We start from the raw sequence: 115,343 nt of genomic DNA on the forward strand, positions 1-115,343 counted from the left end.
CAAATGATTGGGATAAATCCTTTTGAAGGGTTATGGGGAACTTTCGATGACCCGAGCGAAGATTTTCAAAAGATGAAAGCGATCATCCCTGAATATCAAAAACAAGCATGGACAAGAGGGTTAAAAAAATTAGGCATTGAAGACGAAGCATTTGGAATGGAGCTCGCTGCACATTTTCCTAACATGCGTAAAGAAAGTCCATTTATATATGAAGAAACCTTTGAAGTGCTCGACCAATTAAAAGACAAATACACACTTCTTTTAATGACAAACGGATCGCCTAGCCTACAAAATACGAAGTTAGAAATCTCACCAGAAATTGTTCCTTACTTCGACCATATTCTTATTTCCGGAGCATTCGGAAGAGGAAAACCAGACCCATCGATATTTGAACATGCGCTAGATTTAGTCGGAATTACAGCGGATGAAGCACTGATGGTTGGGGATAATTTGATGACGGATATACTCGGCTCTTCCAAAGTCGGTATGCGATCAGTTTGGATTAATCGGGAAAACAAACCTGCAAACGAAGAAATTAAGCCTACTTATACTATTGAAAACTTACGAGAGCTATTTGAAATTCTTGAATAGGGTCAAAATAAAGAGCTTGTCTCATAGTCGCTAAATTGACTTGGGAGACAAGCTCTTTCTATTCATTTAATGATTTTCCAACTAAAAGCAGATTTTTCTAACTAAATTTAATTATTCCAACTAAATTAAATTACAAATCAATCGGTGTCGCATCATAAATATCTGCTAAGCCCTTCAGCTGCTCGACGCCTGTCTCTTCTACGTGCTTATCAATGGAAAGCATCATAATTGCATCCCCACCAACTTCAGAACGTCCAACTTGCATCCCTGCAATATTAATACCTTCCGCAGCAAGTAACGTCCCTACACGTCCGATAGCACCTGGTTGGTCTTTATGGCGAATGAATAATAAATAACCTTCTGGCACAACGTCTACAACAAAATCATCCACACGTACAATTCGAGCTCCCAGGCCGTTTAAAAGAGTACCAGATACTTTACGAGTTTCCTTGTCAGTTTTTACTTCTACTGTGATTAAGCTCATAAAACCTTTAGACTTTGTTGTTTTATGTTCGTTCACAACAATTCCAATCCGATCAGCAAGGAATTTAGCATTTACATCATTGACTGATTCGCCTAGCTTACTTTTCAGTAATCCTTTCACTGCATTTCTAGTCAGTGGACCTACCGTCATATTAGCTAGCTCACCAGAGTAGTAAATATTTAATTCTTCCGCCACGCCGTCTGCTAAGTCACTTAAAAATGAACCAAGTTTTTCAACTAGATTAAAGTATGGTTCAATTTTGGCCATAATATCTTTTGGTACAGATGGAAGGTTTACTGGATTTTTCACTACTCCACCTTGTAAAAAGCTCACAACATCGTAAGAAACATCTACTGCAACGATTTCTTGTGCTTCGACTGTACTTGCACCTAAGTGTGGTGTTGCAATTACCTGTGGAAGTGTCAGTAACTTGTGATCTAAAAACGGCTCTTCTTCAAATACATCTAATGCTGCTCCAGCCACTTTTCCTTCTACAATTGCATTGTACAACGCATCTTCGTCGATAATGCCCCCACGTGCACAGTTAATGATTTGTACGCCGTCTTTCATTTTTTCAAATGCTTCTTTATTTATTAAATGACGTGTTTCCTTCAGAAGTGGTGTATGCACTGTGATAAAATCAGCAGCTCTGATTACTTCATCGATTGTTCCAAATTGAACGCCCAGTTTTTCAGCTTTTTCAGGTGTTAAAAATGGATCATAGGCTATCACATTCATTCGTTGGCCTTTTGCACGTGTTGCAACTTCTGCTCCAATTCTTCCTAGTCCTACTACACCTAAGGTTTTGTTTTTAAGCTCTACACCGATAAATGCTTTGCGATCCCATTTTTGGTTTTTCAATGCATGAAAGGCTTGTGGAATATTGCGAGCCAGTGACATAAGCATAGCTACTGTATGCTCAGCAGCCGAATTCGTATTACCATCTGGTGCATTTACAACGATAATTCCACGTTCTGTCGCTGCAGGTAAATCAATATTATCTACCCCAACCCCAGCACGACCAATAATTTTTAGTCTCGTACCTTTTTCAATAATTTCACGGGTAACTTGGGTCTGGCTACGAACGAGTAATGCATCAAACTCTCCGATTCGTTCTCCAAGTTCCTCTGGTGATAAATTCGTTTCTATTACTATATTAAAACCTTCTGCTTGTCTTAAAGGATAAATCCCATCTTCGCTTAGTGGATCACTAATTAAAATATTAAATGCCATTATTTATTCTCCCCTTCATTTAAATAGACTAGTTGTGCTGCAGCTGTCGCTTTTCCAAGTTCGATATCTTTTCCGATTTTCTTTAAAGCTACTTCCACTGCACTAATAATTTGAAGTACATCTGCTGGAGAGCAATAGCCCATATGACCGATTCGGAAAATCTTGCCGGTTAAGTGCTGTTGACCACCTGCAATAGAAATCGCAAATTCCTGCTTTAATATTTTTCGGAATTCCTCTGCATCAAAATCCTCGGGTTGCACAGCAGTTACTGTTGGTGAAGCATCCTCATCTGTTGTTAATAAAGGAATATCAATTGCTTTAAATGCAGCTCGAGTCATTTTCTTCAACAACTCATGTCTTGCATATACCTTTTCTAATCCTTCTGCTTCTATTAAGTTCAATACTTGCTCTAAACCAAATAATAGTGAAAGTGCAGGTGTGAAAGGTGTTGTATCTTTTAATAAATTGTCTCTATATTTTTTTAGATTTAAATAAAAACGTGGTTGCTCATTTTCTTCAATGATTGTCCAAGCTCGTTCACTTGCAGCTACAAACGTCAACCCTGCCGGTAACATAAATGCCTTTTGAGAACCAGTTACCATCACGTCGATTCCCCACTCATCCATTCTTGTTTCTACTCCACCTACACAAGAAACACCATCTACAACTATTAGAGCTTCTGATACTTCACGAACTGTTTTAGCTAGAAGGTCAATAGGGTTTAATACTCCGGTAGAAGTTTCACAATATGTAGAAAACACAACTTTCACTTCCGGATGTTCGACTAAAAATGCTTTCACTTCTTCTGGGTTCAATGCTTTGCCCCATTCAACATCTAATACATGTGTTTTTATATTGTAAGCTTGGCAAATTTTTGTAAAGCGATCGCCGAATGCACCAGTCACCACAACAAGTACTTCCTCACCTGGCTTAACTACATTGACTACTGCAGTTTCTAGTCCAGCTGTCCCACTTCCTGCAATGATAGCAACTTCTTGTTCAGTCCCAAAAACACGTTTTAATCCCGGAGCGATATTTTTCAACATTTGAGATGTTTCTTTGCCTCTATGACCAATCATCGTTTGGTTCATCGCTCGTTGTACACTCGGTGGAATTGGACTCGGCCCTGGAATTCGTAAAATGGTTTGATCTTGTAACATATTCATTCTCCTCCTTATTTTGAAAAACAAAAAAGCCCTTCGCTCCCTACACATATACATGTAAGGGGCGAAGAGCTTGTAAAAACTCACGCGGTACCACCCAAATTTACTGCAGAAAACCTGCAGCCTCAAAAGAAATATGCTTAACGCGCTATTAGACGGATGAACCTACTGAATCGTTCAGCTCACCAATTCAAGAGTGGAACTCTATAAACGAAATCACTGATTCGCACCACCCATCAGCTCTCTTTAGACTTCAAATTATAAAACTTGTCTCTATCCAAATTGTTAACGTGTTATTGAATTTAAATCCATATTATCAGAGTAATTTTTATTGTCAATATAGTAAAAATTTTTGAAAGCGTTACCATTTTAAAATCTTTTAAAAAAACGTTGATTTAACGCCTTTTTTATAAATGAAAAATATTTTTCAAATTTTTATAATTCGTATTTAAGTGTTGCATATACTAACATATCAACCGATAATATTGAATAACTATCAATATACGAACTTAAAATATAAAATATAATAATTCGTTCGTATTGAGAGGAAACAACAAGCAATAATTTCAACAAATATATTGACTGAAATCATTATAATTTGTACACTGTATAAAATCATTTGTTTTTTCTAGAAATACATTCATATATTAAAAAGTAAGGATTTGATAAAATGAAAGTGAGTAAGTTTGGTGGAACATCTGTTGCAAATGCAGAACAGATAAAAAAAGTAGCCGCAATCGTGAAAGCAGATCCATCTCGGAAATTCGTAGTCGTGTCAGCACCCGGAAAACGATTTGACGCCGACAAAAAAGTAACGGATTTATTGATTGAGTTAGCAAATGCAGCAATACATAATGAAAACGTTGAGGAAAAACTGCAAAATGTAGTTAATCGTTATAGAGAAATTGCAGAAGGACTTGGATTAGAACAAATAATTTGCGATGTAATTGAAAAGGACTTACGCACTCGTATCCTTGAAAGCAAATCAAATGTCGAGCTATTTGTAGATAATATAAAAGCAAGCGGAGAAGATAATAACGCAAAACTTATTTCTTCATACTTTACAAGCGTTGGTATGCCAGCACAATACGTTAATCCGAAAACAGCAGGATTAGTCGTGAACGATTTACCAGAACGTGCACAGGCTTTACCTGAAGCATACGACAACATAAGTACACTACGAAACAGTTCGGAAATCATTGTTTTCCCTGGATTTTTTGGTTACACAAAAGAGGGAATTCTTCGCACATTTGAACGTGGAGGTTCTGATATAACTGGATCTATCGTAGCGGCTGCAATTCAAGCGGAATTATACGAAAACTTTACGGACGTCGACTCTGTTTTTTGCGCAAATCCAAGAGTTGTTAATAGCCCTGCAGAAATCGAAGAAATAACATACCGCGAAATGCGAGAGCTTTCTTATGCAGGTTTCTCCGTTTTTCATGATGAAGCATTAATGCCTGTTTACAAAACTGGTATTCCCGTTTGTATCAAAAATACAAATAACCCTTCTGCTCCAGGTACAAAAATTGTAGCTGAGCGAAAAGCTAACCGTCGTCCTGTAACTGGAATCAGTGCAGATAATGGGTTTTCTATTTTATATGTAAGCAAATATTTGATGAATCGAGAAATCGGTTTCGGTCGTAAACTACTTCAAATTTTAGAAGAAGAGAATATTTCCTATGAGCATACGCCATCAGGATTAGATGATATCTCCGTTATTATGCGAAGTCATCAACTGACACCCGAAAAAGAAGTGCGTATCATTGATCGAGTTATAAACGAGCTACACGCAGAAGACGTACATTTCCGTCATGATTTTTCAATGATTGTAGTTGTTGGAGAAGGTATGAACAACAGCACAGGGCTTGCAGCACGTGCGGCAACAGCAATTTCTAGAACCGGTGCCAATATCGAAATGATTAACCAAGGATCGTCCGAAGTCAGCCTTGCATTCGGTGTCCATAGAAGTAATGAAGATAAAATATTACGTGAGCTGTATAGCGAATTCTTTGCACCTGTAACAGTTGGATAACTAAAAACCTCCAAGAAGATTGATTCTTCTTGGAGGTTTTTGGGTTGGGTTATGTTAATAATTAAATACTTTAGAGACCTTTAATATCTTTAATTAAGCAAAAAAATTAAGTGGTTAATCCGTCTTTTGTGCAACAAGCATATATAGAGATTCAGCCGGGAAAAACTTCTCCGTTATCTGGAATCCTGCTTCTTGCATTTCCCGCTCCATTTTTTCCAAGGTAATTCTCGGAGCTTTCTCGGATTTTCCTTTTGGTCCAAGTTCGAGACAGATTAGATAACCTTCTTTTTTCAGTACATTTTTCATTTGCTGTAGCAGCGGTGCAAGTGGCTGAATTTCATGCAGTACCAGAGAAGCAATGATTACATCGATAGAGCCATCAGGTAAAGGCAGTGCCTCCATACTTCCCTCCACCGGGACAATATTCGTAAGCTGTTCTTCCAAGGCTTTCTCTTTTATTATTTCCAACATCGCAGCGTCGATATCCAGAGCGTATACGTTCCCTTTAATCTTTTTCGCCGCAGGGATGGAAAAATAACCGGTTCCAGCACCAAAATCTAATATACTGTCCGTTTCTTTTAAAGGAATTCTGTTCAACAACTGTTCCGGAGAAAATTCTTTCCTTCGTTCGGGACTTTCTAAGTACGATACTTTTCCTTTATTGTGCTTGCTATGCATGTGATGCATATAAATCCTCCTTTTTTAAGCAGCTGTTTATGCATGCTGTTACACCTGGTTAAATTTTTCCTCTATTAGAGCTGCGTTCACAGCCATTGCAGCCATACTACCTTCCCCCGCTGCAATAATTAATTGAGAAGGACCGGCAATTCTAGTATCTCCGCAAGCAAACACCCCTTCTGTCTTCGTGCGTTGCCAGCTGTCCGTTTCAATGCCGCCATGCTCATTTAATGCATATTCCAGTGAAGATTCAAAAGAAGCGGCTTGTTTCCATTCTGCAGCGATAAACCCTCCTTCACAAAGCACTACCGTATCATCTACAAACTGGATTTTTTCCAGCATCCCATCTGCGCCGATGAAAGCGGCAATCTTCTTTTCATTAATACCGATACCTTTGCTTTTGAGCAATTCTTGTTCTTCTAGCGAAATGACTTTACTGCCGTTAGTAAAAACAATTAAATCGTTCGTCCAGTTGGACACTAATTTCGCCATATGGAACGCCTTTTGATCCTCTGCAATCACTGCCAGCGGTCGATCTTTTAATTCCCAGCCATCACAAAAAGGACAGCTGAACAGGCTCTTGCCATAGAACTCTCTCACCCCTGGGATATCCGGAAGGACTTCCTTAAAGCCGGTTGCGAGGATGATCTTTTTAGCGCTGTAAACTTCTCCATTTTCTGTCTCAACCTGAAACAAGTTGTTTTCTTTATTTATGCGATGCACTCGTTGGTTTTCAATCCTCACGTCCGGGTACTTGCTCAGTTCTTCCTGAGCGATCCTCTTGAATTCCTGCGGATGTATACCATCCCTTGTGACAAATCCGTGGGACTCAGAAGTCACTATATTTCTCGGTTTGTTGTCATCGAACAGGATTGTTTTACGTCTTGATCTTCCAAGTACTAGAGTAGCATTCAGTCCAGCCGGTCCTCCGCCAATTACAGCGCAATCTAATATCATCTTGTCCACTCCTTTAGATTTATCTCTTTTCTTCTTTCTATTTGGCTTGTGCCTCCTTAGCAATATCGATCAAAAGCTTTGATTCCAGTTCAGCTTTCATATTTTCCTCTGCCTGCCTCATAACGTTTTCAATCAAGCAGCCTTCATGATGAATAGAGCAGTCGAATAAGCTAGTATCTCCTTCAATCGCATTAATAACATCCAAAAAGGATATTTCCTGTTTTGTTCTGGAGATTTTATAACCTCCCTTTGCGCCTGGCGTCGACTCGATCAAACCAGCTTTCGCAAGTTTAGTTAATATCTTAGAAAGGTACGTCGGGGAAAGCTTCTGCATTTCGGCTAATTCCTTCACTCCCACCGGGCTACCCCCAGGCTGCAGCATCAAATGAATCATCGTATGCAGGGCGTAGTTTGTAGCGTTTGAATACCTCATACTTTACCTCCTTATTTTAATTCAGATATTAAAGACTCCTGATATCTGTAATTAGGATGAGTTTATCACTGGAAGTGAGGGAAGTCAACTTGTAGGTTCTTTAGTTCACGACCACATTCTAGCGTTTTCTAATGATGCTTTCTTATTATTGATTGACATTGTACTACAATTAAAAAAGAGACACCATAAATGATGACTCTTCTTGATTTTTTCAGAGAATAAAATTCAGTCCACTATTTGCGAAACGTTTCAAAGCGGTAACGCAACGTTTACTGGCTTTCTCGCAACATTTCTGACGGTTTGCACAATGTTCGGATGCGGTTGCGCAACATTCTCCCGAACAATAATTCTTTTGTTAACTAGTATCAACTTTTATTACTTAATCATTTGTTCATTGATTAGACGTTCTTTGTCGTCCAGATTAAATATGCCAGGATCCCAATTTGGAAGAACTCCATACCCCCCAATAACTTCTCCTTCAACTTCGAATACTACTGCTTTCAAACTTTTTCCTTCAGCATTTTCTTCTCTTAAATCATACGAATGGTGTGTAACTTCTTCTCCTAAATGCTCACTTAAAAATGTAATACCACTCGCTTCATAGTTACGAAGCATTTCATCAGGAATATTTAGTATATAAGTTTCCACTTCGAGTAAATTTTTAATTTCCCATCCCTTGTTTGACAAATATATTTCGTGTTGTTCATTAAGGTTTTCGTGACTGCAAGCTGAAACAAATAATATACCAATAAGTATTATTAGTATTCTCATTTTCATCTAATTTTATTAATTAGCTCTATATATTGTAAATCACCGTAACCTATGGTTGGGAAACGTTCAAATAATCGATTGATCATTTCTTTTGTCGATAGATCTTTATTTATATTAATATATTTTATCACTGCATTATCTTCGTTTAGCATATCTAAATATATGTTTATTGCTTGATACAAAACTGGCATGACTTCATGAGAGGCGTAAGTATGATTAACCAACACCTCTTTATACACTGAATGATAAGGACCTAATTTAAGTTCAGTTTGATTAACTTTAAATTCATCCTCTCTGAAACTATTTAGAAACACTTTCCCTTCATAACCTGACTGTTCAAGATAGGCAAGTATGGTTAATAGATTCATTTGACAAAACATATCTTCACCAAACCATAATACGATATATTTATACTCTTTATTAAAAAGATTGACTAAGGGAACGATAACCTTTTCCGTATATCCCTCTACAGGTTCATTATGACCTGCAGCTCGAATATGAATAAATTGTTGATCAAATATTTGGTCAGTAGTAGCATTCACACACATCGCTTCGTTAAACGGTGCATAATCAGATTCACCCATTAATCTGTTATTTTTAAATTCCTCATACATAACCTGACCATTTAAGATATGTAATACATTTTTGTCAAACAACTCACTTCTATCATAACGTAGCTTTTCCACCTCAAATTTTTTAGAAATACTCATTTTATTCCACTCCCCGTTTTTATTAATATTGAGTTTAACAACTGACTGAACTGGAAATTTGTTAACTTGATGTTCTTTAGGAGTGATGCCAAAAACATTTTTAAATGCCCTACTATACGCTTCATGTGAAGAATACCCATATTCAAAAGCAATATCGATAATTTTCTTATTGTTTTCCAAGTCTTCTGTAGATAAATACAATCTTCTAAGAAGAATATAGCGTCTAATACATATTCCTGTTACTTGATGAAATTTAAATGAACAATAATAGATAGAGTACCCCATATAATTTGAAAGTTCATCTAATGAAAACTTACTTTTTATATTTGCTTCAATCCAATCAATCATAAGCTGCATCTGTTCATTCATTGTCTCACCCCTTATATTTAATAATATGAGGAAGTCATTTATATTTCTTGATATTTCTTGTGTTTATTAAAGACATGGCATATGATTTAATCGCGTGGTTTTCACATAATGAACGAGTGTCATTTTATCATTTATTTTCCACTTCTCATCCGTTTGCACATAACCCATCTTTTCATACAAATAGCAATTTCTTTTTTCCTCTTGTATCGTATCCAATTCCCAACGATTCGCTTCTGGGTACAAGCTCTCAAGTCGCATCATCACTTGTTGTGCAATACCTTTCCCTTGAAATTCATCTAAAATATTGATCATATGAAATCGCATGACCCCTGGCGATTTTAGATAGACATGTACACTTCCGACAAGTGAATTTTTTAGCATTATTTTAAAGAAGTTCCCAGTTTTTAAACGCTCTTTAAACCGATCAAACGTCTGATTTACCGGAGTTGTTTCATGATCCTGATACTTTTCATATAGCGGTTCAAATACTTTTCTTTGTAATTCAAACAACACTTCCGCATCCTTTGCAGTTGCTTTTCTTAATGAAATCTTGGATTGAATCATCGTAAATAAAGTATCCAGAATATGATAGGGAATAAATTCACCAGTTTGCACTAAGTCTTGAATTTCTTCCATGGTAGCCCACTTTGCATCTGCCACTTCTTCGTATTGAAGGCTTAAATCCTCGATATTTATGTCTTGGATCACAAGAAAATGATCATCAAATCCTCTTTCAAATTTAATCGTAAACAAAATCTCTGAAGTGGACATCTCTAGGTCGATTCCAAGCTCTTCCTTTACTTCACGGATTGCGGCCATTTCACTCGTTTCACCTGCAAGGGCTGATCCAGCGGCTGCGCAATCCCACATGTTAGCCCAACCTTTTTTCCACGGCTGTCGTTGCTGGATTAAAAACTGACCGCTCGCATTCATTATCCAAACATGAATGACTTGATGAAAATCCCCTTCTTGCATCTCATCTCCGCGAATATGGGTTTTCTTTGTTTTCTCCCGGTTTTCATTATAAATATCCCAAACTTCCATTTTCCCACCTACCCCTATATTGATTCGATCATTATATCATTTAAATCCTTTTTGTTTGACATCATAATTTATTTATGTGATAATGCGATATGTTGACATTTTTGGTACGACATAAATTTTAGAAATATGGCATTCTGCTTTATGTGTTTTTGATAATACTTATTCACACTGGCGCGACTATAGGGTCGCAAGGACGTAAAAGAAGGTAGGGTTTACGTTGCTTAGGTTAGAAAGCAACCAGTGGAACAATTTACCGCGGCATTGAAAGGGAACTCTTTCATGTAGATTATTCCCCGAACTTTTTCGGGATGAAATTTAAAATTCAAAAGTTATGTTATACCTATACAAAACCAAGGGGTACTCTTTTACTTAGAGTACCCCTTGTCCAATTTACAAAGCTATTTCTTTTCGTCTCTTGTCATATTCCTTGAACATCACCAAATAAATAAATCCACTACCTATCGCTAAAACTGCTAGAATAACAAATGTCCAAGTGAAGCCGATCCATGTTACAAGTGGAAACACCAATGGTGCAATTGTTCTTCCAATCGTATAACGCAAACTTGCAGCAGCAAAGTATTGTCCCCTCATATCCGCTGGTGCCAGCTTTGACACGAAGCTTTCTTGCAATCCAACCGTCGCTAGCTCCCCCAACGTAAATATCGCCATTGCTATTAAGAACACCCAAAAGTTTGCAGTCATCGGGAAAATGAGCATAGCAATCATATATAAGAATGACGAAAGAAAAAACACCCATTTCTCCGGATATTTAGTCATCCACCTTGATACAAAAACCGTTAGTAATACGACTAATAGCCCGTTTTCCGATAATAAAATACCGAAAGAGCCTTCACCAGTTACGGCCCATTCCCGACCAAAGAAGTTACCTAATACTTGTTTATCAATAACCTCTTTCATATAAACAGGTATCAGCAGGTCTAACTGCATAAACGTTTGCCCAAGTAAAATTCCGGCAATTACATAAAGGAGAAATACCCTATCCCGCACAATTAATCCATATGCCTTCACTTGATCGACCACTACTTGCATCCAACCATTTCCGCCCCTAGCAACTAGCTGTTTCTTCATCTCTTCTGGTAACGTTTCCTCGGTTAATAAACGAAGAGCCAAACCAACTAAACAGAATATAAGACCTGCCGTAAGCAGTAATGCAAAGCGGTATTGGAAGAATAATACTGCTCCTACAATTGGGCCAATTACAACGGAAATATTGATGGATGTATAAAATACTGAAAAAACAGTACTTCTATCACTCTCCGGTACAACATCCGCAACAATCGCCTGACTTGCGGGATGATAAAATGAACCAGCCACTCCAGCAATCGTGAATGCTACAAAGCTAAGCAATGGAGAATCTAACCACGGCGAGTTAGCGAACGCAAAAAGGATAAATGCCGCCCCCTCAACCGTAGCAGAGAAGAATAACATCGTTCTTCTACCAAAACGATCCGCACAGTAGCCCCCGATTAAATTCGCCGCAACCGAAAAGACTTGCGAGATTACAAGCAAAATTCCAGCCATACTAGTTCCGAATTCATCTGCAAAATAAATAGCAAGAAACGGAAACACCATCCAAAAACTTAAGTTACTAAAAAACTCGCCGAATAATCGGACTTTTAAAGGTCTATCCCAATCTCTTATTCTCATAACTTTTTTCCTCATATCTAATAGATTATACTATCCTATCATAATGTTTCGGTTTCCGAAACAGCAAAACAGTTTTTTACATATGTTTTACAAACAAAAACTCTCCTTAAACAATTTTCACCTTCAAGATAGATGACCTAATACTTTTGTATTGCGTAATATAGGGAAACCGCGCGGTAAGATACTAAGATGTCCGCCATGATTTTCACTCCAGGCGGACGCTTTCCGTGGGGCGAGCGGTGAGCCTCCTCCTCCGCTAACGCTACGTGCGGGGTCTCACCTGTCTCGCTAATCCCACAGGAGTCGTCGCCTTACACTCCAATCAATAGAACCTACTAATAATCACTATAAAGTAAGTCTTATTCCATTAATCTTAGGTTTTTCCTATAGAAAAACAATATAGTACTAGATTTAGTGCATCATTTCTTAGTAATGAGCAGACTCTACTGGATTGTAGCGAAAGGGTGGCGACTCCAGCCGAGGCTAATAGGATGTTGGTTTCAAAGGCGTTGCCACACGATGTGGCGTTCTTAGCCTTTGTTCCTCTGTCAGAGCAAAATGAACCATTCCAACGACGCCCTAAGCGGCGCGAATGGCTCATCGCTCACCNGCCAACAGGATGTTGGTTTCAAAGGCGTTGCCACACGATGTGGCGTTCTTAGCCTTTGTTCCTCTGTCAGAGCAAAATGAACCATTCCAACGACGCCCTAAGCGGCGCGAATGGCTCATCGCTCACCCGGCGGAAAGCGTCCACCCTGTAGCGGAAATCCAAGCGTCCACTTCATTCAACTCACTACCGCGCAGTTTCCCTATAATGCGCATTAAGGAGCTTCTAATTAGGCATTATATGCGTTATATTTCCTTAATAGAGATTAGTCTAATAATTTGCGGACTCTAAATTTAAATAGAAGCTTTTCCACTACATTCGTCGAGGAGTTTAACACTAGCAGTCTATAAAAAACGCGAAGGTGTAGAAACCTTCGCGCTGTAATGTTTATTATTTTTTAGAAGGAATCATGTTAAAGATAATATTAAGCACAATTGCCGTTATACTGCCAGCAACAATTCCGTTACTCGTTAAAATTTGAAAGTCATCAGGAAGCGAAATAAATAGGTCTGGAACTACTGTTACCCCAAGTCCCATACCGATGGAACAAGCGATAATCATCGAGTTGTCCCCTGATCCAGATACTACTTTGCTCAGCATTTTTACACCTTGTGCTACTACCATCCCGAACATCGCAATCATTGCGCCACCTAACACAGGGGTAGGAATAATTGTAGTAAGCGCAGCTATTTTAGGGATGAACCCTAGTGCTATTAACATACCGCCTGTTATATAAATAATATTTTTCGTTTTAACACCTGACATTTGCATCAAGCCAACGTTTTGCGAAAAAGTGGTATATGGGAATGAGTTGAAAATACCACCTAATAATACAGCAATCCCCTCAGCACGATATCCTTTTGTTAAATCTTTTTTATCTATTTTTTTCTCGAGAATATCACCAAGTGCAAAGTAAACCCCTGTTGACTCGACTAAAGACACCATTGCTACTAAAATCATCGTTAAAATTGGTGACCACTCAAAAGTTGGTGTACCAAAGTAGAATGGCTGAACCATATGAAAATAATGAGCTTCAACAACTGGTGTGAAATCAACTTTCCCCATAAACATCGCCGCAACTGTCCCAAGAATGATACCAAGTAAAATAGAAATTGCTCTAATGAAACCAGTTGAAAAACGATAAAGTAAGACGATGAAAAGTAATGTACCAAAGGCTAAAGAAATATTGGAAACCGATCCAAAATCACTAGCACCTTGGCCTCCACCCATATTATTAATCGCTACAGGAATAAGAGTAATCCCAATAATCGTTACAACCGAACCAGTTACTACCGGCGGGAAGAACATCACAAGATAACTAAAAACACCACTAACTGCAATAACAAATATACCTGATACAATAATTGCCCCGTAAATAGCGGAAACACCATATTCTCCGCCAATTGCAATCATCGGACCTACTGCTGTAAATGTACAACCTAATACAACAGGTAGACCAATACCAAAAAAACGATTGCTCATCACTTGTAATATCGTTGCAACACCGCACATTAAAATATCAATTGCAACTAAATATGTTAACTGCTCCGAATTAAGTCCAATTGCACCACCTACAATAAGGGGAACGAGTACTGCCCCCGCATACATTGCAAGAACATGCTGCAAACCAAGTGCAGTGTTTCTTAACGCATTGTTCATACAGTTGCAGTCTCCTCAAAGAAAGTGACTTGTCCGTTCTCTAGAGATTTAATATTGGCAAGAGACTCTACTCGAACTCCTTTTTCACGGATGAGGCTACCACCTGTTTGGAAACCTTTTTCGATAACTATGCCGACTCCCGCATTTTGAGCATTTGCCTGTTCTAAAATTTCCATTAGTCCTAGAGCGGCTTGTCCATTTGCAAGGAAATCGTCTATGATTAACACCACATCATCGCTATTGATAAAATCTTTTGATACGGAAATATCATTTGTTTCATTTTTCGTAAATGAATGTACTTTTGAAGTATATAAGTTTCCTGATAGAGTGAGAGATTTACGTTTACGAGCAAAAACTACTGGAACTCCTAATGTTAAACCTGCAAACATAGAAGGTGCGATACCCGATGATTCGATTGTTAAGATTTTTGTAATCCCCGCATCCTTAAAACGTGCAGCAAACTCTTCTCCAATCGCTTGCATTAGTACTGGATCAATTTGGTGATTTAAAAACGTATCTACTTTTAACACTTGTTCAGATAGCACTTTACCTTCTTGAACAATTTTTTCTTTTAATAATTTCATAAGTATTTAATCCCTTCTTTTTCATTTTTTTCAAACAAAAAAGCCCGATGATATTGCACCAATCCAGATTTGGAGTGGAACAATGTCATTCGAGCTTATAAATTCGAATTAAAATAAAAGAAATCATGACAGCTAAGTCATAAATTCGATTATTTCATTGCCACTCATAGTCAGCTTATTTACGGTAAGCCGGTAGAAACTTGCAGGCCATATCCCTGCGATTATACGAGTTATTACTATTTGAATATTTTTCATTATAGCACGACAATGATCTAATTCAATGAATATAAAATAAGTTCAATGATTCACAAAATTCAGTGGAAATTTAACAAATAGATTACAAAATCATTAAGAAGATGGAGGATACTTAACCCTATAATAGGTGCTATATTTTATTCTCTGCTTTTAATGATTTGAATGCATGTATGAAAGGTGTAGGATTATCTTGAATCTTATAAGAAAATACTCCTTGGTTTGTGTGTAGATAAAGAATACCTCCACCGAAAGAGAAAGATTTATGTGATACATCATGGACATGCCGAAGCTCAAAACGATGTCGGGCTGTGATGATACCTTCCATATTTAGCTGGAGTTCGTATTGAATTTCAATTTGTTGCATTTGATAGTAAAAATCTATTTTCCGTTCAATTTCAATATAAACAATTGAATACTCGCTCAAGCATACACCTCCCAACTTGTTACCTACATTTAATTTGGTGCGTACAAAGACAAATCTAGTACAGTTTTATGTCCTAACGCTAATCTGGCAAGCTCCGCGCCGACAAATGGTCCTGCAGTCAATCCAGAAGCACCTAATCCATTTGCGAAAAAGATGGAATCAAATCCAGGTACATTTCCTATTACCGGTAAAAACTCAGGTGTAAATGGTCTGAATCCTACTCTGACTTCCTCCATTTGAGCAGTTTCTAGTGTTTTGGCAATACTAGTAGCATTCTCTAATAATAGTCGTTTTCCTTCTTCTGTTACATGGTGATCAAATTCAGTAACCTCTTCATATGTAGAACCAGCTATTATTTTCCCCTCGTCAAATGCTAACAAATATTGATTTGTCGGTGGCAAGACGACCGGCCATTTCCCTGTACCTTTATCTTCTATATCAAGATGCATAATTTGTGCTTTTTGAAAGCTTACTTTCATATCTTTCCCTAATTTAGATGGAATCTCATTGCCCCAGGCTCCAGCAGTCAAGATAATCTTGTCCGCTATTAATTGCTTTCCATTTACGAACACAACACCATCTGAAAGCTGTGCATCTCCATTTATTATTTCCGCTCCTAGCTTTTTAGCTGCGCAAATCAAGGCATCTCGCATTGCCCGCCCATCCACTCTGGCAGCCCCTTCGACATATAAGGAAAAAAAGTCTTCCGAAATAAGTGGAAATAGGGATTTTGTCTCAGCTGGTGAAAGAATTTTCAATTCCCCAATTTCAGGTGCTTCTTGCCTCTTTTCTAGTGCTCGATCAAGCATCTTTTGCAACTTTTTCTCATCATTCTGTAAAGCAATTGCCCCTACTTGTTTATATCCAGTCGAGGTCTCCCCTAATTTCTCGAGTTCACTTACAAGCTGTTTATAATATTTAGCGCCATTTCGAACAAGCGCATACCATTTTTTATTTCTTCTTTGCGAAATCCAAGGGCAAATAATACCTGCAGCTGCCGCAGATGCTTGACCCGAATCCCGTCTATCAATTAGCGTAACTTTCACATCCTGTTTTGCCAAATGATACGCCGTGGAGGCTCCTAAAATCCCGCCCCCTATAATGATAAAAGAAGCCATTTGTTACTCCACTCCGCTTTCTAAAATAGAAAAAGTCATATTCTCACTATCGATTTCTGCCAAAGCACCATAAGGTAAGACAAATTTTGGCTCTGTATGACCAAAATTTATATTATAGAGAATCGGCAAATTCGTTAAATCCAATTCTTTCATTATTTTTAATATGGATTCTTTATACTCTTCATAGTACTTTTCTTTCAAAGGCTTTCCAAAAATAATACCTTTTGCTTTTTGTAAAATTCCTTGTGCACCATAGTTCCGTAGCCAATATTCGATATAAGTGGGTTCTGGCATCTCTTCGGATGTTTCAAAAAACAATATACTATCTTTCCAATAAGCGTCATTTGGCCAAAGAGCTGTCCCTTTCGCAAATTCTAACACTTCAATACATCCCCCGATTAATGTTCCTTGTACTACTCCTTTGCCTTGTAGTAATTCATAGCCACTGTTCGGATACATAGTTCGTTTTGTATTTTTATTTTCCACAATCCATTCTAAGCGATCACTCGTCCACTCAGCTGCTGGTTTAATTTCTCCAATTACTTCATTTGTAAATAATGTCTTTTTTAATGCCTCTACTGTGTATTCATGCATTTCTACATTTTCCGCGAAGTCCATTAAAATAGCTGGACCGTAAAAAGAGGAAATTCCTGCTTTGTGACAAAATAGATGTGTCACCGTAGTATCTGAATATCCAATGAATACTTTTGGATTTGAACGGATTATATCAAAATCAATATAGGGCAGTAAACGAATGCTCTCACTTCCGCCAATATTTGAAATAATCCCTTTTATCGTTGGATCTTTAAAAGCATTCATCAAGTCCTCTGCACGAGCCTTTGGATTATCATATAAATAATCAGCGCCCTTTAAACTGTTCGGCATCGAAACAACTTCTAGACCAAACACTTTTTCCAGACGTTCCACTCCTTGTTCATATCTCCATTTTAAATCAGGTTCTCCTGCTCCACCCCACGATAAACTAATCGTAGCAACTTTATCTCCCGGTTGAAGCATTTTTGGTTTTATCAGCATCATAAACAATTCCCATCCTTTCTCTCCCGGTTTTCCAGGCTGTAATTCTCCAAACAATTTTACGGTAAACAGCTTAGATATCCCTGATTAGTTAACAACCATCACCGATGGAAGTTTCATTTTATCTAATTATAGCGGAAACATTCCAATTATTATTGTCTAAACTTAAAGAATTTGGGTATAAGATAATTATATTAGCTTTGAATGGAAGTGAACGAGATGAAATGGCAAGGCAGAAAAGGAAGTTCTAATGTAGAAGATCGACGTGGAAAAGGCGGCGGAAAAGCAATCGCTGGTGTTGGTGGCGGTCTTGGACTCATTATTGTGCTTATCGTAACCTTGCTTGGTGGAAATCCAGAGGATTTAATGGGTAATTTAGGTGTTACCGATCAATCTAACTCTGCCCCTTATGTAGAAACAGCACAAGAAAAAGAACTGGCGGAATTTGTTTCTGTTGTACTCGCAGATACGGAAACGGTTTGGTCTGAGATATTCCAGGAAAACGGCTTACAATATACAGAACCAACTCTTGTTCTTTATACAGATAGTGTAAATTCAGCATGTGGTACTGCGGGTGCATCTGTTGGTCCCTTTTATTGTCCAGGAGATCAAAAATTATATATCGATTTGAGCTTTTATCAGGAATTACAGGATAAATTCCACGCACCAGGGGATTTTGCCATGGCTTATGTTATTGCACATGAAGTAGGTCACCATGTACAAACTTTGCTAGGAACTTCTGATCAAGTAATGCCACTTCGCCAAAAGTTAAGCGAAGAGGAATTCAATAAATACCTAGTCCGATTTGAACTTCAGGCAGACTATTACTCAGGTGTATGGGCAAAACATGCAGCTGGAATGGATTTGTTAGAAGAAGGAGATTTAGATGAAGCATTAACTGCAGCAAGCGCAGTCGGAGATGACACATTACAAAAACAAGCAATGGGATACGTCGTCCCAGAAAGTTTTACACATGGTACATCCGAACAACGTAAAGCCTGGTTTTACAAAGGCTATGAAAATGGAACGATACAGGGCGGAGATACCTTTAAAATTAAAACTCCTTAAAGCAGATCCCAAGTGGTCTGCTTTTTTCATTGACCCGAGCGAAAGAAACTGATTATAATGAAAATAAATTGTTCCTTTTAATGGAAAAGTGAGTGTGGAATATGAATATACCTTTTACAAAAATGCATGGCTGTGGAAATGATTATATATACATTAATTGCTTTGAACAGTATATCCAACATCCTGAGAAACTAAGTAAAATAATTTCTGATCGACATTTTGGTGTCGGGGGAGATGGTATTGTACTTATATGCCCTGTGGAAAATGCAGATGCGAAAATGCGAATGTTTAATATAGATGGCAGCGAAGGAAAAATGTGTGGTAATGCGATTCGATGCGTTGCTAAATATGTATATGATAATAATATTGCAAAGAAAGAAGTACTTAAAATTGATACACTTAGTGGAGTTAAAACGATTGAGCTAAAAGTAAAAGATGATCAAATGTATGAGGCGACTGTTGATATGGGTGGCGCTATTTTAAATCCCTCCTCTGTACCCGTATTGATCGAGGAAGAAGAAGCATTGATTGATTTTCCTATTGAAATAGATGGTGCTACTTATAATATTACGACCGTTTCTATGGGTAATCCCCATTGCGTTTTGTTCTATGATGATATAACCTCTATTAATCTACCCATAATAGGACCTAAATTTGAACATCATCCTCTATTTCCGGAAAGTGTGAATACGGAATTTATCCAAGTCGAAAATCGAACTACTATTCATATGCGCGTTTGGGAACGCGGAAGTGGAGAAACGCTTGCTTGTGGTACAGGTGCATGCGCGGCGGTTGTAGCTTCTGTTTTAAATGGGTATTGCGACAAAGATACAGATATTACAGTTAAGCTGTTAGGTGGAGAACTTGTGATTCGCTATACTGACAATAGCGTTTTTATGACAGGTCCTGCTAAAAAAGTCTTCGAGGGTATCTTTCAGTGGTAAATAAACTATTATTTAAATGCGTTTTGAAGCCCTTCAAATATCTATTTGAAGGGCTTTTATGCATAGTCAAATAAACTAGGACATACACTTGTTTAGTATTTTGAAATATTACCTCTCTACTTTGTAACCTTATTGGTAAATTGTCGTAATATTCCTGTAATACAATACTGCTAGTATATTGATTAGACTAAATAGTAAGGGGTAGAGTATTTGAGAAAAATTCTTGGGACACTCATCATCACATTAGCACTATTGGTTAGCGGAACAACAACTAGCATGGCCGCATCTTCCATGCACACTGTAAAAAAAGGTGAAACATTATATAAGATTGCGAAATCGTATAATGTATCCATCTCTAATTTAAAATCATGGAATAATTTAAAAACGGATACTATTAAACCGAATCAAAAATTAAAAATTACAAAACAAGCTTCCAAAACGAAAAACCCATCCCGTTCTAATTCAGAGGATAATGTAGTGAAAGAAATCGTTGTATCCGCAAGTGCCTTTACTGCGAGTTGCAATGGGTGTACCGGAATTACAAGTACAGGTATTAACTTGAAAAAGAATCCGGATATCAAAGTAATAGCGGTAGATCCGAAAGTTATTAAACTAGGGACAAAAGTCCATGTGGAAGGATACGGTTATGCTATCGCTGGTGATACGGGTGGAAATATTAAAGGGAATAAAATTGATGTGTTTTTCTCCTCTAAAAGTGATGCTTATAAATGGGGGCGCAAAAACGTAACCATAAAAATATTAGAATAGACTTCAAAATGACTCCAATGTTGGGGTCATTTTTTTATGGTTGCAGCTACCTTTTCAGTCCATTATGATTACAAAAAAGATTAATAAGGACGTGTATAAAGTGAGCAAAATAGTTAAAGAATTTCAACTACCGTATTATGCTGTTATTTTTTCTTCTCAAAGAACAGATGGTGATAAAGGCTATGCTAAAATGGCAGACAAAATGGTAGAATTGGCATCTCTACAAGAAGGATTTTTAGGTGTGGAATCTGCACGTGATAACGAGCTAGGGATAACCGTATCATACTGGAGCTCTTTAGAGTCAATTAAGAAATGGAAAAACCATTCCGCTCATCTAATTGCACAGGAAAAAGGAAAAAAGGTATGGTATCAAAGCTTCTCACTAAGGGTTTGTAAAGTAGAAAGAGACAACTTTTTTTGAAATGTAGTCTTTTTTATACAACAGAGCTCAATCGATGCGAAGTCCCTATCAGTCAAAGTATGACAGGGACTTCGCATTAATTTGCTTGCAACTTCTTCAGACGACTGTCCAACACAAAGTTACCGAATGGAATGAATGCGGAAATAATAGCACCAATGGTAAATCTAAATGGCCATCTTACAGCAAATTGAGCATATACAATCGCGATTAAATAAACTAGAAATATGTAACCATGTAGTGTTCCAAAAACGGTTACTGCCTTCGGAATATCGAACCAATATTTTAAAGGCATCGCAATGAACAACAGGATTACTAGAGAACTACCATCCAATAAGCCCATAAAACGGAACCGCCCTAATGCAGTTTTTAACATTATTTAAATCCAACTTTCTTTACCTATCTTCCAACATTATAGAATGAGAATTATGCTAAAGTCTATACAACTCAGATAGATACTAATTTTTTTATGCCAAATATTATCGCTTCATAGTAGGACTGTTCATGTAGCACAAAGTTATACTTTGTTACGGTCTTTCTAAATGAAACTCTTTCTCCTTTGTTATTTATTTCAAAGCCTTCTACCTGAATATCTTCTAGTTCCCCTAACCAAAGCTTTGAAAATTGCTCAAATTTTGCTCGAACAACTCCGGAAACTTCTTCTGCTTGAAGGGTAAAATCATCAAAACTTAAAGCAGCCTTATATACATAAACATTTGCTAGCTCTTGATCAATAAGTTCTACAGTCGTAACTGAATAATCTATTATTCCAAGTGGCGCTAATTCCTCAAAAGAAATGTCGATACCTAGTTCTTCTTTCACTTCTCTAACACCATCATACACTGTCTCTGAAGCTAATAAATGACCTGCTGCTGTAATGTCTAAGAGTCCAGGATAATCCTTTTTAGATTCACTTCGGATTTGCAAATAGATATAATCTATTTCCTCTTCCCTACTAATAAACCAACAATGAAACGTTTCATGCCAATGTCCTAGTCTATGCACTTCATGGCGTGGAGCTGTCCCTATAGCATTTCTATTAGTGTCAAATATTCTTAGCAATTCTTCTTCCATCTCTAATTCTTACCTCCTTTTATTACAAAGTTGTTATCGATCCCTGGCACCAAATTATGCTTTTATAAGATTTACAAAATCATTTAGTTTATCTAAAGAGATTAAATTGTGATTACATCTTTCACTGTCTTGGCAAATGTAATTGCCTCTCTTAATATAAGCATCTTGTGTAGTTCCTTTTACTGCAGAGGTGAACATCCCAATTTCCTCGGTGCGATTGCATAGTGCACAAATACCTTTTTTGCTGGAAAGTGTATAGTCTCCTATGATTCCAACAAGTTTACCGTGATGTTCTACAATGAGGAATTTTTTATTGGAGCCTTTATCCAACCATCCTAAATAAGAAATCTCTCGAAAGTCTATATTTTCTAATGAAGGAGTTTTCAGCTTTTTTACTTTTGGAAACAACTTTTTAATCATTTGCTCAGTCACTGCTTTAAAAGGGATCACGAAAGGTTTGATTTGTTCCAAAAATGCTTCGGCATCTGCTTTTTCTTTAATTTCTATTATCGGGTATAGCAATTGTTTTTGTTCTTCATTTAGATTTTCGAATAAATTGGATATTTTTTCGCTAGTAATGGATTTTAAGGCATTTAATACTCGCTGATCATTTACGGTAGAGTGAGCATTTATTAACGCTTGCCCTTGATTCTTTATGAAATTAAATTGATCGTTTCTTATGAAATGATCCATAATTATCTCTCCTCAACACATTTTTAACTAATGTTTTCTATTAGTTTATTGTAGCGGGAAGTTATCTTTTTAGAAATGGAAAAGATGATTAGGAATAGTTCTCTACATACAAAAAGCTGATAATCCTTATATGGACTCATCAGCTCAAAAAATTACTTCGTATAAATAATCTTTTTAATCGTTTCAATGGACAGAAAAAACTCTTCAGCTAATTGCTTCATTGAAATTCCTCTTTTATACGCTTGTTTAATCGAATAATTTCTATCATCGATTCTCTGTCTTTCTCCAGATAGCGTTCCCCACTTTTTGTAGTTTCTATCTGGTTTCGGAATATAAATAGCTTCCCCTTGTATATACTTCTGGATTTCCTTTATAAGATCTTCGGGTAAAACAGAAGTTGCTTTTACATATGTCATTTTGCTCGCTCCTTATCTTTCTAAAGTTAAAATAAGGTGCAAAGCCGACATTATGAAATGGCGATTGAAGGTCTTCCCACGCAAAGTATCGCCTTTCTATAAGTAGGCTTTGCATGAGACGTTGCACTATCTGGCAATCTATGATTATTTGCCACTAAACTCACCTCTCTCTATTCATAGTTTATAACAAGCATACATGGATTACCAAATACATATAGTTTTATAAAAGAGATTCTAAACTATATTAGGAGTGGTCCAATTCATGAGAAGATATTTAATAATATTCGTAGCTTTTATCATTTCAACTATTTTTAGCACAACCGTTGTAACAGCAGCCGAAGCAACTTTGACTCATCACGTAGCTTTCCAAGATCAATTGCTCGATTTTAGTGAGATTAAAGTGATCAATCAAGACACAAAAGTTCCGCTCGAAGAAATTGCAGCACATCTAGATATCCCTTTTGAAATAGAAAAAGGCATTACTTACATACGAAAAAACGGTATAGAAATTAGTTATAACGAAAAGTCTCAACTAACAGCGAAAGACAGAGTAGCACTCGAATGGTCCCCAATTGTTAAAGTCGATGGCAAACTTTTTATCAGTATGGAATATCTCGCAATTGAAATAGGATACAAAGTGAAAACCTTTGAGAAACAAAAAACACAACGTATATACAAAGAGGACTGGGCTCATATGTCGCATGCTAATTTTGAAATCTATTTAGACAAGCTTTTGAATAAAAAACAACCTTCTCCTGAAACACCAAAAGCAAATGTCTATTTAACATTTGACGACGGTCCGAACAAATTTACAACGATCAATAATTCCATCTTAAAAAAATATAATGCCAAAGCAACTTTCTTCTTTTTAGGCAAACATATGAAAAAGAATTCCTCCATTATTAATGCGGTAGTAAAAGATGGTCATTACATCGGAACCCATAGCATGACACATGACAAAAGCAAAGTGTATCTTTCTTCCAAAGCTTTTATAAATGAGATGATAGAAGGAACGAAACTCATCAAAAAAATGACTGGGAAGGATGCAAAACTCGTTCGCACCCCCTATGGAAGCAAACCACATATAACAACTGCTATGAAAGATGAGCTAGTCACAAACGGCTTTAAACTATGGGATTGGGACGTCGATTCAAATGACTGGAAATACACCGATAAAGAAGCCAACAAAATTATCCAAAACGTAAAAGTAGGAGTAGAAAAAGCCTACAAATCCGGAGATCGAGACATTATCATCCTTCTCCACGATCGTGGCCAAACAACAAAAGCACTACCCCAAATAATTGAATGGCTTCAAAAAGAAGGCTATACACTTAAAACATACGAACCAGACCATCATATCGTTCAAAACTTTCTAAGAGACACCACTCTTTAAGACAAAAACGCTAAGCGCCTGTCACATGCCCAATCAAGCTCATGGGTTCGATATAATAGAATAACGCACATAATAGGGAAACTGCGCGGTAGCGAGTTGAATGAAGTGTCCGCTGGGATTTTCGCTACAGGGTGGACGCTTTCCGCGGGGGGAGCGATAAGCCATCACCGACGCTACGCGTACGATGTGATGGCTTATCTGTCTCACTCATCCCGCTGGAGTCGCCGCCCTTCCGCTTCAATCCAATAAAGAAAGCTACTTCCTTCATGTCACTAGCTATAAGAGAAGTGTGAAATATTATGGAACAAGAGAAGATGTGATACCAATAATTAGTTGAAAAAGATGAACCGAGCTTTATCCTAATAAACGAGCTACTTATTTGGTGATAGCCTTTTCTAGTTTGGTTTAATTATTTGCAGTGGTAAACTTGATAAATTTATAACTTTGATACCTGCAGACACCAAATTAGCAACCCATCCATAATGATTGAAGCGGAAGGCGGCGACTCCTGCCGGAATAGCATGAGCTGAAAGCCCCGCAGGAGCTTTAGCGACGAGGAGATTGAAGCCATGCCGGCGGAAAGCGTCCGCCTGAAGCGAAAATCATAGTAAACTCCTAATAGGACACCTTACCTCACAGTTTCCCTATAATGTTACTCGAAAAAAATTATCCACATGCTAAGTCTTATATGGTTTCCTAACCAACAAAAATACAGTTATGTTACCTGGTATCCGTAACATAACTGTATCAATAAAAAGTTTACTTTTGTTGATTCTTCAGCTTTTCTAATAAACCACGTACTTTTTCTCTTTGTTTCTCTGTGTCCGCTACTAATCTTTCCACTTTATATGTGTCATTTTCGATAGAGATAAGGACAATATCCCCCTCCTTTACTTCTTCATCAAGTTCAGAAATAGGAATGTGCAATCTTTCTGTCTCATTTGGATATTTTAAAAATACTGCAAGCTCTCCTTCTACTCGATCAAGTGTGTATTTATTTGAGTTCACTCATCACTACCCCTTTCTCATTTAATAATTGCGCTTTATCTTCTTCGTTTCTCCACATTTGTCTATTCGTCCATTTCAGATGTATACCGTCTTCTTTCGCTTCTGGACCACTTGTTATATATAAAGTTTCACCCGCCTGAATAGATATATCCGGAAAGTTATATACTTGATTGCCCGCAACCGAAACCAACTGCCAACCTTCCATGTTCACTGCTACATTTCCTTGGTTTGTAATACCAACGATTTCCTCCCGAACATCTTTTTCTGATATGAAAAGCGGTGTTTCAGCTACAGTCTCCTTTTCAACAGGAAATGAATCCGCTGAAACAGAATATTCTCTTCCATCAGTTTTCACTACAATGTTTCCTAATTCTGCTGTGCTATAAATTTCTGCATTCGCTTTTTTCAATCTCGTCACGACGATAGGGGTAGGATGACCATACATATTATTTTCTCCATAGCTTAAAATTGCTACTTCCGGTTGGACCTCACGTATAAAAGCATCTGAGCTACTTGTATCCGAACCATGATGTCCCGCTTTTAATACAGTAGATTTCAAGTCATACTTTTTTATCATGCTTTTTTCCACAGCCGCATCAGCGTCACCAGTTAACAAGAATGACACGTCCTTATATTGCACCTTTAAAACTATTGAAGCTTCATTATTCTCGTTAGCATCCTCGCTCGTATGCAAGACAGTTATCTTTACATCTGAATCTAAAGGAATTGTATCACCTATACTTGGTACAACAAATGGGATATGCTTGTCCAAAATAAGCTGTAGCATCTGTTCATACGTGTCTGTACTATGCTCTTTTCCTGAATCTACAAAGTTTTTAATGGAAACAGAGTTTAATACGGAGAGCAGTCCACCAATATGGTCAGCATCTGGATGAGTTGCTACTACGTAATCTAACTTCTCCACTCCCTGTTGCCGTAAATAATTCACTACGTCCTTTCCTTTTTCTTTTTTTCCTCCGTCAATAAGCATATTCTTTCCTGCAGGCGATTGAATAAGTATAGAATCTCCTTGTCCAACATCTATAAAATGAACGCTCATTTCTTTTTCTGCATTTGTTTCTCCGTTTTTTTCTTGGCTTTCATCTTGCGTTTCCATCGTGCAGCCAAATGTTATGAAAATCAAAAAAGCACTTATGATTGATACTATATATTTCATTTTATACCTTCCTTTTTTTTAGCCTTACTATTTTATCATAGAGATATTCATTGTTGGAACTCGACTTAATGAGTTTTAAAAATTCCTTGACAATTGCCCTCTGCCTGTCATAGAATTATCAATTGTGATTATAAAATGTGGTTCGAGAACCTCCCACATAAAAAAACTAAGGAGAAATGAATAATGAAAACAAAAACACTAGCAATAAGTGGTATTATTGCGGCTTTGTATGTTGCTGTTTCGCTTCTAATTGCACCTTTTGCATTTGGTCCGTTACAGTTTCGTATTGCTGAAATGTTCAACCACCTAATTGTCTTTAATAAAAAATACTTTCTTGGAATAGTATTAGGTGTAATCGTAACGAATATGTTTTCCCCTATGGCTGCATATGATCTAACCTTTGGGGTAGCACATTCAGTCATTACGTTATCACTTACTATTTTTGCTTCAAAGTTTATTAATGGACATATGGCACGCATGATATTCAATACGTTAATCTTTACGTTCACAATGTTTATCATTGCTTTTGAGTTAAAACTTGCATTTGATCTACCATTTTTCTATACCTGGTTAACAGTTGCAGCAGGTGAATTCATTGTATTGGCAGTAGGTATTCCTGTTATAGCTGCCTTAAACAAACGATTAAACTTCAAATCATTGATTTAAATAATGTGCACCCGATTCTAACTGAACCGGGTGCTGTTTTTATTTTTGAATCAAACCTTTCTCCACTAAGAAATCATGCGCAACGTCTTCCGCTTTTTCTCCATCCATATCCACTTTTGCATTCATCTTTAACATATCCTCTTCAGAGATTTGCCCTGCTAATTCATTTAACACTTTTTCGAGATCCGGAAACTTCTCTAACGCGTCTAAACGAACAACAGGTGCAGCATCATACTTAGGGAAAAATCCTAAATCATCTTGTGTTGTCTGTAATTCAAAACGTTCAATGCGCCCATCTGTTGTAAATGCCGGAATCACATCGACTTCCCCATTTTTTACAGCCTCATACATAAGATTTGGATCGAGACTTTTCGTTTCCGTGAATGTGAAAGGATAAGAATTGATCAAATCATCAAAACCGTCACCTTGTCTTTCATAGAATGCATGAGGCGCTCCAAACACCATATCCCCAAATCTCGAAACTTCCACAAGATCCGAATAAGTCTTTGCGTCATAATCTTTGTCTTTTGCATAAGCTAAAGTATACGTATTTTCAAATCCTAGTGGGCTTAACCAAGTTGCTTGAAATTTTTCTTCATACCCTTTTTTTACTCGTTCCAACACACTTTCAGAGCTTTCTCCAACCTCCGATTCTTCTTTTAGAACGTCCTTTAAACCTGTACCTGTATATTCTACATATAAGTCTATATCGCCCTTCTCAAGAGCTGGTGTCATAATCGCCACTTCTCCAAGTCCTTCTTTATACTCTACTTGATAATCTGTATGCTCTTCAATATATTGACCTAAAATTTGTGGCAGTATATATTGTTCTGTCCATGGCTTTCCCCCAATAACTAGTGTTTCCTCTGCATTCGTACAGGCACCTAATAATAGAGTCGATGCAATCCCTATCGTAACGAACATTTTCTTCATACGTCATCATCTCCCAGTCTTTAATCCTTTTGGTGTCGCTTTTTTCTCAATCCATTTCAAAACAAGGTCAAACAAAATGGCTAATATTGCAACAGGTAAGGCCCCTGCTAAGACGAGCGCATTATTATATGATTGCAAACCTCTATAAATAACATCACCTAATCCACCTGCCCCAACAAAAGTCGCAAGTGTCGCAATACCCACCGTCAAAACGGTAGCTGTTCGAATACCTGCCATGATGAACGGCAAAGCTAACGGGAACTCAATCTGACGCAACAATTGACCTGTCGTCATTCCCATTCCACGACCTGCTTCAATAATAGAATCATCGATTGTTGTAATGCCTGTATATGTATTTCGTAAAATAGGTAAAAGTGCATAAATGATTAAAGCAATCAGTGCAGTCATCGTGCCTATTCCAATGAGGGGCACTAGAAAACCAAACAACGCCAGACTAGGAATGGTTTGAAAAACGGCTGTCACTCCTATAATCGGCTCCGCAAATTTTCGATACCTAGCTACGAAAATTCCTAGCGGTAATGCGATACCAATACCTATCGCTAAAGCAATAAAAGATAAATAAATATGTTGTAAAAATGCTTCTTGTATTAAATCAGATCTACTTAAAAAAGTGTCTAAAAAAGTTTGCATTTACGACACCTCTTCCTTGGTGAGCATTGCACGTAGAAGAGTGGATTGGTTCACAAAGCCTAATTCTTCAATTCCTTTTTTTACAAGTAAACTTTCGATTCCTTCGTTTTCTAATAAATTGATCGCTTCTTCTACTAATATATTTGCTTCTACCGTTAAATAGGAGGATTGTTCGCTTCGTTTAAATGAAGGGATTAAATCTTGTAGCTCACGCTTTCCAACTGATCTTTTTCGATTGATACGCTCAATACCTATGAAGTCTTGAACAAATTGATTGATGGGGCTTTCTATTAGTTCGGTAGGTGTACCTATTTGCTCGATTTGACCGTTTCTCATAATGACAATTGTATCTGCTATTTTTAATGCTTCATCCATGTCATGTGTAACAAATACGATTGTTTTCTTCAGTTTCTTCTGTATATTTTTCATTTCCATTTGTAATTGTTCGCGACTAATAGGATCTAATGCGCTAAACGGCTCATCCATCAAGACGATAGCAGGATTTCCAGCTAATGCTCTTACTACTCCTATTCGTTGCTGTTGTCCTCCACTCAGCTCTAGTGGATATTTAGATAAATATTCCTGCGGATCGAGGCCAACCATTTGCATTAATTCATAAACCCGTTCCGTTGTTTTTGCTTTTGTCCATCCTTTTAGATTTGGTACAAGCGATGCATTTCTTTCAATCGACATATGTGGAAACAAACCAATTCTTTGAATAACGTAGCCAATTGTTTTTCTAAGCTCCACTGCGTCCACTGAAGAAACGGCTTTACCATCTACATATACTTCTCCAGAGGTTGGAACTTCTAACCGATTAATCATTTTCATCAATGTGGTCTTTCCGCAACCACTTGGACCAATAAGGACCACTAACGATTCTGCGGGGATTGTTAGTGAGATATCCTTTAAAGCTTCTGTCCCATCCTTAAACACTTTCGTTACCTTGTCAAATTGGATCAACTAATCTTTCCCCCTTATTACACTATATTTAACTGTTATTATATATACCCTTAAAATGTCTGTTTGAAGCATAAAAAAAACCAGATTCTTAATGTTATAGAATCTGGTTTGGACCTTATTATTTCATCCCTGTTACTTCAGCTACAATTTCATAGGATCTTAAGCGAGCTTTATGGTCGTATATCGTTGAGTTAATAATTATTTCATCTGCTTCAGTTTCCTCTAAAAATGCTTGCAGCTTCTCTTTTACTTCCTCTGGATTCCCAATGATCGTCGATTTCAATTGATGAAGAATACTTTCTTTTTCGAGCGGATTCCAAATCCCCTCCATAGTTTCTACAGGCGGTTGTATTTGACTAGGCGTATTTCGAATAAGACTTAAAAACTGTTGTTGATGGGTTGTAGAAAGTATTTTTGCTTCTTCTGTTGTATCCGCTGCAATGACATTAACACCAACCATTGCATATGGTTTATCTAAGACTCCTGATGGCTCAAAATAATGACGATATCTCTCAAGCGCTGGCAATGTATTTTCCGGTGAAAAATGGCTAGCAAATGAAAAAGGTAAGCCTAACTGACCAGCTAAAGTCGCACTAAAGCCACTCGATCCAAGAAGCCAAATTGGTATCTCCTGTCCTTCTCCCGGGATAGCTCTTACTCTATTGTGTTTAGAGTTTGCATCTAAATAACCTCGAAGCTCCTCTAATTGCTGAGGAAACTCATGTCCGCTGCTTCTGGAATCACGTCGCAGAGCCATCGCAGTTAACTGATCCGTTCCTGGTGCTCTACCTAATCCTAAATCTATTCTACCTGGGTACATAGCTTCAAGCGTTCCAAATTGCTCTGCAATAACAAGAGGTGCATGGTTCGGTAGCATAATACCACCTGATCCGACACGAATTTTTTTTGTGGCTGCCGCTACATATCCCATTACGACAGAGGTTGCTGAACTTGCAATACCTGGCATACTATGATGTTCTGCAAGCCATACACGATTATATCCCCACTTCTCTGCATGTTGCGCTAAATCTTTCGTATTTTGAAAAGCTTCAGCTGGAGTAGCTCCTTGAATAATGGGCGCTAAATCTAATACGGAATATTTGATTTGATCTAATGTTTTTGTTGCACTCAATTATCTCGTCTCCTTACTTCTAATTCATCATACTGTATTAACGATAGCGTACAACGAGGTAAAAACAAAATAATTGAACTTAAAAAGAGCAGATTCATACACCCCATCCTCGTGTAAAAAATCTGCTGCTTTTTGCTTAATTCAATTTAAAATCGGAGACTACATCTTGAAGTCTCTCCGACATTTCCGCTAAAGAACGGGATGCTGCTGTCATTTCAATCATGGATGCATATTGTTCTTCCGCAGCTGCAACAACATTTTGTGTGTAATCCGTAGATTTTTCTATTACATCTTTTGTATTGTTCACTTGTGTTACAAGAACTTCAGCATTACTATTAATTTCCTGAATTTCTGATGAAACAATAGATAATTTATTATTTATAGTGTCTATGTCTTCGGCTATTTTTTCGAACGTTTCACCTGCGTTTGAAACGTAATTCATACCATTTTCAATTGTTATTTTTCCTTCGTTAACGGTTTGGACAGTATGAGTTGTATCTATTTGAATTTCACTAATAAGCGAGGATATATTTTTTGCTGCATTTCCTGATTCCTCTGCTAACTTTCTTACTTCATCAGCTACTACTGCAAAACCTTTACCATGCTCGCCTGCTCGAGCAGCTTCAATTGCAGCGTTTAGCGCTAGTAAATTCGTTTGCTCTGCAATGCTTGTGATGACATTAATAATTTCTCCAATTTCTTGAGATTTCCGTTCTAATACAAGCATCGCTTCTGTTGTTACCGTACTTTGATTGTTAATTTGATTCATTTGTTCCACAGTTTGTTTAATCACTTCATTACCAGAGAGAGAAATTTTAGAAGTCTCAATGGATAGGTCATTTAACTCTTTAATATTGGTTGTTATTTCTGTAATGCTAGATGAAATTTGAGAAACAGAGTTTTTCGCTTCCTGCACTCCAAATAACTGACTTTCTTGACCGGAAGAAATTTGTTGGATAGACTCCGTGATTTCTTCTGATGCCCTACTAGTTTGTTCACTGCTGGCAGTCAGTTCTTCAGATGTGGCTGCCACTTGCTGTGCCGACATAGATACAGATTCAATTACTTCTCTTAAATTTGTGGTCATTGTATTTATTCCATTAGCTAGATTACCTAATTCATCCTTATTTTTAACCTTTATATGCTCAATTGCTAAGTCTTGATGTGCAATCAAATTTACACTATCAGCGATTAATTTAATAGGGTTACCCAGATGTCTTGAGAACAATAGGATGACGATTAAACCAACTATTGTACTTAGAACTAGTGTAGTCACAATAGTCATAAGGATCGAATTAATCCCTTTATTAAAATCTTCCATATATGTTCCTGCGCTTATGACCCATCCCCAGTTTGGATCTATTGTATTATAGGTGATTTTCGTTGCCGCAGTTCCAGGCTGATTTGGCAAGTCCCATTTATAGTTATAATAACCTCCTCCTGCTTCTGCCGTTTTAATCATATCCTGCACAATGTATTTTCCATCAATATCTTTCGTTTCCCATGCATTGGTTCCTTCTATGGTAGGATGGGCAATTTCTTCTCCGTTCTTTCCATAAATCACAAAGTAACCATTTGCTCCTAGGTCTACTTTGCTCGTTATGGCCCGCTTACCATCACTTTGTAATTCACCAATTAAATATTGCTTAACTTGTTCTTGCGCTTCTTCTAGCGTTAGATCACCGTTTTCAACTGCCTCATTTTTAGAATCAATTAGTAAAAGTGCCATTTCTACGCCATTCTTAAGTGTTTTTTCTCCTAGCTCATCAAGATTTTTTTTAGCTGACATATAACTACTAACCCCTATTATTAAACTAGGTATCAATAATAGACATATAGAAATGATAAAAAGCTTGGAACGTATTTTCATTTATTTTTCCCCTTTGATAAAATTATAAGTAACTCATGGTAGTCCTTCTATTGCATCAAAATCTCAACAATTGTATGTATTTTTCGACTACAAGTAATTTATCGACAAAAAAATATAATCTTTAATACCTAACTCATAGTAAATGTAGGCTATATATCTTTCCTAGTGATTTACAAGTTTCATACAAAAAGAGATCATTCCGATTAAAGGAAATGATCTCTTTTTTTATTTTATTCTTTTACAAAATCGATCGTACTTCTTACCGTATCGATTGGACGAACTAAGCTTTCTATTTGTGCACGCTTTGGTTCTAAAAACGGTGGTAAAGATAATTTTTCTCCAAGCGTTTCATATGGTTCGTCTCCCATAAATCCTGGACCATCTGTTGCAAACTCAAACAAAATACCATTTGCAACTCTTGCGTATAAACTTTGGAAGAAGAAACGATCCACAAAACCAGATGTTTGGAATCCAAAGCTCTCCATTCGATTCGTCCATTCATCTAAAACAGAACGATCTTCTACACGGAATGCTGCATGATGGACTGTTCCAAAACCTTGTCTACCAGGAGGGAGAATAATATTTTTCTCCACAATTACTTGAGCACCGTTTCCACCTTCTCCAACTTCAAATAAATGCAACGATCCTTCCTGTGCAATTTCTTTAAATAGCATTACTTTTTCTAACACTTCTTTCATATAATCGAACTCTGCAATTCGAATATGAATTGGTCCAAGTCCCGTAATAGCATACTCCAAAGGAATTGGGCCCTTTTGCCAAGGTGTTCCGGATGCAATTCCTTCATTATTTTCATCTGATATTAATTGATATTGTTGGTCATCAAAGTCTACAAAAGACAGAACTTTTACACCGAATTGCTCTTGAATTCCAGTATGCTTCACTTGTAAACGATCAAAACGTTTTACCCAGTAGTCTAGTGCAGCATCACTTGGCACGCGGAAACCTGTTTTATATATTTCATTTGTTCCGTGAGTTCCTTTTGGGATACCTGGGAAATCGAAAAATGTCATATCTGTTCCTGCTCCACCTACATCATCGGCAAAAAACAGGTGGTATGTTTGAATATCATCTTGATTTACTGTTTTTTTAACTAAACGCATACCTAATGTATATGTGAAAAATTTATAGTTTTCTTCTGCACTACTTGTAATTGCAGTTACATGGTGCATACCTTTTAAATGATTCATGTTAAATTCCTCCATTTTATATTACCTTTAATTAAAACATCTTCAATTCAAAGTAATTTTAACATGATAAAAAAGCCATGTCAAACAAATAGAAACTGTCCTCAAAACTTTAAAGCATTGGGACAGTTTCTACTGTTATTATGGTCATTTTTATTAGAAACATTACACGTCTATTTCTGTTCCTATTTGTTGTTCTTTCGCTTTTGCATATACACCTTTTGCAACTGCCAAATCAAAATAAGCAGCACCTACTGATTTGAAAAAGGTGATTTCTTCCTTATTTTCTCTACCATTTATAACACCAACGACAAGCTGACCAATTTCTCCATAGACTTGTTCAAAAGACCATTTTCCTCGTTCTTCTGCATCTATAAGCTCTCCTGCTTCCTCTTTAACACCCGCTAAGTCATCCACAACAATTTTAGCTGCACGAGTTATAGTTGTGAGATCCACTTCGTGCATATGTGGTAAATAGGAACCAACACCATTCACATGTGCGCCAGCTTTCAAATCAGCTCCATCAAAAACAGGTTCATTGGCACGAGTCGCACAGTTAATAATATCAGCTTGGCGAACAGCAGCTGCTACATTTTCTATAAGCTCATAGGCTGTTTGCACTCCAAACGCTTTGAGTTTTTCGCCAAATGCTTTTGCTTTTTCTAAGTTTCGGTTAACGAGTAGAATGCGTTCGATTGGACGGACAGCAAGTACACCAAGCACCTGTTCAAATGCCATAGCACCTGTACCAATTACCGCCAGCACTTTTGCATCTTGTTTCGCTAAATAATTTGTTGCGATTCCACTTAATGCCCCTGTCCGAAGTCTTGTTAAATAGGAGGCACTTAACATAGCTAAATGTTCTCCATTGGAGGCATCTGAGAGTAAGATGACTCCTTGGGTTGTCGCTTTTCCGTTCGCTGGATTATGCGGAAAAATAGTGACAACCTTCACCGCCGCTACTTCTCCCACTAAGTCAGCACTTGGCATATATAAGGCGGAGGCTTCATAATGGGGAAATTCGATCACTGTACGATGAGGGCTTGCAATCTTTTTGGCTTCCTTCCCTTTTAATACTTCCGTTACATCTTGAATGGCATCTTTCATAAGATATGTATTGATAATTTGTTGTTCATTTACTATTAACATGCAAAAACCTCCATTAATAAGAAAAGCGCAAGCGCCTATGTTAGAGGAATACAGTCTAAGTTCGCGACATCGTGTCGCAACGACTGCATGACCTGCCTCGTGCAGGCCTCCGACAGGCAAATGGGGATGGGGTAGGTCTGCAAGTGCGCCACTTCCTATGGCAAAGCAGACATAACCCGCATAGTGCGGGCCAAGGAGGCAGCTCCTCAGCCACCACAAGCGATTTTGTTTGCGACGAGCTTGCGCTGGAGCAGCTTTTTCCCATTTGACCCCGAGGGGCAAGGCGCTGGAGCTAGATCGTTACTGAGTAAAAAGTATATAATTTCTTATCATTAAAAAACCTCGTCTTTCATTAACACGAGCGAAAGACGAGATATTTTCTATTATCGCTTTATTTATTATGCTTTGCCCAATGTATTAGAAACCTTAGACTGTTCTTTTGTGCTTTCTGTATCTACTTTGCTAATGTCATCTAAATGCTCTTGACTACGATCTTTTACTGCCCATATTGCTAACAATGAAATAACAGCAGTGAATATAATGTAGCAAGCAACTGGAATATATGAATCATTAAACTTCAACAGTAAACTTGCCGCAACGAGCGGCGCAGTACCACCAGCAACCGCTGCGCCAATTTGATACCCCAGCGTAATTCCTGTATATCGCACTTTTGCATCGAAAATTTCGGAAAACATCGTCCCTAATACTGCAGTAATCGGTGACCAAATGATACCTAATCCAATAATCGTCGCAATAACTAATAATGCAACAGATTCCTGATGTAACATCCAGAAGTATGGGAAAGCAAAAACAATCATCCCAATAGTTCCAGTGACGTAAAGCTTTTTACGACCTATTTTATCAGAAAGACTTCCCATAATCGGTATTAAAATCGTAGTAACTATTGTAGCTATCATAACGGAATTTAACACGGCTGTTCTTGAGAATCCTAGATTTGTTGTCGCGTAAGATACGACAAACGTACCGAAGATATAAAATGGTGCTGTTTCTACTACTTTTGCCCCGATTGCGATTAGTACTTCGCGCCAATGATACTTTAACGTATCTACTATTGGCAGTTTAGGAATTTCGCCTGATTTTTGTACCTTTTTGAATGATGGTGTTTCGTCAATTCCTTTCCGAATCCATAATCCAAAAACAACTAATAATGCACTAAAGATGAATGGAATACGCCAACCCCAAGTCATAAATGAACCTTCAGGCAACAAGGTCATGATCGATAATGCAACAGTCCCTAGAACCATCCCTATTGTTACACCCATTTGAGGAATAGCGCCGTATAATCCGCGTTTTTCTTTGGGCGCATACTCAACTGCAAGAAGTAAAGCTCCTCCCCATTCTCCTCCAATACCTAAGCCTTGAACGAGACGTAGCGTTATTAATAGAATGGGAGCCCAAACACCTATCGCTTGATAAGTAGGAAGTAATCCCATACCAAATGTTGCAACCCCCATTAAACTTAACGTAAGAACAAGCGTCTTCTTCCGTCCAATTCTATCGCCAATATGACTAAAGATAACTCCCCCAAATGGACGAATAAAGAAAGCAAGTGCAAATGATGCATAAGCAAGAATAGTTCCAACTGATGGATCTTCCGTAACAAAGAATAATTGGTTAAATACAAGAGCTGCTACCGTTCCATACAAAAAGTAATCGAACCATTCAATCGAACTTCCTACTAAACTAGCAATCCATACTTTCCGCATTTGTTTTGAATCCATTTTACCTCTCCCCTTTATAAAAAATTGAAGTGACACTTTAATTCTCCCATTTTCATTGTAATTAGTTTGAAATTTTCTGTCAATATACCTTACAAATTATTTGCATTGGGCGTCCTATAAAAATAATGTATGATTTACTTAAGAGTATAATAAAGTGAAACATCAATCATTGGGGGTTTTCCGACGCACAGGACGTTCTAGTGCGGACGTTGCGACATGGACGTCGCGCTTTTAGTCCTCGTCCTCCCCCAATGATTGTAAGTTGAGGCCCACACGATGTGGGTCACGCAGACATTGCAAACGCTCTTTTATTTTGCGACGAGCTTTGCGCAGGAACAACACGATTGTTGCGTACTTAGTCTGCGATCATTCAATCGGGCTTTTACGGGCAGTTGATCGCCCACTTAACTTTTCGCTTTTCTTAAATCTTGAAGTGGGAGTCTTACTGCCCGTTAAGGCGGGATAAAAGGAGTATTCAATATGTCTTCACATTCAATAGGGCAGATATTAAAACAATTACGAAAAGAAAGGAAGCTTACTTTAAAAAGTCTAGCTGAACTAACAGATGTCTCTATTAGTTTCTTATCCCAAGTAGAGCGTGGTAAATCGAGCGTCACTTTAGAATCCTTGAAAAAAATAGCAGATGCGCTAAAAGTAAACCCAACTGTATTTTTTTCCGATCATTCACAGACTGATGACCTAAATTCCATCAGACAGCAATTTTATTACCAAGATTTATCAAATGGAATACCCGATGCTTCTTACATACCTATCTTAGTCACACTGCAACCAGGGGAAAATGAGGGAAATGCCTTTTCTCATAGTGGGCATGAATTTTTATATGTTATTGAAGGCACTTTAACTGTAGTAGTTGATGAGAAAGAAGAAGAATTAGGGGAGCAACAATCTACCATGTTTGATGCAAATAAAACGCACTATTGGTATAACTTGACGAACAAACCAGTACGATTTTTAGTCATATCCTCAAAATAATATACATGCAAAAGGAGTGAGAACAAGAAACTCACTCCTTTTTAACATTTCAATTTAACTAAGTTTTTAACTCTAGGCAGTACTCTTTTTCAATTTACTTTTTTAGCCCCACTCCAGTACATTTCTCGTAATAAGAACTTTTGGAGTTTCCCAGTTGCTGTTTTTGGTAAGCTATCTACGAACTCAAATGATTTTGGAACTTTGAAATGGGCCATAACGGACCTGCAATAGTCGATCATCTCTTGCTCCGTCACATTCTTTTCTTCACGAAGCACAACAATCGCTTTAGGAACCTCTCCCCATTTTTCATCTGGTACAGCAATAACAGCTGTCTCTAAAACATCTGGATGCTTATACAATACCCCTTCAATTTCCGTAGAAGAGATATTCTCCCCACCAGAAATAATCATGTCTTTTATACGGTCTTGAATTTCAATATACCCATCTGGATGTGTTACTGCCAAATCCCCCGTATGGAACCATCCGTCTACGATTGCTTCTGCTGTTTTTTCCGGATCTTTGTAATAGCCTTCCATAACGACATTCCCACGCGTGATTATTTCACCAATTTCCTTACCATTCCAAGCAACTTCTTTTCCATCTTCCTGACTGACCACTTTTGTCTCCCCATTAAACGCTAGTTCAATACCTTGTCTAGCTTTTATCGTTGCTTGTTCATCCGATGATTTATCATCGAATTCTTTTTTCCATTCGCTATATAGAATGAATGGAGATGTTTCAGTCAGTCCATAAACATGCATCATATTTAGTCCAAGAATCTCTTGCGCTTTGCCTATTAGTGCAGCTGCGGGTGGTGCTCCTGCTGTACCCATTCGAGGATTCGTAGTAATCTTTACTTCTTTTGCCTTTGGTTCATTCACTAACATATTTACAACTGTAGGTGCACCACATAGCAGGCTGATTTTATGTTTTTCAAACAGATCCAAAATAAGCGGTGGATCTACCTTACGTAAGCACACATGCGTTGCTCCAGTGGCGGTAATTGCCCACACCCCTCCCCAACCATTCGCATGGAACATCGGCAATGTATGAAGATACACATCATCATGCTGTACACTTAGATGATACATAAAGTTAGCTGCATTTAAGTAATTACCTCGATGCGTTAGCATAACCCCTTTTGGTTTGGAAGTCGTACCGCTTGTATAATTTAATGTGAGTAATTGATTTTCATCTATATCCACTTTTGGAATTGAAGCATCACCAAAGTCCTGATTGATAAATTCTTCATAATAGATACCTTCCAATAAATTCGTATGCCCTTCCACTGCAACGACTATTATTTGTTCTAATGACAAGCTATGTCGGATTCCCTCTATTAAATGACTATATTCTTCATCCACAATGAGCATTTTAGAATCACTATGTTTAATAATATATTCCAAGTCTTCTGCATTTAATCGATAATTTAAAGGGACATGTACCGCGCCAAGCTGGCAAATCCCATAAAAACTTTCTAACATATAATGGGTATTTGGCAGCATGACCGCAATATGATCTCCTTTTTGTACTCCAGCCTTCGCTAAAGCAAGAGAGAGTCTATCCGCTCGTTCCCCAAACTCTTCATATGTAAACTGTTTTTCTCCATCGATTACCGCAGTTTTTTTCGGATAATATTTAATCGCTCTTCTTTTCCAATCTAATGGTGTTAATGCAGCAAACATTCCAACCAACTCCTCTTTTAAAATGAAGTTTCTTTTTGTTCGATTGATCTATAAACCCCTTTTTGCTTGAGTGTATTTATCGTCTCTTTGCTATGACCCATTTCTTTTAAAATTTCTTCCGAGTCATTTCCAGTGTTCACCCCTGCAAAACGGTAGTTTGCTTGTTGCGTGGAAAACTTAATCGGAAAAGCAATTTGACTCTGTGTACCTCCTTCTTTCTTCGGTACAGAAACTACCATTTCTCTAGCTTTTAATTGTGGATGTTTTACAGCTTCTGAGAAACTCAATACGGGTTCAATACACCCGTCAAAGCCCTCTTCAAGAATACTTACCCATTCATATAAAGTTTTTTGCTTAATAGCTTTTACCAAAATTTCTTTAAAAGCCTGCTGTTCTTCCTTACATTCACTACTACTTAGTTTTATTAAATTTGGGTCGCCGATTAACTCACACAGCATCGCTTGAAACGGTGGTTCTAAACTACCAATAGAAAGATAGCGATTATCCTTCGTTTCATAATAATCATAGAAAGAGCCTCCATTTAATAATAAGGATTCAGGCTCCGGCTCTTCTTTTCCTACTAGATATCCAGGACCATACATTGCATTCAATGAAAAAGATACATCTGTAATGCTTATATCAATCTGCTGACCTTCTCCAGTTTTTTCACGGTGATAAACAGCCGCTAAAATTCCTATTACAGCAGGCATGGAACCCCCTGCAATGTCAGCTACTTGTACACCTGAAGGTACAGGAAGTTGATCTTTCCTAAAGGAATAACTTGAAATACCGGCCAATGATAAATAGTTAATATCATGTCCTGCACGATTACGTAGAGGACCTGTTTGTCCGTATCCGGTAATGGAGCAAAAAATAATTTTAGGATTGATTTCTTTTAACTTTTCATACCCTATTCCCAATTTGTCCATTACTCCCGGACGAAATTGTTCGATAACAATATCGTATTCTTGTATCAGTTGATAGATGATTTCTTTGGCTTCACACTGTTTTAGATCCAATGCTATAGAACGTTTAGAACGATTTAAATGTCCAAAAGTAGCGGATACTTCTCCATCGATTGGACCCAAATATTTTACTAAGTCCTCCCGATTTGGAGCTTCCACTTTCAACACCTCTGCTCCCATATCTGCTAACATCATAGTGGCAAATGGTCCAGGCAGTAAGGTCGAAAAGTCTAAAACTTTCAAACCATTTAAGATTCCCAAGTACTCACACCTCCGTAATATTTAATTTTTAGAAATCTACGAATTTTCTTTCTATTATTATATTGTAGTGATTATTGTATCCGTTTTCAATAGTCGTTATATTAAAATTCTCTGATTGTTTTCTTTCTCTTATTCTCGGGAATATATATGTGGAAATGATGCAAGTAGGAGGAAACAAAGATGGTTAAAAAGCAAAAGAAGCGGATATTTATCGGATTTCTCTGTCTGTTCGCTCTTATCTATATAACAGTTATTTTATGGCACACGTATAAACCTCTTCCAGAAGGAGTTTCATTTGAAGGGAATATACATAAAACGAATCATGTAGAATTTATAACAGACCTTACTTATGCACAAGATCAAGAAGGAACTGGAATGATACATGAAAATCATATTTTTGAGGAAGTAAATACAATGATTACCGAGGCAGAAGAATTTGTCGTCGTCGACTTTTTCTTATTTGATGGTTATTATGATGAAGATGAAGACTTCCCCAAAATTGCAGACAACTTATCTAATACCCTCGCGAATAAGAAAAAAGAGAATCCTAATATGCCAGTAGTATTCATAACAGATCCACTCAATCGTGGATACGGCTCTTATGAAAATGAATGGTTCCAAAAAATGAGAGACGCTGGTGTAGAAATAGTCTATACCGACTTAGATCAATTGAGAGACTCTACTCCAATCTACTCAGGCATTTATCGAATATTTTTTCAGTGGTTTGATATCGGAGGAAAGGGCTGGATAGCAAATGCGATGGCAAGTGATGCACCTAAAATGACAATTGCCTCGTATATGACATTGCTGAATGTGAAAGCAAACCATCGAAAAGCAGTCATAACAGAAAAGGAAGCAATGGTGACTTCTTCCAACCCACATGATGCGAGTGGTTTTCACGGTAATATTGCATTAACAGTAAATGGTCCTATCATTAATGATATTCTAAAGTCAGAAGAGGCAGTATCCTTGTTCTCTGGTGGTCCTAAACTTCCGCGCATCCAAGCAGAAGAAGTAGAGGGAGAGTATGAAGTGCAGTATTTAACAGAGAAAAAGATTTTAAATAAGTTACTTGCAGATTTAGCAGTTACCAAAAAAGGAGACAAGATTTGGCTTGGTATGTTTTTTGTAGCAAAGCGGGATATTGTCAATGCATTAATCGATGCAGCAAACCGCGGAGTAGAAGTAAATCTAATACTGGATCCAAATGAGAACTCCTTTGGTCAAGAAAAATCTGGCTTACCAAATCGCCCGGTTGTCCAAGAAATGGTGGAAGATACAAAAGAGAAAATGAACATCAGGTGGTATAACACCGTTATCGGCCAATATCATACAAAAGCAATTTGGATTCAAACGAAGGATCATACAATCATTTCAAGCGGTTCTGCTAACTACACAGAACGCACATTGGACAATTATAATTTAGAAAATAACCTGCGAGTTATCGCACCAAATGATAGTGAGCTTGCCTTACAAATGGAAGCTTATTTTGAACGTCTTTGGAATAATGAAGATGCTATGTATACAGTAGATCTAGAAAAATTTCAGGATAGTTTTACTTGGTGGCAAAGATGGATATACTCACTTCAAAAGTTACTAAAAATTACAACCTATTAATGGAATAACCCCGAATCTAGTTTTTATCATTGAGCCTAAGATTCGGGGCTTTCTTTATTAGTCCTTCAGTTTTGTTCAATTACATAGTTCTAAATAAAAAAAGTCTCCATCATGTAAATAAACGACTGGAAAAATGCGTTCAGCATCCAACTTGTATTCGATAGGAAAGTACATAATAATTTTACGTTTGGTTACTTCTAACTTGATAAACCCTCCTTCAACCTTTGTCATCATTAGCATTCACTCTTATTTATTCATAAAGCGAAAGGCTCTACTCATAATGGTTGGAACAACAGATGCATGGTTTTCACCTTCCGCAATATACAGCTCAACTTCTAATTGTTCTGTTTTGTGCTCGCTCATATTCGCATACAACTGCTTGGCATCATCGACCATAAAGTCCTCTTCACCACCAACCAACATTAACAACTTTCTATAGGCATGCAGCGCGGTCTTTTGAAAATATTGTTCTGCATGGATGAATAGCTCATACTCATTCCACCAAATAGAAGGACTAGTTGCTACATAATATGGAAATAACTCTGGACGTTTAAATAAAGCCCAAACTACAAACAGTCCACTTAATGAATGACCAAATAGTGTCTGTTTTTCCTTATTAACTGCATATTTTTCATTAATAACTGGCATCAATTCCTGCTCGATAAAATCCAGAAACTTTTCTGCTCCGCCATGATTCCAAATTTGTGTTCCTTTGAAACCTTCTGGGTATTTATATTGTTCTGCAAAAGGCGTAAACTCATAAAATCTTCGTTTTCCCACTTCTTCTTTCGTACCTTTATGTCCGATTCCTACAACAATTGCAGGAGAGATAAGTGTTTTTGGTCCATTTCCTGATTGCAACCTTACAATGTCACGACCAAACTGGAAATACCAATTCCCATCTAAAATATAATAGATTGGAAACCCTTTTCCCGGCACTTCTTCCAAGGGAATGGCCACTTTTATGTCATACGTATAATCCATTATGCTAGATTTTATTTCCCAAAACTCTGTATCTTCTAGCCACACTTTATCTATCATTTCTTTATCCTCCATTTTATCCCGGATTAAAGGGCAATAAGACGTCTTGTCCGTCGGAATCCCTACTGATTGAAGTATCACTTTATATAGCCATAGCAAACAGGCGAGCCGTTCTCTACATCTATCATAATTTTGGCTTCAATTTGAAAGACGCGCTTCATTACTTCCTTCGTTAAAATTTCTGACGATCTTCCAACTGTAGTAATTTCCCTGTCTTAACTAACTCCTTCTAATATTTATTAAACTAGGTCAAGTTTAATTGATAACGATTATCATTATCATGATACGGCATTAAAAATAGAATTACAATACTATTTCTCAAAAAATTAGTACCTTAAAAATAAATACTTTATATCAAATATATAAAGTTGTCCCTCTATTCTACTAATTATAAAAACACCTAGCTCTGACACAATTTAAAATTGTATCTAACTAGGTGTTCAAAAATATTACTTATCAATCAGTAAGCTCTCTTTTAGTATATTCGATTAACCAGCAATCCCGATATTCACCCTCATGCAGTTCGTTTTTAGGCAAGAGCTTAACTTTCTTAAATCCACTTTTTTCATAACAGCGTATTGCTCTTTCATTCCATGTTTGAGGATCCATTACCACTCTGTCTGCTTTTTTTTGTTCAAGTAGAAACTTCACAGTAGAGTTCACTAAGAGTGTTCCAATACCTTTATTCCAATAGGCAACTTCTCCAATGAATTGATCCATACCATATAAAACTTCAGTGATATCTGCATAACCATATAATTTTCGCTCATCAAGATCCACTGGGTAAAATTGAATATATCCAATCGGAGTATTGTCAAACTCGACAATACACCTGTCCACCCCATTTTCGCGGTTATAAAATTTCTCCTGTACTTTATTGTCATCAAATGGATTGTCTCTTCCTTCATAAAACTCTAGTACAGCTGGATTGGAAAGCCATTTGGCTAATAAAGAACTATCTTGTTGCCCTAATAAACGTACAGATAGCTTGTCATTTTGAAATAACATCTTCCACACTTCCCCCTTTTTTTAACTACGAGGTGCCAACAACATAACAGACACGCCAATTAAGCATATGAGAGCCCCAATCCAATCATATGTATCTGGTACTTTTTTATCGACACCCCAGCCCCAAAGAACTGATAAAACAATAAATACACCACCATAGGCCGCATACACTCTACCGAAAGAAGGAAACATTTGAAATGTAGCGATAACACCATAAAGAGCCAATGCAATCCCACCAATAAGCCCTAAATATGCAGACTTGCCTTCTCTCAGCCATTGCCAAATAAGATAGCCACCTCCTATTTCAGCTAAACCAGCAATCAAAAATAGTGCAATTACGGAAAACAAAATATACTCATCCTCTCGAACTAATACATACAATTATTTCGTTTCTACAATATGACCTACACTCGTTGGTAACTCTAATATTCTCTCTTTTAGAAATAGCGGATATAAGTTCATTTCCTTTAATTCCTCTATGGCAACCCAGTAATATGTATGTATTTTCCCATTTTCATTCTCGGTAAATTCATTTCCTTTGCTTAATAATTCCTGGTTTTTCAACTCTACTAAATAGAAAAAACAAATTTCATGAAATTTCTCCCTCAACGTAGCTTCTATAAAAAAGTTTTCATTTACCCATAACAGACGTTTTACATTCACTTCTATGGATAGCTCTTCTTCCATTTCACGTGTTATTGCCCTTTCACTTGTTTCGTTCAGCATAACTCGGCCACCTGGAACATAATAATACGATTGGTTTTGATCTTTCATGATGAGTAATTTACCGTCATGTATTAATAACCCTGCTACCCGGTAATTGAATCTGCCTTCGACTGTTTGAAATGAGATATCCATATTTATTCCCACCCTTTGCAAACGTCTACCCATTCCCGTCCGTTTGCATATGTAAATAACTCTTCACAGGTAAGTTCTATAGCACTATTACTACTTCCACAAGCAGGAAAAACAGTATCAAAACGTTTTAATGATTCATCTAAGTACACAACCACATCATCTGGAACACCAAACGGGCATACGCCACCTACTGCATGTCCTACATGTTCGAGTACTTCATCTGGCGTTAGCATTTTTGCCTTTACTCCAAAAGTTGCTTTGAATTTAGCGTTATCGATTTTAGCGTCGCCTGCAGATACTACCAAAATACATTTATCTTCTTTTATAAATGATAATGTTTTGGCTATTCGTGCTCCTTCTACATTTAGAGCTTGAGCAGCTAACTCGACCGTTGCACTAGACGCCTCGTATTCCAATATTCTTTCTTCGATTCCAAACTCTTTAAAATAATCTCTTACTACCTCAATTGCCACTAGATACACCTCGTTTTTTTAATAGTGAAACTTCTTCTCTAATAGTACCATTAATTAAAAGGACAACCAAAAAGATGGTTGTCCTAGGTGTACTACGCTTCTGGTTCAAATGTTTTACAATCTGTTTCTTCACTATTGGAAGCTTGTTTCCCTTTATTACTTACAACATAAATAGCAGTAGCATTACACTTGTTTCCAGATCCCCAATACGTACAGTTGTTTACTTCACAAAGAACATCTTGAGCCATAGTTTCACACCTCCTCATTGCTAGCATGAACAATTGGATTATGATTAATACTAGTACAAACGAAGTGCGTATTAGTAGATGTGTTAAAATGAAATTATTTATATTGGGGGAATGAGTTAATGCAAAAGCTTATATTTGAATCAGCATGGGATAAAACGATATCCGATAAGGACCGCAAAGAAATTGAAGCAATCTTTCTCGAAACAAGCCAATCCGGCAATCAAGGTATTCAACTTACACCATTATGGCAAGCTATTAACCATAATGGTGAATTATTAGTAACCGTACTTATCCATAACTTCACCATGCATGCTTTTTCCTTTCAAAACACAAAACTTAGATATACGGAAGCAAATGAAATTCTCATCGAACATTTCTTCACAATACCTTCGTTTAGCATGCAAGCGAAAACCAGTATGCCATGGACGTTTATTTTTCCAAATGAAAACTTGGACAAAAAAATTACGCTTGAAAATGGTCATTTAGAAATAATTTAAGTTTTTTTATTCTTAAATGTGATGCTTTACTTTTCACAAGATAATATGCGTCATTCACAACAATTTCATTTAATAATCTGAAGAGGTTTGTCGTGGTCGAGATCTTATGTTGTACTACTTTTAATCGTACAATTCCCACTGTAAACGTTACTTGTTTACTTAAATAATTTCCTTGAATCGATTTACAATGCAGCTTTGGAGGATGTCGATTTTATTTTTCATTATCCAGAAACTATTAGGTAGTAGTTTATACATATGCGTGGTTTATTGAATAGCCTATAAGAGCAGAAAAATAATCCAAGGAGGTTATAAAATTGTCACGTAGAAGAAATCCTCGTTTTTGTATATTTCCAGGATATAATTGGTGTGGACCTGGTTGTAGCGGACCCGGTGCACCTATAAATGAGGTAGATGCAGCATGTAAAGCACATGATGAATGTTACAACAAAGGTAGAAATCGATGTGAATGTGATCGCGAGTTTGTCGAGCGGCTACGTCCAAATATAAACCCTTATACACAACAAGGAAGACATGCTCGACTTCTTTATAATTATATGAAATTGCAATCAAGCTTTACGTGTAACTCTTTTAGAATATAAGGTTAATCAAAATCACTATAGAAAAAATCTGAAAGCCATAGAAAACCGGCATTCAGTTTTTTTGCATTTCCTCTTTATATTTCGTTACACAATTTTGGCAAATACAATGCTTTCTTATACTTTCTTCCGGGATTAATTCAAAAATCCCTTTTGGAAATTCCTCTATCGTACACCAACATCCACTTGGCTCTGTTTTGTCTACCATGCATTTGTTTTCTTCTCCGCAAAGCGGACAATGGGTATTAGCCATTTCAATCCTCCTATTTTACGTAAATCGTTACTTGGTTCTTTCCATTTATTTTTGATTTATTTAATTCTTTGCATGCAATTGTATTCATGTCATCCATGCTATCAAACTGTTTGCACTGGCCCAATACTCCACCTACACTAATCGTTAAAGCGTAAGCATGTTGTTCCGAACAGTAGAGTAAAGACATTTCCTCCACAGAAGTTCTCAATTCTTCTGCGATTTTCTTTAATTCACTTTGACTAATATGCTTCAAAAAAGCAACGAATTCATCTCCACCGAATTTTCCTGCTACTCCTCCATACTTTTCAATAACTTTTTTCAGGCAATCCCCTATTTTCTGTATAGCACGGTTCCCTTCTATAGGACCATGAAAATCATTATATCTTCTTAAATAATCAACATCGATGATTAATAAAGCCACCCAAATATCTGCATTGCCTTCATCATTCCTAAATTGTGAAAGAGATTCGGTAAAGTATTTACGATTTGCTAACTTTGTCAAATCATCGTAGAACTCTTCTGTACTTAAATTTACATTCATTTGGTCAAAATTCTCTACTATTTTCTTTTGCTTAGTAAACTCTTTTTTCAAGTGGTCACTCATTCTACCTATTCCCTCACTTCTTTCTTAATTAAAATCAGTTATCTTAATTGTATAACACTATATTCAGACTATTCCACAAAAAAAGAAAGGTACCAGATTCTGATAGATTTCAGAATCTGATACCTTTTAAATACGTCATTTTTTAAATGTTAAGCCTTCCGTGTCTAGCGCAGCTCTTAGCTTCGGTAAAGATGCAGGCCCCATACCGTGAAACTTTAAAATGTCTTTTTCACTAAAGCTTGATAGCTGCTCCAAAGAAGTGATTCCACTGTTTTCTAATGCACGTCTTGCAGGTGCAGAAAGTAGAGAGAGAAACCCAGTTTCAGGTTTTCGTTCCTGTTCACAAGTAGGACACGTAGGACAATCGCTGCTTTTATAATATTCATGTCCTTTTTCGCATTTTCTTAAAGTTTTTGGGCTAGTATTGATGGCTGATTTCTCCTTTTCTAAATAGTTTTTCCGTAATAAAACTATTACAACTATTCCCTCATATTTTACAACTAACTTTCCCTTTACGCCAACTAAAATCCACCAGTAACAATGACCTTTAAGTCGTTGTTACTGGTTCTTTTGATAATATTCTCTAAAAACGAATACGAAATGCTTTTACGATAATTCCATCATTTGCTGGTTCGAAGTCAAACTGAGGCAACCGTTCAAAACCTAGATGTTCATACAATTTGATGGCATTTTCCATAAAATCTGCAGTATGAAGACCCATTTCCGAGAAACCATTCTCCTTTGCACGTTTAATACATTCATTAATGAGCAATGTTGCCACACCTTTTCCTCTAGTTTTAGAAGAGGTAGCAAGCATTCGTAACTCTGGATATCCAAGTTCGTCTTCCAAGAGACCATCATATGCTTTTATAGCAGGAGAAAACAAAGCAACACTTCCTAATATTTCTCCATCGTCTTCTACTACTATTCGTTCCACACCAGTTTCAATATCTCCATCCGATAAGATGGATTTTTTTAAAGCCTGAAAGTGGTCTTCTGGAATTTTTGTTGCATGTTCTTCATATGCAGCTAATCTTAGCTCTCTAATTGTAGAGAGCTCTGCTGGTACAGCGTCTCGGATAATCATAATTTCTCCATCTCCTTACTTCTTATTTACTTTCGTGAATGAGAAACTTTTCTTTATTTCCACTTAATTCTTCGCGGTTATGTACAGAATGGAAGTTAGAAGTATCCGGACCTTTCGGTAAAATATTGAGGCTTTTTTGATCATCGCTCGCGATATGATTAGATAAATGATAATGTATTTTAATCGCGTCAAAATCTGTCGTATCCCCAAAACCAGGTGTTTGATATAAATCTCTTAAATACCCCCATAAGTTCGGATAATCCACGATACGATTACGATTCGCTTTAAAAGCAGAATAATACGCAACATCAAAGCGGACAAGCGTAGCATACAATCGAACATCGGTATCAGTTATAAAGTCTCCAAATAAGAAGCGCTTCGTGGCTAAACGTTGTTCCAATTCATCTAATCGTTCAAATAACACATCATACGCTTCTTCATAAGCTTCTTGTGAACGTGCAAATCCACATTTGTATACACCATTATTCACATCATGGAAGATAACATCACTTAATGCATCGATTTCTTCCCGTAAATGTTTCGGATATAAATCAGGTGCATTTTCTTTATGAAATGGAGCCCAAGCCGTTTCCAAATGATTAGTTAATCTAAAATAATCGTTATTCACTGCTATTCCTTCTTTAATATCCACCATAACAGGCACAGTTGGTCTACCCGCATACTCTGGGTCTGCCTTTTTATACACTTCGCTTATATATTGAATACCTAAAACAGGATCTACCCCGTCTATATCTAAAGAAAATTCCCAGTCTACGCGGTCGATATTAGGACGCATTGGACTGGCTGTACCTAAACTAATGGCATCCTCTAAACCTAGTAAACTTCGAACAATTACCGAGCGATGCGCCCATGGACAAACGGCAGCCCATAGAAGACGATAGCGTCCTGCTTCTATCAGAAGTTCATCTGGATTATTTCCAAAGGGGGTATTAAAGTGATTTTTTTGGCGATTAAATTTTCCTTTTTCATCCACTTCAGTTGGTGCTTGTTTCTGCGACTTTTCCATTTTTATCATCCTCTTCTATTTGATATTTTACAAATCCATAGTTTTCTTCTTGGTTTAATTAAGTTTATGATTTTATTATTTCGAAGTCAAGGTAAAAGAAGTAGTAATTCTCTGCCAACTTCAATGAAAAATTTTAAAGGTAGCTGTATTTTTCAATCAAATTTCACGACCATTTTATAAAATGAGATTCGGGACGGAAAATAAATATGGGGGAAGTAATTTGAAGATATAAAAAGCGTCTTTAAACCATTTTTTTGAGGGTTTTAGTGTAGGAAAAGTAATTGCTTTGAATGATGATTACAATACAAGATTACTATGACCGGGACCGGTATCGAAGGTGTTCAAAAATCAGCCTAGTTTAACAGATACCTTTCCTTCTCCCGAACCAAAACGGTAATTGCTTCGCAAGAATCGGCTGTTGGGTTTCTTCTTGGTGTTCAAAGTGATCGTATAATTCCTTGAATCTTAATTCCTTGGGGTGGACATTTCTGAAAGTTTAATATAGCAGGCTGAGCTTTTCTCTTTTATTTGAAATGAATAGTCCGTTTCTCCAAACTCGATGGCAACCTCATAGCCTAACGGTTCAAAAAGATTGCGAATCTCCTGTTCACTTAACTCCGTTGCCACAGGACCAAAACTAAAATGGAAAGAAAAAGAGTGCTCTACCCATTTTTCATAAGCTTCTTTTGGCTTGCCATTTAATGCAGTACTCAAAGCAGAACGAATAAGCGAAGTGAAAATACTACTCACCGCAAATTCCCTGTCATTTATGTAGTTTGTAATGTCATAAGCACCAGAAGACTGATTGATAAGTGAAAGAGAATCAGTCGTAACAAAGATTGTCATCTCCATCTGTTTATCTGTAAATGTAGAAAAAAAGAGCCGTATCGCATGATCTTTTTGGGTTCGCTCGTATAAATTACTTGGAATTTTAGCAAGCAGATGGGAGAGAACTTGTACATTTTCACCTGTCGCTCTAATCGTTAGTTGCACTATATCCACCCTTTCCTGTTTTTCATTGTCTATCTAAATGAGAAGGCGTATCGCGAAGAAGTTGGACAAAAAGCCCATCTCCTTCTAACCATTCAGCGATGAGAATATCTTTATCGCTTGTAATCCCTTTTGCATGAAGCTGACCGGTTAACCACACCTCATCAAAACCTAAGTCTTCTATTTCATCCCATAAAACTTTGCCATCTCTTATTAAAGTTACTGGCGCATAAACTGTTTTAGAAACTAGATTGAGATCCTCTTGAGTTGTTTTTTGATACTTGGATTTCTTTAAAATACTTAACGATCCATTTGCTTCTAAATAACAATATGCGACCTCTCGAATAGAAAAGGTTTCACTTTGTCTAAGTAAGCTTTGAAGCTGATTCAAATTCATTCGGTTTTTCTTTAATTGTTCTCGGTCCACCACGCCATTTTTTATCAATGCGGATGGTTTTCCTTCAAATATTCCACGTATAGCTAAAAACTTTTGCCCAAGAAATTCAACGATGAAAAGTAAAATACTCCATAGTGCCATCGTATAAATAATATAAAATAACCCTACATCATTATGATACAATCCATTACCAAGTAATTCACCTAATACTATCGCAGCAATGAAAGTAAAAGGGCTTATTTGCTTAATGATTTTCTTCCCTACAAATTTAACGATTAAAAAAAGAAGAAAAAAACCGACAATCAATTCTATAGTAATATTTAATATGTGCACTTTCCTTACAACCCCGTTCCAGCTATTCTTTCGACTAGTTATCTCCCAATTGCCGAAGATATAAAACTCCACTGAAGAAACTCAGCGTTACTGGATTGTTTGTCACGAATCCACTTCCATAAAATTACTATTACAACTAAACCGGTGATTATTACAACTAAAAGCTCCAGTTTTCCAACTAAACCTTCCATTTTTCCAACTAAACCCTCTTGTTTTCCAACTAAAAATTTTAGAAAAAAATAACCGCCATCCCAAAAGGATAGCGGTTATTTCTAAATATGATTCTTAAACAAGTCCAGTCAATAGATACACACCAATGACAAAGAAACATGCTAATGTCTTAATAATCGTAATCGCAAATATATCTTTATATGATTGGCGATGAGTGAGTCCACAAACCATTAGTAATGTAAGAACTGCTCCATTATGTGGTAAAGTATCCATCCCACCCGCTGCCATCGCAATGACACGGTGCATAACTTCTAAAGGAATACCGGCAGCATTTGCAGCCTCCACATACTTTTCTGCCATAATACCTAGACTAAAACTTAATCCACCGGAGCCGGATCCTGTAATACCGGCTAGCGCATTCGTTAACACAGCACCATTGACTAAAGGATGCGTAAAAGTTGTAGCTAAGAAATTCTGAACGACAGCAAAACCTGGTAAAGCTGAAATAATCCCTCCGAAACCAAACTCGGAAGCGGTATTCATTGTAGCAAGTAAAGCACCACTTATACCGACACTTAAACTATCCTTGAAACTCAATTTAACTGCATCGAAGTTTAAAGCGATAGCAGTAAAAATCCCTACAAGAAGAGCAAGCTCCACCGACCAAAGTCCGAGTTGCTGATTGATATTTACAGTTCCATATTGTGCTTGATTAATGCTAGCAAAATCAAATCCATCTGGATACCATTTCGGAATATAAGTAGTGAACAACTTATTCATTACTCCGACTAATAGCAGCGGAAGAAAAGCTAACCAATCTTTCACATCTATTTTTGCATTTAACATAGTAGAACTAGGGGCTGCCATCGCTTCACTTGTAGCAGCCATTTCGCTAGCAGCCGGTGACTCGGTAATCGCATTTTTTCCAATACCATAATAACCTTCACCGTTCTTAGCTGCTTTTCGTCGACGACTTTCTAAATAAAACATACCAACTACAAAAATAAACAGTGCACCGATTCCCCCTAGATATGGAGCTGCATAAACGTTCGTATCAAAAAAGGTGGTTGGAATAACATTTTGAATCTGTGGCGATCCAGGAATTGCATCCATCGAAAAAGTAAAAGCACTAAATGCAATAGTAGCTGGAATTAGTCGTTTCGGAATATTCGCTTCACGGAACAACTGATTAGCAAATGGATAAATCGCAAATACGGCTACGAATAAACTTACTCCACTATAAGTTAGAATAGCTCCCAATATGACGACAGTAAGAATAGCTTGTCTAACTCCAATGAATCGAATAATTACTTTTGCTATTCTTGCCGCGATACCAGACATCTCAATTACTTTACCGAAAATCGCCCCAAGTAAGAATACTGGAAAATAGGATTTTACGAAGCCGACCATTTTTTCCATAAAGATATTCGAAAAGAACGGTAAGACATGACTCGGATCTGTTAAAAACACGGCAAGTAAAGCACATATTGGAGCAATAATAATGACTGAAAATCCACGATAAGCTAAAAACATGAGTAGTCCTAGAGCTAATAGAATAATAATTAGATCCATAAATGTTCTCCTTCTATAGATAAATTTAATAGCAAAGAAAGCGTTAGGAAGGTTTATGAATCTAGAGATAACTCACAGTAAATCATATTCCTCTTCAGTTGGAAGCTATTTTCTATTCACCGCTCTGTTATTCTGTCTTCATCCCCTTTTCACTCATTCACTCTATCGTTTTTTGATTCACTAATAACTTCATTTCAAAAACTGCCACTATTTCGTCCGTTTGTTTCCTAACTTCTTGTAATACCGTCAAAACCCCTTGGTTCGGTCCTTTACTCTTCAAATCAATTACTTTCCCTGTAAGATTAATCGTATCTCCAATGAAAGTCGGTGCTGTAAATCTTACGTTATCCATTCCATAGAATGCCACGACAACCCCCGGTTCAAAATGTACCAATCCCGTTGTAATGGAAAGCACTAGCATTCCATGGGCAATTCGCTGTTTATATTGAGTTTCTTTTGCATATTCAATATTCGTGTGCAAAGGGAACCAGTCTCCGCTTAAAGCGGAGAACATTACGATATCTGCTTCTGTTATCGTTCTTCCTTTCGACTCCCAAACATCCCCAAGTTGGTAATCTTCAAAGTATTTATCGAACATTTCAATCTCCCCTTTGTTTATAAATACTACTTGAATAATTATGGCTCAGCAGAATGTTTTATCTGCTCGGCCAACTTAAACTGGATACACCCCATGCTTACGATCAGTGAAAACTAAATACTTAGACATGTAAACGTCCAAACGTGATGCAAGTTCCTCGCGCAAACGATTCGGTTCAACCACATCATCAATAATTAAATCTGAAGCTAGACGATAAATATCAATGTCCTCACGATATTCTTCACGCTTTTCAGCAATGAACGAAGCTCTCTCTTCTTCGGGAAGGGAAGCAATTTTATTTGCATATACTGCATTCACTGCAGCTTCAGGTCCCATTACCGCAATGGAAGCGGTTGGAAGTGCAATACAGCAATCTGGTTCAAATGCTGGGCCTGCCATCGCATATAACCCAGCGCCATAAGCTTTGCGTACGATTACTGTCATTTTAGGAACCGTAGCTTCACTCATTGCTGAAATCATCTTAGCACCATGTCTAATAATGCCCGCTCGTTCTACATTTGTCCCAATCATAAAGCCTGGCACGTCCGCAAGGAACAATAAAGGAATATGATAAGCATCACAAAGATTAATGAATTTCGCAGCTTTATCTGCACTATCATGGAATAGGACTCCGCCTTTAACACGCGGTTGATTTGCAATTATTCCAACTGGTTGTCCATTGATACGTCCAAGACAAGTAATAAGTTCAGGTGCAAAAAGCTTCTTGATTTCACAAATAGAATCTTCGTCAATAAGACGTTCGATCAGTTGATACATATCAAATGGTGCGTTTTGATTTTTCGGTATTAACTGCTCAATGCTTTTTTCAAAGAAAGCTGGTTCTTTCACTTCTGCTTTAGCTGGCTTTTCCGTATAGTTTTCTGGGAAATACGTTAAGTATTTTCGAGCGTACGCGATCGCTTCTTCTTCACTTGGAACGAGGACGTCTCCACAGCCAGAAACGGAACAATGCATTTTCGCTCCACCCATTTCTTCAAGAGACACTTTTTCACCGATAACCATTTCCGCCATACGAGGTGAGCCTAAATACATGGAAGCATTGCCGTCCACCATTACAACGACGTCACAGAATGCAGGAATATATGCTCCGCCAGCCGCTGATGGTCCAAATAGAAGACAAATTTGCGGTACTTTTCCTGACATTTTAACTTGGTTATAGAAAATTCGTCCTGCTCCTCTACGACCAGGGAACATTTCTAGTTGGTCTGTTATGCGAGCACCTGCAGAGTCAACAAGATACAACATTGGACAGCGTAGCTTTTCAGCTGTTTCCTGAATGCGGATAATTTTTTCTACAGTACGTTGTCCCCAAGAACCTGCCTTAATAGTAGAATCATTAGCCATCACACAAACCGTACGACCATGAATTTTACCAATCCCGGTAACTACTCCATCCGCTGGAAGATCACCCGCTAATACATTCGCAAACATACCATCTTCTGCTTTTAAACCATCATCAAACAGTAAGTTCAATCTATCCCGAACAAACATTTTCGCTTGCTCTTGGTTTTTCTTATGATACTTTTCCTGTCCACCTTGCAAGATGGCATCTTTTTTGATCTGATAATCTGTTTGTGAAACTGTCGACGTCATGTTGTTGCCTCCTTATTTACCCGTATATTGTGGTGCACGTTTTTCTGCAAATGCACGTAAACCTTCTAATCTATCTTCTGTTGGTAACAATTCGTTGTATGCAAGTTCTTCTATTTTCAGTCCGGTATTTAAGTCAACTTCAATCCCATTATTAATGGCTGCTTTTGCTTGAACTAAGGCAAGCGGGGCATTCTTCGCCATGGATGTAGCAATTTCTAGCGCTTTGTCTAGTAGATTTTCACGAGGGACTACATATTCTAGTATCCCAAGTGCTCCTGCTTCCTCAGCTGTCAGTCGCTTGGCGCTATAAATGAGTTCTTTTGCCTTTCCAAGTCCGATTAAACGAGGTAAACGCTGTGTTCCTCCAGCTCCTGGGATAATACCTAAGGAAGTTTCCGTTAAGCCTACTTTTGTCTCTTGCGCTCCAATACGGATATCGCATGCTAGAGCCAACTCCAGCCCACCTCCAAACGCCACTCCATTCAAAGCTGCGATAACCGGTTGTGGAAGTGCAGCAACTTCGTTTACAACAGCTCCTATTGATCGAACAGCTTGTCTAACTTCATTTTCTGACATTGTTTTTCGCTCTTTTAAATCAGCACCTGCACAAAAAGCTTTTTCTCCGGCACCTGTTAAAATAATGACACGGACTTCTCGATTATTTTTTAGCTCATTAGCAGCCGCCTTTAAATCGTGAAGCATCTGCTTAGATAAAGCATTTGCTGCTTCTGTTCGATTTAAAGTGATGACCGCAATTCCATCGCTGCGCTTTTCTACTTGTACATTAGTTAATACGTTTTCAACCATTACAAACAGCCCCTTCTTCTGCATTCAAAATATCCATCTGGCGACTATTCAGCTTTTTCCCTCTTACTTTTTCAATAAGCTTGGCAGATTTCATTACTGCATTTATATCGATACCAGTTTCAATCCCCATCTCATGAAGCATATACAATAAATCCTCGGTAGCCACATTTCCAGATGCTCCTTTGGCATAAGGACAGCCTCCTAATCCACCAAGTGCGCTATCAAAAATAGTGATTCCCATTTCAAGTGATTTCACAATGTTTGCGAGTGCAGTACCTCTTGTATCATGGAAATGCATAGCTAGCTTGCTAGCTTCAAAATGTGGGAGTAGTTCCTCTAGCAAACGTTCTACTTGATTTGGCACGCCAACGCCGATTGTGTCGCCTAACGAAAGTTCATCTATTCCCATGGAAAATAAATAATCGCTCACTTTCCTTACTTGTGAAGCCGCTACTGGTCCTTCATACGGACAACCTATCACTGTGGATACATAACCTCTGACTGTTTTTCCAGCTGCTTTCGCTTCCTTAACGACTTCGCTTAAAATTGGGTATGTTTCTTCGATCGATTTATTAATATTATTTTTATTATGCGCTTCACTTGCTGACATGAAGACGCTCACTTCATCTACATTTGCTTCTAGTGCCCGCTCAAGTCCTCTTATGTTAGGAACAAGGGCAGCATATGTGACCCCTTGTTCCCGCCCTATTTTCCCAAGTACTTCCGATGCGTCTGCTAACTGCGGAATCCATTTCGGATGGACAAAGGAGCTCACTTCAATATAAGACAGACCTGTTTTAGAAAGTGAGTCGATCCAAGTAATTTTATCTTCTGTTGAAATAGTTTGTTTTTCATTTTGTAACCCGTCTCTCGGTCCAACTTCTTTAATCGTTACACTTTTTGGTAGTTTCAAAACTTCAACCTCCTATTCAACCTCAATGAGTACATCTTCATCATTAACGAAGTCACCTTCATTAATATGAATTTTCTTTACAACGCCAGTTGTCTCAGCTGTAATCGGAATTTCCATTTTCATTGATTCAAGAATCACTACATCTTGCCCTTCTTTTACTTCTTCCCCTTCTTTTACTAATACTTTCCATACACTACCTGCCATGCTTGCTACGATGTTTGTCATATTAATGCCCTCCTTAGTTAGTTGCTTTTTCAGCTAAATAATATTTATTTACAAAATCAGTTGTTGTATAACCGCTTAAAAATTGTTCGTGGCTGACTGTTTCAATAAGCATTGGGATATTCGTTTTAATACCTTCTACTTTGTAATTTTCAAGTGCTTCTTTCATTCTTGCGCAAGCCTCACTACGAGTCTCTCCCCAAGTGATCAGTTTGCCGATCATTGGATCATAGAATGGCGTCACTTGTGAGCCAGCTTCTATCGCACATTCGTTGCGGACACCTTCTCCTTGCGGCAGTTGAAACGCTGTTATCTTCCCAGGTGAAGGGAAAAATGTTTTAGGATCTTCTGCATAAATGCGCACTTCAATCGCGTGTCCTTTTCGCCCGACATCTTCCCGCTTAAGAGACAAACGTTCTCCGTAAGCCACCTTCAACTGTTGCTCTACTAGATCAAGTCCAGTAATTTCTTCTGTAACTGGATGCTCCACTTGTAGTCTTGTATTCATTTCTAAGAAGTAGAAGTTTTGCTCACGATCCACTAAAAATTCAATCGTCCCTGCATTGGAATATCCAATATGTTTTGCTGCTTGGACAGCTGCATCGAGCATTTTTTGTCGTGTTTCTTCACTAATAAATGGAGAAGGTGCTTCTTCCACCACTTTTTGGTTTCGACGTTGGATAGAGCATTCTCTCTCCCAAAGTGGAATGACATTGCCATGCGTGTCGGCTAAAATTTGCACTTCAATATGATGCGGTTCTGCGATATATTTTTCTAAGAACATTGTTCCATCACCGAAAAATGATTCTGCTCGTTTTTTATTTCCTTCGAAAGCTTTCACTAACTCTTCCTCAGAATTAACGAGTTGCATTCCGATCCCACCGCCTCCAGCAGATGCCTTCAGCATAAGTGGATAGCCAATTTTTTTTCCTGCTTCTTTTGCTTGCTCTTCATTGTCTAAAGCAGTATCAATTCCTTCAACAACCGGTACACCAGCTTCTTTCATCATTTTACGTGCTTCGATTTTACTTCCCATGGAAGCGATAATATCTGACGATGGCCCGATAAATACAAGCCCTGCTTCTACACATTTTCTAGCAAATCCAGCATTCTCTGATAAAAGTCCGTAGCCTGGATGTACAGCCTCTGCTCCACTTTCTTTTGCTACACGAATGATTTCGTCGATATTCAAATAACTTTGATTGACCGGTGGCTTTCCTACGCAGTATGCTTCATCAGCATTTCTAACGAACAGAGAGTCAGCATCTGCCTCTGAATAGATGGCAACTGTTTGAATACCAAGGTTTTTACAAGTTCGGATAACCCTTAATGCAATTTCTCCACGATTGGCAATAATTATTTTAGAAAACATATATCTCGCTCCTTTTTAAACAATCTTTATAAACTCTATTATTGATCTTGAAAATTAGGTTTCCGTTTTTGAATAAAAGCTTCCACGCCTTCTTGAACATCTTCCGTTTGAAAAACATGACCAAAATAACTAGCTTCGGTTACTAGACCTTCATTGAGTGGTTGTTCATATCCCTCATCAATCGAGTGCTTCGCGAAAGAAACTGGAATAGAAGAATGGTTACAAATTTTACTTGCAATCTCCATCGCTTTCTCTAAAGATTTGCCCTTTGGAACAACATGATTTACAAGTCCGATTCGCTCTGCTTCTACTGCTGATAAAGGCTCGCCAGTAAAAATCATTTCTTTCGCTCTTGCTTTACCTATTAAGCGTGGGAGTCTTTGCGTTCCACCAGCACCAGGGAATAATCCCAATTTCACTTCTGGAAGACCGATCTCTACATGTTCCTCCGCAATGCGGATATCACAGCTTAGCGCTAGTTCGCAGCCTCCACCTAACGCTAGACCATTAATGGCTACAATAGTCGGATGAGTTAGCTTTTCAATCATATTCAGCGGTTCTTGAAGCCAAAGTGATTTTTGCTTTGCTACTTCGACTCCTTTTCCAATCCATTCTGGAAATCCTTTAATATCCCCACCAGCTACAAATGCTTTTTCGCCTGCACCTGTTAAAACTACTACCTTTACTTTAGAATCTTTTTCGATTTCTTCCACGGCTGTGTTCAATTGTTCAATAACATCTGCACTTAAGACATTCACAGGTGGATTGTCGATGACAATTTGTGCAATATTCTGTTGTAACGACCATGAAACTACTTGAACCTTTTGCATCCTTTCCGCCTCCCGCCTTATATTTTCACTTCACTATAATCTTGTCTTAGAACAAATTTTTGTATTTTACCGGAAGGTGTTCTTGGTAATTCATCAACAAAAATAACTTTTCTAGGTTTTTTATAGCTTGCTAGATTATTTACACAATGATTAATTACGTCCTCTTCTGTTAAGTTCGATCCTTCTTTTTTTACAACCACAGCACAAACAGCTTCGATGAATCTTGCATCCGGTATACCAATGATGGAAACTTCCTTTATCTCCTCATGTCGATATAAAACATCTTCAATTTCAGCGGAGTAAATATTTTCCCCACCACTTCGAATCATGTCTTTCTTTCTACCTGCAATCTTTAAGTAACCGTCTTGATCGAAAACGCCTAAATCGCCAGTTTTACACCAACCGTTTACAAATGTCTCCATCGTCGCTTCTGGTTTTCGCCAATACCCTACTGAAACAGCAGGACTTTTAATAGCAATTTCTCCTATTTCACCTACTGGTAGTGGAAGGCCATCATCATCCAAAATGCTGATTTCGGTAAGTGGCATTGGTTTTCCGACTGTCTGTCCTTTCGTAAAAGCATCCTGTGGATCGAGGGACGCGGCGATTGGCGTGCCTTCTGTCAATCCATATACTTGAACAACGCCAACATTCGGGTATTTCTTCTTTAATTGCTCTAGTGCAGATGGCAATAATGGATCGCCCCCTGTATAAATAGTTTTTAAGTTTTTCAATTGATAGGAATCTAAGTCATTGTAATTCAACATTTCGTAGATCATAAATGGGAATAAGAAACAATCGGTCACATTTTCCTGTTCAATGACCGATAGGATTCTTCCAATTTGGAATCCTTGGCTTTTTGTGATGATAAGTGTTCCACCCATCAAAAGTATTGGAAGCCCTATGTCTTCCATCGCACCTACATGATAAAGGGGACCTGTCGTCATGCCAATTTCCTGTCCCGTAAAATTCCATTTCAACGATTGCATAGAGGAAAACCAAAGGGTCATGTCATGTGTCCAAATAGCGCCTTTTGGTCTACCAGTTGTACCTGACGTATACATTAGCATAACTGGATCACTCAATTTAATATTATTATCTGGTACTTCATCCACAGCGCCACTTGTCAATAGACTCCAAGGTTTAGACCAATCTGGAATTATAGCTTCCTCATTTTCCAGGCATATGTACTGTTCAACGGAAACACGTGGGCGAACCTCCTCCAGTTCACTTGCCAAATTGGCATGGAAGCATAATATTTTCGTTTCGGAATCCTTTAATGCATATTCCAGTTCTGCACTCGAAAGTCGGAAATTAAGACGCACTGCAATTGCCCCGATTTTCGCAACAGCAAAATATACAGCGAAATATTCTAGGCAATTGTATAGCAATACGCCAACTCGATCTCCTTTTTGGACTCCTAATTCAAGAAGCTTATTTGCATATGCATTTGATATCGTATGAAGCTCTTTATACGTCCAAGCTTTTCCCATTTCTTCTTGTATTGCTATTTTTTCTTGATGATTGTCATTTAACACATTTGCCATTTTCCTAGTAATAAGTCCAACGTCCAATGAAAATTCCTCCTTTCGTTTCTCCTCTATATATAAGCAAGATTCATGCCAAGTTTGAAAATCAAGAACTTTCAACGTTTTACTCTCTATTAATAAACTTGTCACCATCTATTTTTTCCGAAATCTCGGAAGACACCTTTTTCTTTTGACTGTTAAAGGACAATATAAGGTAAAAGAAAAAAATCCAGGATATCGGAGGCTATTCCGATATCCTGGATTTTATATATTTAAATAATATTATATTTTTTAATCTTCTCGTATATGGTCGAATTGCTAATCCCAAGTGCTTCTGCCGCCATGTTTTTATCGAATTTACAGTTCATTAGCATTTTTTCTATTTCTTTTTTTTCCGTTTCTTCTATTATTTCTTTTAACGTTCTGTTTTTATTTTTACCCAGATCTCTTATAATATATTCCGGCAGGTCTTCGATTTCCAATATATTCTCGTTTGCTAAATGCACACCTGCATCTATTACATTCTCCAATTCTCTTATGTTTCCAGGCCATTCATATTTGTTTAGAAGAGCGTAGACATCATCATGTATGGAATTGACTCGTTTGCCAATCCGTGCTTTCGACCTTTCAAAAAAATGGTGGATTAGAAGCAAGATATCCTCTGTTCTTTCCCTTAAAGGAGGACTCACTAATTGAATTGCGTTTATCCTATAATATAGGTCTTCTCGAAATTCCCTGTTTTCTATCATTTTTTCTAATGGTCGATTAGTTGCCGCAATTACACGAACATTCACCTTTTTTGGTTGGGCCGCCCCTACAGGTTCATATTCTCTCTCCTGCAAGACTCTTAGTAATTTGACTTGCATATGCTGGGGCATGTCACCAATTTCATCTAGAAAAATAGTTCCACCTTCTGCACTTTGAAACTTTCCTACTTTCCCACCTTTTTTAGCACCCGTAAAAGCTCCCTCTTCATAGCCGAACAGTTCAGACTCGATTAGATGCTCCGGTATCGACCCACAATTCACGCTAACAAATGGTTTAGTACTACGGGGACTCAGTTGATGAATACTTTGTGCGATTATTTCCTTCCCAGTTCCACTTTCACCCCTTATTAATACAGAAATATCTCCGCCGGCCACTCTTTTCACACGCTCTTTTAACTCATTCATCGCATGCGAGTTGCCAATCAAGTCATGTAAAGAATATCTTGCTCCATTTCCTTGATCACCCTCTGGTGTATACAAATTGTTCCGTGCTAACAGGTCTTTAATATGGCTATTCATTTTCTTCCAATCATCTAAATCTCTAAAAATAATCGTTCCTATTGCACCGATGATTTCTTTGTCATCGAAAATGGGGATACGATTTGTAATGACAAAGCTCCCTCTTAGAAACTGTAGATCTCCCATCTCTGATTTTCCTGTTTGAACAACAAGGTGCAATCTTGTATTTTCAATATAATCAACAATATATCCCCCGATTAAGTCTTCTCTTTTCACTTCCAAAAACTCGCAATACTTGTTGCTAATATATTGTATTTTTCCATTATTATCGATAATGATTGTCCCATAGTTTGCATTTTCAAATACGACATCGAGTAATTTATGATTGAACAATTGTCCAGATACCATATTTATTTCCCCTTTCTCCCTCATATCCCCTTACATACCCCTACCTTATATGATAACGGAATTTTCAAGAAACAGGTGTTTCATTTTTAGTTTGGAGAAACTTTAATAAAAAAACTGCCATTGTAAACGGAGAGTTCATACAATATAGGGATACTGCGCGGTAGATAAAATTGCTCTGTTAGTGTCTGCTATGATTCTCACTGTAGTCGTACGCTTTCCGCCGGGTGAGCGATGAGCCATCCCCACCGCTTAGGGCGTCGTTGGAATGTCTCATTAGCCCACTCATCCGGCAGGAGTCGACGCCAGCAGTGAATATCAATAGATATATCTTATTTATTCAGTATCGACTTGTTAAAAACAAAATCATAAACAGTTTTTGTACTGTATAAAACCAATAAATGGCTAAGGGCAATCAATCAGTCATTGTAAGCAACCAATACTACTCTAAAAGCAACTAAATCTGTATAAGAGCAATCAATTTACTAGTGAAAGCAACCATTTATTAAAATAACAAGTTTCCTTAGAGTGAGAAACTGATATTTACCACACAGTTTCCCTATACAGTGAAGTATTTGACTGGAACACATTATTCCTATAATGCGCTCGTACAAGCAAAACAATTTAAACTTTTTCTTCCATAGAACATAAAAAAACAGGATAAAGATTATTAATCTTACCTGTTTTTCCGCTTGCTTATTCTCGATGTTTCACAGCTAAACCTCTTAAAAATTTTCGCGCAAAATTATCACCGCATACTTTATAATTTCGATGTCCTTCTTTACGTAAAATAGCTCCTAACTCACCCTTTGAAACGACAATGCCACCTTCATCTAATATTGCTATCATATCTTCGGTTGTTAATTGAAGCGCTACTTTCAATTTCTTAAGTAGCATGTTATTAGCGTTTCTTTCGGGAGGTGCGGGATTTTCAGGTTGACCGGGTTTTGGATCTTGTTTACCTCGTTTAAAAGTAATAAAACCATTTAAAAAGGAATCCAACATCTTATGTGTACATTTTATTTGATCATCGGTTTCTTCCACATCTATGTCATCATAGAATTCATCTTTTGATTTTGTCAGTATTTTTGATAGTTCCTCTTTCGATACTTCTATACCACCAAGATTAAATATCTCCATCATATCTTTGTCTTTTATATCTAATGCATACCTTAGTCGAATTAATATATCGTTGTTATCCATTTAAAAGCCTCCTACTATTATGACCAGTCATCTCATGTTGTGTTGCTTGCTGAGTTGTTAGTTAATAAATTATAGCAGAGAAACTGTAAATACAGCTATTAAAACAGCTGAAACATGAATACTGCAATCAGCGAGTAGTTCTTCCAACCTCTACGGATGAAGCACTTTTGATAATTAGCATATACTGTATTACTTCAACAAAATATAACGGAGGTGTTTATTCTGATTCATACTGTTCAACGAGGTGAAACACTGAGTCAAATAGCCAGAGACTATCGTGCACCTCTATCCAAAATCATTAGTGCTAATCAATCCATTAATCCGAATGTACTTTTCATTGGTCAATCCATTGTTATACCTGGCTATCCAGACCCGAATACGCTTCCATATCGTATGGAGGTTTCCATAAACAATCGTCGACTACGCTTACTAAGAGACGGTATTTTACAAAAAGAGTACCCAATTGCTGTTGGAAGAATAGTGTACAATACACCTGTAGGAGATTTTATCATTATAAATAAAGCGCCTAATCCTGGTGGACCATTCGGCACAATGTGGATGAGTTTATCAAAAGAGCACTACGGGATCCACGGCACCAATGATCCCAGTTCCATTGGTAAAGCAGTCTCACGTGGTTGTATTCGCATGCACAATAAAGACGTGGAGGAATTAGCACGTATTATTCCAATAGGAACTCCGGTTTCTATCCGGCCATAATATAAAAAAACTGGAGGAGAAAATTATTCATCTTCTCCTCCAGTTTTTTATTTAGTTTCCTAAGTGTTAGGAGTTGAAATCGTATATTTGACCTTTTATCAAATATGCTGTACTTTCAGCGATATTCGTTATATGGTCTGCTGTTCTTTCAAGAAAACGATTTACAAATAATAATTGTACAAGCTGATTGGTCTCTTCTGGATGTTCACTTAAATAAGCTGTCAGTTTCTTATATGTTTCGCCACTATATTGATCCACTTCCTCCTCTAAGTCACCAACTTCTTTTGCAAAGAGGATATTTTCCTCTAAAAAAGATTGTAGTGCTTTTCGGAGCATCTCAATTGATATTTCTTTCATCTTCTCTAGATGCGTAATCTCCAGTAAAGATGTAGTATTACCAATCTTAATAGTTGCTTTTGCAATGTTCACTGCAAAATCCGCAACTCGTTCAATTTCGGATGAAATTTTAAGTACCCCGATAATTTCCCTTAAATCTCTTGAAACAGGTGCTTCTTTAGCCATAAGCCATATGGCGAACTGGTTAATATCCATTTCAAGATTATCAATAGCAGTATCTCCCTCAATAACTTTTAATGCAATCTCCACATCTTGTGTTTTTAAAGCAGTAAAAGCTCTTTCTAGAGCAACAACTGATAGTTCAGCCATTTCAGTGATTTTACTTTTTAATTCCTCTAAATTATTCTCGAAGTTTACACGGACTCCCATTTGCTACCTCCATTATCCAAATCGGCCTGTTACATAATCTTCTGTTCGTTGATCTTGTGGTGTAGAGAAAATATTATCGGTATCATCATATTCCACAACTTCTCCATTTAAGAAAAAGGCTGTTTTATCAGATACTCTTGCAGCTTGTTGCATGTTATGTGTAACAATGACAATTGTGTAATCTTTTTTCATGTTGGTTATTAGTTCTTCTATTTTTAACGTAGAAATTGGGTCTAATGCAGATGTAGGCTCGTCCATTAGTATAATATCCGGCTTCATCGCAATAGCACGAGCAATACACACACGTTGTTGCTGGCCGCCAGACAAACCTAGTGCTGATGTTTTAAGACGATCTTGTACTTCATCCCAAATTGCTGCGCTGCGTAGACTCTCTTCCACAATTTTATTTAATTCTTTTTTATTTTTAATGCCTTGCATTCTTGGTCCGTAGGCAACATTGTCATAAATACTCATTGGGAATAAATTTGGTTTCTGAAATACCATTCCTACTTTTGTTCTTAGTTTGATCACATCATTCGTTTTATAAATGTCTTCATGATCAATGACTATATCACCTGTAATTTTCACTCCGTCTATTAAATCATTCATCCGATTTAATGTTCGTAAAAAAGTCGATTTACCACAGCCTGAAGGGCCGATTAAAGCAGTTACCTCTTTTTCAAGGATAGCAAGATCGACTCCGAATAAAGCTTGTTTCTCTCCATAAAATAAATTCAAATCTCTTACATTAATGATCGATGTACCTTCTTTACGTTGCTCCATCTGCTAAAATACCTTCCCTACTTGATTTTTTTTGGTCACTAGCTCAATAAAATCTAAGACTCCATCACTCTTTAACATACATTTATTTATTGGTTGCTTTGTTAAATTTTTTCGAGATATAAGTCGCTGAAAGATTGATCGCTAAAATAATTACTATTAAGACAATACCAACTGCTGCCGCAAGCTCAATGTCACCTGACTCTTGTGTTACTAAATAAGAGTGAACAGTTAAAGTCCTAGCTGATGATAGAATACTCTCTGGCATCGCTGCTACAGTCCCAGCAGTTAAGAATATGGCAGCTGATTCTCCCACAATTCGGCCAACGGAAAGGATAATACCAGATAAAATTCCCGGCATGGAACTCGGTAAAATTACTTTATATAATGTTTGTAGCTTTGTTGTTCCAAGGGCTAAAGAACCTTCACGATACGAACGTGGTACTGTTTTTAATGCTTCCTCTGTTGTTCGTATGATTACAGGCAATACGATAATCGTTAAGGTTAAGGAAGCAGCTAATATCGACATACCTAATTTTAATGTTGTTACAAAGAATACCGCTCCAAACAAACCATAAATGATAGAAGGAATTCCTGTTAAACTTTCTGTTGCAAAGCGTATTAGTCTAACTAACCGTCCTTGTTTAGCATATTCTTGCAAATAAACAGCTGCTAATATTCCAATAGGTGTTGCAATAACCAATGAGATGAGCACTGTATATATAGTTGTGATAATCATTGGCCAAATACCGCCATCACCAGTTGGAGAATAATCTCCAAAGATGAAATTAAAGCTTATTAAACCAATTCCTTTGTAAAAGATAAATCCAACGATCATCACGAGGATGGCAACCGATAAGAATGCTGATAACCATAATAGAGCACGTAACAAGCTATCTTTAAAATGTCTCATCTTAGTTACCTCCCTTCGCACTTATTTTTGCCAGCACAAAATTCAAAATTAATATAAATGAGAATAAAACAATTCCTGTAGCAAATAACATTTCTTGATGTGTACCAAACGCATAACCCATTTCTAATGCGATGTTTGTCGTTAGTGGACGAACACTATCCGTTAGGCTAGTTGGAACGATTAAACTATTTCCAGCTACCAATATTACTGCCATCGTCTCCCCTATTGCTCGTCCTAAACCTAATACGATTGCCGTCATAATACCTGATTTAGCCGCTGGTACAATAACTTTAAAGATGGTACCAATTTGTGATACTCCTAAAGCATATGAGCCTTCACGATATGTTTGGGGTACTGCTCGAATTGCCGTCTCTGCCACAGTGACAATAGTTGGTAACATCATGATCGCCAACACAAGAATCACAGCTATCAAGCTTTGTCCTTTAACTAAACCAAACGTATTTTGTAAAAATGGAACGATAATTGCAAGTCCAAACACACCATATAATACGGACGGTATACCTGCTAGCAACTGAATTGCCGGTGAAATAATTTTAGCTAACCTTTTAGAGGCAATTTCCGCCAAGAAAATAGCTGTAAATAAGCCAATAGGAACACCAATGATTAATGCTCCAATTGTTGCAAAAATAGATGCAACAATCATTGGGAATATACCAAATTTATCTTCACTAGGTACCCAATCAGTACCAAAAATAAAGTTTATAAAACTATAGCCTTCAGCTACAAAGGGATGAGCTCCTTTATAAAATACAAATCCAATTATTAACAATAAAGTTATGACGGAGAGAAGTGCACAAATCAAGAAAATTCTTGAAGATAGCTTCTCTAGCATATACTTCCTTTTATTTGCTTTACCGATTTCTACGGTTTGCTTGTTAGTTGTTGGGATAGACACCTTATACCTCCAAAATTAAGTCAAAATTATGTTGTTGTCTTCCTTTTAATGGTTATTTATTTTACTCGGATAGCTCCTGCTTCTTCCGCAATGAGCTGTCCGTCTTCACTTAAAATAAAATCTATAAATCGTTGTCCAGCATCTGTTAATTGTCCTTCTTTATAGACAAACAAGAAAGGTCTAGATAAGCTGTATTTTTCTTGCAAAACATTCGCTGCATTCGCCTCTACACCATTAATATCAATGGTTGAAATCGTTTCATCTATATATTCAAATGATATAAAACCAACAGCATGTTTATTGTTCGCAACGGTTGTTTTAATATTCCCATTACCACTTGCGATAATTGCGTTTCTTATTAACTCACCCGAGCTGTAGTCAACAATTTCTTGGAATGCATCACGCGAACCCGACCCATCCTCACGAGAGACAACTACGATTTCCATGTCATCTCCACCTAGTTCACTCCAGTTCGTTACTTCACCTGTAAAAATCTGTTTAACTTGCTCCATCGTAAGATCTTTTACTTTGTTAGTTGGATGAGTCACTACTACAATGCCATCGTAAGCAATAACAACCTCATTCAAACCACTCGCTATTTCCTCTTCTTTTAAATCCCGGGAGGACATCCCAATCTCCGACACACCGCTAATTGCATTAGTAATTCCAGCAGAAGAACCAATTTGATTTATCTCAATATTTGTATTATCTGTCTCTGAGTATTTCGCTGCTAACTTCTCCGCTAGTGGTCCTACAGATGTAGATCCTGAAATAGATACTGTAGCACCACTTCCACCGTCTGCCCCTGTTGAATCATTATTATCTGAACATGCTGATAGGATTGTGAGTATAGCAACTATTGATAACGCCAATTTTGTATGTTTCCACTTGATCATTTCATACCTCCAAGAAATAGGTTAAAAACTTTCTATGTCGTAATTTGTCTAATAGTAGAATAAATGCACAGTGTAAATTTTGTTCATGTTATTTGTAAAGGTTTTGTAAATATTATTAAAAACAACTTGTTTAATGTTAAGTATTTTTAAAATATTGTGAACGATAGATATATTAGGATGAGTTTAAATCTTTCATATATGAATTACCATTTATTGACAAAAGCCTTCTAACTATTAAGCTCAACAAGAACAAAAGTGCTAAATACGATAAAATGAATAACGCACATTATAGGGAAACTGCGACGTAAGAAATTTTATTAGGTGACCAATAGGAATTTGGCACGGCGCGCTTCGCTTTCTGAGGGCGAGCAACGAGCCGCACTAAATCCCTCCAATTAAGTAGTTGCAGAATAAGAATTTCCAGAAATAGATAAGGGCAACCAAACAGCAGTGAAAGCAACCAAATTACCCCTGAGAGCAACCAATTATTCATAAAACAAGTTAACTTGGAGTGAGACGCAAAGAATAATGGCGCATTATTGGGGATTGCTTTACAAAAAGCATCTACTTTGTCGGCTTTGTCGTGTTCAGGGGCTAGTTTATCGCAGTCACAGTGGATATTGTCGCAGTACACCATTTATTGGATTTACCCAGTTGAGAAACTGTTTAATAGTTGGTTTTTAGCAAGCCGATAATGAAAAAACAAGCAGTTATAATTGATTTTCGCTCCTAGCGTCGACTCCTATGTAGGCCAACAGGACGTTGGTTTCAAAGGCGTTGCCACACGATGTGGTGCTCGTAGCCTTTGTTCCTTGGGCTAATGAGCCATTCCAACGACGCCCAAAGCGGCGGGAATGGCTCATCGCTCACCCCACGGAAAGCGTACGACTGCAGTGAAAATCATAGCGGTCACCTAATAGAACTTTCTACGCTGTATTTTCCCTATACCACGATTAAATTAAAACATGCCGTTCCTTATGCTACTTGAAAAAAGTAATCCACCTGTCTAGTCTCCCAACCAATAAAAAAACTCGAAAATTCAAAGTTGAATTTTCGAGTTTTTAACGCTTTAATGATCCCGGTTTATAATATAATCCAGTAAATGCTTTAAGAATGGTGCATTACGAGGTACTTCTTGCAAAGCTTCCATAGCTAGACAATAATTTTCCCACATCTCTTTTTCTGCATCTTCTTGCCCAAGTATCGATACGAAAGTGGAACTATTGTTTTCCGCATCCTGGCCAATAGGTTTACCGAGTAAGCTAGTATCGCCTTCCACATCTAGTAAATCATCCTTTATCTGAAAAGCAATACCTGCATGACGGGCAAATTTTTTCAGAGCATCCATTTCTCCTTCATTTACCTTTGCAAGAATTGCAGGCATGATTAAGGAAGCTTCGAAGCCTATGCCAGTCTTATAAAAGCACATCACATTCAACTGCTCCAGTGTCAGTTGCATCCTTTTGGATTCCAAGTCCATCGTTTGTCCTCTACACATATTCGCAGTTGTTTGGGCTGAATATTTTATTAGCTTTAGTATAGTATCCGAATCGAACTGTTGAAGAGATGTCTGCTCCTCCACAGCCTTTTGGGTAAGAAATAGACCGGTTAATTCGGCCACCGCAATGCTTTGCATCTCATGTAGCGTTCGACGTCCTCTACGTGTGGAAGCATTATCCTGGGATGGCAGATCGTCAAATATTAAAGATGCAGTATGCATATATTCTAGTGATTTTAATAGCGGCTCGATTGCTGATCTATTTAATCCATAGGCGTTTACACCCATTAACCAAGCTAGTATTGGTCTTAAGCGTTTCCCTTCACCCTCTAGACTATAATTTGCAGCATTTATAATTTGGTCTTCTGCTAAAAATATGTTTTCCGTTTTAGGAATGTTTAGCATGTCATTGATTTGATGGCGTAAGCTTTTGATCATATTCATAAATTCTTCTTTTTCTATTCGTTCATTTTTCAAAATGGTAATCATATGATCGCGTAGTAGTTTATCGAAGAAATCTACATCATCTGCTTTTCGAACTATATTTTGAATAAGCTTATTGAATGCTGGATCTCCGCTAGCAAATATCCCCATCACTTCGTTGTATCTTTTAGTCCCTACTCGTTCTTTATAACGTTTTAGTCCATTTATAGCTCGATCCAATATAATCTCACAAGTCTTTCTATCTGAGTTATACACATTATGAATTAAATTAGAAATTACCGTCCAATACAGTTCAAATGGATTGATAAGGTCCGGACGTGACTCGTGATATTTCAAATAATAGGTATAGGGAGTTACCGCACCATCCTTCAAATCATCAAACATATCAGCAAAATCATCCGCAAGCTGATTATAAATGCCATAAAAGAACGTTCGATTGTCCAATTCCTTATCTTCAGAAGCACCGATTACTGAACGAACAATTAATCTGGAAGAGGAAGATTTTAATATGACAGGTATATAAAGCCCTTCATTCGTATAATTTGCGTTAGATAGACTTTTTACTCGGTCCACTTCCTGGGAATTAAAAAACACATAGGATTGCTCAAAAAAACCTATTTTTGTCTCTTGGTGCTGATTGGCGCTTATATAATCAAAGGCTTCTCGAAGTTCCGAATGAATATATCTCATCAATTCCACATTGTTCCCAATCCACTCACCAAATTCTGGGACCACCCCAGTTGTAAGAGCGGTACGTATTAGATCCGTATATTGTTTTTCCTCATTATCTGATAAAATTTTCGCATCGAGAAGATCATCGATAAATGGATAAGTTAGTCCATAAGAGTAGCCAAGTCTAATAGCCTTATCAAGTCTCCTAGTACGTTCTTCAGAGGTTGTCTCCTCGTTCATCTCTTCTATTTCTTGCATAATTACACCAGCAATTATTTTAATGAGCTTTCTCTGAGCCTGCTCAGCATCCATCCCTTTAGGAATGCTCTCAGATACAGTCTTTAACTTGTTTAGTACCCAAATTAAGCCCGATTCAACTCCTTCTTTCTGAGCAAGACGGTACAACCCTGCCATACTAAATGCCTTGTTTTTATTTTCTTTAGTGAGGTCAATTTTTAAATTTTCTACTACGCTTTTAATTCTGTTTAATGTATCAGGTGAATCAAGCGATTTGCCTAAATCACGCATAAAAATATAGGAGATGCTTCGATTGAGATAGTTATCAAGTTTGCCTGTGTAATTCAGCCATTGGATATAAGGATGATATTGACGAGGATCAGGCTTTCTTTTTCCACGTGAAAACAAGGAATAATTATGAATATGATTGCGTTTCCACAATCGAATATCTTCCGTTAAGGTCGAGATATACGTCTTTTGCTCCACTTGTTCATAAAGTGATTTAAAATAGTGTTCAGCCTTTTGCTCCGCTTGCCGATAGCAGGAATCAGCATTTATTAATAACTCCTTGATCATTCCACAACACACCTTCACTTTATGTTCTCTCTTAACCGTCTGGAAAAACAATAGTTGCTAATTAACAATCTATTCTTATAAGAATCTCAGAATTCCTTTTTATATGTAAAAATGTAAGGCTTGACTCCATTTCTATAGAATCAAGCCTTTATCATTTATTATTTCAACTTAAAACTCTCATTGCTCTTCTGCTTCCCACCGCTCTATTTCACTTCGAACTAATGGTGCCACTTCTTTCCCAAGAAGTTCGATTGCTCTTAAAACTTCATGATGAGGCATTGATCCAACCGGTACGTGAAGCATAAAGCGTGTGATACCCACGTTCTTACGGAGAAAAATAATTTTTTCAGCGACCGTTTGCGCATCCCCTACATATAAAGCTCCTTCTAGGCTACGGGCATGATCAAACGTTGCACGAGTATAAGGCCCCCATCCACGTTCTCTACCTAAAACATTCATAGCAGCTTGGGTAGATGGGAAAAATTTATCTGCTGCACTTTCGGTATTTTCACCAACGAATCCGTGTGAGTGCGACGCAACCGTCAGCTTCGAAACGTCGTGTCCTGCCTGCTCTGCAGCATTCTTATAAAGTTGTACAAGTGGTGCAAACTGGAGTGGACTACCACCTATAATAGCTAAAACTAGCGGTAATCCAAGAACACCTGCACGAGCAACAGATTGTGGAGTTCCACCACTAGCAATCCAAACCGGTAGAGGATGTTGAACAGGACGTGGATATACGCCTCGATTATGAATTGCTGCTCGATGCTCTCCGCTCCAAGTAATCATTTCTGACTCTCGTATTTTCAATAATAAATCTAGCTTCTCATTGTATAATTCATCGTAATCTTTTAAATCATATCCAAACAGAGGAAATGATTCGATAAAAGAGCCTCGTCCAGCCATAATCTCTGCACGGCCATTTGAAATCGCATCTAACGTCGCAAATTCTTGGAATACTCGTACTGGATCGTCTGAGGATAAAACTGTTACCGCACTTGTTAATCTAATACGGCTTGTTTGAGATGCTGCTGCAGCTAGTATAACCGCAGGTGCAGAAGCAGCATAATCTTTCCGATGATGTTCGCCTACACCAAATACATCTAATCCAACTTGATCCGCCAATACAATTTCCTCTACTACTTCGCGAATACGCTCTGCATGACTAGTTACTTTTCCTGTTTCCACATCTGGCGTCGTTTCTACAAATGTTGTAATTCCGATTTCCATATGACTTCTCTCCCTTTTACTTACTAATCTTTCACATAAAAAATATCGGTTCCAGTAATCATCAAAGCAATTATCTGCTCTGCCATAAATACTGGGGATTCTTGAAAACCATCTTCAATCCAACGTAAAATAACTGCTGCTACCCCATTGGCTCTATAAACATACAACCATTTTTGTTCCAATTTAGTCTCTTCCGAAAACTCATATTGATATTCTGCTAAAAATAACTTTTCAATTTGTTTAGCTAGCTTATAACGAAAATCTAAATGGATATTTTCACTAAGCAGCGTATAAAAGAGTTCTTGATTGTTCTTAAAATAATGAAACAACGTAATATTCTCTGCCTGCATTTCTCTCATATTCACTTTATCATGATTCTTATATGGTTTACGAATATGCCGTGTCATTTCTTCTAAAGTATCTTCAATAATCTCATCAAGTAATTCTTCCTTAGAGGCATAATGTGAATAAAAGGTTCCTCGATTGTAATTAGCAGCTTTTACAATTTCCGAGATGGTAATTTGAAGAAAATCTTTATCCTTTAATAATTTCAATAACGTTTCTTTCAGAGCTGTTTTGGAACGTTGTACACGCTTATCTACGTATTCATGCATACCTTTTACTCCTAATGATTATTTAAATTTTATCGTACAAATTCAGACAGTTTGTTCAATATCGCACAATACGATAACTGCTGTTTATTGTTTATTCTATTCTAAGATATACAATGAACTTATAACACAAATATGTATTATAGGAGGAATCAATATGCCATTTCCAGTATTAGAAGGTAAAGTTGCTATTATCACAGGTGCTGCAATGGGAATGGGGAAAGCAACTGCTAAATTGTTTGCAGAAGCAAAGGCAAAAGTAGTTGTTGCCGACTTTAACGAAGAAAAAGGTCGCGAAGTTGTAGAAGAGATTAAAGCAAATGGTGGAGAAGCTACCTTCGTTAAAGTAGATATTTCAAACTCTGAATTAGTACAAAATATGATTAAAGAAACAGTTGCTACATATGGACGTCTAGATGTAGCTGTAAACAACGCTGCACTTACACCCGATGACAAATTAGCAGCTGAATTCGACGAAGATTACTTCAATAGATTAATTTCAATCGATTTAACAGGTACTGCACTCTGCTTAAAATATGAGCTACAGCAAATGCTTACACAAGGTGAAGGCGGCTCTATTATCAATATTTCATCTGTGAGCGGCTTCCGCCCGCAACCTAAAAACATTGCATATGTTGCAGCGAAACATGCAGTAGTTGGTATGACCAAAGTAGCTGCAATGGAAAATGGTCCACATAAGATCCGTGTTAACTCAGTTGCTCCAGGTGCAATTGATACACCAATGCTTAGAGGAGCATTAGAACAATTTGGTTTTACGGAAGAAGAATATGCTCCACAACTTAGCTTATTAAATCGTTTTGGACAACCAGAGGAAATTGCGCAAGCGTCCCTATGGTTGGCTTCCGATGCATCTAGTTATGTGACAGGTACAACTATTCACGCAGATGCTGGATATACATCTCGCTAAAATACTCTACTTAAACAATCACAACCCCAATTGTTAGTTTCACGACTACCAATTGGGGTTATTTTAGATAAATATTTAATTACCACTTTAAATGGATAACTCATTGAATTAATCGTATCTATTATCGTACTTCATCAATGGATTTTACTACTGTGTGAGCGATTGGTTTCCATTCAACTTTCTTAAAAAGAGCAACGATCGAAATTGGAATATACGTAAACATAAATAACGGAAAAGTGAATGTATAAGCAATCTTTTTCCACGCAGGACAATGAATCTTTTTCCATTCCGTCACAGTTGTAATGAATCCAAGTGTAAACAGTATGCCATAATACCAAACAAAGGAGTTCAAGAAAACCATAGTAGTTGTATGGATTATCTCTTTCCCATCAAATAATCCGAGTATACCAGCTAAGTAAAAAGATCCATTCACCATCATACTGATACTGGAAATGAGCATGGCAGGCATAATCGTCATTGTCATATCGAAACAGGAAAACTTGTTAAGCCTCCCAAGAAAAATATTCCGGATCAAGCCACTGCCATATTTAGCAAAAACCTGGTAAAACCCTTTCGCCCATCGTAATCTCTGATGCCACGACTGTTCAAAAGTGACAGGTTGCTCATCATAGAACATAGCGTTTCTACAGTATCCAAACTTTTCGCCTTTAATAATCTGAGAAACAGAAAACTCGATATCCTCTGTCAGAAGATGGTGAATCCACCCTCCATTTTCTTTGATCAAGTTTGCATGTACTAGAAATCCAGTTCCAGAAACCGCACAACTGGAGTTAAGAACCATCCTAGGGAGGTTCAGGTATTCAGCTTCATGTATGAACCATAGTCCATATCCTGCAGAAATCCAGTTTTGATCATAGTTTTTGGAGTTTCTATAGCTGGTAATTACTCTGTATCCTTTATTGAAAGTTTTATTCATCTCATTTATATAGTTCTCATCTAGGAGATTGTCGGCATCAAACACAAAATATCCTTTATATTCTTTAGCTGAATATTCGCTTTCGATAACTTTAATCATATAGTTGAGAGCATATCCTTTTCCAACATGAACGTTATTGAAGCGTTCTCTGACGATTGCCCCGGCTCTTTCTGCAACCTTGGCTGTGTTGTCGGTACAGTTGTCTGCTACCACAAAAATATCAATCAAATCCTTAGGGTACTTCTGGTTCTTAATGCTTTGGATCAATTGTCCAATAACTAGCTCTTCATTTCTAGCTGCGATAATTACCGCGTATTTGTTAGGATGATCATTTTCCAACGTCAGTTTTTTATTTTTTTTGGTCTTAAACGCAACAAACATGTATACAATCTGATAGGAATACATTAATGCAAATAATAGGAACATAAACAAATTAAAATCATTAATAAAATTTAATAGCTGCGATCCCAAAAGCCGATCCCCCCAATGATGTTTCATTTTATTTTTAACTTTTTTCGGCTTCTTTCCGTAAATTTATGCATATTTAAAAGGCGTCCACTCTAGTTTGACTACCCTTTAAAAAATAAGTATATTACATCAATTTACATATCGAATTAAGACTATGTTAAGTCTTCGTAAACTTTTAGTATTTATTTGTTAAATCCCAGATTTTAAAATTGAGGTTATTGTTAAATCTAGAAGCTAGTATGATATACCCAACTATTTCAATTTATAAACAACAAGAAAAATGTTAATGTATAAGTTCATAAGTAAAAATGCATTATCCTAACAATGAGCATTTTCCAAGGGCTTACAAAAGATCCTAATAACAGTGTTATCATAAAAAGCGAAAACTAGTCATTGTCCTCATATTCAATTTGCTTTTGCTTGAAGAAGAAGCGCAGGGATGTGTGAAGTAGATCAGCTAATGAAGAGGTAGCAAGGATATAAGCGCTGAATAGCTTATTAAAATTATTCTATGGAGGAAATAACGAAGCATTCTAGTACATTATTAAAAGAAAAAAGGTATCCGAGAGTTTATTAAAATCTCTCTGAATACCATTTTCTTGCTCGAAAGATCTAAGCAACTACAATTTATTTTAATACCCTTTTTTCCCTAGCCTCCCTCAGCCACATCGGGAATTCATTTAGCAATTCATTATACAAATCATCGTCTCGTCATTCATTTCATCGACTAGCTGGCGAAATACAAAAAATCCTGAAATCTAATTTCGATCCCAGGAATAAATTAAATACTTCATACAGTGTATGGCTATTATTGTTTTAAAACTTATTATGTTTAACTACATTCATTAAATACTCAACAAACTGGTCATCTCTTACTAACCATACTTCATAATTTCGTTTTAGAAATTGCTCACTTTCTTCAAAACTGGTAAAGATTTGTTCCATTAAAGTTTTATTTTTTTCAATCAACCAGTGCTGCTCATTTGCTTGATATAGAAGAAAAATATCTTCCCTTCTATTTTTATAAAGCGAACCGAACGAAGAATGCTTCAAATTATAGCGGTTTCTTTTGGCATCTTCTTGCATTGGCTCCAAATGAAAGGTATCTAAGACAAACTGCTTATATGCTTCATCTGTTAAAGAACAACCGGACGCTTTCTGATGTCCGCCACCACCAAAATATCCTGCGATTTCAGACACATCTATATGATCATGTATTGTACGCAACGATATTCGCTTTCCGCCCATATTTAATATAGCGATATAATCGAGATGAGCATATTCTTTTCCTAGTTCATTACCTAGCTCGGAATGATAGGATTCTGCATAAACTATACCGGCAATGTAATCCCCAGCGTTTGACTGTACAATTTCTCTTTTTTTCCTTCGAATATAACGTTCTATTTTATCCTCTTCCATGTCCAACATTTTCTTTTCAAATTCATCAAAATCAAAATGCTCACTTGTAAGAAGCCGGTCAATCATCTTTTCTTCAAAATCTTCAATAGATACTAAATAGAAGAGTGAATTTAGTGAATGAGCTTGATTGTTTTCATTCTTCTCCCACTCCCAAGTATCGTATTGCCGAACTAACTCAACAAATTCACTAATAGCATCCTTTTCTTCCAAGAAGCTTTGCTCAACGAGATATTGATAAAATAAGGACGTAGCTGAAGTTAGTTTGCCTTCATCTTCCTCCACTAAGACCAAGCCCCACTCATACTCATTAAAATGTATTGCCGTTTTGTGATGATCTATTAGTTGGACTTTCCCTTTCTTCTGATAAAAATCATCCAGCTTTTTTTCATTATCTTTATTGGGAGATAAATCAGTAATAAATAGAAACGTTTCTGGATGATCATTTTCTAAAAAAAATTCAATCTCCCGATTAAGCGAACCTATGGAATTATATCGCACCTTCACTTGCTTACCAAAAGCAAGTTTTGCTAAAATACCACATCCGACACCATCCAAATCATTGTGGGACAATAATTTATACATCCTCTTCACCTCCATGGTAGTATGGTTTTTCCCCCTATAATTTATAATCAAAAAAAGGAATCCGCATGTATTGATAACATACAGATTCCCTGACATAAATTAACTTAAAGATAAAAGTTGCTTTTAGGGTGTCACCACTCAAACTAAGCAGCAGACTAAATGTTTATGGCGTGCTTACAATCACTGTTTTGTTTTTAATCATTTCTTTACTTTTTTAGATTTCCTGATACGAGGATAGAACCTAAAAGTACAATGATCGCTCCTAAGACAAATTGTAAATTAACTGGGGTACCAATAAACACAATCTCGGTTACGATTGCCCAAAAAACATACGTATTGTTGAGTGATTGCCCTCTAGCAGCCCCAATTATATTAATGGAGGAATAGTATAAGGAATAATTAGCAGTTCCTAAAAAACCGGCTATAACAATGACCCATAGGATATTAGATGTCGCTGCTTCAAATACTAAAGGATAACCATGAATAAATGGTATTATGATTATCCCATAACTAAGAGCAGAAGTTATTTGCCTTATATTAATTGCATATAGCGGAATGACATCTCTACCTCTCATTCCCCAAGCGCCGATTACTCCTTCAATTCCCCAAAATATAGCTGCCCCTAATGCAAATAATATTCCGATGATAAAGTTGCTTTCAGCGTCAAACTTGGTTGGCACATAAGCCAATACAATAACCCCTATGATACTTAAACCAACACCAAACCAAGTTCTTTTAATCATTTTTTCCTTCAAAAAAAAGAAGGCAAGTACTGCCCCTATTCCTGGAAATATAGAAGCAATACTTGCTGCATAAGTTACTCCGGCATACTGAATACCAAGAAAATAAAAACTCATCGCCAAAGGCCCACCAGATAATGCTCCTAATACCAAAATCGCACCGCTCTTTGTTTTGAATAGCTTTAAGACATTTATAAATTCGCCCTTAACAATCATAAGTAATGAGATCCACAGTGAAGAGAAAAAATCATGCATAAATGCGGCAATAATTGGAGCAAGCATAACTGCTTCTTTAAATGGTGTACTAGCTATGATAAAACCAATGATTACTGTATCTACTCCCCACGCAATAGCGGAAGTAGCCCCTAATCCTATACCCTTCCTAACTTCTTTAACACTTTTTTTAGTCACCTATCTCACCTCTTTGGATATCTGATTTTAAGAATGTTGCAAAAGGGGAAAGATAAAATAAAATGAGCAGTCACCCATGCCCAATAGAAAAACAAAATACGTTTTCATTGTTTAACATTCTTTGTACTGCCTTACAATTTATCCCGCATTAACGGGCAGTAAGACTCCCACTTCGAGATTGAAGAAAAGCGAAAAGATAGTGGGGAGATCAACTGCCCGTAAAAGCCCGATTGGTTTAACTAACAATCAGTGGGGGATGAAAAAACCCCACTGATTGAAGTTTCACTTTATCCCGCATTAACGGGCAGTAAGACTCCCACTTCGAGATTGAAGAAAAGCGAAAAGATAAGTGGGGAGATCAACTGCCCGTAAAAGCCTGATTGGTTTAACTAACAATTAGTGGAGGAAAGCAGACTAAATACGCGACGTCCGCACTAGCACGTCCTGTGCATCGGAAAACCTCCACTCCCACTGAGTGAAGTTTCTTTTTATTTTTAATTTGCCATTCATGAGTAGAGATTATACGTCCAAACAAAATAGAATAAAATAAACGCTCAATTCCCTTTTTTCTGCTGATAAATGAACAACGAAAGTAAATTTCTTATTTATGTACATTTAGAGATTGTACATAAATGTATTTAAAATAGCAGGTGAAACAGTTTATGTAGTTCATTTTTCCGAATCAAAAAAGCTAAAAGAAATTCTCTTAGCTTCATCACGTGTTAGATTGAAATCTAATATATTCTTCTAGTATTCTAAAATTCTTTTTCGGAAATAAAGTAGCTTTCCATAAAACGCAAAAAAGCCTTAGCGCACGGTGAGAGATAGCGTCCCTCCATATAAAATACTGAAACCAAACGGGATAATGGCGGATCTAATTTTAAAATAGAAATAGAAGGACCTGGAGACTCCGCCATTAATCGCGGAAGCACTGAAACACCTAGCCCCTCTGCTACCAGTGTCCGCGGTGAGGCACATTCATAGGTAATAAGTGGCTCAAAGCCTTCTCTATTGCACGTCACGAGTAGTTGAGAACGAATTCCGGATCCTTCCTTAAAAGATACGAATGATTCATCCCTAAGCTCTCTAATAGAAATTGTTTTTCGCTTCTCCAGTGGATGTCCTTCTGCGACGACCAGCACTAGTTCATCTTTATATAGAGGTTTTGAGTAAAGCCCTTTTGGTGGAATTAAATCTGTATTTGTGTGAATAACTTCCGAATGAGCCAGTGCAAGATCTAATTCTCCCTTTTTTAGAGCCTCCAACAATGGTTCAGTTGTATTCTCCCGTATAAACACTTTTATCCCGGGATGCTCCTTACTAAATGCTGTCAGCAAGCTCGGCAGCCTAGTTTGTACTAAAGACTCTAATGCTCCTACCATAATTTTGCCCTGCGGGAAGTTTATAAATCCCTTAACAGAGTCCTTCGCCATTTGTGCCTCTGCTAGGATCTTTTCAGCACCTATAAAGAATTGTTCCCCGCCCTCCGTCAGTGTTATCCCTCTTCCTGTTCGTTTAAAAAGCTTAATGCCTAGTTCTTGTTCCAATTTTTTTATCTGCTGAGAAAGCGCTGGTTGAGCTATTCTTAGCCGTTCTGCTGCTTTTGTAAAATTTTTTAGCCTTGCCACTTCGACAAAATAAGCTAACTGTCTAAGCTCCATAGATTCAACGACCACCTATTTTCATGATATAAGTAAATCTTATAAGTACGATAACATAAATATCTTTTTCTTATCAATTACACAGGGCTATAATTTAATCAAGAAAGGGGAAAGCATTCCTTTTTGTTCGTTGTATTCAGTGTTTAAATCGCTAGCATTATAAACAAATTTCACCATTTTAATTTAGGAGGGTTTTATATGGAGGAGAAAGTAACAAAAGCAATTCAAGATGATTACCCAGATGATTTTGCATGGTGTTATGGGTGCGGTCGTTTAAACGAAAGCGGTTACCATCTTCGAACAGGGTGGATTGAGGAAAAAACAATAACAATTTATACACCTCGCCCAGAGCATTCTGGAGGTATTCCCGGCTTTATTTATGGTGGTTTACTAGCATCGTTAATAGATTGTCACGGGACCGGGTCAGCATCTATGTATCTCCATCGAAAGAATGGTAATGACATTGGAGATGGAGTTAATCCACCTAGATTTGTGACAGGTTCACTAAAAGTAGATTTCAAACATCCGACGCCTTTTGAGAACCATTAAAAGCAATTGGTACAGTAGAAGAAATCCATCCAAAAAAATATAAAGTCTACACGGAGGTATTTGCAGGAGACAACCTTGTCGTCACTGGAGAAGTAGTAGCTGTTTTAATGCCAAAAACATTTAGGCAGGAATATGTTTTCCCGAGAAATTAAGCGTGCCAGAAAGAGGGTACATTCAATGATTCAAAAGCTACAAGGAATTTATTTCGGTTGGTATATTATTATTGTAAGCATGATCATTACCATGTTAACGGTAGGACTGCGTTTAGGGATAGGCCCATTTGTATTACCAATGATGGAAGATTTAAGCTTAACACGAACATTCATATCCTTGATAATTTCTGTGAGTATGATTATGTATGGAGTTGGAATGCCTTTAGCAGGATACCTTTGTGGAAAATATAGTACTAAATTTGTTCTCCTGCTTGGGCTTGTAATCATAGAGTTATCCGTTTTGGGAACTGTGTTAACAAACAATGTCTGGATTTTTTTCTTCATGTATGGTGTGTTACTATCATTCGGCCTTGCATTTACTAGTCCAGTTGCAGTAACTCCACTTATCAGTCGTTGGTTTGTTCGTCAAAGAGGCAAGGCTTTATTCTCTCTCTCCACTGGTTCGATGGCTGGCATAGCTATATTTAATCCATTAGCTACTTTTATGATTGATTCTATTGGCTGGCGAAGCACTCTGTCTATTTTTGCTTTCATTTTTATCATAATAATAGTTCCTGCTGCCATTTTCATTTTTAAAGAAGATGTTCCAGAGGGGGCTGATTTAAAAGAAGCTTCTTCAAGCACTAAGTCTTCTACTGATGAGAATACACCCAAGCTCACTTTAAGAGATGCTATTCGCACAAAAGCATATTGGCAAATTGTAGCCGGATTATTTGCTTGCGGGTTCAGTATGAACTTACTAGGCTCCCATGCAGTTCCAATGTTAATAGACCATCATTTTGAACCTACTACTGCATCATTTGGAGTAGGAATGATTGGGCTAGTTGCGATATTTAGTACACTTGTTTTAGCCTCCATTGCCGATCGTTTCTCTAAACGTAAGCTACTATTTATTATTTATTTTATACGTGGTTTAGGTTTTTTAGGCTTGGTATTTTCACAAAATACATGGCAACTTTACTTAGTGGCAGCGTTGGGTGGATTAGTGTGGTCTGGGAGTATAGCGATGTCCTCCGCTATTTTAGGAGAGCTTTTTGGCGTCAAGCTACTTGGCGTGCTTTATGGTTGGGCATATCTTGGGCATCAAATAGGAGGAGCCATCTCTTCATTTCTTGGAGGGTGGGGCTATGAGGTCTTTGGGACACATTTATTTTCATTCGGCTTAGCGTCAGTCACATTAATAATTGCGAGCATTATTTCATACCTAATCCCTGAAAAAATCAAACTGCAAAAAATAAAACAATATAAACTTATAGGCAGTAGAACAACATCTTCCTAATAATATAAAAGCACTCGGAATCACATAATGAATAATGGCTTTGCTCCTATGTTTATTGACACCAAAAAACGAGAACAACGTACCTTCACAGTGCATTCCTCGTTTTTTGATGTTTTTTATGTCTTATAATCTATTCGTAGAAGATTTTAACACCGTGACTTTTTTGGCTGTTACTTGCTTCTCTTTCGCATAATCTGCACGATCTTCACGAATAAAACTCATAGCTATTGCGCCAAAAATGGCAGCAATACTGATTGCAAAAAAGTTAAATTGTGGTTGGAGATTAAACGTTAATAGAATGCCCATATAAGTTGGGGCAACAATGGAACCGATCCGTCCAAAAGCCATTGTACTGCCGAGAGCTGCTGCTCGAACATCTACTGAATAATATTCCGCCACATAGGCATTAGACATGTTTTGCAAACCTACTGTAGCTGCTCCTATAAGTGCAATTAGCCCATACGCTATATAAATATTTTTCGAGTAGCCAATCATCACCAATGCCACAGCTCCTACTATATACAGCGGAATAAGTACACGTTTGAAACCAACAAATCGAATAAGGGTTCCGAATATCATCGTTCCAATAATAGCGCCTATTTGTAATACTGCTACAAATAAGAGACTAGATTTTAAATCATAGCCAGCATGCATCATTAAAGTTGGAAGCCATGTATTTAAAGAATACATTAAGATGAATGTACAGAAGCAAGAGAGCCAGAACATCATCGTACTTAAAGCGAGCTTATTTTTAAACAGATCACGAACCGATGATTTTTGTAGCTGCTCCTGTTGGTCGTATGTAAATTGTATATCTTTCGAAAGCGTTGGTTCTATTTTTCGTAGAATAGTGACAAGACGTTTTGTATCTTTTTGTTTCATTAAAGAACTAATTGATTCCGGAAGAATACGTATAACAAATGGCAGTAAAAGTAGTGGTAATCCACCAATCCAATAGACTGGCTGCCAACCCAATTCTTCGAGAAACATTTGCCCACTAAATGAGGCAGTAATGGCACCAATACAATAACCGCAAAAAATAAATGAAATAATAGCAGCACGGTATTTGGCTGGAGCGTATTCTGAGATTAAAGCAGCGATATTAGGCATTACCCCACCAAATCCTAACCCTGCTATAACACGACAAATAACAAAAAATATAGGCGTCGGTGCAAACCCAGATAATAATGTAAAGAAACTAAATAAGAAAGTGGTAAAAATAATAATGCGTTTTTTCCCAAAGCGATCTGCATACAATCCAAACAAAACAGCACCAATTGCCGTACCAATTGTCGTATAACTACCAATCGAACCTGCTACTATATCTGTAATTCCCCAATCTGCCTTTAACAAAGGAATAGTCGCACCATAAATAACAACATCGTAGCCATCGAACATCATGATAAAAAATAAACATAGAATCACAATGTAATGAAAACCTTTTAATCTACTCTGATTAACTATTTCAATAGGGTTCACTTTATTCATGACAACCTCTCCAATGCAAAATTAATTTGATATGTAATGTAAAGAGATTGTAGCATGATAAAACTGCTTGCATATAACACATAAAATGTATCACTAGCTATAGTTTAAAGCTATACCTGGATTTGTTCTTCAGTAATAGTTTCTTTTAAATACTCGATATAAATACTAGCTAATGGACTTTGTTTTACATTTTTATGTGTAATATACCCAACGGTAATTCGTTCATCTACAAGTAAAGGAATGGATACGATATCTTTACTATTTAATTCATGACTAATCACACCTGTTGAAATTGTATAACCATTTAATCCAATCAATAAATTAAAGAGCGTTGCCCGATCACTAACGGTAATATTTTTAGGCCTAGAAATTGTACTTAAAATTTCCTCCGAAAAGTAAAAAGAATTATAGTCCCCTTGTTCGAAAGAAAGATACGGATAAGGAAGTAAATCTGTTAATGTCACAAATTCTTGCTTGGCAAGTGGATTTCGTGAGCTAATAAATACATGTGGCTTTGCTTCAAATAGCTTTTGAAAAAGGAGATTACCTTCTCTAAGAAATTTATGAATTACTTTTTTATTGAAATCATTTACATATAAAATACCAATTTCACTACGAAGATTTTTCACATCTTCAATTATTTCATAAGTCTTTGTTTCTCTTAACGTGAATTCATACTCATCTCGATTGTATTCTTTTAGCAAGCGTACAAATGCACTTACCGCAAATGCATAATGCTGAGCCGATACAGAGAAGTGCTGTTGCAATGATTGCGAATTGGAATATCGATTCTCTAGAAGTTCCGCTTGTTCCACTACTTGCCTGGCATAACCTAAAAACTCTGCCCCTTCAGTGGTGATGATGATTCCCTTATTCGTTCGCATAAAAATCACAATTCCTATTTCATTCTCTAACTCTTTCAGCGCATTCGAAAGACTTGGCTGACTAATAAATAAATTTTGTGCAGCTTTACTGATAGAACGACTTCTTGCCACTTCAATTACATATTTTAACTGTTGTAATGTCATTGATTTATGCCTCATTCCAATACAATTTTCTAATCTTCAATGTACTTCAATTAGTGCAACTCTTGCAACCTCAAAACACATAACGAGTTTTATAGATCTCTTAAACCGACCAAAATGAAAGCACCTGTCACTAATGGATATGACATGAGGAACAATGAAGGGAATGTTCTACATTATAGGGAAAATGCGTCTTAGTGAGTTGTATAAAGTGTCCGCAGGGATTTTCGCAGCAGGGTGGACGCTTTCCGTAGGGTGAGCGATGAGCCTTCACTGCCGCGCCTACGCGCGTACGTTGTGAAGTCTCATTTTACTCACTTGATCCTACTGGAGTCGCCTCCCTGCTGCGTAAATCCAATGGAGCTTGCTTACTTACTCCGTATTGACTTGCAAAAAAATAAAACCAACTACAATTTTTCGGTTACTTTAACCCAATAAATAGCTTAGGGCAACAAATCGTTCATTGAAAGCAACTAATTCTGCTCCGAAAGCTACCAAACCAGCGCGAGAGCAACTAAATTGCCATTGAAAGCAACTAATTTCTTACAATAGCAAGTTTACTTAGATTGAGACGACTATGATTTCGACATATTATAGGGATAATAAACCTAAAAGCCCGCCGAACTCGCCTGGCCGGCATCTGCTCGACTAGTTTGTCGTGTTCAGCTGACTTATTGTCACGTTCGGGGTGTACATTGTCGTGTTCAAAGACTAGTTTATCTCGTTGGCGGTGGGTATTGTCTCGTTCAACCATATATTGTAAGATTTGAAGCTGATTAGCAAGCAAATATTGAATAAGCAAGTGATTTCCATTGATTTTCGCTGCAAGCGTCGACTCCAGCCGGATAAGTGAGCAAAATGAGACAGCCCAACGTACGCCTAAGCGGCGGGGATAGCTCATCGCTTACCCGGCGGAAAGCGTACGATTGTAGCGAAAATCTTAGCGGCCACCTAATAGGGCTTTACGACGCATTATCCCTATAATGCACATGAACTGATGATAAATCTAACGCGTTACAATGAACTAAATATCTTATATTATAAAAAGTTTTATCGTTTATAACATATATTTTATTATTTCCTAAATCAAAAAAAGAAAGAAATTAATCATTTAATAAAAATGATTAATTCCCTTCTTTACTACAATCTTATATTCTCTTTTTTTCCTTAGAAAATAAATTTGCTACTGCATCTGGTAAAGCCATCAATGCCGGAACAAAGAGTGGCAATAAAACAAAGCATAGCACAATCAGCCCTGTAATGACTGCAATCGCTAATTCCGTTAACAGGATAATTCCGGCTGGTATTAATGTTGCAAAAGTACCGCCAAGTATTATCACAGCTGAGATGATGACACCGCCAGTATGCTTAGATGCTAACACAATGGCTTCTTTTGGAGATAGATCTGGATATTCCTTAAAGCGCATCATCAAGAATATGCTATAGTCTACTCCCAGAGCCACAATGATAATAAAGGAGAAGAATGGTACAAAGGATGAAATTCCCGCGTATCCTAACAGATTTAGGAAAATAAAATTGATAAGGAACATCGCTGTATAGTACGCTCCAACTAGGGATGCCGTAATAAATACCGGTGTCCAGAATGAACGAATCACCAAGAATAAGACAAGCAATACACCAATAATAACGATAACAGTTGTTCTACTTAAATCTCTTGATAAGACATCATTCATATCATTCGTGGTTGCACTAGTTCCTACTGTTCCACTTTTCGCATCGGAAAGTACAGTGCCTTTTAATCCTTCCGAAAGTGTATCATTGATTTGATTAATCGTTGCCAATGCTTTGTCAGAATAAGGATCATCCTTTAAAACAATCGTCATTTTAGTGATTTTACGATCTTCCGACATGAAGGCATCTAACGATTTTTTGAATTCCTCGTTTGTTAATGCTTCTTCTGGGATAAAAAATGTCTTATTTGTATTTAACTGAGTTAAATATCCATTTGTTTGTCCAAGTCCATCTGAAATGCCTTGTAATCCATCGTTTACATCTGTTAATTTTTTACCGAATTCACCGAATCCATTTAGACCTTCTACTAGCTGCTGTTGACCAGCTTTCATTTGACCAAGTCCAGTATTGACAGCATTCATATTCGTAACGATTGTGTTTATCCCTGAAGATGCTTGTCCAAGTCCGTTCTTTAACTTCTTCAAACCATCTGCCATCTGAGTTAAACCTTTGCTCATATTTGCAAGGTTTTTGTTTGCAGTAGTAAAACCTGCAGTGACCGTATTATAGTTTTCGTTTAAGGCAGCCATACTTTCTGGCGTAATTTGGTTTAACGATGTGGACAGCTGATCGATCGTTTGTTTCAATGCCTGGAAATTTGCATCACTACTAGACTCTGCATAACTACTACCTAATGCATCTGTCATAGATTTCATTTGCGTCAGTGCATCTTTAACCCCAAGTAATGCTTTTGCTGCATCTTGATAATGCGTTCCCATCTCAGCGTATCCAGCTTGCATTTTTTCATAACTGTCGGCTAGCACGGATACTCCACTACTCATAGCAGAGAGGTTCGTTTCAATAGTAGACAATCCATTATAAATCGTTTGGGGATTACTTGTCCCATCATCGATCCCCGCTTGGATTTGTTTTAATCCGCTTGTTAACGCTGTCATACCATCTTGGAGTTTTGTTGTGCCATCGACCATTTTATTTACTTCAGAAAAGTCGGCTGATTCAAGACCTTTTTGGGCTTCTGCCAACCCATTATAAATTTGGTCTACTCCATTTTGCGTTTCGGAAATCCCTTCTGTAACACTTCCCATTTGGCTGTCGACATAAAAGTCAGCAATTTGCTCCCCTTGAGGCTGAGTGACCGAAGAAACCATTTTCACACCTTTTAACGCCTTCAATCTTTCTGTAATGTTATCAACTACAGCAAGCGTTTCATTTTGATCCATTGGTTCATCACTTTCAATAACTACCGTAGCAGGCATTGCTTGACCTTTCCCAAAATGCTCGGCTACTAGATTAATAGCTTTTGATGAAGGATAGCTATCTCCAAGTTCCCCAACAGTATCAAAGTTCAATTTTTCTTCATGGAAGAAGATCATCGGACCAATAATTAAAAGAATAATCACTGTGATAAGAATAGGATGCTTTATACCAAAGGAAGATGTTTTCTCCCAGAATTTATTCTCTTTATGTCCTCCAGCATTTTTGGATGGCCAGAAAATTTTCTTACCTAACACTTTCATAATAAAAGGAGTTAATGTCAAAATTTGAAGCAATAATATGGTGACGCCTATGACAACGACAACACCCGATTTATAGATTGGTGATTCTGAGAAAACGAGTGCTAGGAATGCAATGAATACAGTAAGAATACTATATGCAATTGTTTTACCTGCTGTTTTATACGTATTAATGATCGAGTCATCTACTGAGTGGCCATGCGCCAATTCTTCCTTAAATCTATTAAATAAAAGAATATTATAATCTGTCCCAATCCCAAAAAGAATCAGCACTAAAAGCATTTGTGTAAGACTCGTTATCGGGAAACCTGCTTTATCAATTAACTGTGCGGCAATCCCCATCGAAACAAGATAAGAAAATGCCACCGCTATAAGAGAGATAAAGGGTGTAACAACGGATCTAAAAGCAATGATGAGTACTACCAAAATAAAGATTACAGTCAATGCAGCACTTTTTTCTACACCAGCTTGTGATGCCTTTAGATAGTCATTATTAATAAAATCTTCGCCACTAAGATAATAATCAACTGGTACACCTTCCAGTTTACTTTCAAATTGTTCTTTTATATCATCAATTTCTCGCCCTTTTTTATCGAGCTTATAGCTTACCATTAAGGTTGTGCCATCTTCAGAAACTAAAGCGCTTTTTGCGTCTGGCATACTGAATGGGTCAATCATCTCGTTGACGCCAAGTTCTGCACTGCTATCACGAATTGACTCTACTGACTCCCCTATTTGCTTCATGTCTTCATCTGATATTTTATCTTTATCATAAAAAACAATGAGATTGTCTGTACCTTCAGTGGTATTCATTTTGTCTAAGATATCCCCTGCGATGACAGATGGGCTCTCACTACTTGTACCTTCCTGCCCTTGCTGTCGTAAAATCGCATTGATGTCGGGCTGAATGACTGTCAGTAATATTGTTGCAATAAGCCAAATGGCAAAAATAGCCCAACGTCCTTTTATAATACTTTTCACCTTATATCCCTCACTTATAAATGTTATTTCCCACGTTTATCCTTTTCAGAGAAGTATAAGATGTCGATGAAATCATAGTTATCCATTCCTTCAGCAATCATTTTTTCTTTAACTGCTGAAACTAACAATTTCATTCCTTTCTCCACCGCTTCCTGTTCGCTAGGATTTAAAAGTTCCATAACCCCGATCAATGACTGATTTGTCAATTCCGCGATACTTTCATCAATATCTTCAGCTAATCTAGGAGATAACGAAATATCTACTAGACGTTTATCTTTCTGATTTGGCATTTTCACTAACAGTTTTTTAGCTATTAGCCTATCCACAATATCGGAAACCGTACTTTGCGTCATTTTCAAATTTTGAGACAGTTGCTTTATGCTAACTGTTCTGTGAGCATATACATCTCCGATTACCCTTATTTGTGGAATCGTTACTCCATGCTCCTCAGCAGTTTTCTGTAGGCTTTTCATCGTATAATCATGGAGAAAGTCAATGGATTCTCCTATAAACTCAGCTCTATTCAATAGTAAATCTCCTTTCGCAATTAAACCGAACACGATACATCGTACACGATTCATTTTATGTAAATATGTTTTCTTTGTCAATAGAGAAGCAATTCTTATATACGTTCACTTTCAATCTCTCTTAGCTAAAAAAAAAGTAGCGCAAACCATTTCTTTGGTTTGCGCTACTTTTTTTATTATGCATACTTTCTTTACGAGCAAAATAGTGGTTAGCTCAGAGTTACATCAATTCTCTGTTCCTGCACCATCAACATTCTTTTCAAAGCTATCTAAAAGTGCACGAACTTCATCTGTTGACTTCGTGCTCATCAATTGATTTCTTAATTCACCCGCTCCACGGAATCCTTTGACATAGATTTTGAAAAATCGATGCAATGCTGTGATAGAACGTGGTAATTCTGCTGAATATTGATCTTGAAGATCCAATTGCAATCTTAGAAGATCAAGGTATTCCGTAGTGCTATGCTCTTTTGGCTCCTTTTCAAAAGCAAAAGGATTTTTAAAAATACCTCGACCGATCATCACCCCATCAACGCCATATTTTTCAACAAGCTCGAGTCCAGTTTTACGGTCAGGAATGTCTCCGTTAATCGTTAGCAGCGTATTTGGAGCTATTTCATCACGTAATTTTTTAATATCCGGAATTAGCTCCCAATGCGCATCTACTTGGCTCATTTCTTTTCTTGTACGTAAATGAATAGAAAGGTTCGCAATATCCTGTTTTAATATATGCGCTAACCACTCTTTCCACTCGTCTACATTCGTGTAACCAAGCCTTGTCTTTACGCTGACAGGAAGTCCTCCCGCTTTGGCTGCTTGAATAAGCTCTGCCGCTACTTCCGGACGCAAAATAAGACCGCTTCCTTTCCCTCTCGTCGCAACATTAGGTACAGGGCAGCCCATATTAATATCGATCCCTTTAAACCCTAGCTCTGCCATGCCAATACTCATCTCGCGGAAATATTCGGGATTATCCCCCCAAATATGTGCCACCATCGGTTGCTCATCTTCTGTAAAAATCAAACGGCCCCGCACACTTTTCATACCCTCTGGATGACAATAGCTATCCGAGTTTGTAAACTCCGTAAAAAATACATCCGGTCTACCTGCTTTACTCACTACATGACGGAAAACAACATCCGTCACATCTTCCATTGGCGCAAGCACAAAAAATGGTCGTGGTAAATCACGCCAAAAATTCTCTTTCATCTTAAAACTCAAATCCTCTCAATATGGATATTACTTTAAACGCTAGGTCATAGCCTATTAAGCCACATAACTTATTATCAAACACAATATTTAACTTGTGCAAAACTACGTACGAAAATCGACAATATTTATTTTAACGTATATCGATCCTGAATGGTATTTTTATAACCCAAAATGCAAATGATAAAGACTTTTTTATTATACCAGCTCCAACTCATGATAAGCTGTTGTCCCTATGGTTTATTGGTGATTACTTTGAAAACCTCATTTAATTAGGTAATATATAAAGAGGGTCAAATAGTATTGGAGGAATCATAATGGAACTTATTGTTTATTTAGCAGGTCAAATTCACGATGATTGGAGAGATGAATTTGCACAAAAAGCTAAGTCTAAAAATCTTCCCCTTCGTTTTGTAGCACCACAAACAAACCATGATCGTTCAGACAATATCGGCGAAGAGATACTAGGAAAACAGCCATCTAACCTATATAAAGATGATGCCGCGTCAGATATTAATAATTTTAGAACTCAAGTCTTAATGCAGAAAGCAGATATCGTCATAGCCCTATTCGGAGAAAAATATAAACAATGGAATACAGCAATGGACGCTAGCACAGCCATTGCGATGAACAAGCCTACGCTTATCATTAGACCAGAATCATTAATTCACCCATTAAAAGAGCTTTCAAACAAAGCAAATGTAACCGTAGAAACCATTGACCAAGCGATTGATGCTATCAGTTATATTTTTGAATGAATTAAAACATATTTAAAAAAACGAAAATCAATAAGGAGTAAGCTAACAAAAACATACTTTTGTTAGCTTACTCCTCTTTTTAATGAATCTACTATTCTTCGTGACCCGTTTTTTCTGTAAGATCCTTATTGTAGTTGTACTGAGAAGGATCGACTTTAGTAAATCCTGTCGGTGTATAGAATCTCAATAAGTCACCATTCACTACTGTATCAGAAATTAGTAATTTATTATCTACTTCTTGTTTGTACTCATTCGCTTTTTCTAATTGAGTTTCATCCGTTATTGGCAAACCATTTGTAGCATCGTAAATTTTCCCATCAATCGAATAGATAGTAGGACTGACATAATCATCATTTCTAAACGTCACTAATTCATTATGCTCTTTTGATAATATATCGGTACCAAATTGAATATAGTTTTGTGAATTTACACCAAGTAAGTGTAATAAAGTTGGAAGAAGGTCTATTTGTCCTCCATAGGTATGATTGACTCCACCTTGCATTCCTGGAACGTGAATAATTAATGGTACACGTTGCAATTTAGCACTTTCATAAGGTGTAATTTCTTTTCCGATGATTTTTTCCATGGCTTTATTATGATTTTCTGAAATACCATAATGGTCACCATAAAAAACAAGCATACTGTTATCATATAAGCCTGATTGTTTTAATTCCTCCATAAACTGTTCAATTGCTTCATCCGCATAACGAGCAGTTTGGAAATAATTATCTACACTTGCATCACCAGTATCAGCTTTCCCAATGGTTGTTAAGTCTTGATCCATTTTATATGGATAATGGTTAGCAACCGTAATAAATTTCGAATAGAAAGGTTGTGGTAAAGTCTTCATAAGATCTAATGATTGTTCAAAGAATGGCTTATCCAATAACCCATATTCAGCCATATCTTTTTCAGAGCTAGTATCATAATAATTAGCATCAAAGAAATGGTCATACCCGAATGATTTATAGATCTCATTACGGTTCCAGAAACTACCGCTGTTCCCGTGGAATACAGCAGATGTATAGCCATTTTCTTTTAATATCGCAGGAGCTGCTTGATACGTATTCTGACCTTTTGTAATATAGGCAGATCCTTGCGGTAAACCAAATAAAGAGTTTTCAAGCATAAATTCTGCATCTGAAGTTTTACCTTGAGCTGTCTGATGGAAGAAGTTGTCAAAGTATAACGTATTAGGATCTTTAACTAATGAATTTAAGTATGGTGTTACCTCTTCGCCGTTTAACTTATAGTCCATCAAAAAGCTTTGGAATGACTCCAAATGGATATAGATAACATTCATATCTTTCGCTACGCCAAAATATTCTGGGTTAGGTTCGGCATAGTTAGATTTTGTAAAGTTAATAACTTCTGTTATATCATCGCTATCAGCTAAAGCTCTTTTTGAAGACGCCTTAACAGTTTCAGTAGCATCATATATCGTATAGTTATACATTCCTAAATACTTAACAATGTAGTTTCTATCAAAGCCACGAGTTAATAGCTGTGGACGATCAGAGTTAGCTAGTCCTAAATTTAAAACAGATATTGCTAAAGCAAAAGTAATCACTGGTATTGCTGTTTTTTGTTTAATTCTACTATAATCTTTTTGTACTTTTTTAGATAAGCATAGGAAAATCAACAAAAATACATCAACAAAGAACAAGATATCATAAGGTTTTAATAAAGAAATAACACTGCCACCTAAGTCACCAAAGTTTTGCGTTTGAGTAATCGTTGGCAATGTAATAAAATCACTAAAAAATCGATAATAAACTGCATTTGCATATAAAAGTACAGACATAAGAGAATAAATCACAAGAAGTGATGTATATTTCCCTCGGCCTTTGAAAATGAACGAAAATCCAAGAAACAGCATAGCTGAACCCAAAGGATTTAAAAGTAAAAGGAATTGTTGTAGGAATCCTTCTACCCCTAAGTTAAACTGTGTTACTTGTGTAATATATGTTTTAATCCATAGCATGAAAACGGCAAATAAATAAAAACCAAAAAACTTATTTAAAAAGGATGCTTTTTTAGTATTTAAACTATTCATTTTTTCACCTTCCTATTATTTTAACATTTATAATTTACATTAAAATATTAATTTGGTAAAATATAGCCTTTTCTATATTTTTTTAAGCTTTTCTATCCTACCTCTAGTTCGGCCTTCTGTCAAGTAATTACATCTACTGAGCTTATAATATAGGATTATTACTATTACGCTCTTAGGTAGCTTTCATCCCTAAAATAACAGCAAAAGCAGACGGCCAAATAGAGGTGCATTTTCGCACTTCTAAACCGTCTGCTTTCTATGTTTAGTCAAATATTTATATAAAGCCTAAAAACACGCCACTGCTTCCAGAAATCACTCTATGCATATTATCTCATTTTGATAATGCAATTTTTATATGGGCCAAGTGATGCTCTTCGTGCCAAGCTAATTTTGCAACCTTTGTTGCGACTGTTATTTTACCATTTGTCTGGTGAGTAAAAAATCGATCTAATTGCTCTTCCGTTAAACTATGTCCTAAAGCCACAACACGCTTATTTATACCTTCTAACATTTTAATAGAGCTTTCTACAGGAAGCTGCGTATCCGATAAAATAGCCCACTTCTCTTCATCAAACGCGGGCACAGTTGGATTCTCATCAGTTAAAGCCAGCTTCAAACGCTGATACATGTTCAGCTGAGAATCTGCAATATGATGAACAAGCTGACGAACTGTCCATGCACCGTCACGATAAGTTTTGCTTAAATCCCCATCACTTAATGTGTCGACCGTTTCTCTTAATCTAATTGTGTAAGTTTCGATTTCCTTTAACCATTCTTGAATATCTTCACGCTTTACTTTTTCAGGAACTTGCAATTTGCCAATTGGGTATTTTACATCCATTTTTCAAACCTCTTTTCCCTATTTTTTTAATTCTTGGTATTATCAATTAATATATCAATAGGTTCAGTTGTTGTAAACTTCAACCTGAATTTTAACAAGAGGACGGGTCAATTGTTTCTATTGAAGTAAGGGGCCCGTCCCCGTACCGTATAAACTACAAATCTATTTCAAGCAATATAGGCGTGTGATCTTGTCTTAGACCTGAATCAATCATTTCAGATTTAAGTACTTTATCTGCCAGGCGATCACTCACTAGCCAGTAATCAATTCTCCAGCCAGAATTATTAATTTTACTTGTTTTAGCACGCTGAGCCCACCAAGAATAAATACCTGGTACATCACCATGAATATAACGAAAAGTATCTGTAAATCCTTTTCCCAAAAGATTGGTAAAACCTTCCCGTTCTTCATTCGTAAATCCAGCTGAACTACGGTTATTATCGGGGTGAGCCAAGTCTATTTCCTTATGTGCTACATTAAAATCGCCTGTTGCAATAACCTGCTTCTCTTTATCTAAACCTGCTAGATACTCCGCATATTTCATATCCCAATTTTGACGATCTTCTAAACGCTTCAAACCATCGCCTGCATTCGGTGTATAAACTTGTGTTAAGTAGAAATGATCAAATTCTAATGTGATAATGCGACCTTCCTCATCCATTGTGCTTGGTGCGCCAATCCTTGGGAAGGTCACGGTCGGTGTTAGGTAATTTTTATACAAAAACATCGTACCCGCATAACCCTTGCGTGCTGGTTCTACTGAACTGTTCCAAACAATTTCGTAATCGGGAAACTTCTCCCCAAGAATTTCTAAATGTTTTTTTGTAGGACCGTTACTCGATAATTTTGTTTCTTGTATAGCAATAATCTCTGGATTGTTTTCCATAATCGTATATAAGACTGCTTGAGATAATAAAGCACGTACTGAATCGCCCGTTAATGCTGCATTTAGTGAATCAATATTCCATGAAATTAATTTCAATGTGCTTCCTCCTGTCCTTGTTTTGTCAATTTTAAAAATAGTCTCTACACATCTAATAAACAGGGAACAAAAGAACAGAGCTATTTTTTATTCTACTAAGGAAGACTCTTTTTCTCTTAGTAGGAATCCTGTTACTACAAAGGAACATACTGCTAGGACAACTAGAAGGATAAAAACTGAATGCAGACTTGTTTCTAAAGCATTACCATGTAATTCATCACTTAATAATAGTCCCGATACCGCAATCCCAATAACCTGTCCTAGATTCCTCATGAGATTATTAGACCCCATCGCTGCACCTCGCATATTCCAGTCCACGGCTGATTGGACTGCAACTGTATAAGCAGTAAAGGTTAAACCGAAACCGAAACCAATCACTCCAGTAACCATCATCATCCACGGAACTGGGGTATCCGTGTTAAAGAATACAAAGCCACTACAAGCCAGAATAATGATGCCGACACCAACTAACGTAATGCTACCGATGGATCTCTTACTCATCAATCTGCCTGATAATATCGCACCAATCGGCCATGTGACAGACATTGGCAACATCGCAACTCCTGAGAATGTTGCATTCAAACCTGTAACCCCTTGAACCCATAGCGGTATATAAAAAGTTATAGCGACGAGGATGAATCCCAATAAAAATCCAGCGATATTTGAAATCGTAATAAAGCCATTTTTAAATAGAGCTAATGGCAACATCGGTTCTTTTCCCTTTGCTTCAATCAAGAAAAATAAACAAAGCCCAACGACGGCCACTATAAATAAAATCACGATGCTGTTTGTGACTTGCTTATGCTCTTTCAACAATGTCAATGCATATAAAAATGCCGTCATTGTGACCGCAAATGTCAAAATACCTGCGTAATCGATGATCTGCTTTTTCTTTTCGATATTTTCATGTAATGCAGTCCATAAGAGAACTAAAGATATTATCCCAAATGGAAGATTTAAAAAGAAAATCCAATGCCATGTGATCTTATCGACAATTACTCCTCCTGCAAGCGGACCGACAATCCCCGCAATTCCCCACACACTACTGATCCAGCCTTGCATTTTTGCCCGCATTTTAAATTCAAATACATCACCAATTATTGTAAAAGGAATGGTTGCCAGTGCTCCCGCACCAATCCCTTGAATAACACGATATACGATAAGCTGCTCCATTGTTAATGAAAGCCCGGACAGTACTGAGCCGATTAAGAAAATAATTGTTCCAATTGTAAACATTATCTTTCTTCCATAAAGATCGGCAAGCTTTCCGAACACTGGTGTAGCGATAACCAATGCCAATAAATAGACGGATATGACCCATGTATATAAATGGCTTCCACCTAAATCTTCAACAATCCTCGGCATCGCAGTACTGACGATTGTTCCTTCAATGGCCGTTAAAAAAGTTGCAATCAATAAAGCAATCACAACCGATTTCTTTTTTGTATCTTTGTTCAACTTTTTTTTCCTTCTTTCATAACTTAATAACTCTCCTATTGTCTAGTTCGTACCAACGATCGGGCCTTCGGGTCAAAAACGATTGTCTCCGATTTTAGTAAGTAGCTATTCAGATGATACATGACAATTGTATACAATGTAAATGGAAAACCAAACATCTCAATCTCCCTTTGTCCCCTTGCGATGTCATCACGCCCCTGCTTGAGAAACAAACCGAGAAGACTTATCAGAGCATAGTTGATGAAAATCAAAGTCCTTGCGAATTATGGAGGCATCGTTTAAGAAGTGTCATTGAAAGTGATGAGCTCGTCTTCGAAGAAAAAGATGGGACATTTACTCTATACGTTACTAAAACGAAGGTCAAAAGTGGTAGCTTCATGATTCTCACCTCTAAAATTGAACATAAAAAATAGCACCTCTTGTGAGATGCTATAACGTATCCACTGATACTAATTATGACTAAAAGTGAATGATTGATTAAGTGTGTATCCCATTAATGTTTTTTCGATAATGGCGAGATCGAACAACTTTTGGATGCCACTTACGATATCATCTTCTAAAAAGCTAGAGTAAGCCACGCGACAGCTTCACAGTGCGTCGTCTGCGGAAACATATCCACCGGCTGCACTTCCATCGTTTTATACCCGCCATCTTCTAAAATACGTAAATCACGAGCAAGTGTCGCAGGATTACAAGACACATAAACAACTCTTTTTGGACGCTGTTCAATGATTGTCGTAAGTAAAGCCTCGTCACAGCCTTTTCTAGGTGGGTCGACTACTAGTACGTCTGCTTTTTTACCTTCTTTGTACCACTTAGGAATAACTTCTTCTGCAGGGCCTGCTTCGAAGTAAGTGTTTGTAAATCCATTTAACTCTGCATTACGTTTCGCATCTTCAATTGCTTGGGGCACGATTTCTACACCTAGTACTTGTTTTGCTTGTTGTGCTAGGAATAATGAAATGGTTCCTATTCCGCAATATGCGTCAATTACTGTTTCATTTCCAGATAGCTGTGCATAATTTAGTGCTTGTTTATATAGTACTTCTGTTTGTACTGGGTTCACTTGATAGAACGATCGGGCAGAAATTTCAAAGCGTACGTCTCCTATTAAATCTTCGATAATCGATTTACCCCAAACAGTATTTGTTTCATCTCCGAAAATAACATTTGTATTGCGATTGTTTACATTTTGCATAATCGAAGTGACATTTGGCTCGACTTCTCGGATTAACTTAATGATTGCATCTTTTTTCGACAATTTGGCATATTTTGTCACAAGCACTACCATTACTTCCCCAGTTGCACGACCCTTTCTTACAACTAGATGACGTAACTGTCCTTTTTTCGTTTCTTCATTATAAGGGATTAGATCTAGCTCTAATGCGTGTTCTTTTACAGCACGCATTAATCGGTCTGCTTCATCTGATTGGATTAAACAAGTATTCGTATCTGCAATTCGATGAGACTTGGATTGATAAAAGCCAGCTAGTACTTGTCCATCTTCCAAGGCAAATGGAATTTGGGATTTGTTACGATATTCCCATGGTTTTTCCATTCCTTTTACTGGAAGTACTGGAGCATCTATTTTTCCGATACGCTTCATCACATTTCGGACCATATTTTCTTTCCAAGCAAGCTGTCCTTCGTATGATAAATGCTGTAATTGACAGCCACCGCATTCACCAAATACTGGACATGGTGCATCTACTCGAAATGGGGATGGCTCTATAATATTTTTTAACTTTGCGAAGCCATAGTTTTTTAATGTTTTTAACACATGGACTTCTGCTGTTTCATTCGGTAAGCCGCCTTGGATAAATAGCGGATAACCATCGACTTTTGCTACTCCTGCTCCGTCATGTGTTAAGTCTTCAATATGGACTGTCAGTCGATCATTTTTAGTTACTGGTGTCTTCACTTTATATCTCCGTTCTTGTTATGATTGATTTATTATACCAAAATGTGAGGCTTTTTGTTTGTCTTCCACACTTTTCTGCCCATTAAAAACAGACGCCTTTAGGACGTCTGTTTTTATACGCTCGCATTTTTTACTCGCTATCTAACATTCCCAAAAAAGTTGCTGGAATGGTTAGTTTTTGTTTTTTGATGATTAGCTTCGTAAGTTCGTCGATCGTTTCTATTTTATTTTCATCTTTAATAATTTTAATCTCGTTATGGAGACGTTCCATCTTTTGGTCTAGCGCATATGCCGAGTCAGCAGCTTCTTTGAGCTCTTTTAATAATTTTTCCGGCACAAACTGATCATATTTATAAAAGATTTTATGCTCTAAGCTTGCCCAAAAATCCATCGCTATTGTACGGATTTGCACCTCTACTGTCACGAGTTCTTTACAATCAGACATAAAAACAGGAATTTCTAATAGTAAGTGTAAACTTTTATACCCATTATTCTTCGGATTTTGGATATAATCTTTTACATTTAATATCTTGAGATCACTTTGATTTTGCAGCATTTCATAAATTTGATAAATATCCGAGATAAATGAGCAAGTAATACGGAGACCTGCAATATCCTTTACATTTTCCCGAATACTATTCACCGATATTTCTTTACCTTTTCGACCTAGTTTTTTCATAATACTTTCCGGTGATTTCAAGCGAGAACTCGTATGTTCTATTGGATTATATTCGTGAATCATTAAAAATTCTTCTTGAAGTATCTCAATCTTTGTTTCAAGTTCGGCTAATGCAAATTTATATACTAGCATTAGACGTGTCATGTTTTTTCTCATTTGCTTAAACTGCTCTAGTTGTTCAGGATTCATAAGTTAGTGCTCCTTCAATAGATGTGCCTGAAGAAATCATACCAAATTTATTTTCACTTCACAAAAATAATGGATATGTATTTATCTACATTGAACTTGCTTCTTTAGTATTTCCACTAACCGATCCCATGTTTGAATTTCATAAGTTGGGTGGATTGCCGTCGTATTGTTTTTTACATGCGGGTTAAACCAACAAGTGTCGATTCCAAAGTTGTTACCGCCCTGAATATCAGAGGAAAGCGAATCACCAATCATCAATACGCGAGATTTATCGGTTACATTTAGTTTGTCCAAGATATATTCAAATATTTCAGGCTGAGGCTTTTGATATCCTGCTTCCTCTGAAGTAATAATTATTTCGAACAAATCTTTTAAAGAAGATCCACCTATTCTTGCATGCTGTGCAATTGTAAACCCATTTGTCAAAACTGCAAATCTACAGCCTGCAAGATTCGAAAGCATTTCTTCTACGCCTTCTATCATATGTACTTCTTTTCCTAAATTCTCTATATACTTATGACCAAAAACTTCAGCATCTATATCAAGTGCTTGTTCCAAAAATAACTGCTTAAATCTTTCCACTTTAATGTTCGCTAAAGTTGTTCGTCCTTGTTCCAAGTCATCCCATAAAACTTTACTAATCGCCTTATAGCTAGGAAGATAATCCTTCACTCCATTTGGCAAACCATATTCCATAAAAAGATTATGGAGTGCATTTTTCTCGGTCATGCCAAAATCAAATAATGTATCATCTAAATCAAATAGTAAAACATCGTACCTCAATTTCTTCATCTCTTTTCTGTTTATTTCATTATTTACTCTTCATCAAATCTTGCTTTAGAAAAACCTCGTCCTAGTATTTCAGATGCATTTAAGAAAATAACAAAGGAAGTAGGCTCTTTTTCTAAAAGGAGTTTCTTAAAATAAACTGCCTCCGATTGTTCCACTACGCACAAAATCATTGTTTTCTCTTCGTTTGAATAGCCTCCTAATGTCTTGATCTTAGTTAATCCACGGTTAATCTCTTCCTTGATAATCGTTTGAATTTCCTCTTCTTTATCTGTAATAATGAGTACTAATTTAGTCGTAGATGATTGTAATTGTACAAAATCGATAACTTTACTTGAGACATATATCGAGATCATCGCATATAGAGCCAACTCAAAATTAAAAACTAATGCAGAGGTAATAACAACTAATCCGTCTACTAGCAGTTGAGAGAACCCACTTGAAATACCTGTAAACTTCTTTAGTATCTGTGCAATTAAAGCCGTACCACCAGTGGATCCATTTCCTCGGTAAACAATCCCCAGGCCTACCCCTAGCATAATACCACCATAGATGGCACCTAAAAGCGGATTATCTACCATTAGCTTAATATCAGCAGTCAACCAAATGACCAATGGAACAAATATTGTTCCAACAAGGGTTTTTAAACTGAATTCCTTCCCTACAATAATTATTGCTAAGAACAATAACGGAATATTGATTAGCCATTGTACGTATGCAGGATTATATTGAAAAAGCTCGTAAAGAATCGTACTAATTCCCGAAACCCCACCTGCTGCGAGCTTTGATGGTAATAGGAAGATATTATAAGAAAGACCGACAAGTGCCGCTCCAATCATAATTTGAATATACTCCATAATAGATGTTTTTTTACTATTAATTCTAACCATATCACTTTTTCTCCCTTTTTTTGTTTAAATGCTTAATCATTCTAACAAAATTTGACGAATAGTTTAATTATATTTTATATTTATTTTCCATAAACACGAAAAAACCCCGGTTGCCCGAGGTTTAAATATTATTTCTCCCTGACTGCTCCATCTCTCAAAGCAGCCCAAAATGCTACAACAATTGCTGCAATCAGAACAATAAAAGGTGCGTAAAAGATTAAAAAGTCTGTCATACTGCTCCTCCTTAAGCGTGATTGTCTTTTTTACCACGAACGTAGTCCTTATTGAATAAAAACAAGCGTAACAACAAATAGAGTGACGGTATTAATAATGCAAGCCCCGCGATAAATGCAATGATAAGCGCGATCGCCATCGCTTCATTCGTAAAACTATCGTAAATCGTTAAGTATGGATACAGTAAATACGGACGATGGGCAAAACCGTAAGCAAAAAATGCAACGAAAAATTGACCAACTAACAGTCCAAAAGAAAGTCCATAGCTTCTTCTTTTCACTAAAAGCCAAACCGTTCCTAGATACAATAAAAACGATAATCCGAACGCCCACCAAATATCCATCATATTGTTATAATGCGCTTGATTGTGCGTGCGTAGCTCTACCATAATCCCAGCTGCAGTTATGATCGTTGGCAATGCCCAAATGAGCGCATATTTTCGCATAAGATTTGTTGCTTCTAAATCTCCAGCCCTATTTGCATACCATGTTAAAAATACAGCCGAAATATAAAGTACGGCGGAAAGGCTAAGCACAACGATTGCCCAAGTTAATGGACTCGTAAATAATGCATAATAATCGAGTGATGGAGAACCATCCACCATTTCGATAAAGCCACCTTCAGAAATCGTCAGTACAATCGACAATGCTGCTGGTATAAACAGCCCTGCTAACCCGTACATAAACGAATAGCCCTTATGTCCTCTTGAGCCATAAGTCTCAAACGCATAATATGATCCCCGAATCGCAAGTAAAATAATTGCGATACTTGCCGGTACAAGTAATGTCGTTCCATAATAAAACGCTGTCTTTGGAAAAAATCCAATGATCCCTACAAAGAAAAATACGAGAAACACATTCGTTACTTCCCAAACTGGCGATAAATAACGTTGAATCACATTCGTCAAAATATGTTGCCTTCCTGTAAGCAAACTATATGCATTAAAGAAGCCTGCTCCAAAATCGATAGATGCTACAATCAAGTAACCAAACAAAAACGTCCAAAGCACTGTAACTCCAATAATTTCTAACGTCATGAGATGTCAGCCCCCTTTGTAGCATGACGATCTTCTAATTCTTGTTCCACTGGGTTTCTTCTAAACATCCGAGTTAGTACAACAATACTTCCAACTCCAAGTACTAAATAGAGCCCTGAAAATAAAATTAACATCGTATCCACATGTCCGCTTGTTGTTGCGGCATCTTCGACACGCATCAAGCCTCTAAGAATCCACGGTTGTCTACCTACTTCCGCAAGCCACCAGCCCGCTTCAATTGCTAAAATAGACAGTGGTCCTCCTAAAACAATCAACCATCGGAACAGCTTCGATTGAACCATTTTCCATCGCATTTGTACACCTAACCAATAGACGAGTGAAAGTAACGTCATCCACACTCCAATCGTAACCATAATATCGAACAAATAATGGATGTATAATGGTGGAATTTCATCTTCTGGAAACTGATCCAATCCAATTACTTCAGCAGTAGGATTGAAATGGGCAAGAATACTTAAAGCAAATGGAATTTTAATCGCATACTTCACTTCGCCATTATCTAATACACCGTACAATATAAGCGGTGCATTTTCTTCCGTTTCAAAATGCCATTCGGCAGCAGCAAGTTTTTCTGGTTGATACTCCGCCAAATACTTTCCGGAAAAGTCGCCAATAATTGCAGCGGCAATGGAAAATACAAGTCCGACCTTCATCGTCAGAAAAAGTGCTTTCTTATGGTATATATGATTCGAGCCTTTCAATAATCGGAATGCGGCAATTGCAGCTAATACAAAAGCAGCTGTCATATATGCTGTTACAACAACATGGGCAACTTTTGTAGGCATTGCCGGATTGAACATGGCGAGTAAAGGATTGATGTTCACTAGCTCCCCATTTAGTACGTCAAAGCCTTGTGGAGCATTCATAAATGCATTCACAATTGTTATAAATACAGCAGACGCAGATGCACCAATAGCTACTGGAATAAGTAAAAGCAAATGCTTTTTCTGATTCTCAAAGCGATCCCATGTGTACAAGTAAATGCCTAAGAATATTGCTTCAAAAAAGAACGCAAACGTTTCCAAAAAAAGTGGAAGCGCAATAACATTTCCTGCTAGCTCCATAAAATTCGGCCAAAGTAATGATAGCTGCATTCCTATAGCAGTCCCAGTCACTACTCCAACCGCAACCGTTATAACGAAACCTCTTGCCCAGCGTCTGGCGAGCAATATATAGTGCTCATCGTTCTTTCTAATCCCAACCCATTGAGCAATCATGATCATGAGGGGAACTCCAACACCAATAGTTGCGTAAATAATATGAAAAGATAAGGTCAACTCGGTTAACACTCGACTATAAAATACGGCTTCTTCATTTCCCATACGTTTCCCTCCTTAGCTACCGAAAATTCTCCCTACAACTGATAGCGCCATGATGCCTGCAACAATAAAAGCGAGCCATATCAAATACTTTTCTTGTTTTTTATACATGCACATCACTCCCTTCGCTCTATTTTACCCCTAATTCAGACAGTTCTAACATCGTCATCCGAAAAAAACAGAAGTAAAAAAACCCAGCAATCTGTATAGAATGCTGGGCCTAGTTTTAAGGTCTGTCTTGTTCGCGAATTTCATCTATCGGTACAAAAACCTCAATGTGTCTATATAAATTTTGGAATGTGGCTGGAATGTTGCCTCCATACTCACCATCTAAATTAAGAAGTACTTTTTCATCTGAAGTTACTTTTATTTGTTTCGCCTTTTTGTAAATAACATGTGGATCCTCTAAATGATCTCCACGAATCGCAAGTGATGCTAAACGGATAAACTCAGCCATATTAACTTTTTTCAAAATTAATAAAGAAAATTGCCCATCATTCACACTGGAGTTGGGAGCAAGTTTTTCAAACCCACCAACGGAATTCGTGAGTCCTACTAAAAACATCATCACTTCATCTTCAAATACTTTATCGTCATATTCAATCCGAACCTTTGTCGCATTGATCGATGGAAGCATCTCTATACCTTTTAAATAATATGCCAGTTGTCCAAGCACTGTTTTTAGTTTACTCGGCACTTCATACGTTAGTTCGGTAATGCGACCTCCGCCAGCAATATTTATAAAATATCGTTCATTATTCACAAGTCCTACATCTACAGGAATCGAATCGCCCTTTACAATGATTTCCACCGCTTTTTGAATATCTCTTGGAATATGCAAGGCTCTTGCAAAATCATTCGTCGTCCCCATAGGAATGAGACCGATTTTAGGGCGTTTTTCAAATTCACTAACACCCGCTACCACTTCATTTAGTGTGCCATCTCCACCAGCCGCAATGATTAGGTCAAAATTATTTTCTACTGCTTTTTTAGCGGCGGAAGTTGCGTCTCCTTCTCCAGTAGTGGCATGGCAAGATGTTTCATAACCTGCAATTTCTAAAGCTTCTAATACCTCGGGCAAGTTTTTCTTGAAAATTTCTCTCCCTGAAGTAGGATTATAAATGATTCGTGCACGTTTCATAATTTTTTCCTCTCTGCTTCACAATTCTTCCCGTCATATAGACTTCTTTTCTGAAGAAAAGGTTTCATTGCATTACTAAAAGAGCCGACTTATGCCGGCCCCGCTCTTTAGTTTGTTTTCTTATTTTTGAAGTGCTTGCAACCAGTTATTACGTATGTCTTCATAAACTGCTAAGTGGAAATCTTTATTGTCTGTAAACTCTTTACTCATTTGAGTATAGAACGCTTTTTGTACTTCTTCAAATGTCGGGTCTTCCTTATCAGGAAACTTTGCTCTACCTTCCATAACAAATTGTTGCACTTTTTCGGCACGAGGCCCCCATTTAGAAATAACTTCACCGTCACTATTTAACAATAAATAAACAGGAATAGAGCGTCCACCATTGGTTAAATATTGATCCATCAACTCAAGGTTTTCATCGCGGTATACAGCGCGCACATCAAGGCTAGCCGCCTCGGCAATTCGACGAACTATTGCATTATTCATCATTGCATCCCCACACCAGTCTTCTGTAATAGCAAGAACATGTGGTGCTTTTTCTTTTAATAATTCGATAAATTCATCATCCGCAGGCACTTCGAATTGTTCATAAATGCTAAAGGATTCTTCTTTTTTTGTTGTCATATCATCCATATATTGTGTAAGTGGTTTTGCATTTTCAAAGTATTGTTGTTCAGTAGGCATTCAAAATGACCCCCTTTTTACTTTAGTATACTTCGTTCTAATACCTTATTCAAATAAGTTGGCTAAGAAGATTTAGGGTTAGAGCTTGTTATATAGAAATAGTTTAAAGTCATTGGTTTCACAAGCGAAATTAAATTATAGCAGGCATTTGTCGGAAAATAAAAAGATGACCCCGAAGAGTCATCTTTTCATTTATCTTTTCACGATTTCTTCGTTCAAGATTTTATTAACAAGCGGTGGGTTCGCTTGTCCTTTTGTTGCTTTCATAATTTGACCAACTAAGAAGCCAATTGCACGGTCTTTCCCGTTTTTAAAGTCTTCAATCGATTGTGGATTTGCATCTAGTGTTGTGGTAACAATTTCACGAAGAGCACCTTCGTCTGAGATTTGTACCAAGCCTTTTGCTTTTACAACTTCAGCAGCATCTCCACCGTTATCTGCAAGCTCTTTAAATACTTTTTTCGCGATTTTCGATGAAATCGTTCCATCGGAAATTAGTTTAATCATACCAGCAAGATTAGCTGGTGTAAGCTTGATGTCTTTCAATTCTTTTTGATCCGCATTTAAGTATGCAGAAACTTCACCCATCAACCAGTTCGAAGCAAGCTTCACATCTGCTCCAAGAGCTATTGTTTCTTCAAAGAAATCGGACATTTCTTTTGTTAATGTCAATACCATTGCGTCATAAGCTGGAAGTCCAAGATCTTCGATGTAACGTTTTTTACGAGCATCTGGAAGTTCTGGGATTTCCGCACGTACACGCTCCAGCCACGCATCGTCAATAACGATGTCTACTAAATCCGGCTCTGGGAAGTAACGATAGTCATCTGTTCCTTCTTTGACACGCATCAGAATTGTTTTACCTGTTTTCTCATCGAAACGACGAGTCTCTTGTTCAATTATTCCACCAGAAGAAAGTACTTCTGCTTGGCGAATCTCTTCGTGTTCTAAACCTTTACGCACGAAGCTGAAAGAGTTCAAGTTTTTTAGTTCTGCTTTTGTACCAAATTCTTCTTGACCATATGGACGTAAAGAAATATTCGCATCACAGCGTAGTGATCCTTCTTCCATTTTACAGTCGGAAACTTCTGTGTACTGGATAATAGATTTTAGTTTTTCAAGGTATGCATATGCTTCCTCAGGTGTACGAATATCTGGCTCCGATACGATCTCTACTAGTGGAGTACCTTGGCGGTTAAAGTCTACTAGTGAATAACCATCCGCATGCGATAATTTACCTGCATCCTCTTCCATATGAAGACGAGTAATACCGATACGTTTTGTTTCTCCGTTTACTTCAATTTCAATCCAACCATTTTTACCAATTGGTTTATCAAATTGAGAGATTTGATATGCTTTTGGGTTATCTGGATAGAAATAGTTTTTACGGTCAAACTTTGTATGTTGTTCAATTTCCATATTTAATGCTAGTGCTGCACGCATAGCAAAATCTACTACGTTTTTGTTTACTACAGGAAGTACACCAGGGTAACCAAGGTCAATTACTGTTGTATTTGTATTTGGTTCAGCTCCAAAGTGATTTGGTGCTGCTGAGAAGATTTTAGAGTTCGTTTTTAGCTCTACGTGTACTTCTAAACCAATAACTGTTTCAAAGTTCATATTATTTTACCTCCCAAATTTGAGGAGTTTGTTTATGGAAATCTGTCGCTTGCTCATAAGCGTGAGCTACGCGATAAATCGTTGACTCGTCAAAATAATTACCGATAATTTGTAGTCCAAGAGGCATTCCATCTTCGAATCCACATGGGATTGAGATCGCTGGCACACCTGCTAAGTTAATCGGAATAGTTAAAATGTCGTTTGCATACATCGTTAATGGATCTTCTACAATTTCACCAATTTTAAATGCTGGTGTTGGTGCAGTTGGTCCAATAATTACATCATAATCAGCTAGCACTTTATCATAATCTTCTTTGATCAGTGTGCGAACTTGCTGTGCTTTTTTGTAGTAAGCATCGTAAGTTCCAGCACTTAAAGAATACGTTCCAAGCATGATACGACGTTTTACTTCGTTTCCAAATCCTTGTGCACGTGTCTCTTTATACAGATCCATTAAGTTTTCTACGTTTTCTGCTCGGAAACCATAACGGATTCCATCAAAACGTGAAAGGTTAGAAGATGCTTCAGAAGATGAAAGGATATAGTAAGTCGCTAAAGCATATTTAGAATGTGGTAATGAAACCTCTTCCCAAGTTGCTCCAAGTGATTCTAACACTTTCAATGCTTCCATAACAGACGCACGAGCAGCTTCGCCAACTCCTTCTCCTAAATATTCTTTAGGAACAGCGATACGTAAGCCTTTAATATCACCAGTTAAAGCGGCAGCAAAGTTAGGTACCTCTACATTCGCTGAAGTTGAATCCATTGGATCCACTCCTGAAATTGTTTCTAATAATAAAGCATTATCTTCTACGTTGCGTGTAATCGGACCAATTTGATCTAAGGAAGAAGCAAATGCAACAAGACCTGAACGAGAAACACGACCGTATGTAGGCTTCATCCCAACAACTCCACAATACGCTGCTGGTTGGCGGATAGATCCACCAGTATCAGAACCTAGTGAGAATGGTACTTCTCCTGCTGCTACTGCTGCTGCAGATGCACCTGAAGAACCCCCTGGAACTCTATCTAAAGACCATGGATTTTTTGTTGTTTTGTATGCTGAGTTTTCATTTGAAGATCCCATCGCAAATTCATCCATGTTCAGTTTCCCGATTGTAACCATCCCTGCTGCACGTAACTTTTTCACAACTGTTGCATCATAGATAGGATTGAATCCTTCTAATATTTTACTTGCACAAGTTGTTTCTAATCCTTCAGTTACGATATTGTCTTTTACCCCGATTGGCAAACCAAATAATGGCCCGCGCTCTTCAAAAGGTACTTGATCTAATTCCGCAGCAGTCGCTGTCGCTTTTTCTTTATTTAATGCTAAGAACGCTTCTACATCACCATCTAGTTTTTCTACACGGTCAAAAGCTTCTTTTGTCAAATCGGCAATCGAAACTTCTTTGCTATGTATAAGTTCTTGTAATTCTTTCGCCGAACGTTCAAATAACGTCATTAGTTTCCCTCCTTACAATGATTAATCCATAATAGCTGGTACTTTTACTTGACCTGCTTCTTGTTCTTTTACATTTAACATCATCGTTTCACGATCAAGTCCTTTAGTTGCCACATCTTCACGTAGAACATTTACTAAAGGTAGTACATGAGTAGTTGGTTCTACATTTGTTGTATCTAGTTCTTTTAGTTGTTCAGCAAATTCCGTAATCGCACCTAGTTGAAGCGCAAACTTTTCCGCTTCTTCCTCCGTAATTGCAAGACGTGCTAGATGTGCCACATGCTTTACTTCTTCTTTTGTTAATTCTGCCATTTTCCACACCTCCGAATTCAATAACCATAGGCAATATCATATCATTTTTCACTCTGCTTGAACAGAGTGACACATTTTTATCGAGTAATCTAATTATTGAGTGTATATATGCACAAACGGTTCTTCCTCACCAGGTTTCTTGATAAGTAATGCTTCTGCACCATTCAATGAATTTACTTGCACTTCTACATTCATCGAAGTATTAAAATGTTCTTTCACTAAACCTGCGAGATGTTGAGTAAAGCCAATTACCTCCGAAGTACCATAAAACTGAATGGGAATTGTAATCGTCCATTTTTGAAGCTGTTTGTCTTTAAAATAACCGGTTCCAATTACACCTGTATAATTGGAGAAATACGTTTCTACATCTTGTTTAAAGTTGCGGAAAATAGTATCTAAATCACGATAGTTTTCTTCTGAATTCGCTGTAGGGAATAATACATATTCTTCATCGATTGGTTTCCAGTCAGATACGTTCTTTCCAGCAGGAGCCGTACTATAAGTGAAATATGTTCCCGGCACAACCGCATTTCTACTATTTTGTTTAAAGAGGCCTACTACAATCGGTACGTCTTGTAATCCTTCTATTTGACGCATGCGATTCACGACTTCTTCTGCAATCTTCTTCCCGTTTTCTTCTATTTGAGCTTGTGTTAATTGTTCCTCAAAAGTTGCCCCGTACGCTTCTTTTTGGTAATAATAAATCGAATTTAACGCAAGTCCTATAGAAATTCCCGCTAGCTTCACTGTATTCTCTTCTTTTACCAAATAGTTTTGCTCTACAATATGTGTTATATAAACAGGAGCTTTTTTTGCTTTCTCTTCTCCAGTAAGCCCTTCATCACTCGGATTTAAACCATCTTTTGTTTGATTACTTCTTGCTAACCAGCTTTCTAACGTTTTTCCCTTTAAATATTGTCCCTCTTGAAACAAATACTTATCTGGTGAAAACTCATTTTGAGATATTCGAAGTAGACCGGTCTCTACTTCTTTCACATCATACTTAGTTGCAAGATTTGATACAACCAATCCTCTACTTGCACTCTCTTCGTAAGGCAAGATTGTACGGTAGTAAGTTTCATCTAGTTGTAAACTTGGAATAATTACAGTTTTTTTAGCTTCTTCTTCCGTATTTTGAATAACTTCCGTTTCGGTCTTCGGAGAAGGAGTACAACCGGAAACGATTAGTAATAACACTAGTATCGTTATACCTATTAATTTTTTGTTCATATTTTGAACCCCTTTAATCCGCTAAATGATCTAATAGCGTTTGTTCATCCCAAACTTCAATGCCAAGACTAGTCGCCTTTTCTAGCTTAGATCCCGCCTCTTCACCTGCGATCACTAAATCTGTTTTTTTACTCACACTACCTGCAACCTTTCCACCAAGCGCTTCAATTTTTTCTTTCGCTTCTGGGCGAGTCAATTGCAATAGTTTACCTGTAAGTACAATTGTTTTATTGGCAAATGGACTATCTTCTAGTAAGGACATGTCTACAATTTTACCAGTGTACTGTAGTGCTAACCCGGCTTCTTTTAATCGTACGATTAACTGTTGTACTTCCTCTTGCTCAAAATAGGTAACTAGTGAGTCCGCCATTTTGTCACCTATTTCAAAGATTGCGGTTAGCTCTTCTCTTGTAGCCTTCATTAATGCATCAAAATTATGAAATGTTTCTGCTAGTATTTTGGCAGCTTTTTCACCAATATGGCGTATTCCAAGACCAAATAATACTCGTTCCATCGAGTTCGTTTTAGATGCCTCTATTGCAGCTACTAAATTCGTAGCAGATTTTTGTCCCATTCGTTCTAATTGAACTAAATCTTCCACCGTCAATTTATATAAATCAGAAACGTCTTTGATCAGCTGTTCTCTAAACAACTGCTCCACCACTTTTTCGCCAAGTCCTTCAATATTCATCGCATTGCGAGATGCAAAATGGTAAATACCTTCTTGAATTTGTGCAGGACATTGTGGGTTTACGCAACGTAAAGCTACTTCCTCTTCAATTCGTATTAAGTCGCTATCACATACCGGGCAATGTGTAGGCATTTCATATGGTATTTCAGTCCCGTCTCTCTCTTCTAAAATAACCGATACTACTTCTGGGATAATGTCTCCTGCTTTTCGGATGATCACTCGGTCACCGATGCGGATATCTTTTTCTCGAATTAGATCTTCATTATGAAGGGTTGCTCTTTGAACGGTTGAGCCCGCAACAAGCGCTGGCTCTAAAATAGCTGTAGGCGTTACTACGCCCGTACGACCTACTGTTAAGTCAACGTCAATAATAGTTGTTACTACTTCTTCTGCTGGAAACTTATATGCAATAGCAAAGCGGGGGCTTTTCGCCGTAAATCCTAGCTCTTCTTGCTGTGCGTAGTCATCTACTTTAATGACAATACCGTCGATTTCATAAGGTAGATCGTTTCTTTTTGCAGTCCATTCTTGAACAAATTCAAGCACTTCTTCGACAGATTTACATTTTCTTGTTTCCTTATTCGTCGGCAAGCCTTGCTCTTTCATAAACTTCAGCGCTTCAGAATGCTGTTCTACATTTTGTTCGGCACCGTCCCCGCCTAGTCCATAGACAAACATAGACAGATTTCGGCTAGCTGCCATTTTAGGATCGAGCTGTCGCAAAGATCCTGCCGCCGCGTTTCGAGGATTTGCTAATAGTATTTCTCCTCGTTCCGCACGTTCTTCGTTTAGTTTCATAAAGGAAGACTTCGGCATATAAGCCTCTCCTCTTGCCTCTAGCGTAACTGTATCTCTTAATCGAAGTGGGATGGAACGGATTGTTTTAATATTTGCTGTAATATCTTCCCCCGTTGTACCATCTCCGCGTGTTGCACCTCTTACTAAGCGTCCTTCTTCGTATAGAAGGGAAACAGCTAGACCATCTATTTTCAGCTCACATACATACGTTGGCGTTTCATCGATAATGCTTTGTATTCGTCGATCAAAATCACGTAAATCCTCTTCGTTAAATGCATTAGAAAGACTGAGCATTGGGCTAGTATGCGTAACTTTTTGAAATCCTTCACTTACAACTGCTCCTACTCGTTGGGTTGGAGAGTCCGGTAGTATTAAATTCGGATTTTGTTCCTCTAATGCGATTAGTTCGTGCAAATATTGATCGTACACCGCATCCGGTACTATTGGGTCATCTAAGACGTAATATGCATAACCATAGTCATATAAAAGCTTGTGAAGCTCTTTTACTCTTTCTTCTAATTTATTCATGGGCTTTCCTCCACTAAGTGAATTATCCTTTTTCGATTGGTGCAAATTTTGCTAGTAGTCGTTTAATACCTGTCGGACTTGGGAAGGCAATATCTAGCTCTGTATCTTCACCATTTCCTCTAACGCTAACAACCATACCTTCGCCCCATTTTTTATGCACCGCTTTATCTCCTACTTGCCAGCCCATTTTATCTCCACCTGATTGTTTGTAAGCTGGACGAACAACAGCTGTTTTTTTAGTTTGTTGAACAGATTTAGTATTCGATGAGGACATTCGGCTGTTGTCACTTTTTCCACCAACAACCTCCATTATGTCATCTGAAATTTCACCTATAAAACGGGAAGGACTATTAAAACTACCTCGTCCAAAAATAGTTCGAGACTGCGCACAAGAAATAAACAATCGTTCCTCTGCCCGCGTTATACCAACATAAGCGAGGCGCCTTTCTTCTTCCATTTCGTCATCATCCCCGATAGAACGTGAATGAGGGAAAATGTTTTCTTCCATTCCAATGATAAATACGACAGGAAACTCTAGACCCTTAGCTGCATGCATCGTCATCAAAATAATATTACCTTGTGACGTATCTTCCTCTTCATCAAGCTTGTCTATATCTGAGATAAGCGCTAAATCGGTTAAAAATGCCACAAGTGACTTATCATCACTTTTTTCCTCAAATGCCTTTGTAACAGATAAAAACTCTTCAATATTTTCTAAACGACTTTCCGCTTCAATCGTCTTCTCGTTTTTTAACATTGTTTTATAACCAGTTTTTTCAAGTACCTGCTCGACAATTTCAGTTACAGATAAAAACTCTTGCATTTGTGTCAGGTTTTGAATGAGACCATGGAATGAGACAACGGAGTTTACTGCTCTTGCCGGTAACCCCATAAAGTCGACTTCATGTAATGCATCCATAATAGAACGATCTTGTTCCAGTGCATACATCGCTATACGCTCAAAAGAGGTTGCGCCAATGTTTCTTTTTGGCTCATTAATAATACGAGCTAACGATAAATCATCATCGTTATTAGCAATTAATCGAAGATAAGCTAATAAGTCTTTAATCTCTTTACGATCATAGAACTTAGTGCCGCCGACGATTGTATAGGCCATATTCGATTTTACAAGCACTTCCTCCATCACACGAGATTGCGCATTTGTACGATATAGGACAGCAAAATCATTCAAGGTACGGTTTTCATTTTCCATCATTTCTTGAATAGATTGCACGACAAACTGTGCTTCTTGCTGTTCATTAAAAGCACGGAAGAGCTGGATTTTTTCTCCTTCAGTATTTTCTGTCCGGAGCACTTTAGGGTATCTGCTCGTGTTATTGCTAATGACGTCATTTGCAGCCTGTAAGATGCGCTGAGAAGAACGATAATTTTGCTCTA

General features: G+C 37.3%; 108 protein-coding genes, 2 pseudogenes, 2 riboswitches and 1 other annotated feature (2 of these 113 cut by a window edge). Of the genes and pseudogenes, 17 read left to right on the forward strand and 93 right to left on the reverse strand.

Annotation, left to right across the window (positions count from 1 at the left end):
• On the forward strand, window positions 1–591 hold the 3' portion of the coding sequence (locus FG382_RS17750) for an HAD family hydrolase (RefSeq protein ID WP_142540231.1). It extends 186 nt beyond the left edge of the window; the window shows 591 of its 777 coding nt (coding positions 187–777); its start codon lies off the left edge, out of view; it ends in the stop codon at window positions 589–591.
• Window positions 592–721: 130 nt separating this feature from the next.
• Here the strand turns inward: FG382_RS17750 and serA are convergent, their stop codons facing one another.
• Together serA and FG382_RS17760 are read right to left on the reverse strand one after the other, a co-directional pair.
• Window positions 722–2,308 (reverse strand): phosphoglycerate dehydrogenase, encoded by a 1,587-nt coding sequence (gene serA, locus FG382_RS17755; protein ID WP_142540232.1) that lies wholly within the window; start codon window positions 2,306–2,308, stop codon window positions 722–724.
• Complete coding sequence (locus tag FG382_RS17760; RefSeq protein WP_142540233.1) at window positions 2,308–3,468, reverse strand: pyridoxal-phosphate-dependent aminotransferase family protein; 1,161 nt, start codon at window positions 3,466–3,468, stop codon at window positions 2,308–2,310. The genes serA and FG382_RS17760 overlap by 1 nt, the downstream gene beginning before the upstream one ends.
• A 60-nt stretch (window positions 3,469–3,528) precedes the next feature.
• Window positions 3,529–3,760 (reverse strand) — a binding site (T-box leader).
• 381 nt (window positions 3,761–4,141) lie between these two features.
• Here FG382_RS17760 and FG382_RS17765 point away from each other — a divergent pair.
• Window positions 4,142–5,506: an aspartate kinase gene (locus FG382_RS17765; protein WP_142540234.1), complete on the forward strand. Its 1,365-nt coding sequence runs from the start codon at window positions 4,142–4,144 to the stop codon at window positions 5,504–5,506.
• Between the two features lie 114 nt (window positions 5,507–5,620).
• On the opposite strand, the gene FG382_RS17770 is transcribed toward FG382_RS17765, so the two are convergent.
• The 13 genes and pseudogenes from FG382_RS17770 to FG382_RS17825 all read right to left on the reverse strand — a co-directional run bounded on the left by FG382_RS17770 (window position 5,621) and on the right by FG382_RS17825 (window position 17,818).
• Window positions 5,621–6,193, reverse strand: coding sequence for a class I SAM-dependent methyltransferase (locus tag FG382_RS17770; RefSeq protein ID WP_142540235.1), 573 nt, complete (start codon window positions 6,191–6,193; stop codon window positions 5,621–5,623).
• A gap of 39 nt (window positions 6,194–6,232) precedes the next feature.
• On the reverse strand, window positions 6,233–7,141 hold the full coding sequence (locus tag FG382_RS17775) for an NAD(P)/FAD-dependent oxidoreductase (RefSeq protein WP_142540236.1): 909 nt from the start codon (window positions 7,139–7,141) through the stop codon (window positions 6,233–6,235).
• 37 nt (window positions 7,142–7,178) lie between these two features.
• Window positions 7,179–7,574, reverse strand: coding sequence for an RrF2 family transcriptional regulator (locus FG382_RS17780; RefSeq protein WP_142540237.1), 396 nt, complete (start codon window positions 7,572–7,574; stop codon window positions 7,179–7,181).
• A 375-nt stretch (window positions 7,575–7,949) separates the two neighbouring features.
• The gene (locus FG382_RS17785; protein WP_142540238.1) at window positions 7,950–8,222 is read right to left on the reverse strand and encodes a hypothetical protein; all 273 of its coding nucleotides are present in this window, start codon (window positions 8,220–8,222) and stop codon (window positions 7,950–7,952) included.
• A gap of 125 nt (window positions 8,223–8,347) precedes the next feature.
• Complete coding sequence (locus FG382_RS17790) at window positions 8,348–9,424, reverse strand: helix-turn-helix transcriptional regulator (protein ID WP_142540239.1); 1,077 nt, start codon at window positions 9,422–9,424, stop codon at window positions 8,348–8,350.
• 66 nt (window positions 9,425–9,490) lie between these two features.
• Entirely contained in the window at window positions 9,491–9,988 is a 498-nt protein-coding gene (locus FG382_RS23285; RefSeq protein ID WP_229677458.1) for a GNAT family N-acetyltransferase, read from the reverse strand.
• Window positions 9,986–10,468 (reverse strand): annotated as a pseudogene (locus FG382_RS23290) (NUDIX hydrolase); the annotation flags it as partial. The pseudogene FG382_RS23290 and the gene FG382_RS23285, both read right to left, overlap by 3 nt.
• A gap of 390 nt (window positions 10,469–10,858) precedes the next feature.
• The gene (locus FG382_RS17800; protein WP_142540241.1) at window positions 10,859–12,136 is read right to left on the reverse strand and encodes an MDR family MFS transporter; all 1,278 of its coding nucleotides are present in this window, start codon (window positions 12,134–12,136) and stop codon (window positions 10,859–10,861) included.
• Between the two features lie 997 nt (window positions 12,137–13,133).
• Window positions 13,134–14,402: a nucleobase:cation symporter-2 family protein gene (locus tag FG382_RS17805; protein WP_142540242.1), complete on the reverse strand. Its 1,269-nt coding sequence runs from the start codon at window positions 14,400–14,402 to the stop codon at window positions 13,134–13,136.
• Entirely contained in the window at window positions 14,399–14,986 is a 588-nt protein-coding gene (locus FG382_RS17810; RefSeq protein WP_142540243.1) for a xanthine phosphoribosyltransferase, read from the reverse strand. The genes FG382_RS17805 and FG382_RS17810 overlap by 4 nt, the downstream gene beginning before the upstream one ends.
• 147 nt (window positions 14,987–15,133) lie before the next feature.
• Window positions 15,134–15,235, reverse strand: a riboswitch (purine riboswitch).
• Window positions 15,236–15,371: 136 nt separating this feature from the next.
• On the reverse strand, window positions 15,372–15,665 hold the full coding sequence (locus tag FG382_RS17815; protein ID WP_142540244.1) for a hypothetical protein: 294 nt from the start codon (window positions 15,663–15,665) through the stop codon (window positions 15,372–15,374).
• A 29-nt stretch (window positions 15,666–15,694) separates the two neighbouring features.
• Entirely contained in the window at window positions 15,695–16,783 is a 1,089-nt protein-coding gene (locus tag FG382_RS17820; RefSeq protein ID WP_142540245.1) for an NAD(P)/FAD-dependent oxidoreductase, read from the reverse strand.
• 3 nt (window positions 16,784–16,786) lie between these two features.
• Window positions 16,787–17,818 carry a S66 family peptidase gene (locus tag FG382_RS17825; protein WP_142540332.1) on the reverse strand — a complete coding sequence of 344 codons (1,032 nt, stop codon included), beginning with the start codon at window positions 17,816–17,818 and terminating at the stop codon, window positions 16,787–16,789.
• Between the two features lie 219 nt (window positions 17,819–18,037).
• Between FG382_RS17825 and ypfJ the strand changes: the two genes are divergently transcribed.
• The 4 genes from ypfJ to FG382_RS17845 all read left to right on the forward strand — a co-directional run bounded on the left by ypfJ (window position 18,038) and on the right by FG382_RS17845 (window position 21,019).
• A complete protein-coding gene (gene ypfJ / locus FG382_RS17830; protein ID WP_142540246.1) occupies window positions 18,038–18,886 on the forward strand; it encodes a KPN_02809 family neutral zinc metallopeptidase in 849 nt (282 codons plus the stop codon).
• Window positions 18,887–18,987: 101 nt separating this feature from the next.
• Window positions 18,988–19,830, forward strand: a complete 843-nt coding sequence (gene dapF, locus FG382_RS17835; RefSeq protein ID WP_211356421.1) for a diaminopimelate epimerase — start codon at window positions 18,988–18,990, stop codon at window positions 19,828–19,830.
• A 210-nt stretch (window positions 19,831–20,040) separates the two neighbouring features.
• The gene (locus FG382_RS17840; protein ID WP_170206572.1) at window positions 20,041–20,598 is read left to right on the forward strand and encodes a 3D domain-containing protein; all 558 of its coding nucleotides are present in this window, start codon (window positions 20,041–20,043) and stop codon (window positions 20,596–20,598) included.
• Between the two features lie 100 nt (window positions 20,599–20,698).
• Window positions 20,699–21,019 (forward strand): antibiotic biosynthesis monooxygenase family protein, encoded by a 321-nt coding sequence (locus FG382_RS17845; RefSeq protein ID WP_142540247.1) that lies wholly within the window; start codon window positions 20,699–20,701, stop codon window positions 21,017–21,019.
• 76 nt (window positions 21,020–21,095) lie between these two features.
• Here FG382_RS17845 and FG382_RS17850 read toward each other — a convergent pair whose 3' ends face one another.
• The 4 genes from FG382_RS17850 to FG382_RS17865 all read right to left on the reverse strand — a co-directional run bounded on the left by FG382_RS17850 (window position 21,096) and on the right by FG382_RS17865 (window position 23,199).
• Window positions 21,096–21,392 carry a DUF3817 domain-containing protein gene (locus FG382_RS17850; protein ID WP_142540248.1) on the reverse strand — a complete coding sequence of 99 codons (297 nt, stop codon included), beginning with the start codon at window positions 21,390–21,392 and terminating at the stop codon, window positions 21,096–21,098.
• A 71-nt stretch (window positions 21,393–21,463) separates the two neighbouring features.
• Window positions 21,464–22,090, reverse strand: coding sequence for an NUDIX hydrolase (locus tag FG382_RS17855; protein ID WP_142540249.1), 627 nt, complete (start codon window positions 22,088–22,090; stop codon window positions 21,464–21,466).
• 54 nt (window positions 22,091–22,144) lie between these two features.
• Complete coding sequence (locus FG382_RS17860; RefSeq protein ID WP_142540250.1) at window positions 22,145–22,783, reverse strand: FusB/FusC family EF-G-binding protein; 639 nt, start codon at window positions 22,781–22,783, stop codon at window positions 22,145–22,147.
• A gap of 152 nt (window positions 22,784–22,935) precedes the next feature.
• The gene (locus FG382_RS17865) at window positions 22,936–23,199 is read right to left on the reverse strand and encodes a CD3324 family protein (protein ID WP_142540251.1); all 264 of its coding nucleotides are present in this window, start codon (window positions 23,197–23,199) and stop codon (window positions 22,936–22,938) included.
• A gap of 262 nt (window positions 23,200–23,461) precedes the next feature.
• Between FG382_RS17865 and FG382_RS17870 the strand changes: the two genes are divergently transcribed.
• The gene (locus tag FG382_RS17870; protein WP_142540252.1) at window positions 23,462–24,592 is read left to right on the forward strand and encodes a polysaccharide deacetylase family protein; all 1,131 of its coding nucleotides are present in this window, start codon (window positions 23,462–23,464) and stop codon (window positions 24,590–24,592) included.
• Between the two features lie 759 nt (window positions 24,593–25,351).
• Here the strand turns inward: FG382_RS17870 and FG382_RS17875 are convergent.
• Together FG382_RS17875 and FG382_RS17880 are read right to left on the reverse strand one after the other, a co-directional pair.
• A complete protein-coding gene (locus FG382_RS17875; RefSeq protein ID WP_142540253.1) occupies window positions 25,352–25,600 on the reverse strand; it encodes a DUF3006 domain-containing protein in 249 nt (82 codons plus the stop codon).
• Window positions 25,587–26,777 (reverse strand): MBL fold metallo-hydrolase, encoded by a 1,191-nt coding sequence (locus FG382_RS17880; protein WP_142540254.1) that lies wholly within the window; start codon window positions 26,775–26,777, stop codon window positions 25,587–25,589. Before FG382_RS17880 ends, FG382_RS17875 begins: the two co-directional genes overlap by 14 nt.
• 131 nt (window positions 26,778–26,908) lie before the next feature.
• Window positions 26,909–26,953: riboswitch (PreQ1 riboswitch) on the forward strand.
• A gap of 7 nt (window positions 26,954–26,960) precedes the next feature.
• Here FG382_RS17880 and FG382_RS17885 point away from each other — a divergent pair.
• Window positions 26,961–27,443, forward strand: coding sequence for a QueT transporter family protein (locus FG382_RS17885; protein WP_142540255.1), 483 nt, complete (start codon window positions 26,961–26,963; stop codon window positions 27,441–27,443).
• Between the two features lie 39 nt (window positions 27,444–27,482).
• On the opposite strand, the gene FG382_RS22770 is transcribed toward FG382_RS17885, so the two are convergent.
• The 8 genes from FG382_RS22770 to FG382_RS17920 form a co-directional block, all read right to left on the reverse strand.
• Window positions 27,483–28,376: a glycine betaine ABC transporter substrate-binding protein gene (locus FG382_RS22770; protein ID WP_170206573.1), complete on the reverse strand. Its 894-nt coding sequence runs from the start codon at window positions 28,374–28,376 to the stop codon at window positions 27,483–27,485.
• Window positions 28,377–28,382: 6 nt separating this feature from the next.
• Window positions 28,383–29,027, reverse strand: coding sequence for an ABC transporter permease (locus FG382_RS22775; protein ID WP_170206574.1), 645 nt, complete (start codon window positions 29,025–29,027; stop codon window positions 28,383–28,385).
• The gene (locus FG382_RS17895; RefSeq protein WP_142540256.1) at window positions 29,028–29,990 is read right to left on the reverse strand and encodes an ABC transporter ATP-binding protein; all 963 of its coding nucleotides are present in this window, start codon (window positions 29,988–29,990) and stop codon (window positions 29,028–29,030) included.
• A 118-nt stretch (window positions 29,991–30,108) separates the two neighbouring features.
• Window positions 30,109–31,122, reverse strand: a complete 1,014-nt coding sequence (locus tag FG382_RS17900) for an LLM class flavin-dependent oxidoreductase (protein ID WP_142540257.1) — start codon at window positions 31,120–31,122, stop codon at window positions 30,109–30,111.
• A 136-nt stretch (window positions 31,123–31,258) separates the two neighbouring features.
• Window positions 31,259–32,992 (reverse strand): methyl-accepting chemotaxis protein, encoded by a 1,734-nt coding sequence (locus tag FG382_RS17905; RefSeq protein ID WP_142540258.1) that lies wholly within the window; start codon window positions 32,990–32,992, stop codon window positions 31,259–31,261.
• Between the two features lie 230 nt (window positions 32,993–33,222).
• The gene (locus tag FG382_RS17910; protein ID WP_142540259.1) at window positions 33,223–34,200 is read right to left on the reverse strand and encodes a ring-cleaving dioxygenase; all 978 of its coding nucleotides are present in this window, start codon (window positions 34,198–34,200) and stop codon (window positions 33,223–33,225) included.
• A gap of 162 nt (window positions 34,201–34,362) precedes the next feature.
• Window positions 34,363–35,346 (reverse strand): ornithine cyclodeaminase family protein, encoded by a 984-nt coding sequence (locus tag FG382_RS17915; protein ID WP_142540260.1) that lies wholly within the window; start codon window positions 35,344–35,346, stop codon window positions 34,363–34,365.
• A 398-nt stretch (window positions 35,347–35,744) separates the two neighbouring features.
• Window positions 35,745–37,088 carry an MFS transporter gene (locus FG382_RS17920; RefSeq protein WP_142540261.1) on the reverse strand — a complete coding sequence of 448 codons (1,344 nt, stop codon included), beginning with the start codon at window positions 37,086–37,088 and terminating at the stop codon, window positions 35,745–35,747.
• A 480-nt stretch (window positions 37,089–37,568) separates the two neighbouring features.
• Between FG382_RS17920 and FG382_RS17925 the strand changes: the two genes are divergently transcribed.
• A complete protein-coding gene (locus tag FG382_RS17925) occupies window positions 37,569–38,081 on the forward strand; it encodes a helix-turn-helix domain-containing protein (RefSeq protein WP_142540262.1) in 513 nt (170 codons plus the stop codon).
• Window positions 38,082–38,170: 89 nt separating this feature from the next.
• On the opposite strand, the gene FG382_RS17930 is transcribed toward FG382_RS17925, so the two are convergent.
• Both FG382_RS17930 and FG382_RS17935 read right to left on the reverse strand, forming a co-directional pair.
• Window positions 38,171–39,766, reverse strand: a complete 1,596-nt coding sequence (locus FG382_RS17930) for a long-chain-fatty-acid--CoA ligase (RefSeq protein WP_142540263.1) — start codon at window positions 39,764–39,766, stop codon at window positions 38,171–38,173.
• A gap of 17 nt (window positions 39,767–39,783) precedes the next feature.
• Entirely contained in the window at window positions 39,784–40,992 is a 1,209-nt protein-coding gene (locus tag FG382_RS17935) for a CaiB/BaiF CoA transferase family protein (RefSeq protein ID WP_142540264.1), read from the reverse strand.
• A 180-nt stretch (window positions 40,993–41,172) separates the two neighbouring features.
• Here FG382_RS17935 and FG382_RS17940 point away from each other — a divergent pair, with 180 nt between their 5' ends.
• Window positions 41,173–42,609: a phospholipase D family protein gene (locus tag FG382_RS17940; protein WP_142540265.1), complete on the forward strand. Its 1,437-nt coding sequence runs from the start codon at window positions 41,173–41,175 to the stop codon at window positions 42,607–42,609.
• 75 nt (window positions 42,610–42,684) lie between these two features.
• Here FG382_RS17940 and FG382_RS22780 read toward each other — a convergent pair whose 3' ends face one another.
• The 7 genes from FG382_RS22780 to FG382_RS17970 form a co-directional block, all read right to left on the reverse strand.
• Window positions 42,685–42,840: a hypothetical protein gene (locus FG382_RS22780; RefSeq protein ID WP_211356422.1), complete on the reverse strand. Its 156-nt coding sequence runs from the start codon at window positions 42,838–42,840 to the stop codon at window positions 42,685–42,687.
• Window positions 42,841–42,855: 15 nt separating this feature from the next.
• Window positions 42,856–43,650, reverse strand: coding sequence for an alpha/beta hydrolase (locus FG382_RS17945; protein ID WP_142540266.1), 795 nt, complete (start codon window positions 43,648–43,650; stop codon window positions 42,856–42,858).
• A gap of 456 nt (window positions 43,651–44,106) precedes the next feature.
• Entirely contained in the window at window positions 44,107–44,658 is a 552-nt protein-coding gene (locus tag FG382_RS17950; RefSeq protein ID WP_142540267.1) for a GNAT family N-acetyltransferase, read from the reverse strand.
• 21 nt (window positions 44,659–44,679) lie between these two features.
• Window positions 44,680–45,006 carry a YnfA family protein gene (locus FG382_RS17955; protein WP_142540268.1) on the reverse strand — a complete coding sequence of 109 codons (327 nt, stop codon included), beginning with the start codon at window positions 45,004–45,006 and terminating at the stop codon, window positions 44,680–44,682.
• Window positions 45,007–45,039: 33 nt separating this feature from the next.
• Window positions 45,040–45,516: an NUDIX hydrolase gene (locus FG382_RS17960; RefSeq protein ID WP_142540269.1), complete on the reverse strand. Its 477-nt coding sequence runs from the start codon at window positions 45,514–45,516 to the stop codon at window positions 45,040–45,042.
• A gap of 2 nt (window positions 45,517–45,518) precedes the next feature.
• Entirely contained in the window at window positions 45,519–45,989 is a 471-nt protein-coding gene (locus FG382_RS17965; RefSeq protein WP_142540270.1) for a YbaK/EbsC family protein, read from the reverse strand.
• 92 nt (window positions 45,990–46,081) lie between these two features.
• Entirely contained in the window at window positions 46,082–46,237 is a 156-nt protein-coding gene (locus FG382_RS17970; protein WP_142540271.1) for a DUF1540 domain-containing protein, read from the reverse strand.
• Between the two features lie 119 nt (window positions 46,238–46,356).
• Between FG382_RS17970 and FG382_RS17975 the strand changes: the two genes are divergently transcribed.
• Together FG382_RS17975 and FG382_RS17980 are read left to right on the forward strand one after the other, a co-directional pair.
• Window positions 46,357–46,734, forward strand: coding sequence for an SLAP domain-containing protein (locus FG382_RS17975; protein WP_142540272.1), 378 nt, complete (start codon window positions 46,357–46,359; stop codon window positions 46,732–46,734).
• Window positions 46,735–47,048: 314 nt separating this feature from the next.
• Window positions 47,049–47,333: a phospholipase gene (locus tag FG382_RS17980; RefSeq protein WP_142540273.1), complete on the forward strand. Its 285-nt coding sequence runs from the start codon at window positions 47,049–47,051 to the stop codon at window positions 47,331–47,333.
• A gap of 52 nt (window positions 47,334–47,385) precedes the next feature.
• Here the strand turns inward: FG382_RS17980 and FG382_RS17985 are convergent, their stop codons facing one another.
• From FG382_RS17985 to FG382_RS18070, 19 genes are all read right to left on the reverse strand, one after another.
• Entirely contained in the window at window positions 47,386–47,583 is a 198-nt protein-coding gene (locus FG382_RS17985; protein WP_142540274.1) for a cysteine-rich CWC family protein, read from the reverse strand.
• A gap of 10 nt (window positions 47,584–47,593) precedes the next feature.
• A complete protein-coding gene (locus FG382_RS17990) occupies window positions 47,594–48,175 on the reverse strand; it encodes a GGDEF domain-containing protein (RefSeq protein ID WP_170206576.1) in 582 nt (193 codons plus the stop codon).
• A gap of 147 nt (window positions 48,176–48,322) precedes the next feature.
• Window positions 48,323–48,616 carry an RNA polymerase alpha subunit C-terminal domain-containing protein gene (locus FG382_RS17995; protein WP_142540335.1) on the reverse strand — a complete coding sequence of 98 codons (294 nt, stop codon included), beginning with the start codon at window positions 48,614–48,616 and terminating at the stop codon, window positions 48,323–48,325.
• Window positions 48,617–48,770: 154 nt separating this feature from the next.
• On the reverse strand, window positions 48,771–49,274 hold the full coding sequence (locus FG382_RS18000) for a GNAT family N-acetyltransferase (protein WP_142540276.1): 504 nt from the start codon (window positions 49,272–49,274) through the stop codon (window positions 48,771–48,773).
• 22 nt (window positions 49,275–49,296) lie between these two features.
• Window positions 49,297–50,301: a glutathione S-transferase family protein gene (locus tag FG382_RS18005; RefSeq protein WP_142540277.1), complete on the reverse strand. Its 1,005-nt coding sequence runs from the start codon at window positions 50,299–50,301 to the stop codon at window positions 49,297–49,299.
• Between the two features lie 465 nt (window positions 50,302–50,766).
• Window positions 50,767–51,294: a hypothetical protein gene (locus tag FG382_RS18010; RefSeq protein WP_170206577.1), complete on the reverse strand. Its 528-nt coding sequence runs from the start codon at window positions 51,292–51,294 to the stop codon at window positions 50,767–50,769.
• Between the two features lie 22 nt (window positions 51,295–51,316).
• Window positions 51,317–52,021: a DUF421 domain-containing protein gene (locus tag FG382_RS18015; RefSeq protein WP_142540279.1), complete on the reverse strand. Its 705-nt coding sequence runs from the start codon at window positions 52,019–52,021 to the stop codon at window positions 51,317–51,319.
• Between the two features lie 38 nt (window positions 52,022–52,059).
• On the reverse strand, window positions 52,060–52,212 hold the full coding sequence (locus tag FG382_RS23040) for a hypothetical protein (RefSeq protein WP_211356423.1): 153 nt from the start codon (window positions 52,210–52,212) through the stop codon (window positions 52,060–52,062).
• A gap of 94 nt (window positions 52,213–52,306) precedes the next feature.
• The gene (locus tag FG382_RS18020; RefSeq protein WP_142540280.1) at window positions 52,307–53,764 is read right to left on the reverse strand and encodes a GntP family permease; all 1,458 of its coding nucleotides are present in this window, start codon (window positions 53,762–53,764) and stop codon (window positions 52,307–52,309) included.
• Between the two features lie 157 nt (window positions 53,765–53,921).
• Window positions 53,922–54,362, reverse strand: a complete 441-nt coding sequence (locus FG382_RS18025; RefSeq protein ID WP_142540281.1) for a MaoC/PaaZ C-terminal domain-containing protein — start codon at window positions 54,360–54,362, stop codon at window positions 53,922–53,924.
• Window positions 54,363–54,437: 75 nt separating this feature from the next.
• Window positions 54,438–55,976: an acyl-CoA carboxylase subunit beta gene (locus FG382_RS18030; protein ID WP_142540282.1), complete on the reverse strand. Its 1,539-nt coding sequence runs from the start codon at window positions 55,974–55,976 to the stop codon at window positions 54,438–54,440.
• A gap of 12 nt (window positions 55,977–55,988) precedes the next feature.
• The gene (locus FG382_RS18035; protein ID WP_142540283.1) at window positions 55,989–56,783 is read right to left on the reverse strand and encodes an enoyl-CoA hydratase; all 795 of its coding nucleotides are present in this window, start codon (window positions 56,781–56,783) and stop codon (window positions 55,989–55,991) included.
• Window positions 56,776–57,696: a hydroxymethylglutaryl-CoA lyase gene (locus FG382_RS18040; RefSeq protein WP_142540284.1), complete on the reverse strand. Its 921-nt coding sequence runs from the start codon at window positions 57,694–57,696 to the stop codon at window positions 56,776–56,778. Before FG382_RS18040 ends, FG382_RS18035 begins: the two co-directional genes overlap by 8 nt.
• Before the next feature lie 12 nt (window positions 57,697–57,708).
• On the reverse strand, window positions 57,709–57,921 hold the full coding sequence (locus FG382_RS18045) for an acetyl-CoA carboxylase biotin carboxyl carrier protein subunit (protein WP_142540285.1): 213 nt from the start codon (window positions 57,919–57,921) through the stop codon (window positions 57,709–57,711).
• A gap of 13 nt (window positions 57,922–57,934) precedes the next feature.
• Window positions 57,935–59,290: an acetyl-CoA carboxylase biotin carboxylase subunit gene (locus tag FG382_RS18050; protein WP_142540286.1), complete on the reverse strand. Its 1,356-nt coding sequence runs from the start codon at window positions 59,288–59,290 to the stop codon at window positions 57,935–57,937.
• 38 nt (window positions 59,291–59,328) lie between these two features.
• Window positions 59,329–60,120 (reverse strand): enoyl-CoA hydratase, encoded by a 792-nt coding sequence (locus FG382_RS18055; protein ID WP_142540287.1) that lies wholly within the window; start codon window positions 60,118–60,120, stop codon window positions 59,329–59,331.
• A gap of 17 nt (window positions 60,121–60,137) precedes the next feature.
• Entirely contained in the window at window positions 60,138–61,694 is a 1,557-nt protein-coding gene (locus FG382_RS18060) for an acyl-CoA synthetase (RefSeq protein WP_229677454.1), read from the reverse strand.
• 227 nt (window positions 61,695–61,921) lie between these two features.
• A complete protein-coding gene (locus FG382_RS18065) occupies window positions 61,922–63,283 on the reverse strand; it encodes a sigma-54 interaction domain-containing protein (protein ID WP_142540288.1) in 1,362 nt (453 codons plus the stop codon).
• 693 nt (window positions 63,284–63,976) lie between these two features.
• Window positions 63,977–64,483, reverse strand: coding sequence for a YehS family protein (locus FG382_RS18070; protein ID WP_142540289.1), 507 nt, complete (start codon window positions 64,481–64,483; stop codon window positions 63,977–63,979).
• A gap of 222 nt (window positions 64,484–64,705) precedes the next feature.
• Here FG382_RS18070 and FG382_RS18075 point away from each other — a divergent pair, with 222 nt between their 5' ends.
• Window positions 64,706–65,200: a L,D-transpeptidase family protein gene (locus FG382_RS18075; RefSeq protein ID WP_142540337.1), complete on the forward strand. Its 495-nt coding sequence runs from the start codon at window positions 64,706–64,708 to the stop codon at window positions 65,198–65,200.
• 66 nt (window positions 65,201–65,266) lie between these two features.
• Here the strand turns inward: FG382_RS18075 and phoU are convergent, their stop codons facing one another.
• From phoU to FG382_RS18115, 8 genes are all read right to left on the reverse strand, one after another.
• Window positions 65,267–65,926 carry a phosphate signaling complex protein PhoU gene (gene phoU, locus FG382_RS18080; protein WP_142540290.1) on the reverse strand — a complete coding sequence of 220 codons (660 nt, stop codon included), beginning with the start codon at window positions 65,924–65,926 and terminating at the stop codon, window positions 65,267–65,269.
• 12 nt (window positions 65,927–65,938) lie between these two features.
• Window positions 65,939–66,709 carry a phosphate ABC transporter ATP-binding protein PstB gene (gene pstB, locus FG382_RS18085; RefSeq protein ID WP_142540291.1) on the reverse strand — a complete coding sequence of 257 codons (771 nt, stop codon included), beginning with the start codon at window positions 66,707–66,709 and terminating at the stop codon, window positions 65,939–65,941.
• Between the two features lie 82 nt (window positions 66,710–66,791).
• Window positions 66,792–67,619 (reverse strand): phosphate ABC transporter permease PstA, encoded by an 828-nt coding sequence (pstA, locus tag FG382_RS18090; protein ID WP_142540292.1) that lies wholly within the window; start codon window positions 67,617–67,619, stop codon window positions 66,792–66,794.
• 1 nt (window position 67,620) lies between these two features.
• Window positions 67,621–68,535: a phosphate ABC transporter permease subunit PstC gene (gene pstC / locus FG382_RS18095; protein WP_229677455.1), complete on the reverse strand. Its 915-nt coding sequence runs from the start codon at window positions 68,533–68,535 to the stop codon at window positions 67,621–67,623.
• Window positions 68,536–68,591: 56 nt separating this feature from the next.
• Complete coding sequence (locus FG382_RS18100) at window positions 68,592–69,431, reverse strand: phosphate ABC transporter substrate-binding protein (RefSeq protein ID WP_142540293.1); 840 nt, start codon at window positions 69,429–69,431, stop codon at window positions 68,592–68,594.
• A 1,069-nt stretch (window positions 69,432–70,500) separates the two neighbouring features.
• Complete coding sequence (locus FG382_RS18105) at window positions 70,501–72,858, reverse strand: polyprenyl synthetase family protein (protein ID WP_142540294.1); 2,358 nt, start codon at window positions 72,856–72,858, stop codon at window positions 70,501–70,503.
• Window positions 72,859–73,035: 177 nt separating this feature from the next.
• On the reverse strand, window positions 73,036–74,088 hold the full coding sequence (locus FG382_RS18110; protein WP_142540295.1) for an LLM class flavin-dependent oxidoreductase: 1,053 nt from the start codon (window positions 74,086–74,088) through the stop codon (window positions 73,036–73,038).
• 23 nt (window positions 74,089–74,111) lie between these two features.
• Window positions 74,112–74,702, reverse strand: a complete 591-nt coding sequence (locus FG382_RS18115) for a TetR/AcrR family transcriptional regulator (protein WP_142540296.1) — start codon at window positions 74,700–74,702, stop codon at window positions 74,112–74,114.
• Window positions 74,703–74,856: 154 nt separating this feature from the next.
• Here FG382_RS18115 and FG382_RS18120 point away from each other — a divergent pair, with 154 nt between their 5' ends.
• On the forward strand, window positions 74,857–75,627 hold the full coding sequence (locus FG382_RS18120; protein WP_142540297.1) for an SDR family NAD(P)-dependent oxidoreductase: 771 nt from the start codon (window positions 74,857–74,859) through the stop codon (window positions 75,625–75,627).
• A gap of 121 nt (window positions 75,628–75,748) precedes the next feature.
• Here the strand turns inward: FG382_RS18120 and FG382_RS18125 are convergent, their stop codons facing one another.
• The 4 genes from FG382_RS18125 to FG382_RS18140 form a co-directional block, all read right to left on the reverse strand.
• A complete protein-coding gene (locus tag FG382_RS18125) occupies window positions 75,749–77,035 on the reverse strand; it encodes a glycosyltransferase family 2 protein (protein WP_229677456.1) in 1,287 nt (428 codons plus the stop codon).
• An 813-nt stretch (window positions 77,036–77,848) separates the two neighbouring features.
• A complete protein-coding gene (locus FG382_RS18130; protein ID WP_142540298.1) occupies window positions 77,849–79,033 on the reverse strand; it encodes a DHH family phosphoesterase in 1,185 nt (394 codons plus the stop codon).
• Between the two features lie 206 nt (window positions 79,034–79,239).
• Entirely contained in the window at window positions 79,240–80,184 is a 945-nt protein-coding gene (locus FG382_RS18135) for a DMT family transporter (RefSeq protein ID WP_142540299.1), read from the reverse strand.
• 755 nt (window positions 80,185–80,939) lie between these two features.
• A complete protein-coding gene (locus tag FG382_RS18140; protein WP_142540300.1) occupies window positions 80,940–81,845 on the reverse strand; it encodes a LysR family transcriptional regulator in 906 nt (301 codons plus the stop codon).
• Between the two features lie 198 nt (window positions 81,846–82,043).
• On the opposite strand from FG382_RS18140, the pseudogene FG382_RS18145 reads away from it, so the two are divergent.
• Both FG382_RS18145 and FG382_RS18150 read left to right on the forward strand, forming a co-directional pair.
• Window positions 82,044–82,546 (forward strand): annotated as a pseudogene (locus FG382_RS18145) (PaaI family thioesterase).
• A gap of 25 nt (window positions 82,547–82,571) precedes the next feature.
• On the forward strand, window positions 82,572–83,846 hold the full coding sequence (locus FG382_RS18150) for an MFS transporter (RefSeq protein ID WP_142540301.1): 1,275 nt from the start codon (window positions 82,572–82,574) through the stop codon (window positions 83,844–83,846).
• Window positions 83,847–83,969: 123 nt separating this feature from the next.
• Here the strand turns inward: FG382_RS18150 and FG382_RS18155 are convergent, their stop codons facing one another.
• The 5 genes from FG382_RS18155 to FG382_RS18175 all read right to left on the reverse strand — a co-directional run bounded on the left by FG382_RS18155 (window position 83,970) and on the right by FG382_RS18175 (window position 92,303).
• A complete protein-coding gene (locus FG382_RS18155) occupies window positions 83,970–85,334 on the reverse strand; it encodes an MFS transporter (protein ID WP_142540302.1) in 1,365 nt (454 codons plus the stop codon).
• 110 nt (window positions 85,335–85,444) lie between these two features.
• On the reverse strand, window positions 85,445–86,362 hold the full coding sequence (locus FG382_RS18160; protein ID WP_142540303.1) for a LysR family transcriptional regulator: 918 nt from the start codon (window positions 86,360–86,362) through the stop codon (window positions 85,445–85,447).
• Window positions 86,363–87,507: 1,145 nt separating this feature from the next.
• The gene (locus tag FG382_RS18165) at window positions 87,508–90,567 is read right to left on the reverse strand and encodes an MMPL family transporter (RefSeq protein WP_142540304.1); all 3,060 of its coding nucleotides are present in this window, start codon (window positions 90,565–90,567) and stop codon (window positions 87,508–87,510) included.
• A gap of 23 nt (window positions 90,568–90,590) precedes the next feature.
• Entirely contained in the window at window positions 90,591–91,148 is a 558-nt protein-coding gene (locus FG382_RS18170) for a MarR family winged helix-turn-helix transcriptional regulator (protein ID WP_170206578.1), read from the reverse strand.
• 171 nt (window positions 91,149–91,319) lie between these two features.
• A complete protein-coding gene (locus tag FG382_RS18175; RefSeq protein ID WP_142540306.1) occupies window positions 91,320–92,303 on the reverse strand; it encodes a tRNA dihydrouridine synthase in 984 nt (327 codons plus the stop codon).
• Between the two features lie 317 nt (window positions 92,304–92,620).
• Between FG382_RS18175 and FG382_RS18180 the strand changes: the two genes are divergently transcribed.
• A complete protein-coding gene (locus tag FG382_RS18180) occupies window positions 92,621–93,061 on the forward strand; it encodes a YtoQ family protein (protein ID WP_142540307.1) in 441 nt (146 codons plus the stop codon).
• Window positions 93,062–93,152: 91 nt separating this feature from the next.
• Here the strand turns inward: FG382_RS18180 and ltaS are convergent, their stop codons facing one another.
• From ltaS to pcrA, 19 genes are all read right to left on the reverse strand, one after another.
• A complete protein-coding gene (ltaS, locus tag FG382_RS18185) occupies window positions 93,153–95,117 on the reverse strand; it encodes a lipoteichoic acid synthase (RefSeq protein WP_142540308.1) in 1,965 nt (654 codons plus the stop codon).
• Window positions 95,118–95,448: 331 nt separating this feature from the next.
• A complete protein-coding gene (locus tag FG382_RS18190) occupies window positions 95,449–95,958 on the reverse strand; it encodes a YfiT family bacillithiol transferase (protein WP_142540309.1) in 510 nt (169 codons plus the stop codon).
• A gap of 154 nt (window positions 95,959–96,112) precedes the next feature.
• Window positions 96,113–96,940, reverse strand: coding sequence for an exodeoxyribonuclease III (locus FG382_RS18195; protein ID WP_142540310.1), 828 nt, complete (start codon window positions 96,938–96,940; stop codon window positions 96,113–96,115).
• A gap of 87 nt (window positions 96,941–97,027) precedes the next feature.
• Window positions 97,028–98,398, reverse strand: coding sequence for an MDR family MFS transporter (locus FG382_RS18200; RefSeq protein WP_142540311.1), 1,371 nt, complete (start codon window positions 98,396–98,398; stop codon window positions 97,028–97,030).
• 556 nt (window positions 98,399–98,954) lie between these two features.
• Window positions 98,955–100,319 carry a 23S rRNA (uracil(1939)-C(5))-methyltransferase RlmD gene (gene rlmD / locus FG382_RS18205; protein ID WP_142540312.1) on the reverse strand — a complete coding sequence of 455 codons (1,365 nt, stop codon included), beginning with the start codon at window positions 100,317–100,319 and terminating at the stop codon, window positions 98,955–98,957.
• A gap of 130 nt (window positions 100,320–100,449) precedes the next feature.
• Window positions 100,450–101,187, reverse strand: coding sequence for a GTP pyrophosphokinase (locus FG382_RS18210; RefSeq protein ID WP_142540313.1), 738 nt, complete (start codon window positions 101,185–101,187; stop codon window positions 100,450–100,452).
• An 81-nt stretch (window positions 101,188–101,268) separates the two neighbouring features.
• Window positions 101,269–101,970 (reverse strand): YjjG family noncanonical pyrimidine nucleotidase, encoded by a 702-nt coding sequence (locus tag FG382_RS18215; RefSeq protein ID WP_142540314.1) that lies wholly within the window; start codon window positions 101,968–101,970, stop codon window positions 101,269–101,271.
• Window positions 101,971–102,002: 32 nt separating this feature from the next.
• Window positions 102,003–102,866 carry a YitT family protein gene (locus tag FG382_RS18220; RefSeq protein WP_142540315.1) on the reverse strand — a complete coding sequence of 288 codons (864 nt, stop codon included), beginning with the start codon at window positions 102,864–102,866 and terminating at the stop codon, window positions 102,003–102,005.
• Between the two features lie 128 nt (window positions 102,867–102,994).
• On the reverse strand, window positions 102,995–103,099 hold the full coding sequence (gene cydS, locus FG382_RS23555) for a cytochrome bd oxidase small subunit CydS family protein (RefSeq protein ID WP_373287656.1): 105 nt from the start codon (window positions 103,097–103,099) through the stop codon (window positions 102,995–102,997).
• A gap of 11 nt (window positions 103,100–103,110) precedes the next feature.
• Window positions 103,111–104,136 carry a cytochrome d ubiquinol oxidase subunit II gene (locus FG382_RS18225; protein WP_142540316.1) on the reverse strand — a complete coding sequence of 342 codons (1,026 nt, stop codon included), beginning with the start codon at window positions 104,134–104,136 and terminating at the stop codon, window positions 103,111–103,113.
• The gene (locus FG382_RS18230) at window positions 104,133–105,479 is read right to left on the reverse strand and encodes a cytochrome ubiquinol oxidase subunit I (RefSeq protein ID WP_142540317.1); all 1,347 of its coding nucleotides are present in this window, start codon (window positions 105,477–105,479) and stop codon (window positions 104,133–104,135) included. Before FG382_RS18230 ends, FG382_RS18225 begins: the two co-directional genes overlap by 4 nt.
• Window positions 105,480–105,702: 223 nt before the next feature.
• Window positions 105,703–106,617: a diacylglycerol kinase gene (locus FG382_RS18235; protein WP_142540318.1), complete on the reverse strand. Its 915-nt coding sequence runs from the start codon at window positions 106,615–106,617 to the stop codon at window positions 105,703–105,705.
• Window positions 106,618–106,737: 120 nt separating this feature from the next.
• Window positions 106,738–107,301, reverse strand: a complete 564-nt coding sequence (locus FG382_RS18240; protein ID WP_142540319.1) for a thioredoxin family protein — start codon at window positions 107,299–107,301, stop codon at window positions 106,738–106,740.
• A gap of 192 nt (window positions 107,302–107,493) precedes the next feature.
• On the reverse strand, window positions 107,494–108,921 hold the full coding sequence (gatB, locus tag FG382_RS18245; RefSeq protein ID WP_142540320.1) for an Asp-tRNA(Asn)/Glu-tRNA(Gln) amidotransferase subunit GatB: 1,428 nt from the start codon (window positions 108,919–108,921) through the stop codon (window positions 107,494–107,496).
• A gap of 1 nt (window position 108,922) precedes the next feature.
• The gene (gene gatA / locus FG382_RS18250; RefSeq protein WP_142540321.1) at window positions 108,923–110,386 is read right to left on the reverse strand and encodes an Asp-tRNA(Asn)/Glu-tRNA(Gln) amidotransferase subunit GatA; all 1,464 of its coding nucleotides are present in this window, start codon (window positions 110,384–110,386) and stop codon (window positions 108,923–108,925) included.
• Window positions 110,387–110,407: 21 nt separating this feature from the next.
• Complete coding sequence (gene gatC / locus FG382_RS18255; RefSeq protein WP_142540322.1) at window positions 110,408–110,698, reverse strand: Asp-tRNA(Asn)/Glu-tRNA(Gln) amidotransferase subunit GatC; 291 nt, start codon at window positions 110,696–110,698, stop codon at window positions 110,408–110,410.
• 93 nt (window positions 110,699–110,791) lie between these two features.
• The gene (locus FG382_RS18260) at window positions 110,792–111,928 is read right to left on the reverse strand and encodes a CamS family sex pheromone protein (protein WP_142540323.1); all 1,137 of its coding nucleotides are present in this window, start codon (window positions 111,926–111,928) and stop codon (window positions 110,792–110,794) included.
• A 13-nt stretch (window positions 111,929–111,941) separates the two neighbouring features.
• Entirely contained in the window at window positions 111,942–113,945 is a 2,004-nt protein-coding gene (gene ligA / locus FG382_RS18265; protein WP_142540324.1) for an NAD-dependent DNA ligase LigA, read from the reverse strand.
• A gap of 22 nt (window positions 113,946–113,967) precedes the next feature.
• A protein-coding gene (gene pcrA / locus FG382_RS18270) for a DNA helicase PcrA (protein WP_142540325.1) crosses the window boundary here: on the reverse strand, window positions 113,968–115,343 show its 3' portion. Its footprint extends 853 nt past the window's final position; only the last 1,376 of its 2,229 coding nucleotides appear in the window; its start codon lies off the right edge, out of view — the gene reads right to left on this strand; its stop codon occupies window positions 113,968–113,970.

This window comes from Psychrobacillus lasiicapitis (genome assembly GCF_006861795.1).
GTDB lineage: Bacteria > Bacillota > Bacilli > Bacillales_A > Planococcaceae > Psychrobacillus > Psychrobacillus lasiicapitis.

Coding starts and splice junctions, on each gene's coding strand:
- serA (WP_142540232.1), bottom strand. CDS start 2,308: ATGGCATTTAATATTTTAATTAGTGATCCACTAAGCGAAGATGGGATT.
- FG382_RS17760 (WP_142540233.1), bottom strand. CDS start 3,468: ATGTTACAAGATCAAACCATTTTACGAATTCCAGGGCCGAGTCCAATT.
- FG382_RS17765 (WP_142540234.1), top strand. CDS start 4,142: ATGAAAGTGAGTAAGTTTGGTGGAACATCTGTTGCAAATGCAGAACAG.
- FG382_RS17770 (WP_142540235.1), bottom strand. CDS start 6,193: ATGCATCACATGCATAGCAAGCACAATAAAGGAAAAGTATCGTACTTA.
- FG382_RS17775 (WP_142540236.1), bottom strand. CDS start 7,141: ATGATATTAGATTGCGCTGTAATTGGCGGAGGACCGGCTGGACTGAAT.
- FG382_RS17780 (WP_142540237.1), bottom strand. CDS start 7,574: ATGAGGTATTCAAACGCTACAAACTACGCCCTGCATACGATGATTCAT.
- FG382_RS17790 (WP_142540239.1), bottom strand. CDS start 9,424: ATGAATGAACAGATGCAGCTTATGATTGATTGGATTGAAGCAAATATA.
- FG382_RS23285 (WP_229677458.1), bottom strand. CDS start 9,988: ATGATTCAATCCAAGATTTCATTAAGAAAAGCAACTGCAAAGGATGCG.
- FG382_RS17800 (WP_142540241.1), bottom strand. CDS start 12,136: ATGAGAATAAGAGATTGGGATAGACCTTTAAAAGTCCGATTATTCGGC.
- FG382_RS17805 (WP_142540242.1), bottom strand. CDS start 14,402: ATGAACAATGCGTTAAGAAACACTGCACTTGGTTTGCAGCATGTTCTT.
- FG382_RS17810 (WP_142540243.1), bottom strand. CDS start 14,986: ATGAAATTATTAAAAGAAAAAATTGTTCAAGAAGGTAAAGTGCTATCT.
- FG382_RS17820 (WP_142540245.1), bottom strand. CDS start 16,783: ATGGCTTCTTTTATCATTATAGGGGGCGGGATTTTAGGAGCCTCCACG.
- FG382_RS17825 (WP_142540332.1), bottom strand. CDS start 17,818: ATGCTGATAAAACCAAAAATGCTTCAACCGGGAGATAAAGTTGCTACG.
- ypfJ (WP_142540246.1), top strand. CDS start 18,038: ATGAAATGGCAAGGCAGAAAAGGAAGTTCTAATGTAGAAGATCGACGT.
- dapF (WP_211356421.1), top strand. CDS start 18,988: ATGAATATACCTTTTACAAAAATGCATGGCTGTGGAAATGATTATATA.
- FG382_RS17850 (WP_142540248.1), bottom strand. CDS start 21,392: ATGTTAAAAACTGCATTAGGGCGGTTCCGTTTTATGGGCTTATTGGAT.
- FG382_RS17855 (WP_142540249.1), bottom strand. CDS start 22,090: ATGGAAGAAGAATTGCTAAGAATATTTGACACTAATAGAAATGCTATA.
- FG382_RS17860 (WP_142540250.1), bottom strand. CDS start 22,783: ATGGATCATTTCATAAGAAACGATCAATTTAATTTCATAAAGAATCAA.
- FG382_RS17865 (WP_142540251.1), bottom strand. CDS start 23,199: ATGACATATGTAAAAGCAACTTCTGTTTTACCCGAAGATCTTATAAAG.
- FG382_RS17870 (WP_142540252.1), top strand. CDS start 23,462: ATGAGAAGATATTTAATAATATTCGTAGCTTTTATCATTTCAACTATT.
- FG382_RS17880 (WP_142540254.1), bottom strand. CDS start 26,777: ATGAAATATATAGTATCAATCATAAGTGCTTTTTTGATTTTCATAACA.
- FG382_RS17885 (WP_142540255.1), top strand. CDS start 26,961: ATGAAAACAAAAACACTAGCAATAAGTGGTATTATTGCGGCTTTGTAT.
- FG382_RS22770 (WP_170206573.1), bottom strand. CDS start 28,376: ATGAAGAAAATGTTCGTTACGATAGGGATTGCATCGACTCTATTATTA.
- FG382_RS22775 (WP_170206574.1), bottom strand. CDS start 29,027: ATGCAAACTTTTTTAGACACTTTTTTAAGTAGATCTGATTTAATACAA.
- FG382_RS17905 (WP_142540258.1), bottom strand. CDS start 32,992: ATGAAAATACGTTCCAAGCTTTTTATCATTTCTATATGTCTATTATTG.
- FG382_RS17910 (WP_142540259.1), bottom strand. CDS start 34,200: ATGAATCATTTAAAAGGTATGCACCATGTAACTGCAATTACAAGTAGT.
- FG382_RS17915 (WP_142540260.1), bottom strand. CDS start 35,346: ATGTTAATAGTAAATGAACAACAAATTATCAATACATATCTTATGAAA.
- FG382_RS17920 (WP_142540261.1), bottom strand. CDS start 37,088: ATGGATTCAAAACAAATGCGGAAAGTATGGATTGCTAGTTTAGTAGGA.
- FG382_RS17925 (WP_142540262.1), top strand. CDS start 37,569: ATGTCTTCACATTCAATAGGGCAGATATTAAAACAATTACGAAAAGAA.
- FG382_RS17930 (WP_142540263.1), bottom strand. CDS start 39,766: ATGTTTGCTGCATTAACACCATTAGATTGGAAAAGAAGAGCGATTAAA.
- FG382_RS17940 (WP_142540265.1), top strand. CDS start 41,173: ATGGTTAAAAAGCAAAAGAAGCGGATATTTATCGGATTTCTCTGTCTG.
- FG382_RS22780 (WP_211356422.1), bottom strand. CDS start 42,840: ATGACAAAGGTTGAAGGAGGGTTTATCAAGTTAGAAGTAACCAAACGT.
- FG382_RS17945 (WP_142540266.1), bottom strand. CDS start 43,650: ATGATAGATAAAGTGTGGCTAGAAGATACAGAGTTTTGGGAAATAAAA.
- FG382_RS17950 (WP_142540267.1), bottom strand. CDS start 44,658: ATGTTATTTCAAAATGACAAGCTATCTGTACGTTTATTAGGGCAACAA.
- FG382_RS17960 (WP_142540269.1), bottom strand. CDS start 45,516: ATGGATATCTCATTTCAAACAGTCGAAGGCAGATTCAATTACCGGGTA.
- FG382_RS17970 (WP_142540271.1), bottom strand. CDS start 46,237: ATGGCTCAAGATGTTCTTTGTGAAGTAAACAACTGTACGTATTGGGGA.
- FG382_RS17975 (WP_142540272.1), top strand. CDS start 46,357: ATGCAAAAGCTTATATTTGAATCAGCATGGGATAAAACGATATCCGAT.
- FG382_RS17985 (WP_142540274.1), bottom strand. CDS start 47,583: ATGGCTAATACCCATTGTCCGCTTTGCGGAGAAGAAAACAAATGCATG.
- FG382_RS18000 (WP_142540276.1), bottom strand. CDS start 49,274: ATGATTATCCGAGACGCTGTACCAGCAGAGCTCTCTACAATTAGAGAG.
- FG382_RS18005 (WP_142540277.1), bottom strand. CDS start 50,301: ATGGAAAAGTCGCAGAAACAAGCACCAACTGAAGTGGATGAAAAAGGA.
- FG382_RS23040 (WP_211356423.1), bottom strand. CDS start 52,212: ATGGAAGGTTTAGTTGGAAAACTGGAGCTTTTAGTTGTAATAATCACC.
- FG382_RS18020 (WP_142540280.1), bottom strand. CDS start 53,764: ATGGATCTAATTATTATTCTATTAGCTCTAGGACTACTCATGTTTTTA.
- FG382_RS18025 (WP_142540281.1), bottom strand. CDS start 54,362: ATGTTCGATAAATACTTTGAAGATTACCAACTTGGGGATGTTTGGGAG.
- FG382_RS18030 (WP_142540282.1), bottom strand. CDS start 55,976: ATGACGTCGACAGTTTCACAAACAGATTATCAGATCAAAAAAGATGCC.
- FG382_RS18035 (WP_142540283.1), bottom strand. CDS start 56,783: ATGGTTGAAAACGTATTAACTAATGTACAAGTAGAAAAGCGCAGCGAT.
- FG382_RS18045 (WP_142540285.1), bottom strand. CDS start 57,921: ATGACAAACATCGTAGCAAGCATGGCAGGTAGTGTATGGAAAGTATTA.
- FG382_RS18050 (WP_142540286.1), bottom strand. CDS start 59,290: ATGTTTTCTAAAATAATTATTGCCAATCGTGGAGAAATTGCATTAAGG.
- FG382_RS18055 (WP_142540287.1), bottom strand. CDS start 60,120: ATGCAAAAGGTTCAAGTAGTTTCATGGTCGTTACAACAGAATATTGCA.
- FG382_RS18065 (WP_142540288.1), bottom strand. CDS start 63,283: ATGGTATCTGGACAATTGTTCAATCATAAATTACTCGATGTCGTATTT.
- FG382_RS18070 (WP_142540289.1), bottom strand. CDS start 64,483: ATGGATAACAACGATATATTAATTCGACTAAGGTATGCATTAGATATA.
- phoU (WP_142540290.1), bottom strand. CDS start 65,926: ATGGGAGTCCGTGTAAACTTCGAGAATAATTTAGAGGAATTAAAAAGT.
- pstB (WP_142540291.1), bottom strand. CDS start 66,709: ATGGAGCAACGTAAAGAAGGTACATCGATCATTAATGTAAGAGATTTG.
- pstA (WP_142540292.1), bottom strand. CDS start 67,619: ATGAGACATTTTAAAGATAGCTTGTTACGTGCTCTATTATGGTTATCA.
- FG382_RS18100 (WP_142540293.1), bottom strand. CDS start 69,431: ATGATCAAGTGGAAACATACAAAATTGGCGTTATCAATAGTTGCTATA.
- FG382_RS18105 (WP_142540294.1), bottom strand. CDS start 72,858: ATGATCAAGGAGTTATTAATAAATGCTGATTCCTGCTATCGGCAAGCG.
- FG382_RS18110 (WP_142540295.1), bottom strand. CDS start 74,088: ATGGAAATCGGAATTACAACATTTGTAGAAACGACGCCAGATGTGGAA.
- FG382_RS18115 (WP_142540296.1), bottom strand. CDS start 74,702: ATGCATGAATACGTAGATAAGCGTGTACAACGTTCCAAAACAGCTCTG.
- FG382_RS18120 (WP_142540297.1), top strand. CDS start 74,857: ATGCCATTTCCAGTATTAGAAGGTAAAGTTGCTATTATCACAGGTGCT.
- FG382_RS18130 (WP_142540298.1), bottom strand. CDS start 79,033: ATGTATAAATTATTGTCCCACAATGATTTGGATGGTGTCGGATGTGGT.
- FG382_RS18140 (WP_142540300.1), bottom strand. CDS start 81,845: ATGGAGCTTAGACAGTTAGCTTATTTTGTCGAAGTGGCAAGGCTAAAA.
- FG382_RS18150 (WP_142540301.1), top strand. CDS start 82,572: ATGATTCAAAAGCTACAAGGAATTTATTTCGGTTGGTATATTATTATT.
- FG382_RS18155 (WP_142540302.1), bottom strand. CDS start 85,334: ATGAATAAAGTGAACCCTATTGAAATAGTTAATCAGAGTAGATTAAAA.
- FG382_RS18160 (WP_142540303.1), bottom strand. CDS start 86,362: ATGACATTACAACAGTTAAAATATGTAATTGAAGTGGCAAGAAGTCGT.
- FG382_RS18170 (WP_170206578.1), bottom strand. CDS start 91,148: ATGAATCGTGTACGATGTATCGTGTTCGGTTTAATTGCGAAAGGAGAT.
- FG382_RS18175 (WP_142540306.1), bottom strand. CDS start 92,303: ATGAAAGAGAATTTTTGGCGTGATTTACCACGACCATTTTTTGTGCTT.
- FG382_RS18180 (WP_142540307.1), top strand. CDS start 92,621: ATGGAACTTATTGTTTATTTAGCAGGTCAAATTCACGATGATTGGAGA.
- ltaS (WP_142540308.1), bottom strand. CDS start 95,117: ATGAATAGTTTAAATACTAAAAAAGCATCCTTTTTAAATAAGTTTTTT.
- FG382_RS18190 (WP_142540309.1), bottom strand. CDS start 95,958: ATGGATGTAAAATACCCAATTGGCAAATTGCAAGTTCCTGAAAAAGTA.
- FG382_RS18210 (WP_142540313.1), bottom strand. CDS start 101,187: ATGAATCCTGAACAACTAGAGCAGTTTAAGCAAATGAGAAAAAACATG.
- FG382_RS18220 (WP_142540315.1), bottom strand. CDS start 102,866: ATGGTTAGAATTAATAGTAAAAAAACATCTATTATGGAGTATATTCAA.
- cydS (WP_373287656.1), bottom strand. CDS start 103,099: ATGACAGACTTTTTAATCTTTTACGCACCTTTTATTGTTCTGATTGCA.
- FG382_RS18225 (WP_142540316.1), bottom strand. CDS start 104,136: ATGACGTTAGAAATTATTGGAGTTACAGTGCTTTGGACGTTTTTGTTT.
- FG382_RS18230 (WP_142540317.1), bottom strand. CDS start 105,479: ATGGGAAATGAAGAAGCCGTATTTTATAGTCGAGTGTTAACCGAGTTG.
- FG382_RS18235 (WP_142540318.1), bottom strand. CDS start 106,617: ATGAAACGTGCACGAATCATTTATAATCCTACTTCAGGGAGAGAAATT.
- FG382_RS18240 (WP_142540319.1), bottom strand. CDS start 107,301: ATGCCTACTGAACAACAATACTTTGAAAATGCAAAACCACTTACACAA.
- gatB (WP_142540320.1), bottom strand. CDS start 108,921: ATGAACTTTGAAACAGTTATTGGTTTAGAAGTACACGTAGAGCTAAAA.
- gatA (WP_142540321.1), bottom strand. CDS start 110,386: ATGACGTTATTTGAACGTTCGGCGAAAGAATTACAAGAACTTATACAT.
- gatC (WP_142540322.1), bottom strand. CDS start 110,698: ATGGCAGAATTAACAAAAGAAGAAGTAAAGCATGTGGCACATCTAGCA.
- FG382_RS18260 (WP_142540323.1), bottom strand. CDS start 111,928: ATGAACAAAAAATTAATAGGTATAACGATACTAGTGTTATTACTAATC.
- ligA (WP_142540324.1), bottom strand. CDS start 113,945: ATGAATAAATTAGAAGAAAGAGTAAAAGAGCTTCACAAGCTTTTATAT.